This window comes from Achromobacter deleyi, from assembly GCF_902859705.1.
Lineage (GTDB): Bacteria > Pseudomonadota > Gammaproteobacteria > Burkholderiales > Burkholderiaceae_B > Achromobacter > Achromobacter deleyi.
In genome coordinates, this window is the sequence record NZ_CADIJO010000002.1 from 451,395 (window position 1) to 541,222 (window position 89,828).

The 89,828-nt window shown below is 68.3% G+C and carries 92 protein-coding genes (1 of these 92 only partly in view); 34 read left to right on the top strand and 58 right to left on the bottom strand.

All coding sequences use genetic code 11. From position 1 onward, the window contains the following. Both HV798_RS04510 and acnA read right to left on the bottom strand, forming a co-directional pair. Positions 1-169, bottom strand: the beginning of a protein-coding gene (locus HV798_RS04510) for a GntR family transcriptional regulator (RefSeq protein ID WP_025139248.1). Its footprint begins 728 nt before the window's first position; the window shows 169 of its 897 coding nt (coding positions 1-169); the start codon lies at positions 167-169; its stop codon lies beyond the left edge, outside the window. Positions 170-193: 24 nt separating this feature from the next. Beyond that, complete coding sequence (acnA, locus tag HV798_RS04515) at positions 194-2,899, bottom strand: aconitate hydratase AcnA (RefSeq protein ID WP_175191184.1); 2,706 nt, start codon at positions 2,897-2,899, stop codon at positions 194-196. 85 nt (positions 2,900-2,984) lie between these two features. On the opposite strand from acnA, the gene HV798_RS04520 reads away from it, so the two are divergent. After that, positions 2,985-3,983: a Bug family tripartite tricarboxylate transporter substrate binding protein gene (locus tag HV798_RS04520; protein ID WP_175191183.1), complete on the top strand. Its 999-nt coding sequence runs from the start codon at positions 2,985-2,987 to the stop codon at positions 3,981-3,983. A gap of 19 nt (positions 3,984-4,002) precedes the next feature. Here the strand turns inward: HV798_RS04520 and HV798_RS04525 are convergent, their stop codons facing one another. The 4 genes from HV798_RS04525 to HV798_RS04540 form a co-directional block, all read right to left on the bottom strand. Continuing rightward, positions 4,003-5,274 (bottom strand): type II toxin-antitoxin system HipA family toxin, encoded by a 1,272-nt coding sequence (locus HV798_RS04525; protein ID WP_175191182.1) that lies wholly within the window; start codon positions 5,272-5,274, stop codon positions 4,003-4,005. Continuing rightward, the gene (locus HV798_RS04530; protein WP_175191181.1) at positions 5,271-5,750 is read right to left on the bottom strand and encodes a helix-turn-helix transcriptional regulator; all 480 of its coding nucleotides are present in this window, start codon (positions 5,748-5,750) and stop codon (positions 5,271-5,273) included. Before HV798_RS04530 ends, HV798_RS04525 begins: the two co-directional genes overlap by 4 nt. Before the next feature lie 197 nt (positions 5,751-5,947). Continuing rightward, entirely contained in the window at positions 5,948-6,622 is a 675-nt protein-coding gene (locus HV798_RS04535; protein WP_175191180.1) for a 2OG-Fe(II) oxygenase, read from the bottom strand. Further along, entirely contained in the window at positions 6,619-7,272 is a 654-nt protein-coding gene (locus HV798_RS04540; RefSeq protein WP_246288573.1) for a DNA-3-methyladenine glycosylase family protein, read from the bottom strand. Before HV798_RS04540 ends, HV798_RS04535 begins: the two co-directional genes overlap by 4 nt. A 240-nt stretch (positions 7,273-7,512) precedes the next feature. Here HV798_RS04540 and HV798_RS04545 point away from each other — a divergent pair, with 240 nt between their 5' ends. Next, complete coding sequence (locus HV798_RS04545; RefSeq protein ID WP_175191178.1) at positions 7,513-8,202, top strand: HAD family hydrolase; 690 nt, start codon at positions 7,513-7,515, stop codon at positions 8,200-8,202. A 75-nt stretch (positions 8,203-8,277) separates the two neighbouring features. On the opposite strand, the gene HV798_RS04550 is transcribed toward HV798_RS04545, so the two are convergent. The 3 genes from HV798_RS04550 to HV798_RS04560 all read right to left on the bottom strand — a co-directional run bounded on the left by HV798_RS04550 (position 8,278) and on the right by HV798_RS04560 (position 11,520). After that, positions 8,278-9,051: a short-chain dehydrogenase/reductase gene (locus HV798_RS04550; protein ID WP_025139254.1), complete on the bottom strand. Its 774-nt coding sequence runs from the start codon at positions 9,049-9,051 to the stop codon at positions 8,278-8,280. 174 nt (positions 9,052-9,225) lie between these two features. Beyond that, complete coding sequence (gene rtcA, locus HV798_RS04555; protein ID WP_175191177.1) at positions 9,226-10,263, bottom strand: RNA 3'-terminal phosphate cyclase; 1,038 nt, start codon at positions 10,261-10,263, stop codon at positions 9,226-9,228. 27 nt (positions 10,264-10,290) lie between these two features. Next, positions 10,291-11,520 (bottom strand): RtcB family protein, encoded by a 1,230-nt coding sequence (locus tag HV798_RS04560; protein WP_025139256.1) that lies wholly within the window; start codon positions 11,518-11,520, stop codon positions 10,291-10,293. A 200-nt stretch (positions 11,521-11,720) separates the two neighbouring features. Here HV798_RS04560 and rtcR point away from each other — a divergent pair, with 200 nt between their 5' ends. Both rtcR and HV798_RS04570 read left to right on the top strand, forming a co-directional pair. Further along, the gene (rtcR, locus tag HV798_RS04565) at positions 11,721-13,349 is read left to right on the top strand and encodes an RNA repair transcriptional activator RtcR (RefSeq protein WP_175191176.1); all 1,629 of its coding nucleotides are present in this window, start codon (positions 11,721-11,723) and stop codon (positions 13,347-13,349) included. Between the two features lie 96 nt (positions 13,350-13,445). Beyond that, a complete protein-coding gene (locus HV798_RS04570; RefSeq protein ID WP_025139258.1) occupies positions 13,446-13,985 on the top strand; it encodes an MgtC/SapB family protein in 540 nt (179 codons plus the stop codon). 18 nt (positions 13,986-14,003) lie between these two features. Here HV798_RS04570 and HV798_RS04575 read toward each other — a convergent pair whose 3' ends face one another. From HV798_RS04575 to HV798_RS04585, 3 genes are all read right to left on the bottom strand, one after another. Further along, complete coding sequence (locus HV798_RS04575) at positions 14,004-14,390, bottom strand: VOC family protein (RefSeq protein ID WP_025139259.1); 387 nt, start codon at positions 14,388-14,390, stop codon at positions 14,004-14,006. A gap of 95 nt (positions 14,391-14,485) precedes the next feature. Next, positions 14,486-15,478 (bottom strand): formylglycine-generating enzyme family protein, encoded by a 993-nt coding sequence (locus HV798_RS04580; RefSeq protein ID WP_175191175.1) that lies wholly within the window; start codon positions 15,476-15,478, stop codon positions 14,486-14,488. 70 nt (positions 15,479-15,548) lie between these two features. After that, positions 15,549-16,418, bottom strand: a complete 870-nt coding sequence (locus HV798_RS04585; RefSeq protein ID WP_175191174.1) for an AraC family transcriptional regulator — start codon at positions 16,416-16,418, stop codon at positions 15,549-15,551. A 116-nt stretch (positions 16,419-16,534) separates the two neighbouring features. On the opposite strand from HV798_RS04585, the gene HV798_RS04590 reads away from it, so the two are divergent. After that, the gene (locus tag HV798_RS04590; protein WP_175191173.1) at positions 16,535-17,077 is read left to right on the top strand and encodes a carboxymuconolactone decarboxylase family protein; all 543 of its coding nucleotides are present in this window, start codon (positions 16,535-16,537) and stop codon (positions 17,075-17,077) included. 55 nt (positions 17,078-17,132) lie between these two features. Here HV798_RS04590 and alkB read toward each other — a convergent pair whose 3' ends face one another. The 3 genes from alkB to HV798_RS04605 form a co-directional block, all read right to left on the bottom strand. Continuing rightward, positions 17,133-17,792, bottom strand: coding sequence for a DNA oxidative demethylase AlkB (alkB, locus tag HV798_RS04595; RefSeq protein ID WP_175191172.1), 660 nt, complete (start codon positions 17,790-17,792; stop codon positions 17,133-17,135). A 1-nt stretch (position 17,793) separates the two neighbouring features. After that, positions 17,794-18,489: a 2OG-Fe(II) oxygenase gene (locus HV798_RS04600; protein WP_175191171.1), complete on the bottom strand. Its 696-nt coding sequence runs from the start codon at positions 18,487-18,489 to the stop codon at positions 17,794-17,796. Positions 18,490-18,590: 101 nt separating this feature from the next. Then, a complete protein-coding gene (locus tag HV798_RS04605) occupies positions 18,591-20,132 on the bottom strand; it encodes a phospholipase D family protein (protein WP_175191170.1) in 1,542 nt (513 codons plus the stop codon). A gap of 91 nt (positions 20,133-20,223) precedes the next feature. Between HV798_RS04605 and HV798_RS04610 the strand changes: the two genes are divergently transcribed. Beyond that, positions 20,224-20,811 (top strand): helix-turn-helix domain-containing protein, encoded by a 588-nt coding sequence (locus HV798_RS04610; RefSeq protein WP_175191169.1) that lies wholly within the window; start codon positions 20,224-20,226, stop codon positions 20,809-20,811. Between the two features lie 9 nt (positions 20,812-20,820). Beyond that, positions 20,821-21,357: a GNAT family N-acetyltransferase gene (locus HV798_RS04615; RefSeq protein ID WP_175191168.1), complete on the top strand. Its 537-nt coding sequence runs from the start codon at positions 20,821-20,823 to the stop codon at positions 21,355-21,357. A 64-nt stretch (positions 21,358-21,421) separates the two neighbouring features. On the opposite strand, the gene HV798_RS04620 is transcribed toward HV798_RS04615, so the two are convergent. Beyond that, positions 21,422-21,754 (bottom strand): hypothetical protein, encoded by a 333-nt coding sequence (locus HV798_RS04620; RefSeq protein ID WP_025139268.1) that lies wholly within the window; start codon positions 21,752-21,754, stop codon positions 21,422-21,424. Positions 21,755-21,892: 138 nt separating this feature from the next. After that, a complete protein-coding gene (locus tag HV798_RS04625; protein ID WP_175191167.1) occupies positions 21,893-22,795 on the bottom strand; it encodes an alpha/beta fold hydrolase in 903 nt (300 codons plus the stop codon). Between the two features lie 112 nt (positions 22,796-22,907). Between HV798_RS04625 and HV798_RS04630 the strand changes: the two genes are divergently transcribed. The 3 genes from HV798_RS04630 to HV798_RS04640 all read left to right on the top strand — a co-directional run bounded on the left by HV798_RS04630 (position 22,908) and on the right by HV798_RS04640 (position 25,190). Then, a complete protein-coding gene (locus HV798_RS04630) occupies positions 22,908-23,795 on the top strand; it encodes a LysR family transcriptional regulator (protein WP_175191166.1) in 888 nt (295 codons plus the stop codon). A gap of 201 nt (positions 23,796-23,996) precedes the next feature. Next, positions 23,997-24,152, top strand: a complete 156-nt coding sequence (locus HV798_RS04635; protein WP_175191165.1) for a hypothetical protein — start codon at positions 23,997-23,999, stop codon at positions 24,150-24,152. 249 nt (positions 24,153-24,401) lie between these two features. Then, positions 24,402-25,190, top strand: coding sequence for an SDR family oxidoreductase (locus HV798_RS04640; protein WP_175191164.1), 789 nt, complete (start codon positions 24,402-24,404; stop codon positions 25,188-25,190). A gap of 13 nt (positions 25,191-25,203) precedes the next feature. Here the strand turns inward: HV798_RS04640 and HV798_RS04645 are convergent, their stop codons facing one another. Continuing rightward, positions 25,204-25,974 carry a sulfite exporter TauE/SafE family protein gene (locus HV798_RS04645; RefSeq protein ID WP_175191163.1) on the bottom strand — a complete coding sequence of 257 codons (771 nt, stop codon included), beginning with the start codon at positions 25,972-25,974 and terminating at the stop codon, positions 25,204-25,206. Beyond that, positions 25,971-26,387: an SEL1-like repeat protein gene (locus HV798_RS04650; RefSeq protein ID WP_425486116.1), complete on the bottom strand. Its 417-nt coding sequence runs from the start codon at positions 26,385-26,387 to the stop codon at positions 25,971-25,973. The genes HV798_RS04645 and HV798_RS04650 overlap by 4 nt, the downstream gene beginning before the upstream one ends. Before the next feature lie 123 nt (positions 26,388-26,510). On the opposite strand from HV798_RS04650, the gene HV798_RS04655 reads away from it, so the two are divergent. Beyond that, positions 26,511-27,401 (top strand): LysR family transcriptional regulator, encoded by an 891-nt coding sequence (locus tag HV798_RS04655; protein ID WP_175191162.1) that lies wholly within the window; start codon positions 26,511-26,513, stop codon positions 27,399-27,401. 45 nt (positions 27,402-27,446) lie between these two features. On the opposite strand, the gene HV798_RS04660 is transcribed toward HV798_RS04655, so the two are convergent. Then, positions 27,447-28,799 carry an MATE family efflux transporter gene (locus HV798_RS04660; RefSeq protein WP_175191478.1) on the bottom strand — a complete coding sequence of 451 codons (1,353 nt, stop codon included), beginning with the start codon at positions 28,797-28,799 and terminating at the stop codon, positions 27,447-27,449. A 282-nt stretch (positions 28,800-29,081) separates the two neighbouring features. Between HV798_RS04660 and HV798_RS04665 the strand changes: the two genes are divergently transcribed. Further along, the gene (locus HV798_RS04665; RefSeq protein ID WP_025139276.1) at positions 29,082-29,558 is read left to right on the top strand and encodes a MarR family winged helix-turn-helix transcriptional regulator; all 477 of its coding nucleotides are present in this window, start codon (positions 29,082-29,084) and stop codon (positions 29,556-29,558) included. A 9-nt stretch (positions 29,559-29,567) separates the two neighbouring features. Here HV798_RS04665 and HV798_RS04670 read toward each other — a convergent pair whose 3' ends face one another. Genes HV798_RS04670 through HV798_RS04680 form a run of 3 tightly spaced genes read right to left on the bottom strand, consistent with a single transcriptional unit; the run spans position 29,568 to position 31,960 of the window. Continuing rightward, positions 29,568-30,539 carry a Bug family tripartite tricarboxylate transporter substrate binding protein gene (locus HV798_RS04670; protein ID WP_175191161.1) on the bottom strand — a complete coding sequence of 324 codons (972 nt, stop codon included), beginning with the start codon at positions 30,537-30,539 and terminating at the stop codon, positions 29,568-29,570. Between the two features lie 45 nt (positions 30,540-30,584). Next, the gene (locus HV798_RS04675) at positions 30,585-31,370 is read right to left on the bottom strand and encodes an alpha/beta fold hydrolase (protein ID WP_025139278.1); all 786 of its coding nucleotides are present in this window, start codon (positions 31,368-31,370) and stop codon (positions 30,585-30,587) included. Continuing rightward, positions 31,367-31,960: an amino acid synthesis family protein gene (locus HV798_RS04680; RefSeq protein ID WP_025139279.1), complete on the bottom strand. Its 594-nt coding sequence runs from the start codon at positions 31,958-31,960 to the stop codon at positions 31,367-31,369. The genes HV798_RS04675 and HV798_RS04680 overlap by 4 nt, the downstream gene beginning before the upstream one ends. Before the next feature lie 120 nt (positions 31,961-32,080). Here HV798_RS04680 and HV798_RS04685 point away from each other — a divergent pair, with 120 nt between their 5' ends. Continuing rightward, positions 32,081-32,989 carry a LysR family transcriptional regulator gene (locus tag HV798_RS04685; protein WP_175191160.1) on the top strand — a complete coding sequence of 303 codons (909 nt, stop codon included), beginning with the start codon at positions 32,081-32,083 and terminating at the stop codon, positions 32,987-32,989. 2 nt (positions 32,990-32,991) lie between these two features. Here HV798_RS04685 and HV798_RS04690 read toward each other — a convergent pair whose 3' ends face one another. The 3 genes from HV798_RS04690 to HV798_RS04700 all read right to left on the bottom strand — a co-directional run bounded on the left by HV798_RS04690 (position 32,992) and on the right by HV798_RS04700 (position 35,809). Next, entirely contained in the window at positions 32,992-33,882 is an 891-nt protein-coding gene (locus HV798_RS04690) for a DMT family transporter (RefSeq protein ID WP_175191159.1), read from the bottom strand. A gap of 148 nt (positions 33,883-34,030) precedes the next feature. Further along, the gene (locus tag HV798_RS04695) at positions 34,031-34,825 is read right to left on the bottom strand and encodes an AraC family ligand binding domain-containing protein (protein ID WP_175191158.1); all 795 of its coding nucleotides are present in this window, start codon (positions 34,823-34,825) and stop codon (positions 34,031-34,033) included. A gap of 21 nt (positions 34,826-34,846) precedes the next feature. Further along, positions 34,847-35,809, bottom strand: coding sequence for a LysR substrate-binding domain-containing protein (locus HV798_RS04700; RefSeq protein ID WP_175191157.1), 963 nt, complete (start codon positions 35,807-35,809; stop codon positions 34,847-34,849). 106 nt (positions 35,810-35,915) lie between these two features. On the opposite strand from HV798_RS04700, the gene HV798_RS04705 reads away from it, so the two are divergent. Beyond that, the gene (locus HV798_RS04705; RefSeq protein WP_175216341.1) at positions 35,916-38,210 is read left to right on the top strand and encodes an NADP-dependent malic enzyme; all 2,295 of its coding nucleotides are present in this window, start codon (positions 35,916-35,918) and stop codon (positions 38,208-38,210) included. A 136-nt stretch (positions 38,211-38,346) separates the two neighbouring features. Here HV798_RS04705 and HV798_RS04710 read toward each other — a convergent pair whose 3' ends face one another. Together HV798_RS04710 and HV798_RS04715 are read right to left on the bottom strand one after the other, a co-directional pair. Further along, entirely contained in the window at positions 38,347-38,724 is a 378-nt protein-coding gene (locus tag HV798_RS04710) for a hypothetical protein (protein ID WP_175191155.1), read from the bottom strand. 226 nt (positions 38,725-38,950) lie between these two features. Further along, positions 38,951-39,310: a DUF4148 domain-containing protein gene (locus HV798_RS04715; protein WP_025139286.1), complete on the bottom strand. Its 360-nt coding sequence runs from the start codon at positions 39,308-39,310 to the stop codon at positions 38,951-38,953. Between the two features lie 217 nt (positions 39,311-39,527). Here HV798_RS04715 and HV798_RS04720 point away from each other — a divergent pair, with 217 nt between their 5' ends. Then, a complete protein-coding gene (locus HV798_RS04720) occupies positions 39,528-40,346 on the top strand; it encodes a class I SAM-dependent methyltransferase (protein ID WP_175191154.1) in 819 nt (272 codons plus the stop codon). 83 nt (positions 40,347-40,429) lie between these two features. Here HV798_RS04720 and HV798_RS04725 read toward each other — a convergent pair whose 3' ends face one another. Beyond that, complete coding sequence (locus HV798_RS04725) at positions 40,430-40,645, bottom strand: SlyX family protein (protein WP_006391018.1); 216 nt, start codon at positions 40,643-40,645, stop codon at positions 40,430-40,432. A gap of 104 nt (positions 40,646-40,749) precedes the next feature. Here HV798_RS04725 and HV798_RS04730 point away from each other — a divergent pair, with 104 nt between their 5' ends. Then, positions 40,750-42,801: a TonB-dependent receptor gene (locus HV798_RS04730; RefSeq protein ID WP_175191477.1), complete on the top strand. Its 2,052-nt coding sequence runs from the start codon at positions 40,750-40,752 to the stop codon at positions 42,799-42,801. On the opposite strand, the gene HV798_RS04735 is transcribed toward HV798_RS04730, so the two are convergent. Next, complete coding sequence (locus tag HV798_RS04735) at positions 42,795-43,415, bottom strand: nitrogen fixation protein NifQ (protein ID WP_343038534.1); 621 nt, start codon at positions 43,413-43,415, stop codon at positions 42,795-42,797. The two genes, HV798_RS04730 and HV798_RS04735, sit on opposite strands and share 7 nt — an antisense overlap. Positions 43,416-43,613: 198 nt before the next feature. Between HV798_RS04735 and HV798_RS04740 the strand changes: the two genes are divergently transcribed. Then, positions 43,614-46,145 (top strand): ankyrin repeat domain-containing protein, encoded by a 2,532-nt coding sequence (locus HV798_RS04740; RefSeq protein ID WP_175191152.1) that lies wholly within the window; start codon positions 43,614-43,616, stop codon positions 46,143-46,145. A gap of 69 nt (positions 46,146-46,214) precedes the next feature. On the opposite strand, the gene cyoD is transcribed toward HV798_RS04740, so the two are convergent. The 12 genes from cyoD to HV798_RS04800 form a co-directional block, all read right to left on the bottom strand. Next, positions 46,215-46,565 carry a cytochrome o ubiquinol oxidase subunit IV gene (gene cyoD, locus HV798_RS04745; RefSeq protein WP_025139291.1) on the bottom strand — a complete coding sequence of 117 codons (351 nt, stop codon included), beginning with the start codon at positions 46,563-46,565 and terminating at the stop codon, positions 46,215-46,217. Next, positions 46,565-47,179, bottom strand: a complete 615-nt coding sequence (cyoC, locus tag HV798_RS04750; protein WP_025139292.1) for a cytochrome o ubiquinol oxidase subunit III — start codon at positions 47,177-47,179, stop codon at positions 46,565-46,567. The genes cyoD and cyoC overlap by 1 nt, the downstream gene beginning before the upstream one ends. Positions 47,180-47,182: 3 nt before the next feature. Beyond that, entirely contained in the window at positions 47,183-49,159 is a 1,977-nt protein-coding gene (gene cyoB, locus HV798_RS04755) for a cytochrome o ubiquinol oxidase subunit I (protein ID WP_175191151.1), read from the bottom strand. 2 nt (positions 49,160-49,161) lie between these two features. After that, positions 49,162-50,070: a ubiquinol oxidase subunit II gene (gene cyoA, locus HV798_RS04760; RefSeq protein WP_175191150.1), complete on the bottom strand. Its 909-nt coding sequence runs from the start codon at positions 50,068-50,070 to the stop codon at positions 49,162-49,164. 259 nt (positions 50,071-50,329) lie between these two features. Beyond that, entirely contained in the window at positions 50,330-50,884 is a 555-nt protein-coding gene (locus HV798_RS04765) for a response regulator transcription factor (protein WP_369797704.1), read from the bottom strand. A 1-nt stretch (position 50,885) separates the two neighbouring features. Further along, complete coding sequence (locus HV798_RS04770) at positions 50,886-52,088, bottom strand: HAMP domain-containing histidine kinase (protein WP_025139296.1); 1,203 nt, start codon at positions 52,086-52,088, stop codon at positions 50,886-50,888. A 270-nt stretch (positions 52,089-52,358) separates the two neighbouring features. Then, entirely contained in the window at positions 52,359-52,745 is a 387-nt protein-coding gene (locus HV798_RS04775; RefSeq protein ID WP_175191149.1) for a DUF4148 domain-containing protein, read from the bottom strand. A gap of 253 nt (positions 52,746-52,998) precedes the next feature. Further along, a complete protein-coding gene (locus HV798_RS04780; RefSeq protein WP_025139298.1) occupies positions 52,999-53,493 on the bottom strand; it encodes a copper chaperone PCu(A)C in 495 nt (164 codons plus the stop codon). A gap of 31 nt (positions 53,494-53,524) precedes the next feature. Next, positions 53,525-54,178 (bottom strand): SCO family protein, encoded by a 654-nt coding sequence (locus HV798_RS04785; RefSeq protein WP_175191148.1) that lies wholly within the window; start codon positions 54,176-54,178, stop codon positions 53,525-53,527. 62 nt (positions 54,179-54,240) lie between these two features. Further along, the gene (locus HV798_RS04790; protein WP_175191147.1) at positions 54,241-54,678 is read right to left on the bottom strand and encodes a DUF2946 family protein; all 438 of its coding nucleotides are present in this window, start codon (positions 54,676-54,678) and stop codon (positions 54,241-54,243) included. A gap of 110 nt (positions 54,679-54,788) precedes the next feature. Further along, a complete protein-coding gene (locus HV798_RS04795; protein ID WP_175191146.1) occupies positions 54,789-56,309 on the bottom strand; it encodes an acyl-CoA-binding protein in 1,521 nt (506 codons plus the stop codon). Continuing rightward, positions 56,299-57,588 carry an MASE1 domain-containing protein gene (locus tag HV798_RS04800; RefSeq protein ID WP_175191145.1) on the bottom strand — a complete coding sequence of 430 codons (1,290 nt, stop codon included), beginning with the start codon at positions 57,586-57,588 and terminating at the stop codon, positions 56,299-56,301. The genes HV798_RS04795 and HV798_RS04800 overlap by 11 nt, the downstream gene beginning before the upstream one ends. A gap of 171 nt (positions 57,589-57,759) precedes the next feature. Here HV798_RS04800 and HV798_RS04805 point away from each other — a divergent pair, with 171 nt between their 5' ends. Continuing rightward, positions 57,760-58,533, top strand: coding sequence for a peptidoglycan DD-metalloendopeptidase family protein (locus HV798_RS04805; protein WP_425486117.1), 774 nt, complete (start codon positions 57,760-57,762; stop codon positions 58,531-58,533). Positions 58,534-58,541: 8 nt separating this feature from the next. On the opposite strand, the gene HV798_RS04810 is transcribed toward HV798_RS04805, so the two are convergent. From HV798_RS04810 to HV798_RS04820, 3 genes are all read right to left on the bottom strand, one after another. Further along, entirely contained in the window at positions 58,542-59,303 is a 762-nt protein-coding gene (locus HV798_RS04810) for an amino acid ABC transporter ATP-binding protein (RefSeq protein WP_175191144.1), read from the bottom strand. Next, on the bottom strand, positions 59,300-59,959 hold the full coding sequence (locus HV798_RS04815) for an amino acid ABC transporter permease (protein ID WP_175191475.1): 660 nt from the start codon (positions 59,957-59,959) through the stop codon (positions 59,300-59,302). Before HV798_RS04815 ends, HV798_RS04810 begins: the two co-directional genes overlap by 4 nt. 102 nt (positions 59,960-60,061) lie before the next feature. Then, entirely contained in the window at positions 60,062-60,847 is a 786-nt protein-coding gene (locus tag HV798_RS04820; RefSeq protein ID WP_175191143.1) for an amino acid ABC transporter substrate-binding protein, read from the bottom strand. A gap of 204 nt (positions 60,848-61,051) precedes the next feature. Here HV798_RS04820 and HV798_RS04825 point away from each other — a divergent pair, with 204 nt between their 5' ends. Together HV798_RS04825 and trhA are read left to right on the top strand one after the other, a co-directional pair. Next, the gene (locus HV798_RS04825; RefSeq protein WP_246288575.1) at positions 61,052-62,128 is read left to right on the top strand and encodes a P1 family peptidase; all 1,077 of its coding nucleotides are present in this window, start codon (positions 61,052-61,054) and stop codon (positions 62,126-62,128) included. A 149-nt stretch (positions 62,129-62,277) separates the two neighbouring features. Next, positions 62,278-62,916, top strand: a complete 639-nt coding sequence (trhA, locus tag HV798_RS04830; RefSeq protein ID WP_175191142.1) for a PAQR family membrane homeostasis protein TrhA — start codon at positions 62,278-62,280, stop codon at positions 62,914-62,916. Here the strand turns inward: trhA and HV798_RS04835 are convergent. Beyond that, positions 62,913-63,386 carry an Lrp/AsnC family transcriptional regulator gene (locus tag HV798_RS04835; RefSeq protein ID WP_175191141.1) on the bottom strand — a complete coding sequence of 158 codons (474 nt, stop codon included), beginning with the start codon at positions 63,384-63,386 and terminating at the stop codon, positions 62,913-62,915. The two genes, trhA and HV798_RS04835, sit on opposite strands and share 4 nt — an antisense overlap. A gap of 138 nt (positions 63,387-63,524) precedes the next feature. On the opposite strand from HV798_RS04835, the gene kynU reads away from it, so the two are divergent. Together kynU and HV798_RS04845 are read left to right on the top strand one after the other, a co-directional pair. Then, on the top strand, positions 63,525-64,775 hold the full coding sequence (gene kynU / locus HV798_RS04840; protein WP_025139310.1) for a kynureninase: 1,251 nt from the start codon (positions 63,525-63,527) through the stop codon (positions 64,773-64,775). A gap of 62 nt (positions 64,776-64,837) precedes the next feature. Further along, complete coding sequence (locus HV798_RS04845) at positions 64,838-66,244, top strand: amino acid permease (protein WP_175191140.1); 1,407 nt, start codon at positions 64,838-64,840, stop codon at positions 66,242-66,244. Between the two features lie 16 nt (positions 66,245-66,260). Here the strand turns inward: HV798_RS04845 and HV798_RS04850 are convergent, their stop codons facing one another. Beyond that, positions 66,261-67,229 carry a LysR family transcriptional regulator gene (locus HV798_RS04850; protein ID WP_175191139.1) on the bottom strand — a complete coding sequence of 323 codons (969 nt, stop codon included), beginning with the start codon at positions 67,227-67,229 and terminating at the stop codon, positions 66,261-66,263. 101 nt (positions 67,230-67,330) lie between these two features. Between HV798_RS04850 and HV798_RS04855 the strand changes: the two genes are divergently transcribed. After that, positions 67,331-68,473, top strand: a complete 1,143-nt coding sequence (locus tag HV798_RS04855; protein ID WP_175191138.1) for a threonine synthase — start codon at positions 67,331-67,333, stop codon at positions 68,471-68,473. Here HV798_RS04855 and HV798_RS04860 read toward each other — a convergent pair. Continuing rightward, the gene (locus HV798_RS04860) at positions 68,468-69,397 is read right to left on the bottom strand and encodes a LysR substrate-binding domain-containing protein (protein WP_175191137.1); all 930 of its coding nucleotides are present in this window, start codon (positions 69,395-69,397) and stop codon (positions 68,468-68,470) included. The genes HV798_RS04855 and HV798_RS04860 overlap by 6 nt on opposite strands. Before the next feature lie 121 nt (positions 69,398-69,518). Between HV798_RS04860 and HV798_RS04865 the strand changes: the two genes are divergently transcribed. Next, positions 69,519-70,829: an SLC13 family permease gene (locus tag HV798_RS04865; RefSeq protein WP_025139315.1), complete on the top strand. Its 1,311-nt coding sequence runs from the start codon at positions 69,519-69,521 to the stop codon at positions 70,827-70,829. Here the strand turns inward: HV798_RS04865 and HV798_RS04870 are convergent. The 4 genes from HV798_RS04870 to HV798_RS04885 all read right to left on the bottom strand — a co-directional run bounded on the left by HV798_RS04870 (position 70,801) and on the right by HV798_RS04885 (position 74,116). Then, complete coding sequence (locus HV798_RS04870; protein ID WP_025139316.1) at positions 70,801-71,223, bottom strand: VOC family protein; 423 nt, start codon at positions 71,221-71,223, stop codon at positions 70,801-70,803. The two genes, HV798_RS04865 and HV798_RS04870, sit on opposite strands and share 29 nt — an antisense overlap. 87 nt (positions 71,224-71,310) lie before the next feature. Beyond that, entirely contained in the window at positions 71,311-72,003 is a 693-nt protein-coding gene (locus HV798_RS04875; protein WP_175191136.1) for a helix-turn-helix transcriptional regulator, read from the bottom strand. Positions 72,004-72,158: 155 nt separating this feature from the next. Next, positions 72,159-73,118: an alpha/beta hydrolase gene (locus HV798_RS04880; RefSeq protein WP_246288576.1), complete on the bottom strand. Its 960-nt coding sequence runs from the start codon at positions 73,116-73,118 to the stop codon at positions 72,159-72,161. Then, a complete protein-coding gene (locus tag HV798_RS04885) occupies positions 73,118-74,116 on the bottom strand; it encodes a tripartite tricarboxylate transporter substrate binding protein (RefSeq protein WP_175191134.1) in 999 nt (332 codons plus the stop codon). Before HV798_RS04885 ends, HV798_RS04880 begins: the two co-directional genes overlap by 1 nt. A 156-nt stretch (positions 74,117-74,272) precedes the next feature. Between HV798_RS04885 and HV798_RS04890 the strand changes: the two genes are divergently transcribed. Then, complete coding sequence (locus HV798_RS04890; RefSeq protein WP_175191133.1) at positions 74,273-75,214, top strand: LysR family transcriptional regulator; 942 nt, start codon at positions 74,273-74,275, stop codon at positions 75,212-75,214. 86 nt (positions 75,215-75,300) lie between these two features. Here the strand turns inward: HV798_RS04890 and HV798_RS04895 are convergent, their stop codons facing one another. Both HV798_RS04895 and HV798_RS04900 read right to left on the bottom strand, forming a co-directional pair. Beyond that, positions 75,301-76,164 carry a hypothetical protein gene (locus tag HV798_RS04895; protein ID WP_175191132.1) on the bottom strand — a complete coding sequence of 288 codons (864 nt, stop codon included), beginning with the start codon at positions 76,162-76,164 and terminating at the stop codon, positions 75,301-75,303. Positions 76,165-76,321: 157 nt separating this feature from the next. Beyond that, positions 76,322-76,789, bottom strand: a complete 468-nt coding sequence (locus tag HV798_RS04900) for a CopD family protein (protein WP_025139322.1) — start codon at positions 76,787-76,789, stop codon at positions 76,322-76,324. Between the two features lie 162 nt (positions 76,790-76,951). On the opposite strand from HV798_RS04900, the gene HV798_RS04905 reads away from it, so the two are divergent. From HV798_RS04905 to HV798_RS04940, 8 genes are all read left to right on the top strand, one after another. Further along, positions 76,952-77,461 carry a sigma-70 family RNA polymerase sigma factor gene (locus HV798_RS04905; RefSeq protein WP_175191131.1) on the top strand — a complete coding sequence of 170 codons (510 nt, stop codon included), beginning with the start codon at positions 76,952-76,954 and terminating at the stop codon, positions 77,459-77,461. Beyond that, a complete protein-coding gene (locus HV798_RS04910; RefSeq protein ID WP_175191130.1) occupies positions 77,440-78,441 on the top strand; it encodes a FecR domain-containing protein in 1,002 nt (333 codons plus the stop codon). The genes HV798_RS04905 and HV798_RS04910 overlap by 22 nt, the downstream gene beginning before the upstream one ends. A 121-nt stretch (positions 78,442-78,562) precedes the next feature. Then, entirely contained in the window at positions 78,563-81,175 is a 2,613-nt protein-coding gene (locus tag HV798_RS04915; RefSeq protein ID WP_175191129.1) for a TonB-dependent receptor, read from the top strand. A gap of 82 nt (positions 81,176-81,257) precedes the next feature. Further along, entirely contained in the window at positions 81,258-82,304 is a 1,047-nt protein-coding gene (locus HV798_RS04920; protein WP_175191473.1) for a hemin-degrading factor, read from the top strand. A gap of 10 nt (positions 82,305-82,314) precedes the next feature. Continuing rightward, on the top strand, positions 82,315-83,148 hold the full coding sequence (locus tag HV798_RS04925) for a heme/hemin ABC transporter substrate-binding protein (protein WP_025139327.1): 834 nt from the start codon (positions 82,315-82,317) through the stop codon (positions 83,146-83,148). After that, positions 83,132-84,130: a FecCD family ABC transporter permease gene (locus HV798_RS04930; RefSeq protein ID WP_175191128.1), complete on the top strand. Its 999-nt coding sequence runs from the start codon at positions 83,132-83,134 to the stop codon at positions 84,128-84,130. Before HV798_RS04925 ends, HV798_RS04930 begins: the two co-directional genes overlap by 17 nt. After that, positions 84,127-84,915: a heme ABC transporter ATP-binding protein gene (locus tag HV798_RS04935; RefSeq protein ID WP_175191127.1), complete on the top strand. Its 789-nt coding sequence runs from the start codon at positions 84,127-84,129 to the stop codon at positions 84,913-84,915. The genes HV798_RS04930 and HV798_RS04935 overlap by 4 nt, the downstream gene beginning before the upstream one ends. 76 nt (positions 84,916-84,991) lie before the next feature. Then, positions 84,992-85,474: a YajQ family cyclic di-GMP-binding protein gene (locus HV798_RS04940; protein ID WP_006390968.1), complete on the top strand. Its 483-nt coding sequence runs from the start codon at positions 84,992-84,994 to the stop codon at positions 85,472-85,474. A 430-nt stretch (positions 85,475-85,904) separates the two neighbouring features. Here the strand turns inward: HV798_RS04940 and HV798_RS04945 are convergent, their stop codons facing one another. Beyond that, positions 85,905-87,353, bottom strand: a complete 1,449-nt coding sequence (locus HV798_RS04945; protein ID WP_175191126.1) for an AlkA N-terminal domain-containing protein — start codon at positions 87,351-87,353, stop codon at positions 85,905-85,907. A gap of 148 nt (positions 87,354-87,501) precedes the next feature. Here HV798_RS04945 and HV798_RS04950 point away from each other — a divergent pair, with 148 nt between their 5' ends. After that, positions 87,502-88,080, top strand: a complete 579-nt coding sequence (locus tag HV798_RS04950; RefSeq protein ID WP_246288578.1) for a methylated-DNA--[protein]-cysteine S-methyltransferase — start codon at positions 87,502-87,504, stop codon at positions 88,078-88,080. Between the two features lie 5 nt (positions 88,081-88,085). On the opposite strand, the gene HV798_RS04955 is transcribed toward HV798_RS04950, so the two are convergent. The 3 genes from HV798_RS04955 to HV798_RS04965 form a co-directional block, all read right to left on the bottom strand. Beyond that, positions 88,086-88,691: a phosphatase PAP2 family protein gene (locus HV798_RS04955; RefSeq protein WP_175191125.1), complete on the bottom strand. Its 606-nt coding sequence runs from the start codon at positions 88,689-88,691 to the stop codon at positions 88,086-88,088. Positions 88,692-88,782: 91 nt separating this feature from the next. After that, positions 88,783-89,211: an arsenate reductase (glutaredoxin) gene (gene arsC / locus HV798_RS04960; RefSeq protein WP_175191124.1), complete on the bottom strand. Its 429-nt coding sequence runs from the start codon at positions 89,209-89,211 to the stop codon at positions 88,783-88,785. A 144-nt stretch (positions 89,212-89,355) separates the two neighbouring features. Continuing rightward, positions 89,356-89,828 (bottom strand): PepSY domain-containing protein (locus HV798_RS04965; protein WP_246288579.1); only part of this gene is annotated, 473 nt, incomplete at its 5' end.

Sequence of the window (89,828 nt, forward strand, 5' to 3'; positions counted from 1 at the left end):
GCGCCACGATGCCGTGCTGTTCCAGGATGCCGAGCGCGTCATTGACCGGCGAGCGCGACAGGCGCAGGCGATCCGCCAGTTTCTGGGCCGTGAGGTGGGCGCCGCCGGGCAGGCGGTCTTGCCGGATCAGCTCCAGGATCTTGCTTACGGTGTTGGTCTGCGCGCTCATGGGATGGCCCGGGTTGCGGGGGCCTCAGCTGCCTGGGCCCGGTTCGGCCGGCGCCTGTCCATGGGCGCCGAGGGTATCCGCTAGGATAGCGGGAATCACCCCGCCCATCCGCAACAGGCGCAGTTCCAATTGGGTTTCCACCGCGGCCGTGGCGGTCAGCGGTTCCTGGCGGCCATCGGCGCGCAGCACGCGTACCGCGACGGCCTGGCGCGGCGCCAGGGCGTCGGCGGGGCAGTCGATGTCGATGCGGTCGCCGGGCTGGATATTCAGGGTCTGCGGCGTGACGCCCGCGGGCAGGCGCAGGGGCAGGATGCCCATGCCGATCAGGTTCGAGCGGTGGATGCGTTCAAAGCTGACCGCCAGCACCGCGCGGATGCCCAGCAGCCGCTGGCCCTTGGCGGCCCAGTCGCGCGACGAGCCGGTGCCGAAACGTTCGCCGGCCAGCAGCACCACCGCGTCGCCGTCGCGCCGATAGTGGTCGGCGGCTTCCCAGATGGGTTCGAGGCGGCCGCTGGGGGCGTGCAGCGTGTGGCCTACCGGGGCGCCGGGACACAGCAGGTTGGCCAGGCTCTTGCTGTAGAAGGCCGCGCGCATCATGACTTCCCAGTTGCCGCGGCGCGAGGCGAACACGTTCAGGTCGTCGCGGTCGTCGCCTTGCGCGACCAGGAAATCGGCGATCAGGCTGTCTGGCGGAATCGCGCTGGCGGGCGACAGGTGGTCGGTGGTGACGTCGTCGCCCAGCACCAGCAGCGGCCATGCAGCGTAGCGGCCCAATTGGCTGGCGGGGCCGGCGGCGGCAAAGGGCGGGCGCCGCAGCGCGGTCGATGCCGGGTCCCAGGGAAAGCGCGGCGTGTCCGGCGACTGCAGCGCCTGCCATTGCGGGTTGGCGCTGGCGATCCGGAATGCGCGGGCAAAGTCGTCGGCCCGCAGGCCCTGCACCAGCGCGGCGTCGATCTCGGCGTCGTCGGGCCACAGGTCGCGCAGATGCACGGCGTGGCCGTCGGGTGCGACCTGCACCGGTTCGCGCGACAGATCGCGTTCGGCATCGCCGGCCAGCGCAAAGGCGATGACCAGCGGCGGCGACATCAGAAAGCCCAGGTCCAGGTCGGGATGGATGCGGCCGGTGAAATTGCGGTTGCCGGACAGCACGGCCACCGGGTGGATGGCGCCGGCAGCCATGGCGTCCTGCACGGCCTGGGGCAGCGGGCCCGAGTTGCCGATACAGGTGGTGCAGCCGTAGCCGACGATGTCGAAGCCCACGGCGGCCAGGTCGTCCAGCAGGCCGGCCCGCGCCAGGTAGTCGGCGGCCGCGGGCGAGCCGGGGCCCAATGAGGTCTTGACCCAGGCCGGCACCGTCAGCCCGGCGCGGCGGGCCTTGCGCGCCAACAGGCCGGCGGCGATCAACAGGCGTGGGTCCGACGTGTTGGTGCAGCTGGTGATGGCGGCGATGGCGATGGCGTGGCGCGGCAGCGCGGGGGCCGGGGCGGATGCGGGATCGGTGGGCGGCGTGGGCGCGCGATCGGCCGGCGACGCGGATTGCGGCGCGCCTTGCGGCTGGAAGTTCAGCGCGGCCAGGATCTCGCGCGTCTGGCGGTACGGGTGCAGGTCCTGCGGCCGCTTGGGGCCGGCCACATGCATCTGCACCTGGTCCAGCGCGATCTCGATCTCGCGGGTGTAGCGGGGGTGGGCCGCCGGGTCCAGTGCGATGCCGGCGCTTTCGGCGTAGGCGCCCACCCGCGCGATGTGGACCTCGTCGCGGCCGGTCTGGCGCAGGTAGTCCAGCGTGGCGCCGTCGATGGGGAAATAGCCGGTGGTGGCGCCGTACTCGGGCGCCATGTTGGCGACCACGCAGCGGCTGCCGGCCGACAGCGTCGCAACGCCCGGGCCGAAGAATTCGACGAATTCGCCCGACACCTGGATGGCGCGCAGGCGCTGCGTCACGGTCAGCGCCAGGTCGGTGGCGGTGACGCCGGGGCCCAGCTTCCCGGTCAGGCGCACGCCGATCACGTCGGGAATGCGCAGCAGGGTCGGCATGCCGAACATCACCGTCTGCGCCTCCAGCCCGCCCACGCCCCAGCCCAGCACGCCGATGCCGTTGATCATCGGCGTGTGGCTGTCGGTGCCGATCATCATGTCCGGGTGCAGCACGCCGGCGTCATGGCACACGACGGTGGCCAGTTGCTCCAGGTTGATGGTGTGCATGATGCCGGTGCCGGGCGGATGGATGCGCACGTTCGACAAAGCCTTCGAGGCCCAGCGCAGGAAGCGGTAGCGCTCGGCATTGCGGCGCAGTTCCAGCGCCAGGTTCTGCGTGGCCGCATCGGGCTGCGCATAGGCCTGCACGGCCAGGGAATGATCCACCGACACGTCCACCGGCAGCACCGGGTTGAGCGCACGCGGGTCCACCCCAGCCTCGTCCAGTGCATCGCGCATGGCGGCGATATCGACCAGCGCGGGCGTGCTGGTGGTGTCGTGCATCAGCACGCGGCCGGGCTGGAACGCGATCTCGGCTTCGCTGGTGCCGTGCGCCAGCCAGGCCATCAGCTCGGCCACGGCCTCGTCGCGCTCAACGCCCTGCATGTTGCGCAGCGCGTTTTCCAGCAGCAGCCGCAGCACCACCGGCAGGCGGTGGTAGTCGGGGCCGACCGTCGCGGCGGAATCGATATGGGTATAGGCCACGCCGTCCAGCGTGAAACCGGTGCGGCGCGGCGAAGCATTGGTGTTTTCCATAGCTGCCAGTTTTGCATATTGAATGCATAAAATGCAATTAAGGAAAAACCCGGCCGCCACGAAGCAGGCCACCCAGGAGACAGACATGCCCTTCATCCGCACCCTCGCCGCCAGCGCGGCCCTGACCCTGGCGGCCGTCGCGCCGCTGCATGCCGCCGAACCTGCCGCGCCTGGCGTCGGCAGCGGCAGGCCCATCACGCTGATCGTGCCGTTCGCCGCGGGTGGCGGCGTCGATGGCATGGGCCGCCTGCTGGCCGAACGCCTGCGGGCCGAACTGCCGCAGGGTGTGGTGGTGGAAAACAAGCCGGGCGCCAGCGGCATGCTGGGCGCGCAGACGGTGGTGCGCTCAGTGCCCGACGGCACGACCTTGCTGCTGGGCTCGGCCGGCGAGACCGCCATCAATCCGTTGGTGTTCAAGGGCAAGATGCAATACCAGCCCGAACGCGACCTGGCGCCGATTGCGCTGGTGGCGCGCGTGCCCAACGTGCTGGTGGCCAGCCCCAAGCTGCCGGTGGCCACGGTGCAGGAACTGGTGGCCTATGGCCGCGCCAACCCGGACCGCCTGACCTACGCCACCAGCGGCGTCGGCAACCCCCAGCACCTGAACGGCGAACTGCTGCAATCGCTGGCCGGCATCAAGATGGTTCACGTGCCGTACAAGGGCGCCTCGGCCCAGTTGGTGGACGTGGCCGCGGGCAGCGTCGACCTGACCTTCGTGAGCCTGGCGGGCGCGCTGCCGTTCATCAAGAGCGGCAAGGTCAAGCCGCTGGCAGTGACGTCAGCCAAGCGCGCCTCGTTCGCGCCCGACATTCCTGCCGTGGCCGAGTACGCGCCGCTCAAGGATTACGCGCTGGAAAACTGGTTCGGCATTTTCGTGCCGGCCGCCACGCCCGTCGCGGTCCGCCAGCAACTGGCCGCCGCCATCGACCGCTGCCTGCGTGATGAAAAACTGGTGGCCAGCCTGCGCGAACTGGGCGGCGAGGTGCAGCCGATGTCGCCGGACGCGTTCCGCGATTTCATCCAGGCCCAGACCGCCGTGTTCGCCAAGGTCGTGGCGGATGGGCATATCACGGCGGAGAATTGATAGGGGCCGTCAGCAGCGTTCAGCCGGCGGCTAGTCGGAAGGCGTCAGCCATTCGGTCTTGTTCGCGGGCGGAAAGGCCCAGGCGTTGAGCCAGGGTTCGCCATTGACGGACGATGCCGCGGAACGTTTCGATGATGTCGTCCGCCTCGTGCAGATCGAGCCTGAAGTATTCGGCGACCTCGCGCGCAAGCGTCAGATTCAGTGCGTTGTCCGACGGGGTGATATTGAGCTTCAGGCCGTCGGCCATGGCCACCGGGTTCATGTCGTAGGCGGCAGACAGCCGCCATCCCGCGCCGGGCACCCAGAGAAAACCGTGATTGCGCAGGTGATCGTCGGTGTTCGAAACGAGCAGGTTGAAGACGATTCGTGACCAGAGCTCTTTCAGGTCGGTTCGGGTTTGCGATCCGTGCCGGATCAGGACTTCGGCAAGTTCCAGATAGCTGGCGCCGGTGGATGCGTCATCGCCGTCCGTGCGGCCGGTCATGGTCATGGCCGATGCAAAGTGGATGCGTCGTCCGCTTTCCGTGCGGTCAAACCGGCGGACGATAAAGCAGTGGTGATGGCTGGAAAATTTGCGGGCTTGCGCATCCGCGACCCTTAGCCCGCAGCCGACCGCCAGGGCGTTGACCAGCATCTCCCAGCCGCCGACATCGACGTCGTCGCGGGTGCTGGGGAATTTTGCGATGCAAAGGTGGCCCGTGTTGTCGCGCACCGTGGCCTTGGGCCTGGCGCCACCGAGCGAGCCGCCTGGGGCCATGAGCATCCGCAGCCATTCCTGGCCTTGCGGCGCGCGATTGTCGGGATCTTCTTCGAGGGCTCGGCTTGCCCTTTCCAGTGCGTGAATTTCGGTGAAGGGGGGCGCGGCGACGGTGTGCCGATTGTCGAGGAAGTCTCCTTCGTCTTCCCGCTTGTAGCGCAAGGCGCCGACGCGATAAAGATCGTGGACTCCCAGCAGATAGTCGGACTCGTGCAGACGAAGGCCGCCGGGTTGCAGGCCGGCGCGGATGTCGCGTTCCAGGCGGCGGTCCATCAGCAGCCGGCCCCAGCGATCGGGGCTGGAGTCGGCGAAGACGCCAAACCGATCTTGAGGCGGGGCAGGGTATTGGGGGCCTTCGAACGGATAGATCCGCGGATCGAGTGTCAGGCTTGCAAGCCGGGAATCAGAAAGGGCGGCGGGGTCGTAGCGGAATTCGAAAGTCTCGTGCGCACGTGTCTTGCGGGAGTGCAGCCAACCGAGCCGCGTGGGCTGGGGTAAGCCGTCCCAATCGCCGTACACCCCGATCGTCGTCATGACTTGCGGCCTCGAGGGCGGGTGGGTGGGGGCTGCAGCAGCGCCGCCAAGTCTTGCGCCGTGACGCCCGGCGTGGCGTCGGGTTGTGGCTGCGAATAGGCGGCGATGCGCGTCGTCGGTTCGGCAAGTGTCGAGGCGGCGTGGTCTGCGGGATGGGCGGTGTGTGTGTCGGGTGGCGTGCTGCCTTGCCTGATCAGACGAGCATCCTGAAGCTGACGGCCCAGCGCATCGCGGGCGGCCATGTGTTGCAGGTCTTGCTCAAGGCCCAGCACCTGCATCACGGCAAGGTAGGCGCCGATGGTGGCGCCCGGGCCGCCGGCTTCGAGCGACCGCAGGGTGGTCGGCGACATGCCGGCGCGTTCCGCCACCTGCTTGGAGGTCAATTTGCGCCGCAAACGCGCAAGTTTGAGCCGCTCGCCGAATTCGCGGAGCAATTGGTTGGTTGCGGGAAGAAGAGGGGCGGTGCGTTGAGCCATATGAACAGTATTTTTACGCTATTCACATGAAAACACCAGAATATTGACATTTATAGGACTGAATCCGCATCAATGCCGGCTTAGGCCAAATTTCCCGAAAAAACATCAATATTTTGATGTTAAGGGCATGAAATAGTTTAAATATTGACGTTTTTAAGGGTCAAAGATGGTGTGGCCGCTCTACCTGGTGGCGCGTGTCACAGCGGCCCCAACGGCAGTTCCAACCCCACCCGCACCCCGCTGCGCACGCGGCTGATGGCGTGACGCAAGGTCGCGCGGTAGTCGCCCTGCGCGCCGCGAATGGGGCGGTGCGCGGCGGCGATCAGGGCGGCGTCGCCCAGGGCCAGCGGCAGTACCAGAGGGCGCGATTGCTGGCGGGGGCGTTGCTCGGTCATGACGAATTCGCCGCCCGTGAAGTCGTGGCCCGGGGCGGTCAGCAGGGCGACCAGCCGCAGCGGAAAGGCCGATTCATCGGCGTCGTATTCCAAGGGATGGGAATCGTCTGCTCGCAGGCGGTGGATCATGGCGGGGTTCGGCAGCGCCGGCGGCAGGCTGTGCGTGTCGCGCCCCAGCCGCTGCGCCCAGGTCTGCGCCAAGGCTTCAAGCCGCGCATGCAGCGCCGCCTGCAATCCTGCCAGCGCCGTGGGCATGGGCGCATCAAGCGAGGCGCGTTCGCCTTGCCCGGCGGGGGTGGGCAAGCGGTGGACGCCGTTGGCGTTGCCATCGCCCTTGTGGTTGTCGAGCCGCTGCGCCAATTCCCGTGCCTGGGTGGGCGTAAACAATGCGGGCAATAGTGCCCAGCCTTCAGCATCCAATTGCTGTTCGATGCGCGCCCAGTCGTAACGGTCCAGGCCCTGAGCCACCGCGCTCATGCGGCCTCCGTCGGCGTTGCCGGCATGCGCCACAGATACCACGCCGCGATGGTGCGATAGGGGCTGAAGGCCTCGCCGATCGTGCGCATCTGGGCGGGCGAGGGCGCCTTGTCCAGCCGCTTCAGGCGGCGATAGCCTTCGCGCACGCCGTAGTCGTCCACCGGCAGGATGTCCATGCGTTCCAGCGTGTAGATCAGCAGCATCTCTACCGTCCAGCGGCCCACGCCGCGCAGCGCCACCAGGCGTTCGACCAGCGCATCGTCCGTCATCGCCAGCGCTTCGTCGCGGCCGGGAATGACGCCGTCCAGCGCCGCCTGGGCGATGCCGCGGATGGTGGCCAGCTTGGAGGCCGAAAAGCCGCAGTCGCGCTGCGCCTGCGGGTCGGTGCCCAGCAGTGCGGCGGGCGGCGGAAACGTCTGGCCAGGGTACAGCGCCAGGAATCGCCCCAGGATCGCGTCGCCGGCGCGCGCATGCAGTTGCTGGTAGGCGATTGCGCGCACCAGCGCCTGGTAAGGGTCGCGCGCCGGCCGCGATTCGTGGCGGCACGGGCCGATGGCGGTGACGTGGCGGGCCCAGTCGTCGTCCAGGGCGGCCAGGTGCTTGGCGGCACGCCTGTACAGGGCGGTGGGCGGCGGCGGAATCGGGGGCACTGCGGCGGCAACGGCCGCGGGCGTCTTGCGGGCGGATAGGCGGGCAGATTGGCGGGCAGGCTTGGGCGGCGAGGCAGCGGGGACGGATTTCGGTGGCGTCATGGACGACGGGGCGTGGCAGGGGGAAGGACAGCATAGCGGCCCGCGCCGGGATTGGCACTCCGGTGCTTGCCATCGCGGCCGGCTGTTGCGGTGCAGTATGCTCTAGGGCTTCCCGGACCCTTTCCCCTGCTGCCCGCAATGACTGATTTTCCCTTTGACGCCGTGCTGTTCGACTGCGACGGCGTGCTGGTCGATTCCGAACCCATCACCGCCCGCGTCCTGACCGAAATGCTCAACGAGCTGGGTTGGGCGATCACGTTCGAAGAGGCCACCCGCATCTTCACCGGCAAGGCGGTGCGCGACGAGCTGCCCCTGATTCAATCGAAGACCGGTGTGGCCTTGTCGCCCGACTGGTTCGCACAGTTCCGCGAACGCCGCAACGGCGCGCTGGACCGCGAACTGCTTGAAATTCCCGGCGCGCCGGATGCGGTGCGGACCCTGCACCAGGCGCTGGATGGCCGCATCGCCGTCGCCTCGGGGGCCGACCGCCGCAAGGTCGAACTGCAACTGGCCAAGGTTGGCATCGCCGACTGCTTTGGCGAGCGAGTCTTCAGCGGCCATGAAATGCCGCGCAGCAAGCCGTTTCCCGATGTGTACTTGGCGGCCGCCAGCGCGTTGGGCGTGGACCCGGCGCGCTGCGCCGTGGTCGAAGACACCGTCACCGGCGCCACGGCCGGCGTGGCGGCGGGTGCGACGGTGTTCGGCTACAGCCCCGACGCCAACGGCCACAGCAGCCCCGAGGCCCTGCGCAGCGTGGGCGTGGCGCATGTGTTCACCGACATGAAGCAATTGCCGGCCCTCTTGGCCGGCTGGGCCGCGGCGCGCTGACGCGCCGGGTCTGAGGCCGGAGGCCCATCGGGCAAGGCCCGGGCCGCCGGCGGCGCTTCGATCTGCCCGCCGGATTCAGCGGGCGTACTGCTCGCCGCCGTCCAGGTCGATGACCGTGCCGCTGAGATACCCCGCCCGGGGCGATGCGCCGAACACCACCATGTCCGCCACTTCCTCGGCTTCCATCAGGCGGCCGAAGGGCAGGTCGGACAAGGTTTCTTCCCAGCGCGATTCATCTCCCCAACGCGCTTGCGCCCGCTGTTTGGCCAGCGTCAGCACGCGGTCGGTGCGGGTGCGCGACGGATTCACGCCGAACACGCGCACGCCGTGGCGCGGCGCATCGCCGCCCAAGGCGCGCGTGAAGGCGATCAGCGAGGCGTTGGCGGCCGCGCCGCAGATGTAGTCGGCGCGCGGGGCCGACCCGGCCATGCCGATGACGTTGGCGATGACGCCCGTGCCGGCCTGCCGCATCAGCGGGTAGTAGTGGCGGGCCAGGTCGATGTAGCCGTGCACCTTCAGTTCCCAGCCTGCGCGCCAGCGGTCATCGGCCACCTGGTCCAGCGCGCCGCCCGGCACCGCGCCGGCGTTGTTGACCAGGATGTCCACGGCGCCGGCCTCATCGAGCACCCGCGCGGCGGCGCCCGCCTGGGCCAGGTCCAGCGCCAGCGTGCGCACCGCCTTGCCCGTCTGCGCCTGGATCGCCTGGGCCGCAGCCTGCAGCGCCGCGCCGTCGCGCGCGACCAATATCGGCTCGGCGCCTTCGCGCGCAAAAGCCGTGGCGCAGGCCAGGCCGATACCCTTGGATGCGCCTGTCACCAGCACGCGCTTGCCTTGCAGCTGCAAATCCATCCGAAGCTCCTAGCGGTCGCGTCCGCGGACGAGATGCCGGGGCGCGTTGGGAAATCGACCCGGGCAACCCGGTGTCGTACAGCGCTGTTGTAAACCAGATGCCCTTGCCGGAACAGCCGTGGCCGATGCCATGCAACGGCCTGCCGGCATTCAGGACGACGTCTGCACCGGCATTCAGGCCGGCACAATATCGACGCGATGTCCGCCCGCCTGTGCGGCATGGCGGATGACCACGGGCAAGAAGCGTTCGATCACCGACGCATTCGTGCTGGTATGCCCCGTGATCTCGGTGCAGGTGAAATGCGCCGGTTTGCCGCTGTCGTACACCGCCAGCGCCAGCAGCAACAGCCATTGGTCGGCCAGGTGCGGCCCCAGCGCCGCATCGCTGCCAAGATACGCGCCGACCTCGCGCGCCAGCGTGCCGGCCACCGTTTCCGCGTTGACGCCCTTGGCGCCGTACGCAGTGAACACCTCGGTGACCTCGGTGTGCGCCAGCGTCGCGGTCAGCGCATTGCCGGGGCCTTCGTTCTGGTGCGAGGCGGCGACCAGCAGCTGGTCTTGCGTCCAGCCCAGCTGCTCGGCCAGCACGTCCAGTTCGCGCCGCGCAATGGCGCGCGGCAGGCCCGCCACGATGCATTCCGCGGACAGGCTTTGCACCGCGCCGCGCTGCGCGATATTCACCGGCGCGAGGCCGCCTGCCGCAGGCGTGATCTCGGCCATCACCATGCCGCCACCGGCCGGGTAGAAGCCGCGGCGGCGCAGGTCCAGCGCCAGCTCCGCGCCCAGCTTGCTCGCCAGCGGCGCATAGGCGCGCGCCAGGAAATCGAACGACGGCGCCAGCGGGTTATGCGTGCCGCCCTGCAGTTCCAGGCGGCTGGGGCCGTCGGCCCGCAGCAACGCCGGCAGCACGGTCTGCAAGACCAGCATGCAGCTGCCGGCGCTGGCGATCGCGTAGCGGTAATCGCCCGCGCGTATCGGGCCTGGCGCAAAGCGCAGCTGTTGCGAGCCGAGTTCGGCGCCTTCGCACTCGGCGCCGCTGATCTGCATCGCCGCCTGCACGCAGGCCAGATGCTGGCGCATCAGGCCGGGCTTGGAACGCTTGGCGCGGATGCGCTCGATGCGCAGCGGCACGCCGGTAATCATGGAAAGCGCGAGCGCGGTGCGCAGCACCTGCCCGCCGCCTTCTCCTTCGGAACCATCCAGTTCAATCATTGCCATTCTTCTTGTTCAACGTCTTGTTCAACCCTTCACGCACACGATCTGCTTCAGGGTGTAGACCACTTCCACCAGGTCCTGCTGCGCCTGCATCACGGCGTCGATGTCCTTGTACGCCATCGGGATCTCGTCGATCACGTTGGCGTCTTTGCGGCATTCCACGCCTTCGGTCGCGGCCACCTGGTCGGCCACCGTGTACAGCTTCTTGGCCTTGGTGCGGCTCATCTTGCGGCCGGCGCCGTGGCTGCAGCTCATGAAGCTTTCCGGGTTGCCCTTGCCGCGCACGATGTAGCTCTTGGCGCCCATGCTGCCCGGAATGATGCCCAGCTCGCCCGCTTTGGCGCTCACCGCGCCCTTGCGGGTCAGCAGCACCTCTTCGCCGAAGTGGGTTTCGCGGCTGACATAGTTGTGGTGGCAGTTCACCGCTTCCATGTGCGCCTCGAACGGCTTGCTGATCACCGAGCGCACCGCGCCCACCAGGCGATGCATCATCACTTCACGGTTGGCGCGCGCGAACTTCTGCGCCCAGCCCACCGCACGCACATAGTCGCCGAAGTATTTCGAGCCTTCCTCGAAGTACGCCAGGTCCTGGTCGGGCAGGTTGCGCTGGTGCTGTTCGGCGTCTTTCTTGGCCAGCTCGATGAACATCGTGCCGATGGCGTTGCCGACGCCGCGCGACCCCGAGTGCAGCATGAACCACACCGACCCCGCTTCATCCAGGCACACTTCGATGAAGTGGTTGCCGGTACCCAGCGTGCCCAGGTGCTTGTAGTTGTTGGTGTTGCGCAGGCGCGGGTAGTCCTGGCACAGCGCTTCGAATTCGGGCGACAGGGCGCGCCAGGCGATATCGGTTTCATCGGGCGGCGTTTCCCACGACCCGTGGTCGCGGCCGCCGCGGCGCGGCGAGATGCCGTGCGGCACGGCCTTCTCGATGGCCGCGCGCAGCGGGCCCAGGTTGTCCGGCAGGTCGTTGGCGTGCAGCGTGGTCTTGCACGCCATCATGCCGCAGCCGATGTCCACGCCCACGGCGGCCGGGATCACGGCCTTGATGGTCGGAATCACCGAACCCACCGTGGCGCCGATGCCGTAGTGCACGTCCGGCATGGCCGCGATGTGCTTGTAGATGATGGGCAGGCGGGCGGCGTTTTCCAGCTGCTGGAGGGCTTCGGCCTCGACCGGCACGCCCTCGGTCCACATTTTCACGGGAACGCCCTGGGCGCCTTGGTGCAGCTTGTACGTCATGTTCTTCTCCATTGCATAGTGAGGGGCGGCGGGCCTTGCGCGCCGCCTGCTTCTATCTATGCAATCACCGTGCCAGCTTTTGAAAATAGCCTGCATGAATGTTGCAAGCCTTTGATGTGAAAGGGATTAGTGTGTGTCGCGGCAGGGTTGCCTGCGGCGGGGTGTATGTCTAGAATCCTGATAACTTATAAATATAGCTAGAAATATAGAAAATGAAACCAATCGTGGTCGTGGGGTTCATCGGCACGCAGCTCGATTCCGGGACGGGGCCGGCCCGTTGGGAAAAATGGCGTCCCACCGTCGCGCTGACCCAACACGAAGACCGCGTCATCGCCCGCATGGAACTGCTCTACACGGCCCGCCACCGCCGGCTGGCCGAGCTGATCCAGGCCGACATCGCGGCCGTGTCGCCGGAAACCGTCGTCAACCTGATCGCAGTCGAACTGGCCGACCCCTGGGACTTCGGCGAGGTCTACCACTGCCTGTACCAGTGGGCGCGGGCCTATCCGTTTGACGTCGAGCGCGAAGAATACTGGGCCCACATCACCACCGGCACGCACGTGGCGCAGATCTGCCAGTTTCTGCTGGTGGAATCGCGTGTGTTGCCCGGCGTGCTGGTGCAGACGGCACCGCCGCGGCGGCAGCGCCCGGGCCAGCCGGGCGACCTGGCGCTGATCGACCTGGACCTGTCGCGCTATGACGTGATCGCCCAGCGCTTTGCCGACGACCAGCGCGATGCGGTCGACTTCCTGAAGCGCGGCATCGCCACGCGCAACGCCAAGTTCAACGCGCTCATCACAGAGATCGAGCGCGTGGCCTTGCGCTCGCGCGCGCCCATTCTGTTGGCCGGGCCCACCGGCGCGGGCAAGTCGTTCCTGGCGCGCCGCATGTTCGAACTGAAAAAGGCCCGGCACCATATCGCCGGGCCGTTCGTCGAGGTCAACTGCGCCACGCTGCGGGGCGACACGGCCGCGGCAGCCTTGTTCGGCCACAAGAAGGGCGCCTACACCGGCGCGGCCGCCGACCGCGCGGGCCTGCTGCGCACCGCCCACGAAGGCGTGCTGTTCCTGGACGAAATCGGCGAGTTGGGCGTGGACGAACAGGCCATGCTGCTCAAGGCCATCGAAGAACGGCGCTTCTACCCCGTGGGGGCCGACCGCGAGGTCGAAAGCGACTTCCAGCTGATCGCCGGCACCAACCGCGACCTGCGGCGCGAGGTCGCGGCGGGGCGTTTTCGCGAAGACCTGTACGCCCGCATCAATATGTGGACCTACGACCTGCCCGGCCTGGCCGCGCGGGCCGAAGACATCGAACCCAACATCGACCACCTGCTGGCGGCCTACGCCACCGAGCACCACCGGGCCGCGCGTTTCAACGTCGAGGCCCGCCAGGCCTACCTGGCCTTCGCGCAAAGCGCGGATGCCCCCTGGCGCGGCAACTTCCGTGACCTGTCGTCCAGCATCGCACGGCTGGCCACGCTGGCCGAAGGCGGACGCATCAGCCTGGAATTGGTAGAAGCCGAGATTTCCCGACTGCGCTGGCTGTGGCAGCGCGACGGGCAGGACACGGCGGCCACGCCGGCTGCGCCGGACCTGCGTGCGTTGCTGGGCGATGCGCGCCTGGACGCCATGGATCTGTTTGACCAGCTGCAACTGCAAGCCGTGCTGCAGGTCTGCGCCCAGGCCCGCAACCTGTCGGACGCCGGCCGCAAGCTGTTCCAGGCGTCCCGCACCGAACGCAGCGTGGTCAACGATGCGGACCGCCTGCGCAAGTACCTGGCCAAGCATGGACTGCATTGGGAGCAGTTACGGGGGGACGCGGCCTTGGGGGCGAGCCTGTAGGGCCAGGCCCGTACGGCTGCTATGCTGGTTCCGGCTGGCACGGCGATGCCCTTTGCTGCGTCATTCAGCGTTCACCCCCCTTGCCCGGAGACGGCGATGTCGGAAATCTGGTTGGAAGTCTGGACCACCTTGCGCAGCGAATTCGCCGATATCCCGGATGTCGGCGAAGCCACGCGCATCGTGCTGCGCCTGGGCATGGCGGTCATCCTGGGCGGTCTGCTGGGCTACGAGCGCGAGCGCAGCGGCAAGGCGGCCGGCCTGCGCACCCACATGCTGGTGGCGCTGGGCGCGGCGATCTTCGTGCTGGTGCCGCTGCAGAACGGCATGCAGGTGGGCGACCTGAGCCGGGTGCTGCAGGGCGTCATCGCCGGCATCGGCTTTCTGGGCGCGGGCGCCATCATCAAGCTCAGCAATGAACGCGAGATCCGCGGCCTGACCACGTCGGCCAGCATCTGGATGACGGCGGCCATCGGCGTGGCCGCGGGCATGGGCCGCGAGGCCACCGCCGTGGCCAGCACCTTGATGGCGTTGTTCGTGCTGGCCGTGTTGCGGCGGGTCGAGGCGCGCATTGCCGGCAAGGGCGCCAAGCGCGTGATCGAAAACGAAAAAGGCCTGGTCGAACGCGACAAGGCCTGAAGGGGTTGGCCTGCTGCCCTACTTCTTCAATTGCACCAGCACGAACTCGTTGCCGTACAGGTCGATGAAGTGCGCATACACGGCGAAATTGTCGTGCACCGGTTCGCGCGTGAACCGCACGCCCCGGGCAGCGAAGCGGGCGTGGTCGCGCACCACGTCGTCGGTGTAGAACACGCCCACCGGCTGGCCGCCGGTCTGGTCGCCCACGCGGTCGCGTTGCGCCTGGGTCTGGGCCTGCAACAGCCACACGCCCACCGAGGGCTGTTCGGGCAGCCGCAGGTGCACGAAGCGTTGCTGGCCCACGGCCATGTCGACGAACACCTCCATGCCCAGCTTGTCCTGGTAGAAAGAAATGGCGGTGTCGTAATCGTTGACGAGCAGGACGAGACGGCCCAGCGAGTGCATGTCAGGACTCTCTTTGTAGTGGTATGTGCGGCTATGCTAACCGCTATACGGCAGGGGCTGTTGTCACGGCCCCCGGCGTGATCGCTGTGCGGGCATCAGTCGGCTTCGCGCAACAGGCGAAAACCCACCAGCGGATAGCGTGTTTCGGCGGTATTCCAGTTGCGGTAGGCCGACCGCACGTACAGCGCCCAGGTGTGCCACGAGCCGCCGCGGCGCACCCGCACATTGCCGCTGGCCGGGCCTTGGGGGTCGTCTTGGGGAGATTGGGCGTAATAGTCTTCGCCGTACCAGTCGGCCACCCATTCCCAGGCATTGCCGTGCATGTCGTACAGGCCGAAGGCGTTGGGGGCGTAGGTGGCGACCGGCGCGGTGAAGGTGTGGCCGTCGCTGCGCGGCGCCGCAAAGGCCTGCCACTTGGGCCACAGCGGCGCCGCGTCCGCGTCGAAGGTATTGGCTACGCCGGGCAGGCCGGCGGGATCGTCGCCGTGCTGATAGCGGGTACGGCCGCCGGCCCGCGCGGCGTATTCCCATTCGGCTTCGGTGGGCAGGCGGTAGACGCGGCCTTCCTGCTGGCTGAGCCAGCGGGCCAGGGCGGTGGCGTCGTTCCAGCTGACGTTGACCACGGGGTGGTCATCCGTCTGGGCAAAGCCGGGGTTACGCCACGAATAGCGAGTATCGCGCCCTTCGAAGGCGTCGCCGCGTTCGGTCTTGTCGGGGTCGTAGGCGGCGTTGTAGCCGTAGCCGCCGGTGCCGTCGGCCTCGGATTCGGGCACATAGCCGGACGCCTCGATGAAGCGGCGGAACTGGCCCACGGTGACCTCGGTGCGTTCAAGGTAGAACGGGCGGGTGATGCGCACCGTGTGCACCGGGGCTTCGTCGAACAGCTGGGCGAAGCGTTCTTTCGGGTACTGCGGGAAGTCGCGCGCCAGGGCCTCGGGCGTTTCGTCGCTGCCCATCTGGAATGTGCCGGCGGGCACATGCACGAAGGTCATGCCCAGCGAGTTTTCGACCAGGGCAGGCGGTTCGGCCGACCAGGCCGGCACGGTGGCCAGCGTACAGAGCAATGCCAGGGCGATGGGTAGGCGCATGACGGGCCGCAAGAAAGGAAAGCGCAGATAGTAGGCCCCCGGCATCGCCGCCGCCAGCCCTGGCGAACCCTCACTCGGGAACTACTGAATCCAGCCACGCACGCGGCGAGGCGCCCAGCTTGCGGCTGAAGGCCCGCGACAGGGCCGAGGCATTGGCATACCCCAGTTCCGCAGCAATCGCCTTGACCGGGCGGCCGTCGCGCAGCCGCGACTGAGCCAGCGCCAGGCGCCAGTCGGCCAGGTAGTCGGCCGGCGGCTGCCCCACGGCGTCCTTGAACGCCGCGGCGAAGGCGCTGCGCGACATGCCGGCGTGGCCGGCCAGGTCGGCCAGACTCCAGGGCGCGCCAGGCGTCTGGTGCATGGCGACCAGGGCGCGGGCCAGCCTGGGGTCGGCCAGGCCTGTCATCAATCCGGCCTGGATGCCGGCTTCGGCGGGATGGTCGATCAGCCAGCGCAGCAGTTGGATCAGCACCACTTCAAACAGCCTGTCGGCCAGCAGGCGCTGGCCGCAGCGCACGGATTCGGTTTCGGCGAACAGCAGCGCCAGCGCCTGTTCCAGCCCGTGCACGCGGGCCAGCGGCAGCGCGATCAGCGCCGGCAGCGCGCGGACCAGCGGATTGCGTGCGCCGCCGTCGAAATCCAGCGTGGCACAGGTGAAGTCGGAACCGTCTTGCGGCGGGTTGTGGAAATCATGCCGCACCGGGCGCGGGTAGAACAGCAGCGTCGGTTCGGTCAGCGCCAGCCGCCGCGGCAGGCCCGCGCCTGCCGGGTGCCGCACTTCCATCTGGCCGCACCGCAATACGTGCAGGAAACCGCGGCCGGTCTCGGGAGCAAAGCGGGTCAGCCCGCACATCGGGCCGCTGTGGAACAGTCGGGCGCGGGCGCGGAACTGCTCCAGCAGGGCGGACAGGCGGTCGACGGGGGCGGGGGGCGCGGGCATGGACGAATAGATATGTTTAGTGGACGAAAGGTATCCAATACTACTGCGGAAAGCGGAATACTGGGTTCCAGCCAGCAGCCATTCCGGCCTGGCCCTTCAACCCCAAGGAACCCCTCATGTCCCGCATTCCGCTTGTCGATGCCACCTCTGCCCCGGCTGCCAGCCGCGACATCCTGCGCCAGATCCATGGCGCGTTCGGCGCTACGCCCAACATGTTCCGCGCGGTGGCCAACTCGCCCGCCGCCCTGCAAAGCATGTGGGCCGCGTTCGGCGCCCTGGGCAGCGGCGTGCTGCCCGCGCAACTGGGCGAGAAGGTCGCCGTGGCCGTGGCCGACAGCAATCGCTGCGAGTATTGCCTGGCCGCGCATACGGCGTTGGGCAAGAAGGCCGGCGCCAGCGCCGACCAGATGGCTGCCGCGCAGGCCGGCCGCGCCGACGACCCGCAGACCGCCGCGGCGCTGGATTTCGCGTTGAAGCTGGTGCGCGACCGCGGCCAGTTGCGCGACGCCGACATCGCCGCGTTGCGCCAGGCCGGTTTCGACGACGGCCAGATCGTCGAGCTGTTGGCGCACGTGGCGCTGAACCTGTTCACCAACTACGTCAACGTGGCGTTCGACGTGCCGGTGGACTTTCCGAAAGTGGCGCTGCGCGCGGCCTGACAGGACGGTGGATGCCGGTTTGAGGACCCGGCCGGGCACCACGCCGTGTCAGTCCTCAGCCGGCACGGCGGATCGTGAAGTTGATCCGCCGGCTGCCCAGCAGCGGATGCGGATGATCTTTCAACGGCATCACGCCATGAAAGCGCAGCCGGTCCACGCCGCCCCAGACCACCACGTCGCCATGCAACAGCGGCACGCGCTGGCTCTTGTCGGCGCGTTCGTGGCCGCCGAACAGGAACACCGCCGGCATGCCCAGCGAGACCGAGACGATCGGCCAGCCATAGTCGCGCTCGTCCTTGTCCTGGTGCAGCGACAGGCGCGAGCCGGGTTCGTAGCGGTTGACCAGGCAGGCATCCGGCGCAAAGCCGGGAAAGCCGGCTTCGGCGGCGGCGCGCCGCGCCAGGTCGTCGAAGGCGGCGGGCATGTCGGGCCAGGGCTGGCCCGACAACGGATCGTTGCGGCTATAGCGATAGCCGTGCGCATCGGTCGTCCAGCCATAGCGGCCGCAGTTGGTCAGCGCCACCGACATGGTGTAGCCGCCCGGGGTGACCATGTTGCGAAACGGCGCCTGTTGCGTCACGGCGTCCACGCCGGCCAGCAGCGCTGCCGCGTCGGGCAGGGCATAGCCGCGCAGCACCACCGATTGCTCGCCCAGCATTTCACGGCCCGATTGCGCGGTGTCGTCGTCGCCGAACAGATCCAGGGTAGGGCCCATGTCAGGTCGCATCATGGAAGATCACGCCCAGCGTATGGCGACGCCCTTCGCGCAAGGCGCTGACGCCATGGCGCATGGCCACGCGGCGCCAGCCGCGCGCGCCGGCCACTGGGCGCTGGTTGACGGTGAAGACCAGCGCATCGCCCTGTTGCAGCGGCAGCACTTCGGCGCGCTGGCCGTGGCTGTCGGTCTCGGTCATGACGAATTCTCCGCCGGTGAAGTCTGCGTCCGGTTGCGACAGCAGCACGGCGACCTGCAGCGGAAACACGTGTTCGCCATACAGGTCCTGGTGCAGGCAGTTGTAGTCGCCCGGGCCGTACTGCAGGATCAGCGGCGTGGGCCGGCGCTGGCCGGCCTGGTGGCAGCGCGCCAGGAACGCGGCGTGGTCGTCCGGGTACTGCACGGCAATGCCCATCTGCTTGTTCCAGCGGTTGGCGATGGGCGCCAGGCGCGGATACAGGGCGGTGCGCAGATTGTGCAGCAGCTTTGGCAAGGGGTAGGCGAAGTATTTGTATTCGCCCCGGCCAAAGCCATGGCGGCTCATGACGATGCGGCTGCGGTAGCGCTCGTCGTCGACGTAGGCGGCGGCCAGCGCCTGGCACTGTGCGGGCGTCAACAGGCTGGCCGCCACGGCATGGCCGTGCGCGTCCAGGTCGGCGGTGATGCGGGTCCAGTCCAGGGTGTCGAGCTTGCTCATGGGGGTTACAGCAAAGGGCGCTACAGCAGATACGGGATGCGGTTCAGTCTACGCCGCGGCGACAGGCGCTGCACTCCGTAAGTTGCCTTCGAGACGTCGGCCTACAGCAACGATTCGATCGGCAGCAGCGACACGAACCACACCGAAAAGCGCTTCCACGCCGTGGTGCCGGGTTCGGTGTCGTGGCGGATCGTCTTGCCATCGCGCTGCTCCAGCCAGTAGAGCGCGCCCTTGTCGTCCAGGCACACCCGGTAGGCGGTGAGCGGAACCTCGTTGTCGAAGGCCTCGGCGATGCGGCGCGCCAGCGTGGGGCTGTCTATCACAAAGCCCAGTTCGGTGTTCAGCCGCGCCGAACGCGGGTCGAAATTGAACGACCCGACGAACACGCTATGCCCGTCCACCGCAAAGGTCTTGGCGTGCAGGCTCGACCCTGAACTGCCGAATGGCCCCAGGCTCTTGTTGCGCTCGGCGCCCGCCTGGCGCTTCATTTCGAACAGCTCGACACCGCCGGCCAACAGGTCGCGGCGGCGCGACGCATAGCCGGAATGCACCACGGCCACGTCGGTGGCTTCCAGCGCATTGGTCAGCACGCGCACCTTCACGCCGCTTTGCGCCAGTTTCACGAAGGCCTCGGTGCCGCTGGCCGTGGGCACGAAATAGGGCGACACCAGTTCCACGTCCACCTTGGGCGTGCCGACGATCTCGTGCAGCTGGTGCGGCAGCATGGCTTCGGGCGGCGCGGTGCCCAGCGTCTTGCGCGGGTCGTCGCTGACCATGCGGGTATCGGCCCATTCCAGCGCCAATTCGCCGCGCAGCAGTTGCTGGATGAACGGCAGCTTGCGCATCGCCTCGGCGTAGGCGGCGGCCTCGGGCGATTTTTCGACGGTGCTGGCCGAGCGTTCCAGTTCGGCCAGCGCATCGGGGGCGGCGGGCTTGAGCAGGCGATCGACCGGGTAGGCCGATTCGCTGGCCCAGTAGCGGTCGAAGTCGGTCGACACGTCGTTCACAGCCGCGCCGATGGCCAGCACGTCCAGGTCGGTGAACAGCACGCCGTTGGCCGCGCCGAAGTATTCGTCGCCGATGTTGCGGCCGCCGACGATGGTGGCCTGGTTGTCGGCGGTGAACGACTTGTTGTGCATGCGCCGGTTCAGGCGCCGGAAGTCGGTCAGGTAGCCGACGAACTTGGGCCAGCGCACCACGAACGGGTTGTACAGGCGCACCTCGATATTCGGATGTGCATCCAGCGCCGCCAGCACCGCGTCCAGCCCGGCGGTGCCGTTGTCGTCCAGCAGCAGGCGTACGCGCACGCCGCGGTCGGCGGCCTCGTGCAGGGCTTCGAGCAGCATGGTGCCGGTCATGTCGCCATGCCAGATGTAGTACTGCACGTCCAGGCTGCGCTGGGCGGCGCGCGCCAGCATCATGCGCGCGGCGAAGGCGTCATAGGCGTCGGCCAGCGGGTGGATACCCGATTTGCCCGGGTGCTCGGCAGCCAGCGGCGCGATGGCGCGGCCCAGCGGCGTATCGCGGGAGGCTTCCGGAGTGAGCGCCTGCGAGGCATTGCGATGGTCCAGGGGCGGCAGGCTGCAGCCCGTCAGGAAGCCAAGGCACAGGACAGTCAGGGAGACGAATCGGGCGGTATGCATACGCCGTATTGTGCCGAATTGTCGACAAGGCGGTCGGGTCAGGCAAAGACAGGGCTTGACGGTTTTCCGTATTTGGGAGAAATTCCCATATATGGAAAATTCATCGATATCGGGCACGCCGACCCAAGACCCTGACCTGGACCAGCGCCTGGCCGGCCGGCTGAAGGCGTTGCGCCTGGCGCGCGGCTGGTCGCTGGACGAACTGGCCGGCCGCGCCGGCGTCAGCCGCGCCACGCTGTCGCGCCTGGAAAACGCCGAAGTCAGCCCCACCGCCAACGTGCTGGGCAAGCTGTGCGGCGCCTATGGCCTGACCATGTCGCGGCTGATGCGCATGGTCGAAGACGATTTCGCGCCGCTGGTGCCCGCCGCCGCGCAGGCGCTGTGGGTCGACGACAGCACGGGCTTCACGCGCCGGTCGGTATCGCCGCCGTCGCAGAAGCTGGCCGGCGAAGTGCTGGCCTGCGAGCTGGCCGCCGATGCCCACATCCGCTACGACCAGGCGCCGCGCGCCGGCATGGAACACCACCTGGTGATGCTGGAAGGCGAGCTGTCCCTGACCGTCGATGGCCAGGCCTACACGTTGGCGCCGGGCGACTGCCTGCGCTATCAGCTGCAAGGCGCCAGCGCTTTCGATACCCCGCCGCATTGCGGCGCCCGTTACCTGCTTTTCATTGTCTGAGACCCCGTCATGTCCCTTGCCACGCTTGAATATCTTCGCCCCTCTGCGGACCAGGCCCGCGATCTTCTGCCCGGCCTGGCCGCGCTGCTGCAGGCCTGCGTGGAGGACGGCGCCAGCGTCAGTTTCGTGTTGCCCTATACGCAGGAAGACGCGCAGGCCTTCTGGCGCGACAAGGTGCTGCCGTCGGTGGCGGCGGGCAAGGCCTCGCTGCTGGTGGCCGTGCAGGATGGCCGCGTGGCCGGTTCGGTGCAGCTCGATTGCGATACGCCGCCCAACCAGCCGCACCGCGCCGAAATCCGCAAGCTGCTGGTGCACCCGGACTTCCGGCGGCGCGGCATTGCGCGACGCCTGATGCAGGACGCGGAAAAGCTGGCGGTGGAACAGGGCCGCAGCCTGATCACGCTGGACACCCGCACGGGCGACAGCGCCGAGCCGCTGTACGGCTCGCTGGGCTATGTGGCGGTGGGGGTGATACCGGGATTCAGCCGCGATGCGCGTGATCCGTCCAAGGTGGACGGCACGACGATCATGTACAAGGCGGTGTAGTCAGGTCAGGGGTAGCGCATGCGCCGCGGCGGCTGGCGGTCCCGGCTGCCCAATGCGGCGGCGATCAGGCCAGCGGCTTGATGCCCACGCTGTAGGGCGGGGCGTTGCCGCGGGCGGCGGCCTTGATCTTCAGCATCGAGCCGCCGGGCGTGTATTCGAATTCCTGGAAGGGCACTTCGAACCACTGGTGAAAGCTGGTGCGCGAGAACTCGGGCACCCAGACCTTGGGGCGCTTGGCGTCGCAGTGGAATTCCACCAGCGTGCAGTCGATGTTCAGCGGCCGGGTGTTGCCGATGCGGTAGCTGACGCGCAGATCGGCGCCTTCGGTGCTGCCGGGGCGCCAGGTCAGGCCGACCGATTCCATGAAGTGTTCAATCGCCTCAATGCCGCGATACATAGCTGACTCCGAATGCTGTCGGGCAGAGGCGCCCGAGAAAAAACCGCCGACGTTGCGGCGGGAAACATCCGGGATTATCCGTCATTCGCCGCTTTCCTGCCGGGCAGGGGTGGCTGCCGGCCGTCTTGACGGGCGGATTCAGCGGGCCGCGGGCCAGGTCGCGCAGAACTTCAGGATGGCGTCGGCCACGGCCTGCGGCGCTTCGCGCTGCGGGAAATGCCCCACGCCGTCCAGCACCCGGCGTTCGAAGCCGCCGGTGAAATAGTGGGCCCGGCCTTCGGACGTGGCCGGCAGGTTGCAGGTGTCGGCGCCGCCGTGCAGCACCAGGGTCGGCACCGCCAGTTGCGGCGCGGGCGTCAGCCGGGCGTTGTCGTCGGCATACGCGGGGTCGCCGGCCACGAAGCCCCAGCGATGGCGATAGGAATGCAGCACCACGGCGGCCCAGTCGGGGTTGTCGAAGGCGTGCGCGGCCTGTGCGAACTCCGCTTCCGTGTACCAGCCGGCGGGTGACCAGGTATCCCACATGTAGCGCGTGAAGGCTTGCGCATCGTCGCGCACGGTATCCGCGCCACGCGGCGTGGCCATGAACCAGTGATACCAATAATTGCGGGCTTGCTCCAGCGCCAGCGTCTGCGACGGATCGTTGGTGCCGTACCCGATCGACAGCAACACCAGCTGCGCGGCCACGTCCGGTTGCAGGCCGCAGGCGTTGGAAGCGGCGCGTGCGCCCCAGTCGTGGCCCACCAGCAGCGGCCGGGCCAGCCCCAGCGCCGCGATGAAATCCAGCAGGTCGCGGCCCAGCGCCGCCAGTTCGCCGCTGCGCGGCGTGGCCGGGTCCAGAAAGCGCGTGGCGCCGAAGCCGCGCAGCGCCGGGCACAGCACTCGGTAGCCTTCAGCCGCCAGGCGCTGCGCCACCGTGTGCCAGCTTTCGGGGCTGTCCGGCCAGCCATGCAGCAGCACGGCGGTCCGTGCACCGGCAGGGTTCCATTCCAGGTAGGCGATGTCCAGTCGCGGGGTGCGGATCGTGGTGTAGGGGGCCATGGCATTGCGTCCTTGCAGTAGCGGGAAGGGTCACGATAGCGGCGTGCATGGTCATGATTGATGAATAATCCGGCTTTATTATCAACAAATCATGTATTGCGGAACCCCCCTCATGGATACCTTGGCCGAACCGACCGGCGCCGTGCTCGACCTGACGCTGCTGCGCACTTTCCTGGAAGTCGTGGACAACGGCGGCTTTGCGCTGGCCGCCGACGTGCTGGCCCTGACGCCCTCGGCGGTCAGCGGCCATATCAAGCGCCTGGAAATGGTGGCCGGCTCCGTACTGCTCGAACGCACGACCCGCAGCTTCGAGCTCACCGCGGCCGGCGAAACGCTGTACGCCTATGCGCGCAACATCGTCGACCTGGAACGCGAGGCGCGCGCCCGCCTGAGCGGCGTGCGCCTGAAAGGGCGGCTGCGCATCGGCTCGTCGGAAGATTTTGCCGGCGCCTGGCTGGCCGAGGTGCTGCAGGCGTTTCACCGCGCCCACCCCGAGGCATCGATCGAACTGAAGGTCGGCGTCACGGCAGACCTGCTGCGCCAGCAGGCGCGCGGCAAGCTCGACGTGGTGTTCGGCAAGCAATGCGCCCGGATGCAGGACGATGGCGAACTGCTGTGGGAAGAAGAGCTGGTCTGGGCCTGGGCCGAAGACAAGCCCTGGAAGCCGGGGCCGCAGGTGCCGCTGGCGGTGTTTCCGGAACCTTGCGTGTATCGCGAGGCGGCCATCGGCGCGCTGGGCGCCGCGCGCCGCGCGTGGCTACTCGCCTTCGAAAGCGCCAGCATGGCGGGCTGCCTGGCGGCCGCGCAGGCCGGCTTTGCCGTGGCCCCGGTGGCGCGCAGCCAGTTGCGCCAGGGGTTGCGCGCCCTGGACCGCGAGGACGGCATGCCGGCGCTGCCCAATGCCCGCTTCTATGCTTTCCTGCGCTCGGCCGAACCGGCGGTGCAGGCGCTGGTCGCGGCGGTGCGCCAGACGGGGCAGCGGCGGCGCTTCACGCGCTGAGTCCGGCAGCCGATCCTTGCCTGCCGGGTTTGCCCCGCAGAATTCGACCCTGCGATTCCGCGGCCTTAAGTTGTCTCAATCGCCGCGATTGACACAAGCAAATGGACGCGCGGCGTGGCCATCAGCAAGATGGACCCCTATGTCTTATATAAGACCGACGCAGCCGCCGCCGGTCCGGGCATGTGAATCAAAGGAGTCATCATGGCAAATTTCCTGCTTGCATTGGTCACCGCTGAACTTTCCCTCTTTGGCGTCGACGCCGCGGCTGCGCCTGCGCCCGTTGCGGTTTCTGACGCACCGCCCGCCCAGTCCGCGCCGCGTTTCGACAGTGAACACTATCGCAGCGCGCTGGGCTGACCGGCACGACGGCTCGGCTGCGGCGGCGCCCAGCCGCTGCGCCGGGACGTGATGGCGCGGGACCGTTGTGATGGGCGTTTCGGCAAGCCTGTAGAAATAGGCAGGTTTCACGCAAGAACGAGCCTGTACGCTGCACCGCGCGATTCTTAATATCCCTCTCACGCTTGGGGTCGATGGGTTCCGCGTGAATCGATGGGCGCGAGCGGGTTGCCGGCGTGTTGCCGGCCGCCGCAAGTAGAGGGAGATCGCATGAGCACCGAAAAAATCTGGTTTGTGACAGGCGCGTCCAGCGGCCTGGGCCTGGCGTTGGTCAGGATGCTGCTCGACCAGGGCCACAAGGTGGCGGCCACGTCGCGGGACGTCGACGCCTTGCTCGACGCGGTGGACGCCAAGCTGGAAGGCCGCTTCCTGCCGCTGGCCGTGGACCTGGCTGACGAACGCAGCGTACGCCGTGCGGTCGACGCCGCCATTGCAGGTTTCGGCCGCATCGACGTGGTGGTCAACAACGCCGCCTACAGTCTGGCGGGGCCGCTGGAAACGTTGTCGGACGGCGAGCTGCGCGACAACTTCGATATCAACGTGTTCGGCGTGCTGAACGTGGTGCGCGCGGTGATGCCGCGTTTGCGGGCGCAGCGCGCGGGCCACGTGTTCAATGTGTCGTCGATCCTGGGGTTCGATGGCGGCTACGCGGGGTGGGGCGCTTATAGCGCCACCAAGTTCGCGGTCAGCGGCATGAGCGAGGCCCTGGCTGCCGAAGCCGCGCCGCATGGCGTGCGCGTGTCGGTGGTGTATCCCGGCACCAGCAGCCCCGCAGGCGACCCCGCCAAGGCGGCGCGCGTTTTGATCCAGGCGGCCGACGCGCAGTACGCGCCCCTGCATCTGTTCCTGGGCCGCGATGCCTTTGACCAGGCGCGCGCCAAGATCCAGTCGGTGCAGCAAGAACTGGCGCGCTGGCGCGAGATGTCGGTGTCGATCGGTTTCGTGGACGAACGACGGGCGGACGAGCGGCGCGTGGACGAACGTCGCCTGGCGGCCTGATGCGCGGCGGCGCCTACCCGGCCAGGCCCTGCGCCGCCTGGTAGGCGCCCAGAATCGCCAGGCTCACCATGAAGCACAGTTTGAAGGTGCGTGCCGACAGACGGTCGCGCAGCCATTGCCCCAAGGCCATGCCGGCCAGCGCGGGCAGCAGCATCAGCACCGACGCGCCGGCCGCGGCCGGCGAGTAGCTGCCCGTCAGCCACAGCCCCGCCGCCAGCGCCACGGTGGATACCGTGAAGGAAATGCCCATCGCCTGGATCAGGCCGTCCTTGCCCAGGTTCAGCGCCTGCAGGAACGGCACGGCGGGAATCACGAATACGCCGGTGGCCGCCGTGATGACGCCGGTGATGGCGCCCACTGCCACGCCCAGCGCGCCTTCGTGGCGCGCCGGCACCGCGGGCGGCGTGCCGAACAGCCCCCAGGCCGCGTAGGCCACCAGGGCAAGGCCCAGGCACACGCTGGCCCAGTGGCCCGAAGGCGCGCCCAGCCACAGCGCGCCGGCGATCGTGCCGACACAGACGCCCACCTGCATGCCGGCAATGCGGCGCAGCACCCGCATCAAGGTCGGCCAGGGCCGCGCCTGCCAAAGGTTGGTGATCAGCGATGGCACGATCAACAGCGCCGCCGCCTGCGCGGGCGCCATCACCAGCGCCAGCAGCGCCATCGAAATGGTGGGCAGGCCCAGCCCCACCACGCCTTTCACCACGCCTGCCAGGACAAACACGGCCACCGTCGCGGCCAGCAGCGCCGGCGTGCCGCCGGCCATCCAGTCGTTCGGACTCATGCGGCCTCGCAGTGGGCGGTCAAGGCGTCGCGCGGACGGCCGAACAGCGCGTAGGCCACGTCGTCGGCGTTGTCCTGCCCTTGCCGGGCGGCGCGCAGCAGCCATTGGCGGCCTTCGCACAGGTCGGTGGGCTGGGCGCCGCCGTACAGCGCGGGGCCGCCCAGCAGCGCAATGCCCAGCATGCGCTGGGCCGGCGCGTGGCCGTCGCGCGCGGCGGCGCGCAGCCAGGTCAGCATGGCGGGGTAGTCGCCCTGGGTCTGGGCCTCCAGCGCCAGCGCGTATTTCTGCACCGGGGTCGCATAGGCGGACAGCCCGGCCGGGGCTTCGGCCCGGCCTGAGGAATGCAGGGCCATAGCCGTCAGCAAGGCCAGGGGCCACAGGGCCCGCCGGTGTCGCAGGATCTGGGTTTTCATGGAAATCTCCCTTCGTCGATGATGAATGGGCAGATTCTGCGCCCGGTCCGGGGCAACGCCGTATCGGGATCTTGCGTACCTGGCCTATGGAACAGCCTGAGCCAGCCGTGCTACGCTTTTTCCATGCGCTTCGACCTGACCGACCTACGCCTGTTCCTGAACGTGCAAGAGACCGGCTCCATCACGGCCGGCGCGCGGCGTTCGCACATGACCCTGGCGTCCGCCAGCGAACGCATCCGCGGCATGGAAGACACGCTGGGCGTACCGCTGCTGCTGCGTGAACATCGCGGCGTGCAGGCCACGCCCGCCGGCCGCACGCTGGCCCACCACGCGCGGCTGGTGCTGGCGCAGATGGACCGCATGCGCGGCGAACTGGATCACTACGGCCAGGGGCTCAAGGGCCACGTGCGGGTGCTGTGCAACACCACGGCGCTCAGCGAATACCTGCCCCAGGTATTGGGTGAATTTCTCAAGGACCACCCGCGCGTGTCGGTCGACCTGGAAGAACGCCTCAGCTACGAAATCGCCGACGCCTTGCGCGCCGGCACCTGCGATATCGGCGTCCTGGCCGACTCTACCGACCTGCATGGCTTGCAGGTGCTGCGTTTTCGGCATGACCCGCTGGCGCTGGTGGTGCCGGCCGGGCATCCGCTGGCCGGGCGCCAGAGCGTGACCTTGGCCGAGGTGGCGGACGAGGAATTCGTGGGTCTGGTGCAGGGCAGCGCCTTGCAGGAACACATTGCGCACCATGCGCGGCGCAGCGGCAAGGTGCTGTCTTACCGGGTGCGCCTGCGCAGTTTCGGCGCGGTCTGCCGGATGGTGGGCCTGGGGGTGGGCGTAGCGATCATGCCGCGGGTGGCGGCGGTGCGGCATGGCCGCGCGGCCGGCGTGCGGCGCGTGGCGCTGGTGGATGACTGGGCCGTGCGGGACCTGGTGTTGTGCGTGCGCGGCGAATTGCCGGCCTATGCGCAACAGCTGGTGGCGTACGCGCTGCGCGACGCACCCAAGTCTTAGCGCCCAAGTCTTAGCGCCCAAGCCGTAGCGCCAGTCTCGCCTGGCTCAGCGCGCCGCCAGCCCCACTTTGCGCAGATGCCCGGGTTCGAACCACGACCCTGACGCGACCGCGCCCAGGATGATCAGGCCATACAGGCACATGGCCGCCGCCGCGATGGCGAAGAACACCGTCAGCGATCCGGTGAAGTGCAAGGCCGCGCCGCCCAGGCCCGCGCCGATCAGCAGCCGCAGGAATCCCGCCAGCAGCGGCCACTTCAAGCGCCCCGCGCCCTGCGAGGCGAAGTACATCGAAAAGCCCAGCGCGAAAAAGCCATACAGCGGCCCGACGATGCGCAGGTAGGCCGCACCCGCTTCCAGCATGTGGTCCTGAGCGCCGAACAGCCGCAGCCAGGCCTCGGGAAAAAATGCGGCCGCCAGGCCGATGGCCTCGGCCAGCACGAAGGCCATCGCGCCGCCCGTCAGCGCGATGCGCAGCGCGCGTTCGGGCTGGCCTGCGCCGATGTTGGACCCCACCATCGCGACCATCGGCGCGCCCAGGCCGAACGCCAGCGGAATCATCAGGTATTCCAGCCGCACCGCGATGCCGTAGCCGGCCACGGCCGCCGTGCCGGCGTAAGCCCCGATCAGCGCGGCGGTCAGCGCCACCAGGCCGTTGGTGAGCAACGGGTTCAGCGTGGCCAGCGCGCCCACGCTCAATATGCTGCGCAGCAAGGTCAGGTGCAGCCGGCTGCGCGTCAGGCGCGCGGCGTTGCGGCCGCTCAGGCAATAGCCGCCCAGCACCAGCGTGCCCACTGCGTAGTAGGTCACCAGCGCCCAGCCGCCGCCCGCCACGCCCAGCGCGGGAAATGGGCCCCAGCCGAAGATCAGGCAGGGCGACAGCGGCACCAGCAGCAGCGCGCCGCCGCAGATCACCGCGCCCGGCACCAGCATGTTGCCGGTGCCGCGGATGACGCTGGCAAAGGCGTTCATCAGCCACATCAGCACGATGCCGCCGAAGATCACGTTGGAATACGCCAGCGCCGCCTCCAGCGCGGCGCCTTCGGCGCCCAGCGCGCGATACAGCTGCGGGCCGAACGCCAGCAGCAGCACGCAGAACACTACGCCCAGCGCCGCATTCAGCACCACCGCGTGCAGTACCAACTGGTCGGCCTCTTGCTGGCGGCCCGCGCCCAGGGTGCGCGCCACCGCCGCGGAAATGCCGCCGCCCATCGCGCCCTGCGACATGTTCTGCATCAGCATCAGCACCGGCACCACCAGCGCCACCCCGGCCAGTACCGGCGTGCCCAGCCGCGCGAGGAACCAGGTTTCGATCAAGCCGGTGGCCGATTGGGCCAGCATCATCAGGATGTTGGGCCAGGCCAGCCGGGCCAGCGTGGGGGCGATGGGGGCATGCAGCATCGCCTGCAGGCGCGCATTGGCGGGGCGAGGCGTGGGCGCGGCGGGGATGGCGGACATGGGGACGGGACAGCCGTAAGGGGAGAGTCCGGAAAATTTACGTGCATATGCCAATATCTGTCAAGAATGGGCTAGACTCCAACCCGGCGCGGAAGTAGCGTAATGGACCGGACCCGCGTGGCGCGGTTGCCACCCGCCACTCGCTCAGGTCCCTGCGCATTGCCGCCGGGGTTCCCGCCGCTTCCAATGCCGTCATTCCCGCTCAACCAGCCGTCCGAATCCGCCATGTCCGACGCCGACCCTTCCGTTTCCGCCATTCCCCAGGACCCGCTGATCTGCAACGGCGCCGCCCTGCGCAAGGCCACCCGCCGCGTCTCGCAGTTATACGACACCGTGCTGGCTCCTTGCGGCCTGAAGGTCTCGCAGCATTCGATCCTGGTGCACATCGCGCGCGCCGGCACGCCGTCCATGACCGACCTGGCGCGCGCCATGGTGCTGGACCGCTCGGCGCTGGCGCACAACCTCAAGCCGCTTGAACGCGATGGCTATGTCAGCATGGCGCGCGACGAACGCGATGGCCGCAGCCGCCGGGTCGCGCTGACCGACGCGGGCCGCGCCAAGCTGTCTGAATCCAAGCGCTTGTGGAAAGACGCGCAGCAGCGCTTCGAAGCCGCTTACGGCGCCGAGCGCGCAGCGGCGCTCCGGCATTCGCTGGCCGATATCTTCTCGGACGAGTTTGCGCTGGCGTTCAGCCGCGGTTGAGGCCGGCCCCTACAGATCCACCCGCACCTTGCCCGCCTGCACCAGCGCGGCGACGTCGCGAATTTCGGTCAACAGAGCCTGTTGCAACTGCGCCGGCGTGCCGCCCGTCGGTTGAAAGCCCTGTTCGGCCAGCTTGGCGCCCACCGCTTCGGTGCGCAGCGCAGTATTGATGCCCTGGTTCAACGTGGCGATCAGCGCATCGGGCGTGCCCGCTGCGCAATACGTGCCGAACTGGATCTGCGCCTCGAAACCGGCATAGCCGCTTTCCGCAACCGTGGGAATGTCGGGATACTTCGCCAGGCGCTCGCGGCTGGTCACCGCCAGCACGCGCAGCCGTCCGCTTTTCAAGTAAGGCTCGACGGCGGCCACGGTGGCCACCACCATCTGGATCTGGCCGCCCAGCAGGTCGGTCATCATGGGGCCCGTGCCTCGGTAGGGCACGTGCAGCATGTCGATGCCGCAGGCTGCTTGCAGCAGCTCGGTGGCCAGGTGCTGGGGCGTGGCGTTGCCGGGCGAACCGAAGGTCAGGCTCTTGGGCTCGCGCCTGGCCTGGGCAACCAGCTCGGCCAGCGTCTTGGCGGGCAGGCCGCTATTGACCGCCACCATGTAGGGTGAGCGCGCGATCGGGCAGACGGGCGCCAACTGCTTGAGCACATCTTCGGGCGGGCGCGTGTAATAGCGCACGGATGGCACCAGGCCGGCGAACAGCAGCACGCTGCCGTCCTTCGCGCCGTTGGCGGTGTAGTCCGCGCCAAGCATGCCGCTGGCGCCCGGCTTGTTTTCCACGACCACCGAACGGTCCAGCGCGCCTTCCAGCGTGGCGGCGATGACGCGGCCCAGCACGTCGGTGCCGCCGCCCGGCGGAAACGGCACGATGACGCGCAGCGGCGCTTCCCGGGCGATGGCGTAGCGGTTCAGCGTCATGGCGCAGGACGCGGCTGCGCCCAGGGCCAGGTGCTTCAGAAGGGTTCTGCGATGCATGGTTTGTCTCCATCGACCCGATTCCGGGGATGCCGATCGCCTCTGTCAGGCGGGCGATTCAGCGTTGTTCTGCAATAAAAAGGCGTGCAGGGCCGAGGCCACCACGGCGGGCGCTTCCACCGGAAGCATATGCCGCTGGCCGTCGACGACGCGCGCCCGGGCATCGGGCAGCGCCCGCGCCAGGCTGCGCGTCATGCGCGGGGTGGACCCCACATCTTCTTCGCCGGTCATCACCAGCACGGGGCAGGCGATGTCGGGCGCCGCGTGCGCCAGGATCGGGTCACCGTGCGCGAACAGGCGATACGCCGCCAGGAAGTCGGCGCGGTCGTTGCGGATCAGGCGTTGCCCGATGGCGGCCACCCGGTCAGGGCGTGCCGCCTGATAGGCCGGCGTGAACCAGCGCTGCAACGACACCGCCGCGGCCGCCTGTGTATCCTGCGTGGCGGCGGCCGCCAGGCGCGCCATCACCGCCTGGCTTTCGTCCGGCGTGCGCTGGAACACCGTGCTGAGCAGCACCAGCCGCGTGACGCGATGGGGCCGCGCCGCGGCATAGGCGCCGGCGATCAGGCCGCCCATGGAATACCCCAGCACGCAGGCGCTGGCCCAGCCTGCCTGGTCCAGCTCGGCATCGAGCTGCGCGACGAAATCCTGGATGTCCGCGGGGCCGGCAATGCCGGGCGCCGCGCCATGGCCCAGCAGGTCGTAGCGCAGCACGTCGAACTCGGCTTGCAGCAACGGCGCCAGGTCATCCCAGAGCGTGTGATCCAGCCCGACCCCATGCAGCAGCACCAGCGGCGTGCCGTGGCCGGAACGGCGGCGGGGCGCGCTCATTGCGATTGCGACGCCTGCGCCAGTTCCTGCAGATCGGAATAGCGGTTGCCGATGCGATGGTGCGGCCTGCCCGACGTGGCCGCACCCAGGGCGATGACGATCTCATCCGGCGCGGGCGCGTCGCCGATGGTGGTCTGCACGGTCAGGTAGTGCGACCGCAGGCCTTCATCCTGCTTGTGCATCAAGGGCACCGAAATCACGCAGCCGGGGCCGCCGCGCGTGTTGGTGAAGCTGAGGTAGCTGGTGCCGCCCACGGCGTCGCGGTAGGCATTGCCAAAACGCAGCGTGTGGATCAGCGCGGAGGCGTGTTCGATCTCGCCCGACGTGCCGACCACCGCGGCCTTGCCGTAGGCCTCGATCTGGTCCGCCGAGCCCGCCTGGCGCAGGATTTCCTGCACCAGCAGTTCACCCAGCGGCGGCGCGTGTTCAAGGATCTGCGGGCGCAGGTCTTCCTGGAAGGGCAGGCCCGCCCAGGGATTGCGGATGACGGCAGCGGCCACGATCATGATCAGCGGGCGTTCGGCGGCTTTGCCGCCTTCGATGCAGGTCTTCTCGACATAACTGACGATCTTGCGTACTTGCAAAGCCATTGCATTGCTCCAATGCGTGAGGGATAGCGATGCGCCATTGTTCAAGCCCGCGATGAATTTTGACAATCCAAATTAACTCAAGTTAATTTCGGAAAACCTGAATTCAATGCACCGCCCCTCATGACCGCGCCCCTGAAAATCCAGCACCTGCGCCAGTTCCTTCTGGCAGCCGACCACGGCAGTTTCCGGCTGGCCGCCGAAGGCACGCATCGTTCGCAGGCGGCGGTGTCGGCGGCCATGCAGGATCTCGAACAGCAACTGGGCGCGCCGTTGTTCGAAGCCGGCAAGCGGGCGCAATTGACGCCCTTGGGCCAGGCCGTGGCGCCGTTGCTGCGCGAGTTGCTGGCCACCCACGACCGGGTGCTGGATGCGGCACGGCAGTTGGGCATGGGCCACACCGGCCCCGTGTCGCTGGCCGTCATGCCATCGCTGGCGGACGAATGGCTGCCGCGCCTGCTGGAACGCTATGCGCGTAGCCACCCCGACATCCGCATCCGGGCGGTGGACGAGTCGTCGCAGGATGTGCACCGGCTGGTCTTGAACGGCGAAGTGCAGGTCGGCGTGGCCGGCCAGGTGCCGCGCACGGCCGAGGTCGCGTTTACGCCGGTGGCGCGTGACGCGTTCGGGCTGGTCTGCCGCAAGGGGCATCCCCTGGCGCGGCGGCGCGGGGCGGTGCCCTGGTCGTCGCTGGCGTCCGAACGCCTGATTGGCAATGCCACGTTCGATACGCTCAGGAACCGGCAACTGGGCAGCGGCATCGATGACCCGGCCATGGTGGTGTCGAACCGCGCGTCGTTGCTGGCCAGCGTGGTCAGCGGCTTGGGCGTGACCGTGCTGCCGGTGTTGGCGCGGCCCGCCGCCGACAGCGGGCTGGCCTTCGTGCCGCTGTGCGAGCCGACGGTGGAACGCATTGTCGGCGTGCTGACCCGCAAGGAAGAAACCCTGCTGCCGTCCGTTGCCGCCATGCACGCGCTGGCGCTGCGCTCGCTGACCCAGTTCACGCGCCGCAAGGGGGCGGACCTGGTCTGACCTTATGGCATGTCCGCGGCGGGCTTGCGCGCCCAACCCAGGATGAAGACGGCGCCCAGCACGCAGGCCATGCCCCAGAGCTGGCCGGCCGACAGGCGTTCGCCCAGCAGTGCCGCGGCCAGCAGCACGGCCGACACCGGCGCGACCGCGGTGAACAGCGCGGCGTCCGACCCCGCCACCCGCGCGGCCCCGGCGTACCACAGCAGAAATCCGCCCACCGTCGGCACCAGCGCGTAATAGGCGACGGCCAGCAGCGCGTCGGTGGAAACGTCAAGGGTCCAGGGCATTTCCGCCAGGCTGGCCGGCACGCACACGAGCAGGCCGATGGCGCACATGATGGCCGACAGCGCCAGCGGCGGCACCGGTGCATGCAGGCGCTTGTGCAGCAGGATGAACAGGCCCTCGCACAGCACCGCGCCCAGCACCAGCGCATTGCCGGCCACGGAGCCCGCGCCTTCCGCCGCGCCGCTGCGCGTCATCAGCCACACGCCCGCGGCCGCGGCGCCGATCGCCAGCAACGTGGCCCGGCCCGGCCGTTCTCCCAGCGCCACGATGGCGACGCCGGCCGACACCAGGGGCAGGGTGCCCAGGATCACCCCGGCGTCCACGGCGGACGTGCGCTGCAGGCCGGCGATCAGCAAGGTGGTGTAGCCCACGCTCCCGGCGATGGCCTGTGCCGTCAGCAACAGCCAGTCTCGCCATTGCAGCTCAGGCAGCCGCGTGCCGGTCAGGCGCCACAGCAACGCAAAGCAGGGCAGCGCCAGGGCGAAGCGCAGGGCGGTGGCGGTAAAGGGCGGCAAGCCGGCGGCGATGACCTTGCTGGCCACCACCGTGCTGCCCACCAGCGCCATGGCCGCGGCCAGGCAGGCGTAGCCTTGCAGTGTTCTGTTCATGGATAGCGATTGCGTTCAAGAGGAACCGCAGCGTAGGCGGCGCCGCAGGCCGCGGTCTTGAACGAAATTGCAGGGGCCGCTCTGGTCGGCGCGACGGTCTCGCCGTGCGTGGCCGGGCGTCCCCCGGACCGATGCCGCCGTCAGTGATTCAGCCCGCGACCGCCTGTGCGTAGCGCCCTGGTGACACGCCATAGGCGCGCGAGAACAGCCGGGTCATATGGCTCTGGTCGGCAAAACCGGCCGCGGCGGCCGCATCGGCCAGCGCCGTGCCCTGGCGCAACAGGCTGCGCGCCAGGAGCAGGCGCCGCTGCAATTGATACGCGTGCGGCGTCATGCCGGTGGCGCGGCTGAATGCGCGCAGCACCTGGAAGCGGCTCAGGCCGCTGGCGCCCGCCAGATCCGCCAGCGACAGCGCCGCGGCCGGCGCGTCGTCGATCAGGCTCACCGCATGGCGGATGGCGGCGGGCATGCCGCTGTGGATGGCCGAGAGGGCGCGCACCCCGGTGCGCGCCAGAATCCGCAGGAGCAGGGCGTCGCAGGCCAGCGGCGAGGCGTGCGAGGTCAGTTGTGCATAAAGCGCCAGCACGTCCGCGGCCAGCGCCGGGGCGTCCATGACGGGGTGTTCGAATTCAAAGCCGCCGCTGCGCGGCAGGCCATCCGCCGCGTCCGCCACCACCGCCGGGTCCAGGTACAGCATCTGCCAGGCCCGTTCGCCGCCGATCGGCGCGCCATCGTGCACTTCGCCCGGATTGACCGTGATGACCTGGCCCGGACCGGCCTCGACCTGGCCGCGGCCGCTGTGCGAGACCTGCGCGCCCAGCCGCATGACGCCGATGCCGAACTGGTCATGCGTGTGCCGCGCGAAGGTGCGTCCGCTGCGCGCGGCCACGGCCTGCACGCCGGCAAGGGCGCTGCGTTGCATGACGAACTGGGCAAGGGCCATGAAGGGGGCTCGGGTGAGGGATCAGGCGCGCCCGCCGCGGCTGAAGACTTCGCGCAGCGCGGCGGCGAACAACGCATCCACGTTGCGGCGCAGCCCGTCGGCGCGGGTGAACAGCGAAATCGGCGGCAGGGTCCAGTCGAAAGAATACGGCACGATGGCCGCGCCGGCGATGCGCACCAGCTCATCGGCGATGTCGGCCGGCAGGATGGACACGGCACGGTCGCTGGCCACGATCATCTCGCCGATCAGCTTGGACGAATCGCTTTGCACCGACGGCGTGGGCGGGGCCAGGCCGGCGCGCAGGAAAATGTCGGCCACCTGTTCGCGGATCGGGCTGTCGGGCGTGCCCAGAATCCAGTCCAGGTCGGCCAGCATGTTCCATTCCAGCCGGGTACGGCCCAGCCGCGCGGCCAGGCGACGGCTGGCGATCAGGCGCGGCGGCTGGTGGTACAGCACTTCGAAATCGATCTGGCTCAGGTCCACCGACGGCGTGGCCCAGCCGACCACGACGTCCAGCGTGTGGTCGCGCAGCTGGCGCAGCAGCGCCGGCCCCTGGCCTTCATGGATGGTGGCGGTGATGCCGCGCCCCTGCGGCACGGTGCGGGCAATGGCGGCCGACAGCATCTGCCCCGACACGAACGGAATCACGCCGATGTGCAGGTGGGCGGCATGGCCGGCGGCCACGGCTTCCATTTCCTGCACCAGGTGGCCCAGGTCGTGCACCAGGGCGCGGGCGCGCGCCAGCACCACCGCGCCCAGCGGCGTGGGGGTCATGCCGCGCACCGAGCGTTCGAACAGCGGCACGTCGAACATGCTTTCCAGTTCGGCCAGGGCATTGGTCACGGCCGGCTGGCTGGTGGCCATGTGCTCGGCCACCCGGGTCAGGGACCCATGCTGCTCGATTTGCAGCAGCAGCATCAGGTGCCGCATCTTCAGCCGCGAGGTCAGTTTGCGGATAACCTCGTCCGGGGAAAACGGCGTCATAGACAAGCCATAATTAAAAGGTGATGTGACAATATTAAATCTGAATGATCGCCTTATGTCTTCGGCCCTAGAATTTTCCCTATTCAAGACTAGGAGGCGCCGCCCCATGAATTCGCAATCCGACCGCCAGGCCGCTCTGGACTATCACGAGTTTCCCACCCCGGGAAAGATCTCCGTCGTGGCGTCCAAGCCGCTGACCAACCAGCGTGACCTGGCCCTGGCGTATTCGCCCGGGGTGGCGGCGGCCTGCGAGGAAATCGTGGCGGATCCGGCCAATGTGTTCCGTTACACCGGCCGCGGCAACCTGGTGGGCGTGATCACCAACGGCACCGCGGTGCTGGGCCTGGGCAACATCGGCGCGCTGGCTTCCAAGCCGGTCATGGAAGGCAAGGCGGTGCTGTTCAAGAAGTTCGCCGGCCTGGACGTGTTCGACATCGAGATCAACGAAACCGACCCGGACAAGCTGGTCGAGATCATTGCCGGCCTGGAAGCCACCTTCGGCGGCATCAACCTCGAAGACATCAAGGCGCCGGAATGCTTCACGGTCGAGCGCAAGCTGCGCGAACGCATGAAGATTCCCGTCTTCCACGACGACCAGCACGGCACCGCCATCACGGTCTCGGCCGCCTTCATCAACGGCCTGAAGGTCGTGGGCAAGAAGATCGACCAGGTCAAGGTCGTGACGTCCGGCGCGGGCGCTGCCGCCCTGGCGTGCCTGGACCTGATGGTGGACCTGGGCCTGCCGCTGGAAAACATCTGGGTGACCGACATCGAAGGCGTGGTCTATGAAGGCCGCACGACGCTGATGGACCCGGACAAGGCGCGCTTTGCGCAAAAGACCGACGCCCGCAAGCTGGCCGAAGTGATCGACGGCGCAGACGTATTCCTGGGCCTGTCGGCCGGCGGCGTGCTCAAGCCGGAAATGGTCGCGGCCATGGGCCCGCGTCCGCTGATCCTGGCGCTGGCCAACCCTACCCCGGAAATCCTGCCGGAAGTGGCGCACGGCGTGCGTGACGACGTGGTGATGGCGACGGGCCGTTCGGACTACCCGAACCAGGTCAACAACGTGCTGTGCTTTCCGTACATCTTCCGCGGCGCGCTGGACGTGGGCGCCACCACCATCACCCGCGAAATGGAAATGGCGGCGGTTCACGCCATTGCCCAGCTGGCCGAAGAAGAGCAGAACGAAGTCGTGGCCGCCGCCTACGGCACCTATGACATCTCGTTCGGCCCCGAATACCTGATTCCCAAGCCGTTCGATCCGCGCCTGATCGTGCGCATCGCCCCGGCAGTGGCCAAGGCCGCCATGGACGGCGGCGTGGCCACGCGTCCGTTGGCCGACCTGGAAGCCTACGAAGAGCAGCTGCAGCAGTTCGTGTACCACTCGGGCGCGTTCATGAAGCCGCTGTTCTCGGCGGCCAAGCGCATCGTGCGCGGCGGCGGTAAATCGCGCATCGTCTTCACCGAAGGCGAAGACGAACGCGTGCTGCGCGCCGTGCAGGTCATCGTCGACGAAGGCCTGGCCCGTCCGATCCTGGTGGGCCGCCCCGCCGTGCTGCTGTCGCGCATCGAGAAGTTCGGCCTGCGCCTGCGCCTGGGCGAAGACGTCGAAGTCACCAACCCCGAATACGACGAACGCTTCCACCAGTACTGGACGACGTACTGGGAACTGATGTGCCGCCGCGGCATCACCAAGGAAATGGCGCGCGTGGAAATGCGCCGCCGCCTGACGCTGATCGGCGCGATGATGGTGCACCTGGGCGATGCCGACGGCATGGTCTGCGGCACGGTCGGCGCGTATCACGACCACCTGCGTTTCGTGGACGAAGTGATCGGCCGCCGCCCCGGCGCCAACGTCTATGCCGCCATGAACATCCTGCTGCTCAACGAGCGCACGGTGGTGCTGGTGGACACGCATGTGAACGACGACCCCACGGCCGAGCAGATCGCCGAGTTCACCATCGCCGCCGCCCGCGAAATGAGCCGCATGTTCCTGGCGCCCAAGGTCGCGCTGCTGTCGCGGTCGAACTTTGGCTCGGGCAGCTCGGCGTCGGGCGCCAAGATGCGCCGCGCGCTGGAACTGGTGCGCGAAGCCGCGCCGGAAATCGAAATCGACGGCGAAATGCACGGCGATTGCGCGCTGGACGAAGCGCTGCGCCTGCGCATCCTGCCGTCGTCCACGCTCAAGGGTGAAGCCAACCTGTTGGTGTGCCCGAACGTGGACGCGGGCAACATCGCCTACAACCTGCTCAAGACGGCGGCCGGCGGCAACGTGGCAGTCGGCCCGATCCTGCTGGGCGCCAACGCCCCGGTGCACATCCTGACTTCCAGCTCGACCGTGCGCCGCATCATCAACATGACGGCCATGACGGTGCTGGACGCCAACCGCGTCGAAGGCTGATCCGGCGCGCCTTGCCCTGCGGGGCAAGGCGCTGGCCGGCGCAAACGCCCGTCAGCCACCGCACGAATGAAAACGCCCGCCTCATCCCAGGATGAGGCGGGCGTTGCTTTTGGGCGGCCGGCCGGGCCGCGCCGCATCAGTTCGAGCTGGCCTTCCAGGTGCCGTCCGGCTGCTTGCAGAACCAGAACTTCCAGGTCTCGGTCGTCTTGGCGCGGGCGAAATCGCCTTCCAGCAGGCGGCAGGTGCGATCGCCCGAGAGCGTGCTGGTCTGCAGCGGGGTGATCTTGGCGGTGATGGGGGCCTGCTTGCCCTTGGGCGTGCTGGACCATTGGGTGGTCTGGCCGTCGGGCGCGTTGTTCAGCGTGTCGGCCACGGCCTTGTGGAACACGGGCTGGTCGGCCTTGGGGATTTCGGTGATCAGGGCATGATTCAACATGACGGCGGGGGCTGCCAGGGCAGCGCTGGACGCGCCGCAGGCGAGCAGGCCGATAGCGATCAGATGGGTGGTTTTCAAAGCGGACTCCCTCGTTGTTATAGGCAGGAGGCTGCGTGCGCAGCCCATCGGCGTTCACCTGCGATGGTAAGCCAAGCCGCCGGCTCTTGTCTTGATCCGTGCGCGCCTGTGCTGATGTGACGCAGAGCAGGCAAAAAAAGCCGCCTGGAGAGGCGGCCAAGGTACAACAAGGGGAGGGGTAAATCGGTCAAGGCGGGCGGCCGCGCATCGGCGGCCGCGGCGCGGCTTAGTTGCCGCGGTGGTACGCGCCCGAGAACGGCAGGTCGTTGGGTTCGACGTTGGACACCTGGCCAGCGGCGCGGGCGGCGGCCAGTTCGGCTTGCACTTGCTCGCGGGTCACGCCAGACTGGGGGGCGCCATACACACCTTGGAACGGCATGTCGTTGGGTTCGACGTTCGACACCTGGCCGGCGGCCTTGGCGGCAGCCAGTTCGGCTTGCACCTGGGCGCGGGTCGGGCCTTCGTACGGGGTGCCATAGACGCCCTGGAAGGGCACGTTGTTCGGTTCGATGTTCTGCGACGCGTAGGCGCCGGCGCTCAGGGCGGCCAAGGACATCAATAGGGCGGTGGCAAGGGTCTTTTTCATGGTGAATCTCCGATTTCAAAAGCCGGGGAGCGAATCAGGCGGCCTATCCGTCGTGCTTCGTTGTTGTTTCCCGATGACTGAATGGTGCGCCGATTCGTTCTAGGGATAAACCCGTATATCGGTAAAAGATTTTTCCATTAATGGAAAGTTGTGGATGATTTTTGTAATTAGTCGCCATTAATGGCATCGATAGCTCCCTTACCCTCACAGGATGCGCATGGAAAAGCTGGATCTCTCGGGGGTAAAAGCGACGCTGCTGATCACGCTGTACGCCAAGGCCCGGGAAAGCCGCCTGCCGGATTCCCTGTTGCGCGACCACCATGCGGCCGACGCGGTCGCGCGCATCGACCACGACTTTTCCACGCTGCATCTGCGCGACGATGAAATGATCGGCCTGGCCATGCGGGCCCACGCGCTGGATGGCTGGACCCGCGAATTCATCGACGCGCACCGCGAAGCTACCGTGCTGCACCTGGGCTGCGGGCTGGATACCCGGCTGTTCCGGGTGGACCCGCCGCCCGAGGTGGCCTGGTTCGAAGTGGACTATCCCGAGGTCATCGCCCTGCGCCGCAAGCTGTATCCCGACCGCGCCAATTGCCGCCTGATCGCGTCGTCGGTGACCGACCTGGCCTGGCTGGCGCAGGTGCCCGCGGGCCGGCCGACGCTGGTGGTGGCCGAAGGCCTGTTCCTGTATCTGCCCGAAGCCTCGCTGCTGGCGCTGCTGCGCACCGTCACGACCCAGTTTCCGACGGGCGAGGTGATCTTCGATGCCTATAGCGACCTGGGCCTGGCGCTGGTGGCGCGCAACCGCATGATCCGCGCGACCGGGGCGACGACGCGCTGGAGCCTGAACCATTCGCAGGACCTGGAGGCGCAGGTGCCGGGTCTGAAGCTGCGCACCGAGCAGATGGTGCAGGAAGGGCGCAGCCCGGCGCAGGTGGCGCGTTATACGCTGCTGTCGCGGGTGCTGATCGGGTGGATGCGGCGGCTGGCGCCGCTGCGGCGCGTGGGCCGGTTGCTGCGATACCGCTTTTAGGAGGTGGCCCCGGAGGTGGCGGCCTGGGCGCGACGCCGTCGCGGTCAGCGGAACCCCTGGGCAACTTGTGGCGCCGGCCGCGGTCAGTAATGGGGCGGCAGTTCGTCGCGCAGGCTGCGAAACGGCGCCGCGCCTTCGGGCGCCTGCTGGCGCAGGTCGGCCACCTCGCGCTGCAGCCGGTCGATCTGCTGCTGTTGGCGCACGATGATCTGGTTGAGCTGTTCGAGCAGGTCGTCGGCGAAACTGGCCTTGACCTCCAGGTCGAGCAGCCGGCGTTCGATGTCTTGCGAATTTTCCATGCCAGTATTAGAACCCATTCCCCGCGCCCCAGGAGCCTCGAGTGACCGATCACCCCCGCCGCCGCGCCCCGCTGTCCCGCCCGATTCTGCGCAGCCTGCTCGGCATGGCGCCGGCCATGGCGGCGGTGGCGCAGTCGCAGGCGCCCGAGACGGCGCCGGTGGTGGTGACCGGCACGCGGCTGGGGGTGTCCGTGATGGAGACGCCCGCGTCGGTGGATGTGGTCGAGGGCAGCGCGATGCGCCGCGGCCAGCCTGGCATCAATCTGTCGGAAGGACTGGGCGGGGTGCCGGGCCTGCAGGTGCAGAATCGCCAGAACTACGCGCAGGACCTGCAGGTATCCAGCCGCGGTTTCGGGGCGCGGTCGACCTTCGGGGTGCGCGGGGTGCGGCTGTATGTGGACGGCATTCCGGCCACGATGCCGGACGGGCAGGGGCAGACCTCGAACATCGACATCGGCTCGCTGGATCGGGTGGAAGTGCTGCGCGGGCCGTTTTCGGCGCTGTACGGCAATTCGTCGGGCGGCGTGATCCTGGCCTATACCGAGGATGGCGCCGCGCCGCCGTCGGTGTCGGCCTCGGTATGGGGCGGCAGTTTCGGCACCTGGCGCTATGGCGCCAAGGCGTCGGGCGCAGAAGGCGCGGTGGACTATGTGCTGGACCTGTCGCGCATGACCACGGACGGCTTTCGCGACCGCAGCGCGGCGCGCAAGAACCTGGGCAACGCCAAGCTGGGCGTGCAGCTCGATGATGCCAGCCGCCTCACCATCGTGGCCAACAGCGTCGATCTCAAGGCGCAGGACCCGCTGGGATTGACCTATGCGCAGTTCCAGGACGATCCGCGCAGCGCCGACCTGGCCTCGCAGTACGACACCCGCAAGACCGTGCGCCAGACGCAGGGCGGCCTGGTCTACGAACGCCATGTCGACGGCGCCAATACGCTGCGCGTGATGCTGTATTACGGCCAGCGCGACACCACGCAGTTCCAGGCGATTCCGCCTGCGGCCCAGGCCGCGCCCACGCAGGCAGGTGGCGTCATCGACCTGACGCGGCGCTACGGCGGCGCAGACCTGCGCTGGACGTCCGAACTGGAAATGGCCGGGCGGCCGCTGACGCTGGTCGGCGGCTTTGCCTACGACACGATGCGCGAGACCCGCCGCGGCTACCAGAACTTCACCGGCACGGGCAGCAGCCAGCAGCTGGGCGTGCAGGGTGCGCAGCGGCGCGACGAGACCAACACCGTCTACAACGCCGATCCCTACGTGCAGGCCTCGTGGCGCGTGGCGCCGCAATGGACACTGGACGCGGGCCTGCGCTACAGCACGGTGGATTTCGATTCGCGCGATCACTACATCGTGCCCGGCAACGGCGACGACAGCGGCAGCGCACGCTACCGCCGCGCCTTGCCGGTGGCGGCCATCGGCTATGAACCTGCCGCGGGCACGCGCCTGTACGCGTCATACGGGCGCGGCTTCGAGACGCCGACGCTGAACGAAATCTCGTACCGGCCCGGCGGCCTGCCAGGCTTGAACTTCGGCCTGGCGCCGGCGTTGAGCACCCACGTGGAAGCCGGCGTGAAGACCCGCGTGGGCGACGGCCTGCTCACGGCCGCGGTGTTCCAGGTATCGACGGACGACGAGATCGTCTCGGCCGGCAGCAGCGGCGGACGCACCACCTTCCGCAACGCGGGCCGCACCCGCCGCGACGGCCTGGAGCTGGGCTGGTCGACGCGCTTTGCCGGCCAATGGCGCGCGCAGCTGGCCTACACGTGGCTGGATGCGCGGTATCGCGACGACGCGGGCGGCGGCATTCGCGCCGGCAACCGCATCCCGGGCATCGCGCGGCAATCGGCCTTTGCCTCGCTGGGCTGGGCGCCGCCGCAGGGTTGGCAGGCCGCCATCGAAGGGCGTTATCTCAGCCAGCTGTACGCGGACGACGCCAACGACGCGGCGACGCCCGGGTACGCCGTGGCCGCGCTCTCGGCCGGGTACATCAAGCAGATCGGCGCCTGGGAATTGAACGCCTATGCGCGGGTCGACAACCTGTTCGACCGCCACTACGCAGGCTCGGTCATCGTCAACGAGAGCAACGGCCGCTATTACGAACCGGCGCCGGGACGCAGCGTGGGGATGGGGCTGGGCGTGACGTATCGCTATTGAGGGGGGCGGTCCCCGCCTTCGTCATAGCAGAAATCATGGTCTTCACAGGCCGCGCAGCCTGGCGCCGCAGCGGCCGGCAGGCCGGCGTGTTCACAGGCGGCGTAGGCCAGGAATTTCTTCCAGCGCAGGTTGCGGGTGTTGCGCACCACCAGGCCGGGGTAGTGGCGGGTCAGCAGCGCCGTGACGTCTTCGCGGCCGGTCAGGCCCAGGTCGCGCCACAGGTGGTCGGGGCGCAGGCAGGCGTGCGCGAGCACGCTGGTGACCCAGGCGGTCGTGGTGCACGGCGGCGCGCCATAGGCGTTCAGCAGCACGCGCAGCAGCAGGGTGAAGCCCGGCAGGGGGTCGGCCAGGCCTTGTGCGCGGTACGCGGCCAGCCGGGCCGGCAGGTCGAACAGCGCCGGGTCGTGGCTGTCGCGCGCGCCGGGGAACATCTGCGCCAGCACGTCGTCCAGTTCATCGGGTGCCAGGCCGCTGCGGGCCAGGTCGCCGTGCGCCAGGCTCTTGCCGATCACGGTCGCGAAAAAGGCGGCGTCGGGATCGTCGGGGGCTGCCAGGCGCAACAGGCGACAGGCTGGCGCGGCGGAGTCTTGGACGGGAGCGGAGGCGGTCAACACGGCTGGCATGGCAAAGGGGAACTCGATGAATTACTTCAAGTGTTAATCAAAGCGATATAAGCTCAAATATATAACGAACGCGCCGCGCATTCGCCTTGTTTGCCGTCAAGCGCCGTCTGGGTCTGCGGTGGTCGCACAGGGCGGGGCGGGGCCGGGGCGGTATCATCGGCCCGCCTTCCACTTCCAGGCCCTTTCCGGATGCTCCCAGCCTTGCCGCCCGTGTTTCCCCGCCGTCTTGGCGCCGCTTTACTGACGTTGGCCGGCCTGTTTGCCGTTGCCGCGCCGCCGCCGGCTGCGGCCTACGACATCGGCGCCGTGATCGACGCGGTGCGCCTGTCGCGCTATCCGCTGCGCGAACCCGAACGCCGCGCCTGGGGCACCGAGAATGCCAAGGACGCGCTGCTGGTCGGGCAGATGGAAAACCGGCTGTACCTGTACCGCTACGTCCGGGGCGCGCAAGCCGGCGCGGCGGCGGAACTGGCCTTTCGGTCGCGGCCGCTGGTGATCGATCCGGCCGGCTGGAATGTCTCGCGGCAAGAGACCGTCAGCGTGGCGGCGCCGCGCGAGGGGCAGTCGTTCTACTGGGTGGCCTATACCTACAACGACGCCGACGGCAGCCAGGCCAATGGCTTTCTGGTGGATGCGACCGGCGCGGCGGTGACGGTGCATGCGGATGCCGCCCGCGTGGTGGCGACGGCCGACCGCCCCTGGGACGACGCGCGGCGCGCGGCGGCGCTGGCCACGCTCAAGCCCGCGCTGGTGGCGTATCCCAGCCCGCTCAAGGCATTTCCTGCGGACGTTCGTTTCGAATACCAGGCGCCGGTCGATGGGGCTGCCACCTTCCGCAAGCTGCACCAGGTGGCGTTCGCCATTCCCCGCAGCAAGGCCGCCGAGTTCAACCGGGCGCTGGCGGACCTGCGCCGCTTCGTGCTGGAAACGGACTATCGCGAGATCGATCCGGCTGGCCAGGACCCCGAGGCCCTGGCCGCCTTGAACGACTACGGTTTCTGGCTGGCCGAGGCCGGCAACCCGGCCGAGGCCGACGCGGTGCTGGGCGAGGTGCTGCGGCGCGACCCGGCGCGCACGCCCGCCTACCTGAACCGCGCCGATGCGCGCCTGAAACTGCGCGACCAGCGGCGCGATCAGCGCAGCTATTTCGAAACCTTGGCGCAGGAAGACTACCGCCTGTATTGCACGCGCCGCCTGGCCGCGGGCGAGCCGATTCCGGCCAAGGTGGCCGAGCGTATCGGCGCGGCGCTGGGCGCCAAGGCATTGGATGCGGTGGCATGCCGGCCCCGGCTGGCGATTTTCCAGGCGATCCGGGCGGGCGACCTGGACGCCGTGCGCGCGGAACTGGCGCGCGGGCAGGACCCCGACGGCGTCAACGAAAACGGCGTGTCGGCGCTGAATGCGGCCACGTCCGCCAAGCAGATCGAGATGGTGCGCGCGCTGCTGGCGGCGGGCGCACGGGTCGACGCACCCACGCGCGGCGCGCCGCTCGTGTCCAGCGCCTTGCCGGATGGCCGCGATACCCGCCCGCTGGCCGAACGTTATGCGCTGGCCGACGTGCTGGTGGCGGCGGGCGCGTCGCTCGAAGCCCCCGATTCCAACGGCACGCCGCTGCTGCTGCGCCGGGTGGCGTATTCGGCCGAGGACAAGGACACGCTGGACTACCTGCTGGCCAAGGGCGCCAACCCCAACGGCCGCGACAAGAGCGGACGCACGGTGCTGCACGCGGCCATGGGCAGCCCGGCCCGGTTCTGGTTCGCCGAGAAGCTCCTGGCCAAGGGCGCCGACATCAACGCGGCCTATATCCGCATGTACTACGGCAGCCAGGCCATGTGGGAAACCCCGTTGCTGGAGGCGCTGCGCGAAGCGCCCGTCGAAGACCTGAAGCCGCAGTCCGCCTACGTTCCGTCCGAGCGCGTGGCGTTTGCGCTGGCGCATGGCGCGGACCCGGCGGTGGGCGGCTACGGGCCCAAGGATGGCCAGGTGCGCGCCGGCCTGGACGAGGCGTTCAGCCTGGCGGCGCGGCTGTTGTCGCCTGAACTGGTCGACCAGTTGGCACAGGCCGCCGCCGGCAAGCCGCATGCGCCCATGACGACGGCGCCGATATCCAGCCTGTTGCGCCAATGGAACGAGGTGGAACTGCGGGCCGACGCGAAACAGAACAGCGCCGAATGGGACGGCCAGCGCGCCCGGCTGCGCGCCACCGCCGACCGCCTGCTGGCGGCAGGCGTGCCGTTGGCGTATGTGGGCAGCGCGACAGGCACCGTGAACAACCAGATCGCGCCGCTGTCGCTGCCGTGGCTGCCGGATGACCTGTATCAGGCCTGGCTGGCGGCCGGGGCTGATCCGTCGGACCGCAGCGACGGGTCCCTGCGCCTGCGCGGCGTTTCCGACCCCGGCGCGCTGCCGCTGGTGATCATGCTGCAGCAGGGCAACGAGGCCAAGGTACGCATGCTGCTCGAGCACGCTGCCGCCTTGTACGCCACGCCGGCGCGTTGCGGCATGGCGGTGGCGGATATGCTGGCCTGGCAGGGCAGCGATGGCGGCCCCTTGTCGCCGTCGGCGGCGCGGGCGATGAAACAGGTGCTGGACGGCGCCGCCAACGCGCCTGCCTGCGATCTGGACCAGGGTGCGCGGGTGCAGCCGTATGTCGGCATGACCGCGCGGCAACTGGCGGACAGGCTGGGCATCACGCTCGTGGTGAAGGCGCCGGGCCAATAAGCCAGGCGCATCCCGCAAAAAAAAACAGGCGCCGCAAGGCGCCTGTTTGTCGTCAGCGAGTGACGGGTCTTACATGGCGTGGCCCATGTTGACGTTCATGTTGTATAGGACCCAGGCCGAACCGCCGACGATGATGGCGATGATCAGCACGGTGAAGACAAACGTGGCCAGGTTGTCGCGGGCCGATTTCGAAGCGCCCATGTGCAGGAAGTACACCAGCTGAACCAGCAGCTGGAGCACGCACAGCGCCACCACGCCGATGATCGTGATGGTGTGGGACAGCGCGCCGCTCATCACCAGGCCGAACGAGCCGAAGGTGAGCAGAAGCGAGAGCACGAAACCGATGATGTAGGACTTCAGGCTGCCGTGGTCGGCGGCGTGATCGTCGTGGCCGTGTGCGGCCGCAGCGGAGTGCGACATCAGAGGGCTCCCAGAAGATAGACGAAGGTGAAGACGCAGATCCAGACGATGTCCAGGAAGTGCCAGAACAGGCTCAGGCACGCCAGACGACGCTTGTTGATCGAGTCCAGGCCATGGCGGCGGATCATGTCGATGAGGATGACGATCCAGATCAGGCCGAACGTGACGTGCAGGCCGTGCGTACCGATCAGGGTGAAGAACGCCGACAGGTAGGCGCTGCGGCCGGGGCCCGCGCCTTCGGTGATCAGGTGATGGAACTCATAGACTTCCATCGCGATGAAGCCCGCGCCGAACAGGAACGTGACCATCAACCAGCCGATTGCGCGGCTCTTGTTGTTGGCGTGCACGTTCAGGTTGGCCATGCCGAAGGTGAAGCTGGAAAAGAGCAGCAACAGGGTTTCGACCAGCACGAACTTCAGGTCGAACAGTTCCTTGCCCGTCGGGCCGCCCGCGGTGGCGTTGGACAACACCGCGAACGTGGCGAACAGCACCGAAAAGATCAGCAAGTCGCTCATGAGGTAGACCCAGAAACCGAAAACGGTCTTGGATCCATCGTCATGGTGCGCGTGATCGTCGTGACCCGCGTGGGGGTGAGTGGCTACGGCTTGAATCATGGCTCAGGCGGCCTTCTGCATTTTTTCAAAGTGGGCGTTCTCGATCCGCTCGACTTCAGCGGCCGGGACCCAGTAATCGACGTCGCGGTCGTAGGCGCGGACGATGAACGAACCGATCATGCCGACGAAACCAACGATGGCGAGCCACCAGATGTGCCAGATCAAGGCAAAGCACATGACCAGGCCGAAGGCGCCGATGTACACGCCGGCACCGGTGTTCTTGGGCATGTGGATGTCTTCGTACTTGGCCGGGCGCTTGTAGGCCTTGCCGTTCTGCTTGTCTTCCCAGAACTGGTCCAGTTCATCGACGTGAGGAACATGGGCGAAGTTGTAGAAGGGAGCAGGCGAAGAGATCGACCATTCCAGCGTGCGGCCATCCCAGGGATCGCCGGTGACGTCCTGGTTCTGCTTGCGCTGACGAACCGAGACGAACACTTGCTGCAGCAGGAACCAGATGCCCAGCATGATCAGCGCGGCGCCAGCCAGCGCGACCAGCAGGTAGGGCTGCCATTCGGGGTTGTCGTAGTGGTTCAGGCGACGCGTCATGCCCTTGAAGCCCAGGATGTACAGGGGCATGAAGGCCATGAAGAAACCGACGAACCAGCAGTAGAACGAGTAACGGCCCAGGCGCTCGTTCAGCGTGAAGCCGAACGCCTTCGGGAACCAGTAGGTCATGCCGGCGATGCAACCGAACACCACGCCACCGATGATGGTGTTGTGGAAGTGGGCGATCAGGAACAGGCTGTTGTGCAGCACGAACGACACGCCGGGGATGGCCAGCATCACGCCGGTCATGCCGCCGATGACGAACACGATCATGAAGCCCAGCGTCCACAGCACCGGCGTGGTGATGCGCAGGCGGCCGCGGTAGATGGTGAACAGCCAGTTGAAGATCTTGGCCCCGGTCGGGATCGAGATGATCATTGTGGCAATGCCGAAGAACGCGTTGACGTTGGCCCCCGCACCCATGGTGAAGAAGTGGTGCAGCCAGACCAGGAACGACAGCACGCCGATGGCGGCCGTGGCGTAGACCATGGACTTGTAGCCGAACAGGGTCTTGCGGGCGAACGTGGCAACCACTTCGGAATACACGCCGAAGGCGGGCAGCACCAGGATGTAGACCTCGGGGTGGCCCCAGATCCAGATCAGGTTCACGTACATCATGACGTTGCCGCCCATGTCGTTCGTGAAGAAGTGCGTACCCAGGTAGCGGTCGGCGGTCAGGAGCGCCAGGGTGGCGGCCAGCACGGGGAAGGCGGCCACGATCAGCACGTTGGTGACCAGCGAGGTCCAGGTGAAGATCGGCATCTTCATCAGGCTCATGCCCGGTGCGCGCATGCGCAGGATGGTCACGATGAAGTTGATGCCGCTAAGCGTTGTGCCCAGCCCTGATATCTGCAGCGCCCAGATGTAGTAGTCCACCCCGACGCTTGGGCTGTAGTCCAGCCCTGACAGCGGCGGATAGGCGAGCCAGCCGGTCGCGGCGAATTCGCCCACGAACAGCGAGATCATCATCAGCGCGACGCCGGCGCCGAACAGCCAGAAGCTCAGCGAGTTCAGGAACGGGTAGGCCACGTCGCGGGCGCCGATCTGCAGCGGCACCACGATGTTCATCAGCCCGGTGATGAAGGGCATCGCCATGAAGAAAATCATGATGACGCCGTGGGCGGTGAAGATCTGGTCGTAGTGGTGCGGCGGCAGGAAGCCGGCGGAGTCGGCCGAGGCGACGGCCAACTGGGTACGCATCATGATGGCGTCGGCAAAGCCGCGCAGCAGCATGATCAGGGCGACGATGATGTACATCACGCCGATGCGCTTGTGGTCGACGGAGGTCAGCCATTCCGTCCAGAGGTACTTCCACTTGCCGAAGTAGGTGATGGCGCCGAAGACCGCTAGGCCTCCCAGGCACACGGCGGCCAGCGTAACCATGACGATAGGTTCATGGTACGGAATGGCCTCGAGGGTGAGTTTCCCGAGCATTGTTAGTTGATTCCTGCGATCAGATTATTCGACGTGGGGGTGCACGTGGCGGAGTCCACGCCGGCCATCTTGGACATGGTGCTGCCCAGGATGAACTCGAACATCGACGGCGGCACCGAGGCGTACTTGACGACCGGGTTGCGCTCGCTGCGCTTGGTCAGTTCCTGGTAGGCCTCGGGGGTCAGCGTCGTGGGCGATGCCTTGGCTTCCTTGACCCAGTTGTCGAATCCTTCCTGCGACGTGGCGATGGCCTTGAAGCGCATGCCGGAGAAGCCGGCGCCGCTGTAGTTGGCCGAAATGCCGGCGTAGGTGCCGGGTTCGCGCGCGTTCAGGTGCAGCTTGGTTTCCATGCCCGCCATCGAATAGATCTGGCTGCCGAGCTGGGGAATGAAGAACGAGTTCATGACCGACGCCGAGGTGATCCGGAAATTGACCGGCACGTCCACGGGGAACGCGATCTCGTTGACGGTGGCGATGTCGTACTCGGGGTAGATGAACAGCCACTTCCAATCCAGCGAAACCACCTCGATGGTCACCGGCTTGTGCTCGGACACGAGCGGCTTGTAGGGGTCCAGCGCATGGGTGGAGCGCCAGGTGATCACCGCGAGAATCGCCACGATGATACAAGGCACGGTCCAGACCACGATTTCGATGGCCGTGGAGTGGGCCCACTTGGGCTGGTAGTCAGCTTTGGTGTTGGACGCGCGGTACTTCCAGGCGAAGGACACAATCATGAAGAGGACCGGAATCACGACCAGGAGCATGAGCCCCGTCGCCGTGAACAGCAGGGTCCGTTCCTGCATGCCGATGTCTCCCTTGGGGGAGAGGATTTCCATGTTGCAGCCGCCAAGCAGCATGACCGCGCCGACGCCGAAAATGCGCGTAAGGGTCGCAAGGAGGGGGTGTTTCACGTACAGCCTTGGATGGAGGGTGGGAAATGCTGCGGAGCAGCAGACTGGAATGCTGCTAGGCAGCAACGTCCATCCTATCGGCTTGATCTGGGTCAAGGCTGCGACGAAAGGTCGCATTGCCTGGCCGGCATTTGCCCCCAAGACCCTGGGTTAGGGGTTTTCCCTGGCGGGACAAGGGCTTGCGGCGGAGGGTGGGGGTGCGACGATATGTCGCACCTGCACAATGATGGATTGTTGCGATGTGTCGTATCCGCGCCAATCAGTCGACCAGGACCTCGCGTTCCGGCCCCGGTTTCTTTGCCAGCTTGCGCTGGAGCGAACGCCGGTGCATGCCCAACAGGCGGGCCGCGGCCGACACGTTGCCGCCGGTCTCGTGCAGCGCCTGGTGTATGTGTTCCCATTCTAGGCGGTGCAAAGGCGTCATGGTGCTTTCGATCGTAACCGTATCCGCCTTCACCAGGCCCAGGGTGCGCAGGATCATCGGCGCGGTGGCGGGCTTGGGCAGGTAGTCGTCGGCGCCGCGCTTGATGGCCTCGACCGCCGTGGCCACGCTGGCGTAGCCGGTGACCAGCAGGATGCGCATGTCGGCGCGCAGGGCGCGAAGGGGACGGATCAGGGTCAGGCCCGAGTCCTCGCCCAGGCGCAGGTCGACCAGGGCGAAGGCGGGGCGGATTTCCTCGGCCACGCGCAGGGCCTCGGCGATGCCGGTGGCGGTTCGGGTTTCCAGGCCGCGGCGCGACAGGCTGCGCTGCAAGGTGCGCACATACAGCTCGTCATCGTCGATCAAGAGGCCAAGATCGGTCGGATTCAACATGTCAGGTCCCGGGACTGCCCAGGGGCAGGTAAAAGCGGATGCGGGTGCCGCCGCCGTCGGCGGCCGTCATGGTCATTTCGCCGCCCAGTTGCTCGACGGTGGCGTGCGACAGGGCCAGGCCCACGCCCAGCCCTCCCGGCTTGCCGCTGTTGAACAGGCTGGTGGCCGGCAGCAGCGTCTGGTCGGGGTCGAAGCCGCGGCCGTAGTCGCGCACTTCGCCCCGCAGGGCGCCGTAGCCGTATTCCAGGTGCAGGTCCACGCGCGGTTCGTCGGCGGCTTCGCCGGCATCGGCCGCGTTGTTCAGCAGGGCCTGCAGCAGGTGGGCGATGGCCGGGTCGACCCGCAGGCTGGTCGGCAGGGCGCCCGAGCGTTGCAGGTTGATGGTCGGCCGGATCAGCCGCCATTGCCCCACCACGCGCACCAGGTCCACCGCAGTTGGGACCGCCAGATTGCGGATGCGTTCCCGGCACAGGGCCAGCAGCTGGCTGAGGGTGGCGACGTCGTCCTTCAGGTCGGGGTCCTTGACCTCGGCGGCGATTTCGTCGGCCAGCAGGGTCATGGTGGCCAGCGGGGTGTTCAGTTCGTGCGCCATCGCCGCGGCGTGGGTGGCCAGGGCCACGATGCCTTCGTTGCGGGTGAAGCGCTCGCGCAGGCGGGCCAGTTCGCGTTCGCGGGCCCGCAGGTCGGACGCCAGGCGGGTCGAGAACACCAGCACGACCACCACGGAAATCAGGAAATTGGCCGACAGCCCCCACAGCAGCAGGGTGTGGGTGTTGACGTCGCCGCGCAGCGGCTGGCCGAAGATGGCGGCGGCTGCATAGCCGGAAATACCGGCCAGCGCGGCGGCCAGCGCCCAGTTGCGCGGCAGCGCCAGCGCGGCCAGGGCGGTCAGGATCAGGAACATCATCCCGAACGGATTGCTCAGGCCGCCGCTCCAGCCGACCATCCAGGCCAGTGCGGCCATGTCCACCAGCAGGTGGGCGAAGGCGGTGGCGTGGGACAGGTCGCGGCTGTGCCGCAGGCGCAGGCTGGCGTAGACGTTGAAGCCGATCAGCACGCCCACGCCGATCCACAGGGGTTCGAGCGGCAAGGCCAGGCCCAGCACGCTGCTGGCGACCAGGATGGTGGCGGCCTGGCCCGCGATGGCGAGCCAGCGCAGGCTGCAGAGGGTACGCAGGAAGGAAAAGGCGGAACTACCGGGCATATCCAGACACAGGGTTGCCGGCACAACCGCCGGCGGCTACGGGCGCCCGGCGGCGCGGAACGCTGTCATCCGGGGCGCGGCGCAGGAGCACCGGCTGCCGTCAGGCCCCGCGAGGGCGCTGGCGGCGGATGTGCTGGCATTGTATGTGGAATCACGGCGCACCGCAGGCGCGGGGGCGTGCAATGCGTCCCTGATATCAGCCCCGCCAGCGGCTGGCAGGCGAGCCTTGAGGCTGCGCGCCGCTGTGCCGGGGCCGGTCAGGCCGCAGGACTACTGGATGGCGGACGTGCCGCTATGGGCCATCGGGGTGGGCGGGTAGCTTTCCTGGTCGGACGCCATCTGCCCCTGCATTTCGGCCGTCTGCAGTTCCTGTTCGACCTGCGCCCGGCTTTCCATGGCGCCGTTGGTGGCGACGGCGGGCGGGTAGTCTTCCTGGCCGAAGGTGTATTGGCCGTCCTGCTTGGACTGCGCCAATTCGGCGCTGACCTGGGCCGAAGTCTTGGCCGTGGGGGCCGGGTAGCTCACGCGCCAGTCGCCGTACGCATCGCGCTTGTAGGTCGCGGTGGGCATCGTGGACTGGACTTGCTGGGCTTGCACGGTGGTGGCGGCGGCGGTCAGGCCGGCGCAGAGCAACAAAGTCGCTGTCAGGGTCTTCATGAAACGCTCCTAGCAATCAAAGCAAACGGCCGGGAATCGTGGCCGCGCCGTCGTCCCGGATGCGGTCTTGGGACGATTTCCTGTGATGCTGGCTATGCCTGCCGGGGGCGTCGGATGGCGGCGCACCCCGGCTTTTTCAGTTCGACCGGGGGCGCGCCTTTACGTTGCAGGAAAACGCGGGTTGGTGTGCAAACAACTATTTCAAGCTTGAAATACAGGTGTCAATCCGCTTGCAGCGGCAAAGGCCCTTATTTCAATGGCCGTGGCCGGCGGCGGGCGGTGCGGCGGTGGCCGACAGCGGGCGCGCCACGGCCGTCACCGGCACGCGTTGCTGCTTGCCTGCGGCGTCCTGCAGCACCAGCGTCAATGCGACGGGATCGCCCACCGAAATCTGCTTGGCCAGGTCGATCAGCATGACGTGGTAGCCGCCCGGTTTCAGTTCCACCGGCTGGCCGGCGGGCAGGTCGATGGCGGATACCTGGCGCATCTTCATGACGTCGTTCTGCATGGCCATTTCATGCACTTCGGTGTGCTTGGCGGCGTCGGACTCGACGGCGACCAGGCGCGTGGGGGCGGCGGCGGTCAGGCGCATGAAGACGCCCGTGGCGTGCTGGTTGGGCACGGTGGCGCGAACCCAGGCGTCTTCCACCTTGAGCGCGGCGTCCTGGGCCAGGGCGGGGGCGGGGGCCAGCGTCAGCGCGCTCAGGGCAAAGGCGGCGGCCAGGGAAGCGAAAGCGGTCTTTTTCATGGGAAGTTCCTTATTCAGAGGGGCGCGGCGCTTACAGCACCGTGCGCAGGTCGTCGGCGCACTGTTCGGCGCTTTGCTGGTGGCGCAGGGCCAGGCGCAGCTTGCCCTGGGCGTCGATGATGTAGGTCAGCGCCGTGTGGTCCATGGTGTAGGACGAACCGGTGGGCACCTTCTGGTAGAACACCTTGAACGATTGCGCCGCGGCGCGGGTCTGTTCGGCGTCGCCGCGCAGGCCGACGAATTCCGGGTCGAACGCCTGGGTGTAGGCGCGCAGGATTTCCGGGGTGTCGCGTTCGGGGTCCACGGTGATGAACAGGATGCGCAGCTTCTTGGCGGCCTCGGGGCCGAGCAGGCTCTTGATCTCCAGCGCCCGGGTCAGGGCGGTCGGGCAGATGTCCGGGCACTGAGTGAAGCCGAAGAACAGCATCACGGTCTGGCCGCGGTAGTCGGCCAGCTGGCGCTGCCGGCCGTCAGTGTCCTGCAGTTGGAAGTCGCCCGTGGGCATGCTGGACAGGTCCATGCCGTTGAGCTTAGGGGCATCCGGGCCGCAGCCGGCCAGCGGCAGCAGGGCCAGGGTGGACAGCAGCAGGCGACGGCGACGGTCAGGCGGGGTCGCGCCGTCCTGGGAGACGCGCGTAATCGTGGTCGCGTCGCCCTGGCGGGCGCGCGTAATGAGGGAATGCATGAAAACCTCGTCGAAAGACGGTTCGCGACAGGCGCGGCGCAGGCCGCGCGCAAGGGGCGGTGTCAGGCGACGAAGGGCGGGGCGCGTGAACCCAGCGGCGGCCCTTGGGCCGGCTGCACGGGCAACGCATCAGGGGTGGGGGCCGGCGCGGGCGCATGGCGGCCGGCGGCCAGGGCCAGCGGCGCCACGTAGGGCGTGGGGGCAGGGGTGACGTGGGCGAGCAGCCCGAAGGGGCACTGCGCACCCGTGTCGGCGCTGCGGTGTTCGCCCGGGCCGTCGGCGGTCTTGCCAACGGCGGGCAACGCGATCCGGAAGGTGGACAGGTCGCCCGCGGCCGAGCAGAAGGTGACTTCCAGCCGGCCGTCGTGCAGCGCGCGGGCATCGGGCATGTAGCCCGCCGGCACCACGGCGCGCAGCAGCACTGCCAGGAACGCCAGCCACAGCACGCCCCGGACGCGCACGGCGCCGCAGGCTTGCAGAAGGCGGATCAAGGCAGGCATGGCGCGATTTTAGGGCAAGCGCCGGGCCGGCCAGGGGGCGGCAGCGTGCGGCGCAGTGTCGCAGCGCCGGGGCCGCGCGTGGGGGCGGTCATGGGCGTCAGGCATCGGCTTCAGTCATCAGCGTCCAGCCGCCGGATCAGGGCAATGTAGCGGCGTTGCGCCTGGTCCGGCGGCAGGCCGGCCAGCAGGCGCCAGGACGCGTGTTCGATCTGCTCGCGCGCGCTGGCGTCGGCATCGGCCTGGGCCGGCGCATCGCCGTGGCGGGCCTGTTGCTCGTAGGCCTGCAGCCGCAAGGCCACGCCGGTCGAGGGCGCCTGCGGCAGGGCGCGCAGTTCGATCACGGCGGCCTCGAAGGCATCGGTCAGCGCGTCGGCGGGTATGTCCAGCGTGGCCCGGTCCATCGCATCGCCTTCGGGTTCCAGGCCGCTGGCCACGGCCAGCCGGCGCCACAGCGCGTCTTCGGCGGCCGGGTCCGCCGCCGTCGAGGTGACTTTGGCGATCTGCTGGTTGCGCAGGCGCAGCGTGTGGGTCGAGGCGCCGCGGAACATGGTGGCCCCGTCCTGCACCTGGAAGGTCAGCGGCACGGCGATCGAGCGCCCCGCCAGCTCGGGCTTGCCGACGCTGTCGACGGCGAAGGTGTTGCGCGAATAGTCCATGACCCGCGAGAACAGGTCCACCAGGCCGCCGCGGCCCTGGTAGACGCCGGCCAGCGGGCTGTCGCCCTCTTCGTGCCAGGCCACGTCTTCGGCGAACAGCGGGAACAGCGCTTCGAACTCGCCCGACAGCATGGCATCGCGATAGGCCTGCAGCAGGCGTTCGATGTCTTCGCCGGTCATGGCGGCGGCGCGGCCCGGGCGCGTGGCGACGGCGGGGCGCTTGTCCATGAATTGCAGGATGTCGGCGGCGACGCGGTCGCGGTCGTTGTCCACGCAGATCATGTGATAGCTGTTGTCCAGCAGCACCAGCCGGCTGTCGGGAATGGCGTCGTTCAGGTAGTGCGCCGACCGTACCGACGTCAGCTCGTCTTCGTGGGCATGGATGATCAGGCTGGGGCAGGTGATGGCGTTCAGTCCGCGCTGCACGAAGCGCCGCAGCCGGTCGACCTCGCGCACGCAGGCCAGCGGCACCCAGCGGTAATGGAAGTTCTCGCCGCGCTCGAACTTGGCCTTGACGATGGATCGCACCAGCTCGTTCTTGATGCCGTAGGGCTCTTCTTCCTCGACCCGCATGCGCGCGGCCAGGCCGGGAATGCGGTAGACCAGGTTGCGCAGGCCCCGATACCAGGGCGTGCTCCAGCCGTCGATGAAGACGGGCGCGGCCAGGCTGACCAGCTTGCCCTTGCGGTGCTGCACGCGCTTGCACAGTTCCACCGCCAGCAAGGCGCCCAGGCACATGCCGACCACGTGCACGGTCTCGTAGCGCTCGGCCACCTCGCGGTACTTGGCGGTCACGGCGTCCAGCCAGTCTTCGGCGCGCACGGGCAGCAGGTCCTCGGGCGTGGTGCCGTGACCGGGCAGCGTCAGCGTGTGCGTCTCGATGCCGGCGCGCTTCAATATCTTGTGCAGCGACCCCAGGTCGTACTGGGTGCCGCCCAAGCCGTGGATGAGCAGGGCTCCTGTGCTATTGGACATCTGCCTGCTCGACTTCGCCCAGCCGCCACATGCCCGCCACCACGGCGACGCTGCCATCGAAATCCGGCAATGGCGAACCCCGGTCGCTCACCACGCGCCAGCCGCCACCCGCGTGCGCCAGGCGGAACAGCAGCGGGGTGCGGTCCTGGCCGCCGGCGCGCCGGGCGGCCCAGTGCAGCGTCAGGCGGGCGCGGTCGTCGGGGTGGGCCAGGGCCAGCAACGCGTCCAGGCTGGAGATCGCGCCGGTCGGCAGGCCAAAGGCGTCGTGCAAGTCGCCGGCCAGTTCGAACGAGCCGTCAAAGGGGTTGTAGCGGTACATCAGCTGGTGGCTGCCGGCCAGCGCCAGGTCGAAGCGGCCGCGCCATTGCTCGGCGTTTTCCAGTTCCTGCGCGCGGGCGCCGCGCAGCGTATTGACCAGCAGGATCAGCAGCGCGGTCACGACCAGGTAGACCTGGGTGGCCAGCAGCACGTGCCAGTGGTCGTTGGCCTCGACGAAGGGGCCTTCGCCTTGCGCGCTCTGGTACAGCGCCATCAGGGTCAGCGTGATGACGGCCAGGGTGCCGCCCAGCGGCCCCCACACCAGTGCGGTCAGCACCGCGAACACCAGCGGCAGGTAGGTCAGCTCGAAGGTGACCACGTACGGCAGGTTCTTGATCATGTCGCCGTCGAACGTCATGAAGGTCGACACGATCAGGGCCAGGTAGGCGACGGCGCCCAGCACCAGGTCGCGCATGCGCGGACCGCCGGAACGGCGTGGCCGGAAATGCGCCCAGCCGGTGACGGCCGGCGCCAGGATCAGGATGCCGCCCAGGTAGGCTGCGACCCAGGTGCGCAGCCGGACCCAGGCATGGGCTTCCTGGGTCATCCACAGCCAGCTGCCGTTGAGCAGGGCCGACAAGGCGGCGCCCACCACCGCGCCGGCCAGCAGCGCGGCCACGGTGCCCACCCCGCCATCGCGTGGCGTCAGGCGCTGGATGGTCCAGGCCGCGGTGATGCTGGACAGGCTGGCGGTGATGGCGAACACCAGCGCCGTGGCGGGCTGGCCGCGCGTGAAGCTGGTGATCACGATCTGCGCAAAGAAGAAGGCGGCCAGCAGCAGCGGCCAGTTGCGGCGCTGCGTCAACAGATAGGCGCCCACCGCCACGCCGGGCGGCAGCCAGACGAATACGGCGTGGCTGACCGGGTCGTTCAGCAGGCGTGAAAACAGGCCGCACAGCAGGTACGGGATCGCCCATAGCAGGCAAAACGGGTTTCTTCGGGGCGCTTGGGGGGTTCCCATGTGGTTCCTTGCAGACGCGGTGTTCCATGACGAGCCGCAGCTCGTGGCAATGAGCGGGTTATACACGCCTCGGGGCGGTCTGCCAAAGCCGCCGGGGCATACTTCCGCCCGAAAATCTTGGTACCCTTGGACGCAGTCGTTTCCCACTTGCTTCAGGATTCAGTGCTCTCCTTGCCCGCCCAGACCCTGTCCGCTTCCCATTTTGCCGCCGCGCCGGGGCGCGTATCGGCACACTTCTCCGCCCGTGCCGCCCGGTTTTTCCGGTGGGCGGTGCTGGCCGCCCTGCTGGCGCTTCTGACGGCCTGCGGCACCACCAAGGTCCAGCCGGGCTACTACCGGGTCCAGTCGGGCGACACCCTGACGCAGATCGCGCGCAAGCAAGGCACCAGCGTATCGAACCTGGTGCGCTGGAACAACCTGTCCAACTCCAATTCGATCGAGGTCGGGCAGATGCTGCGGGTTCAGGCCCCGGCGGGGCAGGCCAGTTCGTCCCCGCCCACCAAGTCGCGCGGCAAGGCATCGCAAGGCACCAAGTCGCCGGCGCCCACCATGGGCAAGCGGCGCACGGCGCCGCCGGGGGCGATTTCGCTGGTCTGGCCGGCGCAGGGCAAGGTCACGCGCGGCTACGACGGGTCCGGGTCCAACGGCATCGTCATTTCCAACAGCACCGGCACGCCCGTCGTGGCCGCCGCCGCCGGCACCGTGGCCTATTCCGGCAGCGGCCTGCGCGGCTACGGGCACCTGGTGATCGTCAAGCACAGCACCAGTTTCCTCAGCATCTACGCCCACAACAGCAAGCTGCTGGTCAAGGAAGGCCAACGGGTCAGCCAGGGCCAGAAGATCGCGGAAATGGGCAACAGCGACAGCAAGCAGGTGGGGCTGTATTTCGAGTTGCGGTACGACGGCCAGGCGGTTGACCCTGCAGGATCTTTACCCAGCCGATAGGCCGATTTCTACGCTTGATGCCCCGCGTCCTGCGTCAAGGTCGAGATGAAGGCGGCGGTGCGGGGGTCGGCGGGCTGGGTGAAGAGGGCGCGGGAGGCGCCGGATTCGACCACGGTGCCGTCCAGCAGGAACACCACTTCGCGCGAGACGCTGGCGGCCAGGCGCAGGTCGTGCGTGGCCATCAGCATGGTCATGCCTTCGTTGGCCAGCTGGCGCAGCACGTCCACCACTTCGGCCGCCAGGCCCGGGTCCAGCGCCGAGGTCGGCTCATCGCACAGCAGTACGCGGGGGGCAGGCGCCAGGGCGCGGGCGATGGCCACGCGCTGCTGCTGGCCGCCGGACAGATTGGCCGGCCAGGCATCGGCCTTTTCCAGCATGCCGACTTTCTTCAGCAGTTCCTCGGCGCGCGCGCGGGCGCGGTCGGCCGGCCATTTCTGCACGGTCACCAGCCCTTCCATGACGTTGCCGATCACGGTCTGGTGCGGGAACAGCTGGAAATTCTGGAACACCATGCCGGTCTGCTTGCGTACGCGCTGGACCTGGTCGCGCGACAGCTTCAGGCCGGGTTCGAATTCGACCTGTTCGGGGCCGATTTCAAGCAGGCCGCGGTCGGGCACTTCCAGCAGGTTGACGCAGCGCAGCAGCGTGCTCTTGCCACTGCCGGACGGGCCGATCAGGGCGGTGACGCTGCCTTCGGCGATGCTCACGTCCACCTGCTTGAGCACGGGGTTGCCGCCAAAGGATTTTTCGATCTTGTACAGGCGGATCATCGCTTGTTCTCGGTAAACACGGCATGCTGGCCGAAGCGCCGTTCCAGGCGGACCTGGGCGGCGGACAGCACCGAGCTGAACACCAGGTAGATCAGCGCGGCCTCGGTGTACAGGATCAGCGGCTCGTAGGTGACGGCGGCGATGCGCTGCGCCGCCTGGAAGATCTCGGGCACCGTCAGCACGGCGGCCAGGGACGTGTCCTTGACCAGCGCAATGAACGAGTTCGACAGCGGCGGCACCGCCACCCGGGCCGCCTGCGGCAGCACCGTGCGGCGCAGCGCCTGGGCGCGCGTCATGCTCAGCGAATAGGCCGCTTCCCATTGGCCCCGCGAGATGGATTCGATCGCGCCGCGAATGACTTCCGAGTTGTAGGCCCCCACGTTCAGCGTGAAGCCGATCAGCGCGGCCGGCAGCGGGTCAAGCACGATGCCGACGCTGGGCAGGCCGTAGAAGATCACGAACAGCTGCACCAGCAGCGGCGTGCCGCGGATCAGCCAGACATAGAAGCGCACCAGCGCCACCAGCGGGGCGGGGCCGAACAGCCGGATCAGCGCCACCACGAAGGCCAGCGCCAGCCCTAGCGCGAACGACATCAGCGTCAGCGGCACGGTGAACACCAGCCCGGCGTGCAGCAACGGCCAGAACGAGTCGGCCATCAGCTGCACCCAGGCCGGTACGGTCCAGCCGGCCACTTGCGCCAGGATCCAGTCGGGCAGGACGGCCTGCAGCCACGAGGGTAGCGTCATGAAGCGGGCCGCTTACTGCTGCGCGGAAAGGTCCGTGCCGAAGTACTTGACCGAGATGGTCTTGTAGGTGCCGTCCGCCTTGATGTCGGCCAGCGCCTTGTTGATGGCAGCGACCAGTTCAGGGTTGTTCTTGCGCAGCAGCACGCCCGAATTGCTGAATTCGGCGGCCTTGTCGGTGGCGGCGATCTTGACCTTGGCGTTGGGCTTTTGCTTCTTGAAGTCCAGGAACGACAGGTTGTCGTTGACCGTGGCTTCGACGCGGCCCGACGTCAAAAGGTCGATGGCTTCATTGAAGCCCTGCACCGCCACGACGTCGGCGCCATGGCTTTGCGCCAGCTTGCCGAAGTTGCTGGTCAGCGTGTTGGCGGACTTCTTGCCCTTCAGGTCGTCGAAGGACTTGATGGTGGTGTTGTCGTCGCGCACGATCAGCACGGCGGCCGACGAGATGTACGGATCGGAGAAATCGTATTTGGCGCGGCGCGCGTCGGTGATGCCGACCTGGTTGATCACGGCGTCGTAGCGCTTGGCGTCGAGCCCGGCGATCAGGCCGTCCCATTTGCCTTCGACGAATTCGGCTTTCACGCCCAGGCGCTGGGCGATGGCGCGGCCGATGTCGACGTCAAAACCGGTAAGCTGGCCGGAGGCGTCGTGGAAGGTGAAGGGGGCGTAGGTGCCTTCGGTGCCGATCTTGAACACGCCGGCGGATTTGATCTGGTCCAGCCCCGACTGGGCGTGGGCGGCGGACAGGGCGGCGACCTGGACGAGGCCGGCGATGAACAACGAGCGCAAGAGTTTCATGGCAATGCTCCACGGATGGGATATCACTGTGGAGAGCATGTGGCACTTGCGATGCCCTCCGGCGTAGCCGCACTCTAACAACGCGTCTATTTTTCCACAAAGCATAAGGAATAGTAAAAATATAGCGGCAAGTCATATGGATAGATCGCGCCCCGGGCCGAGCGGCACGGGGTATTTCAGAGCGGGATTCAGACGGAGACAGGCGTGCAACAACAATGGAACAGGCGGGCTTTCATGATGGCCGCGGCGGGCGCCGCGGCGATGGCCGGGGTGGCGCCGGCGCACGGCGGGGGCGGCTTGCGGCGCATGCCGGGCGGCGGCAGCATCACCGACGTGGCCGGGCTGAAGGTGGGGCATTTCACCGATACCCGCCGCCCGACCGGCTGCACGGTCATCATTGCCGAGGCGGGCGCCGTGGGCGGGGTGGACGTGCGCGGCGCGGCGCCGGGCACGCGCGAGACCGACCTGCTCAATCCGGTCAACATGGTGGAAAAAGTGCACGCCGTGATGCTGGCCGGCGGCAGCGCCTTTGGCCTGGAGGCCGCCACCGGCGTGATGCGCTATCTGGAAGAACGCAAGATCGGCTTTGACGTCGGCGTGGCGCACGTGCCCATCGTGCCCGCGGCCATCCTGTTCGACCTGGGCGTGGGCGACGCATCGATACGGCCCGATGCCGCGGCCGGCTACCAGGCCTGCAAGTCGGCCACGGCCAAGCCGCCGCAAGAGGGCAACGTGGGCGCCGGCGCCGGGGCTACGGTGGGCAAGCTGTACGGCGCCAAGCGCGCCATGAAGGGCGGCCTGGGCAGCGCCTCGCTGACCGTGGCCGGCGTGACGGTGGGTGCCATCGTGGCCGTCAACGCGGTGGGCGACGTGCTGGACCCGGCCACCGGCCGCATCCTGGCCGGCGCCCGCACGGCCGACGGCAAGCACCTGCTGGATACCCGCGCGGCGATCCTGGCGGGCGACCTGCCGACCTCGATGCGGGAAGGCGCCGCCACCACCATCGGCCTGGTCGCCACCGACGCCAGGCTGACCAAGGCGCAGGCGCAGAAGATGGCGCAGATGGCGCACGACGGCCTGGCCCGCACCATCAACCCCATCCACACCATGCTGGATGGCGACACGGTGTTCGCGCTGGGCACCGGCGTGTCGGGCAAGCCGGGCAACCCGATGCTGCTGGGCGTGATGGCGGCCGAGGCGATGGCGATCGCGGTGCAGCGCGCCATCCTGGCGGCGCGGGCGCTGGAAGGCTATCCGGCCGCGGTGGATTTCATCGCCTGAACGCCGTTTTTCCCGGGGGGCGTTGGCGTGCCTTCGATCGGGCACGCCCCTTGCGGGTCTCCTCCCGCGCCATCTGCTGACCCCAAGCTGTCACATCGGGTCGGCATGATGGAGAGCGTCGGCGCACCGCCTGCGCGGGAGGGAACGGCATGTACGAAGGGGAACGCTTGAATGGCGCCACGCACCTGGCCGGCCTGGCGCTGGCGGTGGCCGCGTCGGGCGCGCTGATCGTGCGCGCGGCGGAACTCAAGGTGGAAGCGCGCCAGGTCGTGGCCTGCGCGGTGTTCGCCGCGTCGATGATTGCGGTGTATGCCTCGTCGGTGCTGTATCACTGCACGCGTGGGCGCCGCAAGGCGCTGTGGGCCAAGGCGGACCACTGCGCCATCTACCTGCTGATCGCCGGCACCTATACGCCCCTGGCGTTTGCGCCGCTGGAATTGGGCTGGGGTGCCGCCATGGCGGTGGCGATCTGGCTGTTGGCCCTGTATGGCATCGGCCGCGAACTCTGGTGGGCGCGCGGCGCCGCGCCTGCGTTGCCGCTGTATCTGGCCATGGGCTGGCTGGGCGTGATGTTCGCCGCGCCGATTGCCAGCGCCTTGTCCCCCGCCGGGCTGGCCTGGCTGCTGGCCGGCGCCGCGCTGTACACGGTGGGCACCGTGTTCTACGCCAACGACAAACGCTGGCGCCATGCCCACGGCATCTGGCACCTGTTCGTCATGGGCGGCTCGGCCTGCCACTTCGTCACGGTGTTCGGTTTCTGCGGCATTCGTAGCGCGGGCGCTGCCTAGCGCCAGGCCGCCAGCGGCAGCATGCCGCCGCGGTTCTTCACCTTGCGCATGACCAGATGCGAACACAGGTCGCGTACGCCGGCGATCTTGCTGAGCTTTTCCTCGACGAACTGCGAGAACGCGGCCAGGTTGCGGGTGCGCACCGTCAGGATGTAGTTGGACGCGCCGGTGACGATGCTGGCTTCGGTGATTTCGTCATACAGCGCGATGCCCGCCAGGAATTGCTCGTGCCAGCCGGCGCGGGACTGGTCCAGCGATACGTGGACGATGGCTTCCAGTTCGAAACCCAGTTTGTCGGCGTCGAGCACGGCGCGGTAGCCGCGGACGAAGCCGCCTTCTTCCAGGGCGCGCACCCGCCGCAGGCAGGCCGACGGCGACAGGGCCACCTGCTCGGCCAGGTCCTGGTTGCTGAGCTGGCTGTTCTCTTGCAGGCGGTACAGAATGCGCTGGTCGATGGTGTCTAGTTGCACGGTGCAATCCAATTCGAAAAAAAGGTCCGGGACGCAATTTAATGCGAAATCCTAGGGTAAGCCACGCCTGATTTTGCAACTATTCGGCTCGTCGGCGCTGCTAGTATGGTCGCAGCATAATGCCCGAAGGAGCTCTGAATGCATACCCGCGAAGCCTGCGTTGCCGCAGACCGCCAGGACCCCCTTGCGCCGCTCAAGGCGCGTTTCGACCTGCCGCCCGGCGTGCTCTATATGGATGGCAATTCGCTGGGCGTGATGCCCCGCGCGTCCGCCGCCCGCGCCGCCCAGGTCATCACCCAGGAATGGGGCACGGGCCTGATCCGCAGCTGGAACACCGCCGGCTGGTTCGAACTGCCGTCGCGCCTGGGCGACAAGCTGGCCGGTCTGCTGGGCGCCCGCGAGGGCGAACTGGTGATCACCGACACCACCTCGCTGAACATCTTCAAGGCCCTGGCCGCCAGCCTGCGCATCCAGCAGAAGCAGCAGCCCAAGCGCCGCGTGATCCTGTCGGAACGCGACAACTTTCCGACCGACCTGTACATGATCCAGGGCATGATCGACCTGCTGCAGCAGGGCTACGAAATGCGCCTGATCGACGACGAGCTGCCGCTGGACAAGGCGCTGGACGATTCCGTGGCGGTGGTGCTGCTGTCGCACGTGAACTACCGCAGCGGCCAGATGCACGACATGGCCGCCGTCACCCGCACCGCCCACGAGCGCGGCGCGCTGGTCATCTGGGACCTGGCCCACGCGGCCGGCGCGGTGCCGGTGGACCTGAACGGCTCGGGCGCCGACTACGCCGTGGGCTGCACCTATAAGTACCTGAACGGCGGCCCCGGCGCGCCGGCCTTCATCTGGGTGGCGCCGCGCCACATTCAGGACTTCTGGCAGCCGCTGTCCGGCTGGTGGGGCCACCAGCGGCCCTTCGACATGACGGTGGCCTACGAGCCCGCGGGCGGCATCCGCCGCTACCTGTGCGGCACGCAGCCCATTGTGTCGCTGGCCATGGTCGAATGCGGCCTGGACGTGGCGCGCGAGGCCGACATGGCCGAGGTGCGCAAGAAGTCGCTGGCGCTGGGCGACCTGTTCATCGCGCTGATCGAGGAACGCTGCGCCGGCCATCCCTTGACGCTGGTGACGCCGCGCAACCATGCCGATCGCGGCAGCCATGTCAGCCTGCGCCATCCCAACGGCTACGAGGTCATGCAGGCGCTGATTGCGCGCGGCCTGATCGGCGACTACCGCGAACCCGAAGTGCTGCGCTTCGGCCTGACGCCGCTGTACTTCGGCTATGCCGACGTGTGGGACGCGGTCGAGATCATCAAGGACGTGCTGGACAGCCGCGCCTGGGACAAGCCCGAATTCAAGCAGCGTTCTGCCGTGACCTGATACGCCGCGCGCAAGACCGGCAATCAACGCATCCATCAAGAGAGTGCAGTACCGGAGGAGACATGGGACAACAACAAGGGTTCGGGAAAATCACCGAACGGGAACAGGGGCTCAAGCGGCGCCTGACATCGGGCCAGATGAGCATGATCGCGATCGGGGGGGCCATCGGTACGGGCCTGTTCCTGGGCAGCAAGTTCGCGATCGGCTTTGCCGGCCCCAGCGTGATCATCAGCTACGCCATCGGCGGGCTGATCACGCTGCTGCTGATGGGCTGCCTGGCCGAGATGACGGTGGCGCATTCGACGTCGGGCTCGTTCGGCGCTTACGCCGAGCACTACATCGGCCCGCTGGCGGGCTTTCTGGTGCGCTATGCGTACTGGTCGTGCGTGGTGCTGGCGGTGGGCACGGAAGTCACGGCGGTGGCCGAGTACATGAAGTACTGGTTCCCGGGAGTGCCGGGGTGGCAGTGGGTATGCCTGTTCTCGGCGGCGCTGATCTTCATCAACGCCATGAGCGTGAAGGCCTTCGGCACCATCGAGTACTGGTTCTCGACCATCAAGATCAGCGCCATCGTGGCGTTCATCATCCTGGGCGCCTATGTGGTCTGGGGCAATCCGCAGTTCGGCACGGCGCAGTACACCGCGCACGGCGGCTTCTTTCCCAATGGCGTGTGGGGCATGTGGATCGCGGTGGTCATTTCCATTTTCAGCTACCTGAGCGTGGAGATGATCGCGGTGGCGGCGGGCGAAGCCGAAGACCCCGAGCGCGCGGTGAAAAAGGCCTTTCGCGCCACCATCGTGCGGCTGGTGATCTTCTACCTGCTGACGCTGGCGCTGATCCTGGCCATCGTGCCGTGGGATCAGGCCGGCAAAGGCGGCAGCCCGTTCGTGACGGTGATGCAGGCAGTGAACGTGCCGTACGCGGCGGGCGTCATCAACTTCATCGTGCTGGTGGCGGCTTTATCGGCCATGAACAGCCAGCTGTACATCACCACCCGCATGATGTTCAGCCTGTCGCGGGCCGGCCATGCGCCCGCGGCGATGGGCAAGCTGACGCGCAGCGGCACGCCGTTGAACGCATTGCTGCTGTCCACCAGCGGCATCGCGATTGCCACCGTGCTGAACGTGCTGTACCCCGAAAGCTCGTTCACGCTGATGATGGCGATCTCGATGTTCGGCGCGCTGTTCACCTGGATGATGATCTTCGTCACGCACTATTTCTTCCGTCGCCGCTGGGCGCGTGAAGGCGGTGCGGCGCTGTCGTTCCGGATGCCGGGCTTTCCGCTGCTGACGCTGCTGGGGGCGGGCGCGATGCTGGCGATTCTGCTGACCACCTATTTCACGGGGGTGTTCAAGATGACGCTGGTGTTCGGCGTGCCGTTCCTGCTGGCGCTGGCGGCGCTGTATCACCTGCTGTTCAGGAAGTCTGCGCAAGCGCTGGTGCTGAAGGCGCGCGAACAGCGCCCCTGATACTGCTTCGTCGTCTTCAGGCCGGTCGGTGCTGCCCGGGGTTTCCTGGCGGTGTCGGCCGGCCTTGCTGTTTCGGGGCTTGAAGGCTTTCAGCGCACTCGCGGATGGCGGCCAGCATGGCGCGGGCCCGCGCCGGCAGGGTGCGCGACGCGTACACGGCATGCATCTGCGGCGACGCGCCTTGCGCCGACGTGGCGGTGTATCCCGGGCAGACCTGCACCAGGGTGCCGCGGGCGATCTCGGGGGCGGCGGCCCAGTCCGCCAGCCGCGCGATGCCCACGCCTTGCAGCGCCAGCGCCATCAGGCCGCTGCCGGTGCTGACGCGCACCGCAGGTTCGGCATGCATGCGCACGATGCGCTTGTCGCGGCGCAGGTGCCAGTCCTTCAGCACGCGCGGGCCGGTATGCATGATGAGGCGGTGGCGGGCCAGGTCTTCGGGTTCGCGCGGCAAGCCCATGCGGGCGACGTAATCGGGGCTGGCGCAGAGCAGCCGTGCATAGGGCCAGAGCCGCGCGCCCAGCAGGTCGCTGGATGCCGGAAAGCCGCCGCGGATGGCGAAGTCCAGTCCTTCGGCGATGGGGTCGACCGATTTATCGGTGTAGGTGATGTCCACGGTGACGCCGGGGTAGTCGGCGGCATAGCGCCGCAGCACGGCCGGCAGCAGGGTCACGCCCAGCAGGTCCGGCGCCGAGAATCGCAGCCGGCCCTGCGCGCCCAATTGCGTGTCGCGCAGCGCCTCGCGCGCTTGCGCTTCCCGCCGCAGCAGGTCACGGGCCGACTGGAAGTAGCTTTCGCCCTGCGGCGTCAGCACTACGCTGCTCTTGCTGCGCAACAGCAGCTGCACGCCCACCTGGCGTTCCAGCGCCTGCACCGCGCGGGTCACGGCGCTGGGCGAGGCGCCCAGCGCACGCGCCGCCAGCACGAAGCTCTGGCGTTCGGCGACGGCGCAGAACACCTGGTATTCCCATAGCGCGCCTCGTTCCATGGCGATTCTCCATTGCGTTTATCGCAACATGATATTGCAACGTGCGGTCAGTCTGCGGACCTAGACTGCGTGCATCGCCATTCCGCCTTGCAGTGATTGCCATGTCCGATTCCCATTCTTTCGACCCCCATTATTTCGACCCCGTCACCGGCGCTCGCCATGCGCTGGACGAAGCGCGCTGGTGTTCCGATGCCCGCACACCGCTCATGATCTCGCCGCTGCCCGGCATCTCGCGCGACGATATCGACCGCAGCCAGCGATCGCTGTGGCGCTACCGCGCCGCCTTGCCGCGCGACGTGGCGCAGCCGGTGTCCCTGGGTGAAGGTTGCACGGCGATGGTGGAGCGCGCCTGGGGCGGCCTGCGCCCGCACTTCAAGCTGGAATGGTTCAACCCCACGTGCAGCTTCAAGGACCGGGGGGCCGCTGTGATGCTGTCGTGGCTGCGCCAGATTGGCGTGCAGGCTATCGCCGAAGACAGCTCGGGCAATGGCGGCGCGGCCATTGCCGCGTTCGGCGCGGCCGCGCAGATGGGGGTCACCATCTTTGCGCCGGCCTATACGTCCAGCGCCAAGGTCGCGCAGATTCGTGCTTTTGGCGCCGACGTGCGGCTGGTGGAAGGCCCGCGTGAGAATGCCGAAACCGAGGCGATCCGCGCGTCCGCCGAGATTTTCTATGCCAGCCACAACTGGCAGCCGTTCTTCCTGCAGGGCACCAAGTCGATCGCCTACGAAATGTGGGAAGACTTCGGCTTCGAGGCGCCGGACAACATCGTCATCCCGGCCGGGGCGGGCAGCAATGTGCTGGGCTGCGCCATCGGCTTTGCCGAGCTGCTGGCGGCCGGCCAGATCCGCCGCCTGCCGCGCCTGTTCGTGGCGCAGCCGCTGCATTGTTCGCCGGTGGACGCCAGCTTTCAGGCGGGGGTGGATACGCCGGTGGCGCGCGAGGTGTTGCCCACGGTGGCCGAAGGCACGTCCATCAAGCGGCCGGTGCGCCTGCGCGAGGTGTTGCAGGCCATTCGCGCGAGCGGCGGCCAGACCGTGGCGGTGCCGGAAGCCGACATCATCGGCGCGGTGCGCAAGCTGGCGGCCATGGGGCTGTATGCCGAACCCACCAGCGCCACGGCTGCGGCTGCGCTGGACCTGCTGGCCGCGCGCGGTGCGATCAGCCAGGCCGAGCGCACGGTGGTGCTGCTGACCGGCACCGGCGTAAAGGCCACGCAATTCATGACGGATCTGTATTCATGAGGGATCGGCATCCGGCGCCGGCATGAAAGGCGCTGCGCCGGTGTCCGCCAACAGGTGATCCAGCAAGCGCCGGGCGCGCGCATTGAGCGCCTGGCGCGACTGTACGCACACCAGCAGTTCGCGCGAGGCCCAGGCATCGGACAGCGCCACCGGCACCACCTTGAGCAGCCGCCGCATGCTGTGCGCGGTGGTCTCGGGCACGATGCCCACGCCGACGCCGGCTTCGACCAGCCGGCACATGGCGTCGAAGCTGCGCAACTGCACCCGCAGCTTGATGGGCTTGCCGGCCACCAGCGCCTGGCGCGCCAGAAAGCGTTGCAAGGCGCTGCTGCGATCCAGTCCGATGAAGTCTTCGTCCAGCACGTCGCGAAACGCGATTTCGTCCACGCCGGCCAGCGCGTGCGCGGCGGGCACGATCAGCACGAAGCGGTCAGAGCGATAGGCATAGGTTTCCAGCGCGCCGGTATCGACCGTGCCGGCGACGATGCCGATGTCGGCCGAGCCGTCGGCGATGCATTCGACGATTTCATCGCTGAGCATTTCCTGCAATTCGACGTTGATGCGCGGATGCGCTGCCAGGAAGCCGGAAAGCGCCTCGGGTAGAAACGCGGTCAGGGCGTTGGTGTTGGACAGCATGCGTACCGAGCCGCCGAATTCACCGGAAAAGCCGGCCAGGTCGTCGCGCAGGCGGTCGGCCTGGGCCAGCATGACGCGGGCGTGCGCGGCCAGCTTCAGGCCCGCGGGGGTGGGAATGACGCCCTGGCGGCGGCGTTCGAGCAGCGGCGCGCCAAGCGAGGCTTCGAGATTGCGGATGCGGGCGCTGGCTGCGGCCAGCGCCAGGTTGGCGCGGGCGGCGCCGTGAGTGATGCTGCCGGCCTGCACCACGTGCAGGAACAGCGCCAGGTCGGTCAGGTCGAAACGCATGGTCGGGGTCTGCGCGATGAGCCTACGCGGCGCGTTGAGGCAGCCTCTGCGAATCGCGCATTTCCAGCGGCGGACAGGGTCCGTACACTGCGCCGATCCGTGTTACCGCCGTAGGTTGCCCATGCATCTTGTCGCCTCCAATTTTCCGATTCTACCCGCGCTGCTCACGGCCATCACGATTGCGTTATGGGCCTTTTCGCGCCTGCCGGAATACCTGACCGCGCTGCTGTTCTTCAGCGCCGCGACGATCCTGGCGGTGGCGCCGCGCGAAGTGGTGTTCTCGGGGTTTGCGTCGGCGGCGTTCTGGCTGGTGCTGAGCGGCTACGTGCTGGGCCTGGCGCTGAAGAACACGGGCCTGGCCGACCGCCTGGCCAGCGCGTTGTCGCAGCGCCTGTCGGGGTCGTATCCGGTGGTGGTCGCGGGCGTGGTGCTGCTGACGTATCTGCTGGCCTTCATCATGCCGTCGAACATGGGCCGCATTGCCTTGCTGATGCCGATCGTGCTGGCCTTTGCCGACCAGATCGGCCTGGCGCCGGGCAGCCGGGGTCGCATCGGGCTGGCGCTGGCGGTGGGCTTCGGCACGTTCCAGCTGTCGACCTCGATCTTGCCGGCCAACGTGCCGAACCTGGTGATGGCGGGCAGCATCGAGACCAGCTATGGCCTGCAACTGGGGTATTTGCCCTATCTGTGGTTGCACGCGCCGGTGCTGGGCGTGCTGAAAGGCGCGGTGCTGGTGGCCTGTATTGCGGGGTTGTTCCGCGATACGCCGCAACCGGCCGCGCCGGCGCCCGCGCCGCTGCCGCTGTCTGCGGCCGAAAAACGCCTGGCTGTGCTGTTGGGGCTGACCTTGCTGGGCTGGGTGACAGACGGCTGGCATGGCGTGTCGCCGGCCTGGGTGGGCCTGGCGTCCGCCTGCGTGTGCCTCTTGCCCAAGGTGGGATTCGTCAGCGGCGAGCAGTTCGGCAAGGAAGTGAATTTTCGCACCGCCATCTACGTGGCGGGCATCCTGGGGCTGGCCGCAATGGTGGCCGACAGCGGCCTGGGCGGCATCATCGGGCGGGCGTTGCTGGCGTGGCTGCCGCTGTCGCCCGAGGCGCCGATGCAGAGTTTCTTTTCGTTGGTCGGCTTGTCGGCCGCGTTGAATTTCGTGGTGACGGCCAACGGCGTGCCGGCTCTGTACACGCCGCTGGCCGAGACCTTGGCGCAGGCGTCGGGCTTGCCGTTGATGACGGTGCTGATGGCGCAGGTGGCCGGCTACGCCACCGTCATCATGCCGTACCAGGCCTCGCCCATCGTGGTGGCGATGGGCATGGGCCAGGTGCCGGCGCGCAGCGGCCTGGCGCTCTGCCTGGTGACGGCGCTGGTGTCGTTCGTGCTGCTGGTGCCGCTGGATTACCTGTGGTTCAGGCTCCTGGGAATGCTGGGATCGTGATGAGCTCGGCCTCGGCCGCAGCGGGTTCGGGGGCTGGGGCGAACACCCGCAGGCGGTGGCCGTCGGGGTCCAGCGCGACGAAGGTGCGGCCGAAGTCCATGTCGGTGGGCGCCTGCAGGATGGGCAGGCCGCGCAGGCTCCAGTCGATGTGGCGCTGGTTCAGGGCGTCGGCGTCGGGCACGGTGAAGGCCAGTTCGGTGCAGCCGCCGCGTCCGGCCGCGGCCGGTTCCACGGTGTGGCGCGACCACAGGCCCAGCATCAGGCCGGAATCCAGGGCAAACAGGGCAAAGGTGGGCGAGCTTTCGACGGGCGGGCGGTTCAGCAGCGCACTGTAGAACGCGGCGCTGGCCGAGGGCTTGTCGACGTAGAAAATGACGAAATTCTTGGCGGACATGATGCGCTCCTGGGTGAATGAGCGCTCATCTTAGAAAGGCATGCTGTCAGATTTTGTCAGTAGTGTTTTGGGCGATGTCGCACTGGCTTAGCAGCCGTCGCGTTTGACGGCATTGATGGCGCGCCATTCCTTGAGCAAGGCGTGGCGGCGGCGCGGGTAGCGTTCCCCGGATGCCAGCGTGGCGATGCGGTCGGTGCGGAAATGGCGGTAGTCCTGGCGCAGTTCGCACCAGGCCATGACGATGCGCACGCTGTCGAAAAAGCCCAGCGCGAAGGGCCAGATCACGCGTTCGGAATCGGCCCCCTTGTCGTCGCGATAGGTGATGGCAATCTTCTGTTCGCCGCGGATCGCCTGGCGGATGAGCGCCAGGTCGACCTTGTCGACCACCGCCCAGGTGCTGGGCCCGACCAGCAGCGGAATGGCGTCCAGTTCGTCGCGCAGTTCCTGCGGCAGCACCGCACTGATCTTGGCCAGCGCGTTGGCGGCCGCCTGACCCAGGCGCGGGTCCGAGCGGTCGGCTACCCAGCGGGTGCCCAGCACCAGGGCCTCGATTTCCTCGCTGCTGAACATCAGCGGCGGCAGCATGAAGCCGGGGCGCAGCACGTAGCCCACGCCGGGTTCACCCTCGATCTCGGCGCCCTGGGCCTGTAGCGTGGCGATGTCGCGGTACAGCGTGCGCAGGCTGATGCCCAGGTCGCCCGCCAGGCGATGGCCGCTGACGGGCAGGCGGTGGCACCGCAGGGTCTGCAGCAGATCCAGAAGGCGTTCGGCGCGGGACATGGGGGAAGGCGGGGCTTGAGGCGGGATGGTTGCAATGCTGCCACGAAATGGCAGTGGCAGGAAGCGACGCGCAAGGGTTTCCAGCCGACGTCGCCGCGGCGGCCGGCCGGGCATCCCCCGGCCTGCCGCGCGGTACGGCGTTCACTGCACCGGGTTTACGCCGTCTGCCCGATCAGCCAGTCGTGCACCCGCTCGGCAATTTCCAGGCTGTTGCGGTCCATCATCAGCATGTGCGAATTGCCGTGGATGCCCAGCTCCGGCAGCGTCAGCAGCGTGACGCTGGGGTAGCGGGCGGCGAATGCCTGGGCGCGCTGGCGCATGCGCGGCCAGCGCGGGTCGGTGTCCATGTGGTCGCCCATCACGATGAGGGTGGGCGTGTCGTAGGCGGCGTCGGGTTCCAGGTCGGGAATGCTGGCCGGTTCCAGCGCCACCAGCGCTCGCACACCGGCCGGGCGGGCATGCGCGGCGCGGATGCCGAAGACGCCAGCCTGCGAATGGCACACCACCACGGCCGGGCCGATGCGGTCCAGCAAGGCCAGGTAGGCGCGCAGGATGGCCGCGTCGGTGTGGACCCAGCGCGGCACCATCTGCGCGGCCAGCTGGCCGAACGATTCCAGCGGGAATTGCGTGTCGGCATACGCGCTGCCGGGGCCGGGGCGGGTGCCCGGGCGGCCGATGCGAAAGCGGGTGTAGCAGTCTTCCTGCGCCTGCACCACGGGCGCTTCCTGCCAGACGTGCGGCGCGGCGCCGGCGCGGCCGCGTTCGACGGCGTCGCACAGGTAGGCGTCCCAGCCGCGCCGCAGGAAATGGTGCAGCCAGCCCTGGCGGCCGTCGGGCGTGGTTTCCCAGGCGGCGCCGGTCATGCCGCCGCCATGCCAGAAGGCCACGGGCGGGCGGCCGCTGGCCGGCTCGGCCAGAAAGTACTGCGCGTACATCTGCTCGACCCGGTAGGTGCCGTTGGGGTCCAGCTGCACGGGCTGGCCGCCTTCAGCCATGACCAGCTCGCGTCGCGGCAGGCCGGCGAGCAGGATGTCGCGGCCGCCGATGTGGAAGGCGCCCATGTCGCGCAGGCGGATGGGGGGCAGGGCCGGCGCGGCGGCAGTGACTTGCGCCATCATTCCGCCTTGATGTGATTGGCCTGGATGACGCCTTGCCATTTCACCGTTTCGGCGGCGACGAAGCGGGCGAGATCCGCGCGCGTGCCCGGGGCCGTTTCCACGCCCAGTTCACGCATCTTCGCGGCCACTTCGGGCGACTTCAGCGCCTGGTCGAAGGCATCGTGCAGCGTGTCCAGCACCGGCACGGGCGTGCCCGCCGGGGCCATCACGCCGAACCAGGGCGTGATCAGGAAGTCGGGCACGCCGGCTTCGGCAAAGGTCGGCACGTCGGGGATGGCCGGCGCGCGCGTGGCGCTGGCCACGGCCAGGGCGCGCAGCTTGCCGGCACGGATGTTGGCCAGCGACGCGGGCAGGTTGTCGAAGTACATGTCCACCTGTCCGCCCAGCAGGTCGGCCGCGACCTGGCCGGCGCCCTTGTAGGGAATGTGGGCCAGGTCGATGCCGGCGCGCAGCTTGAGCAGTTCGGTGGCCAGGTGGGCCGACCCGCCGATGCCGGACGAGGCCGAATTCAGCTTGCCGGGGTTGGCGCGGGCGTAGGCCAGCAGCGCCGGCAGCGTGTCGGCCGGCACCTTGGGGTTGACCACCAGCACGCTGGGCACGGTGCCGATCATGGCGACGGGCGCGAAGTCCTTGACGATGTCGTAGGGCGCCGGCTGGTACAGCGACGGCGCCACGGTGCAGCCGAAGGCGCACATCAGCAGCGTCTGGCCGTCGGGCGCGGCGCGGGCCACGGCCTGCGCGCCGATGTTGCCGCCGGCACCGGCGCGGTTTTCCACGATCAGGGGCTGCCCCAGTCGCCTGGCGATGCTGTCGCCCATGAGCCGGGCCAGGATGTCGGGCGTGCCCCCGGCGGGAAACGGCACCACCAGCGTGATGGGGCGGCTGGGGAAGTCGGCGGCGCGGGCGGCCAGCGGCAGGGCGGCGGCCAGCGCCAGCACGGCGCTGCCGGCCCAGCGGGCCAGGGCCGGCAGGCGGCGGAAAGAGTGGGGGGCCATGGTGTCTCCGTAGCGGGGCGGCCGGGTCGAAACGCCCGGTCCGAGGCGGACTGTAGCCAAGGCCGCGCCGCTTGCCCAATGCCGGCGGCGCAAGCACACCATATCCAAATCGATATGGGTCTTTCAAGGCATTCATTTAGGGCATAGCATGGCGGCATGACCGACGCCGCTCCCTTGCCCTACCTGCGCAGGCTCGACATGAACCTGCTGCTGACCTTCGACGTGTTGATGCGCACGCGCAGCGCCACGGCCAGTTCGGCCTTGCTGCACAAGACGCAGCCGGCCATCAGCCGCGACCTGGCGCGCTTGCGCCTGCGGCTGGAAGACCCGTTGCTGGTGGTGGTGAAGGGCCGCTTCATTCCGACCGAGCGGGCGCTGGAACTGCACGCCGCGGTGCACGATGCGCTGGCGCAGATCGAGACGGCCTTGCGTCCGCCGGAAGCCTTCGACCCGGCGCGGGCCGAGGGCGTGGTCAATATCGGCACTGGCGCGCACAGCGAAATCCTGCTGGCCGCGCCGCTGATCGAACGGCTGCACCGCGCGGCGCCCGGCGTGACCCTGCGCTTTCAGTCGCTGCACGGCGACTTCGCGCCCGACGACCTGGACACCGAACGCCTGCACATCGCCATCGGCCTGTTCGGCAAGATGCCGGCGCGGTTTCACCGCGATGCGCTGCATACCGATCGCCGCGTCTGCGTGCTGTCGGCGCGGCATCCGTGGGCGGATCGGGGCGCCTTGACGCTGGCCGACCTGGGCGCGATCAAGTGGTTCGCCTTCGAGCAGATGTACGGCCGCGAAACCACCTTCGACCGCTTGCTCAAACCGGGCGCCGGCCGCATGGCGTTTTCGGCTTACCTGTCGGGCTTTGGCGTGGCGCCGTACGTGCTGGTGGATACCGATTACGCCACCACCATGCCGGCCAGCGTGGCGCGGGTGCATTGCCGCCACTTTCCGCTGTCGATGCTGGAGATGCCGGCGCGGCTACGCAAGATGGAACTGGCGATGGTGTGGGCGCGGCGCCAGCACACCTCGCCCTTGCAGGCGTGGCTGCGCGGGCAGGTGCGCGAGGTGCTGCGCGAGCGCTTGGCCGAGGGCTGAGCCGCGGCCGGCGGGGCGGTATACGTACCGCGCCCCGCGCCTTGGGCAAGCGGGCGCAGCCCCGTTGCAGGGCTGCGGGGGCTGACTCAGCGGCTGACGGCCTTGCCGGTGGCCACGTCGGTGACGGCGCCGTCTTCCAGGCTGATGCGGTAGATTTCGCGCGTGACGTTGCCGGCAAAACCCAGTTCGACGATGGACACGTCCTTGAAGGTCGTTTCGATGCCGTCGGGCAGCACGGCGTTGAACTTGTCCGATTCCTGCTTCATGGCATTGGCCAGGCGCTCGTCGTAGATCGCCATGCTGTAGACCAGCGTGTTGTGCGGGTTGTGGGCGCGCACTTCCTTGCCGTCCTTGACCACGTTCACGCCGCTCACGCCCATTGTCTTGACCAGGTCGCGGCCGGCGTCGGCCATCTTGGCGTAGACCGGGCCGGTCACTCGCGGCAGCGGGCCGTCGCGCAGCGGCGCCAGGGCGGCGGTGGCGGTGGTGTTGTAGGCCATCATGGCCTCATAGCCCGCGCCGCTCTTGACCACGCCCAGGTCCAGCCACCACGGGTGGCCCGCGCCCTTGGCGGCTTCGGTCGGGTAGAAGTTCTTGAGCGTGATGGCCAGCGGGGCCGGCGGCTTGGGCAGCGCCTTGAGCATGCGCTGCGGCGTGGCCGGGTCGGCGTTGTGGATGTGCACCACCGTCACGTGCGGGATGTTGGGCGTTTCGGCTTCGGCCTTCAGGTCCAGCGCCACCAGGTCGGGGCGCAGCGCGCTGTAGACCTTGGCGTCCAGCACGGCATTGACTTCCTTGGGCAGGCGGTACACCAGGCCGTAGGTGGTCTTGTGTTCGCGAAAGCCGGGCTGCTCCAGCGCACTGTTGTCGATGGGCGCTGCGCCGAAGGCGGCGGAGAAGGTGGCGGTGGACAGGCCCAGGGCGGCCAGTTGCAAGACGCGTTTGATCATCGGTTTTCCTTTTATGTTGTAAGACCCGCGAGAGTCCGGTCCAGTGTGGCCACGCCGGATGTACAGCGTATTGCACCAACCCGAAGAATTCCGATAGCCAACCGAGTTGGCCCGATAGGTGGGCCAGCTTCGCCTGCTATTTGCCTGGCCCGAAGCCTCAGGCCAGGAACACCGCCGCCACGATGAGCAGCCCCAGCACCAGGTTCACCCCCACCCAGCGGCGGATGCCCGCCATGGCCTGGCCGCCCGCCGGCCACGTCGAGGCCGCCACCGCCGCGCGCAGCCGCGGATACAGCACCGCGCGGATATAGGCGTAGATCGCCGTCATCACCAGTCCGCCCGCCGCCATCAGCGTCCAGCTGCGCGGCATGAAGAACGTGCCGCCGGTCTGCGTGGCCTGGCTGGCTTCCTGGCCGATCATCATCGCCCCGGTCGCCAGGATCAGCACGATCGCGGCCAGCACGGCGTTCAGGAACGGGCCCAGCACCGCGGCCATCAGGCGCAGCCGCTGCGGCGGTTCCAGCTGCGCGGCCGCCGGCCGCAGGAAACAGTGGGCGAACAGCATGCCGCCCACCCACAGGATGACGGCCAGCAAGTGCACGAGTTTCAGAACGCTGTAGAGCATGGGGAAGGGCCTGGGAAGGGGGGCGCCGCGCAAGCCGCGGTCGAATCTGTCCCCATCATATCGCCGCACGGCCCGCGCAACGACGGCTTGACCTGCATAATGGTTTTGCATTTAGAATGAGATTGATTGTTATTTGTAATCAAGAATGTTCGGGAGTCCGCCGTGTCCAACCTTGCGCTTGCCTCTGGCGACGCCGTCCACCTGCTGTACCGCGCGCACCATGGGTGGCTGCACAACTGGCTGCGGGCCAAGCTGGGCAATTCGTTCGACGCCGCCGACCTGGCGCAGGACACGTTCCTGCGCGTGCTGCGCCATCGCCACGAGCTGGACGCGCTGCGCGAGCCGCGCGCCTACCTGACCACGATCGCCAAGCGCCTGGTGCTGAACCACCACCGGCGCCGTTCGCTCGAACAGGCCTACCTTGAGGCCCTGGCCGCACTGCCCGAGGCGGTGGCGCCGTCGCCCGAACAGCGCCTGCTGATCCTGGAAGCCCTGCAGGAAATCGATGAAATGCTGGCCGGCCTGCCGCTGCCGGCGCGCCAGGCGTTCCTGATGGCGCAGCTGGAAGGGCTGAGCCACGGCGAGATCGCGGCCCGGCTGAATGTGTCGCTGCGCTCGGTGCACCGCTACATCGCCAGGGGCTACGAACAATGCATCATGGCGGTGATGTGAGCGCGCAATGGGGCCTGGCGGGCGAGCTGCCCGCCGTCGAACGCAAGGTGGCGCGCGAAGCCGCGCGCTGGCTGCTGCGCCTGAGTTCCGAGCGCGCCACCGACGCTGACGTCCACGCCTGCGAGCAATGGCGCGCCAGCAAGGCCGAACACGAACACGCCTGGCAGCGGGCGCAGCGGGTCAACCAGCGTTTCGGACTGATTCCGTCGGCGCTGGGCATGGCAACACTGAACCGCCTCGAATCCGGCGACCGCCGCCGCGTGCTGAAGGCGCTGGCCGCGTTGATCGTGGCCGGCCCGGTGGGCTGGGCCGCGTGGCGCGCCAGCCCGTTCGAATGGACGGCCGACTATCGCAGCGCCACCGGCGAGCAGCGCCAGGTCGCGCTGGCCGACGGCTCGTCGCTGCGCCTGAACACCGCCAGCGCCGTCGACGTGCTGTTTGACGCCGACCTGCGCCTGGTGCGGCTGCGCGCCGGTGAAATCGCCGTGCATGCGGTGGCCGAAACCGGCGAGCATCCGCGGCCCTTCGTGGTGCGCACCCGCCAGGGCGACGTGCGCGCGCAGGCCTCGCGCTTTTGCGTGCGCCAGGACGGCGACGCCTGCCTGGTCAGCGTGCAGGAAGGCGAGGTCAGCGTGTACAGCGGCGGCGCCGTGGTGGCGCTGGCGGCGGGCGAACAGGCCCTGCTGACCGGCAATGCCCCGCCGCAAGCCGAACCCGCCGACCCGCACGCGGCCGACTGGACCCGCGGCGTGCTGCACGCCAGCGCCTGGCGCCTGGATGCCTTCGCCGCCGAACTGGGCCGCTACCGCGCCGGCATCCTGCGCTGCGACCCGGCGGTGGCGGGGCTGCGCATTTCGGGTGCGTTCCAGTTGCAGGACACCGACGCGGTGCTGGCGGCGTTGCCGTCGACCTTGCCGGTGCAGGTGCGCTATCGCAGCGCGTACTGGGTGACGATCGCGCCGCGCGAGGGCCAGGCCTGAACGCGCGGATTTTCCACTGTTACAAAAAAGACGAGGACGCGCTGTCCGATCCGCGATTGCCGAGGGTCATGGTCAGTAGAGGCACACGAATGCCGATACCCGTTGGATCGAAAGGACGACCATGGCTTACTTCCCTGCCGGCCGCGCAAGCGGCTTACCCCAACCAGGCGCCCACAACCGCCTGACCCGCCTGGCGCTTGCGCTGCGCCTGGCCACGGCGCTGGCCGCGCCGGCCGTGATGCTGTGGCCGGCTGCCGCGGCGCAGGCCCAGGCGGCCCAAAGCGCGGCCCGCAGCTACCGCATTCCGGCCGGCCCGCTGGCCGAGAACCTGTCGCGCTTTGCCGACAACGCTGGCGTCACGGTGCTGTTTGATGCCACGCTGGTGGGCCAGCGCCGCGGCGCGGGGTTGAACGGGGAATACTCGGTGGCAGACGGCTTTGCCCGCCTGCTGGCCGGCAGCGGCCTGGCCGCGCGGGAACGCAGCCCCGGCGTGTTCGTGCTGCAACCGGCGCCGCAGGCTGGCGTCACGCAGTTGTCGCCCGTTACCGTGGAAGGCGAAGGCGCGGTCGCCACGCCCGCCTGGGAAACGCGCACCGACCGCAAGCGCATGGACGACCTGCAGATCAAGAACTGGAGCGACCTGGGCAAGCGCGCCGAGCCGGGCGTGAGCTTCAACCGCCAGAACAACAGCATCAACATCCGCGGCCTGGACCAGGACCGCGTACTGACCCGCGTGGACGGCATCCGGCTGCCGTGGCTGGACGACGGCGCCCGCGGTGTCAAGGGTGGCCTGGAAGCGGTGGACTTCAATTCGCTGTCGCGCCTGGACATCGTGCGCGGCGCCGACGCCAGCTCGGGCGGCTCGGGCGCCATTTCCGGCATGGCCGACCTGCACACGCTGGACCCGTCGGACCTGCTCACCGACGGCAAGACCTTCGGCGCGCTGGCCAAGACCGACTACGACACCGCCGACAGCAGCTGGGGCGCCAACGCGGCCCTGGCCGGCCAGATCCACAGCAACACCTTCTGGCTGGTGCAGGCGGGCCTGCGCAACGGCCACGCGCTGGACAATCGCGGCGACATCGGCGGCTACGGCCCGCGCCGCACCGAACCCACGCCTGAAAACTACGACCAGCGCAGTTTCCTCTTGAAGCTGCAGCAGCGCGTCGAAGGCGGCCACCGCTTCGGCCTGACCGGCGAATACTTCAAGCGCAACGCCACCCAGGACAGCATGTTCGAGCAAGGCCCGGGCACCAGCTACCTGATCGGCGAAAACACCACCAAGAAGGAAACCGAGCGCGAGCGCGTGTCGTTCGATTATTCCTACAAGGCGCCCAGCACCGGCGGCCTGATCGACAGCGCCACCGCGGTCGTGTACTGGCAGCGCATGCAGCTGGACAGCGCGCTGGACGGCGAACGCAGCCGCGATGCGCGCGCCAACATCATTCCCGGCGACCCCTTCCGCTACGGCTTCCCCAGCGGCGCCTATGGCCGCAACAATTCCATCCGCCAGACCATGTTCGGCGCCAACGCCGAACTGACCAAGCGCTTTGCGGGCGACGCGGTGGCGCAATTGTGGACGGTGGGCGGTGAATGGTTCGGCAACAAGACCCAGCAGAATTCCAGCGGCTACGACAACTGCCCGGTGGTGCGCCCGGGCACGCCGGCGCCGTTCGGCCCGCGCGCTTGCGACATGCTGCACACCAACCAGGCCGACGTGCCCGAGTCCAAGGGCAGCCAATGGGCGGTGTGGGTGCAGGACGAATTCAGTTTCGCCGACGGCCGCTACACGGTCATGCCGGCGCTGCGCTACGACCATTACGAGCAAAAGCCGCAGGCCACCGAAAGCTACACCAGCAACCCCAACGCGGGTGCGTTGCCGTCGACCAACAGCGGCGGGCGCTTCTCGCCCAAGCTGCTGACCACCTGGAAGGCGGCCGACGAACTGAGCCTGTACGCGCAATACGCCTACGGCTTCAAGGCGCCCAGCCCGACGCAGCTCTACACCAACTACGGCGGCCCGGGCACCTATCTGCGGGTCGGCAACCCCTACCTGAAGCCGGAAACCAGCAAGGGCTGGGAACTGGGCGCCAAGCTGGGGTCCGATGCGCTGGGCGGCGCGCTGTCGTTCTTTGACAACCGCTACCAGAACTTCATCGACAGCAACGTGCCGCTGGATGCCGGCTCGCCGCAGTGGCAGGCCGGCTGGGCCGGGCAGTACCCGCTGGGCGTGACGGGCAACGTCAACCGCGCCAAGGTCCGCATCTATGGCGCCGAGGCCAGCGCGCACTGGAAGTTCTCGCCGGGTTGGCGTACCTGGGGCTCGCTGGCGTGGGCCGTGGGCAAGGACGAAGGCACGGGCCAGTACCTGAATTCGGTTGCGCCGCTGAAGGCCGTGCTGGGCGTGGGCTATGGCCGCGACGTCTGGGGCGTGGACGCCATGCTGACCACCGCCCTGCGCCGCAACAAGGTGGAATATCCTGATGCCAGCGCCACCACGCCCAACCGCGACTTCCAGGCGCCGGGTTACGGTGTGGTGGACCTGATGGGCTACTGGCGCCCCGCGCAGGTCAAGGGTTTGCAAGTGCAGGCTGGCGTGTTCAACCTGTTCGACAAGAAGTACTGGGAAGCCATCAACGTGCCGACCGCCGGGGCCACGGCGCTGCCGCGGCCGGTGGATTGGTACACGGAACCGGGACGCAGCCTGCGCGTCTCACTGACTTATCAATACTGACCCCCGCGCTGCCGCCGCTGCGCGTCAGCGGCGGCAGTTTCGATTTTCCATTCCGGCCGGAGAGCCCGCAATGAGCAACGAGATGAACCAGACCGATTTCAACACCCGCGCCGCCGAGCTGCGCGCCCGCAACGAAGCCCTGGCGGCGGCCAAGCCCGGCCTGCGCGCTCGCAACCTGGCCCAGGAATTGGGCGTGTCCGAAGCCGAATGGGTGGCCGCCGGCTGTGCCGGGGTCAAGGCCACCGAACTGCACGGCCAGCCCCAGGCGATCTTTCGCGAACTGGGCACGCTGGGCCCGGTAATGGCCTTGACCCGCAACGACTGGTGCGTGCACGAGCGCCACGGCGCCTACCTGGACATCCAGGCCGATGGCCCGGTGGGCCTGGTGCTGGGCGCCGACATCGACCTGCGCGTGTTCTTCTCGTGCTGGAAGTCGGCCTGGGCCGTCGAGCAGGACGGCCGCCACAGCCTGCAGTTCTTCGACGGCGCGGGCGTGGCGGTGCACAAGGTGTACCGCACCGAGGCCACCGATGTGGCCGCGTATGACGCGCTGGTGGCCAAGTTCGCCGGTGAGTCGCGCTGGCCCGAGACCACGCCCTATGCCGCTGCCGTTGATGCGCCGCAGGTGGACGACGCCGCGGCCTGGCGCGAGGCCTGGCTGGGCATGCAGGACACGCACGAATTCTTCCCGCTGCTGCGCAAGTTCAAGGTGTCGCGTCTGGCGGCCCTGGCCGCGGCCGGCGAAGACCTGGCCCAGACGGTGCCGGCCGACGCGGTCGAGCGCATGCTGGAGTCGGCCGCGCAAAGCGGCCTGTCGATCATGTGCTTCGTGGGCAACCGCGGCATGATCCAGATCCACACCGGCCCGGTGCAGCAATTGCGGCGCACAGGCCCCTGGTATAACGTGCTGGACCCGAAGTTCAATCTGCATCTGGACACCACCGCCATTGAATCGGCGTGGGTGGTCAACAAGCCCACGTCCGACGGCTGGGTGACCTCGCTGGAACTCTATTCGTCCACCGGCGACCTGATCGCGCAGTTCTTTGGCGAACGCAAGCCGGGCAAGCCTGAGCTGCCGGCGTGGCGTGAATTGATGATGGGCCTGTGCCGCGTGCCGCTGGCCGCTTGAGGAAGACGCAATGAAGACATGGTTGGCGGTGGTGGCGGGCTGGATGCTGGTGGCGTGCGCGCAGGCGGCGCCGCCTGCGCGGGTAGTGACCCTGGGCGGCAGCGTGACGGAAATCGTGTACGGCCTGGGGCAGGGCGACAGGCTGGTCGGCGACGACCAGTCCAGCCTTTACCCGGAAGCCGCCACCAAGCTGCCGCGTGTCGGTTACTACCGCGCGGTGCCGGTCGAAGGCGTGCTGGCGCTGAAACCCGACCTGGTGCTGGCCTCGGAGCAGGCCGGCCCGCCCGAGGCGCTCAAGCGCCTGGGCGAGGTCGGTGTGCGCGTGGTGCGCGTGCCGGACGCACCGTCGGTGGATTCATTGAAGGCGCGCATCCGCGCCGTGGCGGACGCCCTGGGCGTGGCCGCGGCGGGCGAGCAGATGGTGGCCGACGTGTCGCGCGACCTGGACAAGGCCCAGGCCTTGCCCGCGACGCGCGCGCGGGCGCTGCTGTTGATCAACCGCAACGGCGCGCCGCAGGGCGCCGGCCGCGACACGGCCGCGGCCGAGGTCATGCACCTGGCCGGCCTGGTCAATGTGCTGGATGGGCAGCAGGGCTACAAGCCGCTGTCGCCCGAGTCCATCGGCGCGCTGGCGCCCGACCTGATCATCGTCACCCGGGAATCGCTGCAGGCCAGCGGCGGCCTGGAAGGTTTTGCGCGTTTGCCCGGCATTGCCGTCACGCAGGCGGCGGCCAAACAGCGCATCATCGTGATGGATGATCTGCTGATCCTGGGCCTGGGCCCGCGGCTGCCGCTGGCGCTGAGCCAGCTCAAACAAGAGGCCGCGCATGTCATGGCGCGCTAATCCGCCGCTGGCGCTGGCGGCCTTGGCCGTGGTGCTGGTGGCGGCGGTGCTGGCCGCCAGCGCCAGCGGCGCGGTTTCGATTCCGCTGCGCGAACTGCCGTCGCTGCTGGGGGGCACGCCCACGCCCGAGCAGGCGCTGTGGCGCAACGTGCTGATCGACATCCGCCTGCCGCGCGTGTTGCTGGCGGTGGTGATGGGCGCGGGCCTGGCGATTTCGGGCGCGGCGTTGCAGGCCTTGTTTCGCAATCCGCTGGCCGAGCCGGGCCTGATCGGCATTTCGGCGGGCGCCTCGCTGGGCGCGGTGGCCGCGATTGTTCTGACGCACGGCGGCTTCTGGTACACGGCGCCGGGCGCTTTCATCGGCAGCCTGGTCGCAACGCTGTCGGCCTACGCGGTGGGCCGGCGCGTGCCGGGGGTGGCAGGCTTGCTGCTGGCCGGCGTGGCCATCACGGCCATCGCCTTCAGCCTGATCGGGCTGTTCACCTTCATGGCCACCGATGCGCAATTGCGCGACCTGACGTTCTGGAACATGGGCAGCCTGGCCGGCGCAAGCTGGAAGCTGCTGGCTTTCCTGGCGCCGTGGGTGCTGGTGCTGTCGTTGTGGCTGATGCGCCAGTGGCGCGTGATGAACGCGCTGCTGCTGGGCGAACGCGAGGCCCAGCACCTCGGTTATTCGCTGAAGCAAGTGCGGGTCCGGCTGGTACTGGCATGTACGCTGATCGTCGGCCCGTTGGTGGCCGCCAGCGGCACGATCGTGTTCGTGGGCCTGGTGGTGCCGCATCTGGTGCGCATGACGCTGGGCGCCAATCACCGGCTGCTGCTGCCGGCGTGTCTGCTGGGCGGCGGGCTGGTGTTGACGCTGGCCGACTGGCTGGCGCGCATCGTGGTGATACCCGCCGAGTTGCCGATCGGGCTGGTGACCGGGCTGGTGGGCGGTCCTTTCTTCCTGTGGCTGCTGGCCCGCGGCCGGAGGCACGGTTGATGCTGGCTGCTGAAAATCTGACGCTGGCGCGCAACGGTACGCGCATCCTGGATCAGGTGTCGCTAAGCGTCCGGCCGGGCGAGGTGGTGGGCCTGCTGGGCAGCAACGGCGCGGGTAAGTCGACGCTCTTGGGCGCGTTGTCGGCCGAACTGGCCGCGGACGGCGGCAGCCTGACGCTGGACGGCCGCTCGCTGGCGGCGATGCCGCTACGCGAGCAGGCCCGCAAGCGCGCAGTGTTGCCGCAAAAGCCGGGGCTGACGTTCGACCTGGGTGTGCTCGAGGTGGTGGCGATGGGGGCGTATCCGTTTCCCGAGCTGTCGCCGGCCGAGGTCGATACGCTGGCGCAGCAGGCGCTGGACTGGGCGGACGCGAGGCACCTGGACGGCCGCCGCTATCCCGAACTGTCGGGCGGCGAGCAGCAACGGGTGCAGTTTGCGCGGGTGCTGGTGCAGTGCGGGGCGGGGCGCGCGGCGGGCGAGGCGCGCTATCTGCTGCTGGACGAGCCGACGGCCAGCCTGGACCCCCGCCACCAGGCGGACCTGATGCGGCGTGCGGCGCAGCTGGCGCACGAGGGCAATACGGGGGTACTGGTGATTCTGCACGATATGAATCTGGCGGCGCGCTGGTGCGACCGGTTGTTGCTCTTGAGCGGCGGCCGCGCGGTGGCGCTGGGCACGCCGGCGCAGGTGCTGACGCCGGCAAATCTCTATCTGGCCTATGGCATCGAGGCGCAGGTGATCGCGCATCCGTTGCAGGCGGAGCGGCTGCTGGTGCTGATGACGTGACGGGGGCGCGGGGGCCGGTAAAATGGGGCAAACGGCGTTAGCCGGATTTTTTCATTTACTGACGGGACTTTTTGTCATGCCTACTTTCGACGTCGTTTCCGAAGTCGACAAACACGAGCTCACCAACGCCATCGATCAGGCAAACCGGGAACTCGCGACGCGCTTCGATTTCAAGGGCACGGATGCCAAGTTCGAGCTGGAAGGGTTTGTGGTGACGCAGGTGGCTTCGAGTGCGTTTCAGTTGAAGCAGATGCTGGATATTCTGCGCGGGCGCTTGTCGGCGCGCGGGATCGATGTGCGCTGCCTGGATGTGGCGGATCCGCTTGAGAATCTGGGCGGGGCGCGGCAGAAGGTGACGATCAAGCAGGGGATCGAGCAGCCTGTGGCGAAGAAGTTGATCGCGGCTATCAAGAACGCGAAGTTGAAGGTCGAGAGTCAGATCAATGGGGATAAGTTGAGGATCAGTGGCAAGAAGCGCGATGATCTTCAGACTGCTATCGCCTTGCTCAAGAAGACGGATGTGGATCTGCCTTTGCAGTTTGAGAATTTTCGGGATTGAGTTTTTTTTAGGCGTTCTGTTCTTCGTAGGCCGCCCCGAGGGGCTACGGGTTTCGAGGAATGAGGGGCCGCTAGACCGGGGGACGGGGGCGAGGTTTGCGTCGCCCGCCAAAACCGGCTGCGCGGGCAGCCGGTTTTGGCATACGCGGTGTCTTGCGTCGTAGCGATATTCGCTGCGCGTGGGTGAATGGTGGTTTCTTTTTCGGTGCCTGTTCTTGGCATCGGTTTTCGGCGCTAGGCGGTAGGCCTGTGCAGCGCGCGCGATCTATATCCCCTCAGTAGAAGCCGCCCGGCCGCCGGGCCGTCCCAAGGCCGGGCAGCCGCCTTGGGGGGCAGTAATCCCCTCAATAGAACAGCCGCCCGGCCGCCCGAAGGCCGGGCAGCCCCCTCGGGGGGCAGCAAGCACGCGCAGCGTGTGCGGCGTGGGGGTCCTAATACTCTGCCCACAGGTGTTGGGCGGCGTAGGCGCGCCAGGGGCGCCAGGATTCTGCGCGGGCCAGGAGTTGGGCGGGGGTGTATTCGCGGGATTCCAGTTTTTCCAGGGCGCGGATCAGGCCGATGTCGGATGCGGGGAAGGCGTCGGGTTCTCGGAGGTGGCGCAGGGCGATGTATTGGGCGGTCCATTCGCCGATGCCGCGGATGGCGCGCAGGCGGGTGATGGCGGCTTCCAGGGTGTTGGAGGGGGCGAAGAGGTGGGGGTCGGCCAGGGTGGCGGCGGCGACGGCGGAGAGGGTGGCGGCGCGGGTGCGGGGCATGCCCAGGGGGGCGAGGTCGGCTGGGGCCAGGGCGTCGGGGGTGGGGAAGAGGTGGGTGAGGGGGGCTTCGGGGTGGGTCAGGGGCTGGCCGTAGGCGGCGACGAGTTTGCCGGCGAGTTTGATGGCGGCGCTGACGGTGATCTGTTGGCCCAGGACGGCGCGCAGGGCGAGTTCGAAGCCGTCCCAGGCGCCGGGGACGCGCAGGCCGGGGCGGCGGGCGGTGAGGGTGGCCATGATGGGGTCGTGGGCCAGTTGGGCGGCGAGCGCGGTGGGGTCGCTGGCCAGGTCGAAGACGCGGCGCAGGCGGGCGATGAGGGTGGGCAGGGATTGCAGGCGGGGAAAGCGCACGGTGGCCTGCAGGGCGTGGCCGGGGCCGGGCTGGACGTGGACGGTGCCTTGGCAGCCGTCCAGGCTGATGCTGCGGGCGTAGCTGTTGTCGGTGACGTGTTCGATGCCGGGAATGGCGCGGGCGCGCAGGAAGGCGAGCATGGCGGGCCAGTCGTAGGGCGGGCGGTAGCGCAGCAGCAGTTTGATTTCGCCTTGGGGGCCGGCGGACACGTCGGGCTGGCTGGAGCGGCGCAGGTCGCCGGGGGCGCGGCCGAACAGGTCCTGGAAGATTTCGTTGAAGCGGCGGATGCTGCCGAAGCCGGCCGCGAAGGCGATTTCGGCCATGGGCAGGCGGGTTTCGTGGATGAGCTGTTTGGCGAGCAGGACGCGCCGGGTCTGGGCGACGGCGACGGGCGAGGCGCCCAGGTGCTGGCGGAACTGGCGCCGCAACTGGCGTTCGCCGACGCCCAGGCGTTCGGCCAGGGCGTCGATGCCGGCGTCGTCCAGGGCGCCGAGTTCAATCTGGGCCAGGGCGCGCGAGACGCTGTCGGGCAGGTCCTGGCCGGGGCCGGCGGCGGGGGCGGTTTCAGGGCGGCAGCGCAGGCAGGGATGAAAGCCGGCTTCCTGGGCCGCGGCGGCCGTGGGGTAGAAGATGACGTTGCGCGATAGCGGGGTGCGCGCCGGGCAGACGGGGCGGCAGTAGATGCCCGTGGTCTTGACGGCGGTGAAGAAGCGGCCGTCGTAACGGGCGTCGCGCACCTGGATGGCGCTGTAGCAGGCATCGTGGTCGAGGTTCATGCAAGCCATGCTAGCGCCGCAGGCGGTGCCGGGCTAGCGGTTTTCGGACAGTGTTGTCAGGCTCACTGCCATGTCCGAAAACCGCCAGCGCAAGCTTTCTGGCAGGCCTATATTGATTGCCAACCCAACGTTTTTCAGAGGTCACACCATGTCCAGGACTCTTGTTACCACGGCTGCCCCGCTGGCGTTTTCGCTTGAACGGGTGGCGACACCGCTTGGCACGATGCTGGTGCTGACCGACGATGCAGAGCGCCTGCGGGCGGTGGATTGGGAGGATTACGAGCCGCGCATGCACGCGTTGCTGCGCCGCCAGTACGGCAAAGGGGCGGTGCAGGTGCAGGAAACGCCGCAGACGTCGTACGCGACGCGGCAATTGCTGGCGTATTTCGACGGTCAGGTCGATGCGATCGATGGCTTGGCAGTGGCGCTGGGCGGCACCGATTTTCAGCGGCAGGTGTGGCAGGCGCTGCGCGGCATCGCGGCGGGCGATACGGTCAGTTACGGGATATTGGCTACCCGCATCGGCCGGGCGTCGGCGGTGCGGGCGGTGGGGATGGCCAACGGCGCCAATCCGGTGGGCATCGTGGTGCCCTGCCACCGGGTGATCGGCGCGGATGCGTCACTGACGGGCTATGGCGGCGGCCTGGACCGCAAGCGCTGGCTGCTCGAACACGAAGGGCGTTGGCGGGCGGCCCGGCCGGCTGAATCGCTGGCGCGGGCGGCCTGAAGGCGTCAGGCCCGAATCCAGCCGCGCGCAATCGGCAGCGCCAGCACTTTGCGGTAGATGGTCTGCAGCAGCCCGGTCAGCGGTGCGCCGACGCGGTTCCATACCGGAACCGCCAGGCCCGCGGCCACGGGCGCCAGCACCAGGCCGCCCGCGATATCCAGCGGGAAGTGCACGCCCAGGTAGACGCGCGAGGTGCCGACGATGGCGGCCAGGAGCAGCGTGGCCCAGCCCCAGCCGGCCCAGCGCCGGTCGAAGATCAGCGCGAACGCCATCGTGGCGATGATGATGGTGTGGTTGCTGGGGAACGAGGCGGTGGCCTTGTGGTGGAAGAAAGCGTGCCCCAGTCCGATGGTGAAGGGCCTCGGGTGCGGCCACAGGGCGCCGAACAGGTAGCTGATGCACAGGCCGGCGCCGATGCTGGCCAGGATCTTCAGGGTCAGGCTGCGTTGTTCCTGCCCGCCCCACAACCACAGGGCCGCGAGCGTGCACGGCACCAGCAGGATCAGCTTGTTGGCGATGAGCAGGGCGGCATGGATGCGCCAGATCGGCGTGGCCGGGTCGGCGTTGACCAGCAAAAAAAGGGACTGATTCAGGGGTTCAAGAAAATCCATGACGCGTCATCGCAGTGCAATATTTCAATAGCCGCGATCGTAATGGGGTTTCCCGTCAGTCCGCTTACAAAATGCGCCGAAACCCGCGTATTTACTTCTGGATGCGTTTGCCGTCGGCGTTCACGACCTGTTCGCCGTCTTCTTTGGTGAAGGCGCCTTGCTGCGGGGCGGGCAGGATGTCCAGCACCAATTCCGACGGCCGGCACAGGGCGGCGCCCAGCGGGGTCGACACGAACGGGCGGTTCAGCAGGATGGGGTGCTGTTCGATGGCGTCCAGCAGGGCGTCTTCGGGCAGGGACACATCATCCAGGCCCAGTTCCTGGTAGGGCGTGCCCTTTTCGCGCAGCGCATCGCGCACGCTGATGCCGGCGCGCTTGAACAACGCCTTCAGGGTGGCGCGCGACGGCGGGGTTTCCAGGTACAGCACCACTTCGGGCTCGATGCCCGCGTTGCGGATCATGGCCAGGGTGTTGCGCGAGGTGCCGCACTTGGGGTTGTGATAGATGGTGACGTCGGACATGGCGGGCTCCGCAAATAAGGGAATCAACGGGGCCTGGCGTCAGGCCCCGGGGGCAAGGCGATGAGCATAGTGCATTCCCGCGCGGCTTTCAGGTGCGTACTTTCAGGTGCGTGCTTTCAGGCCCGTGCTTTCAGGCTCATGCTTTCAGGCGCGCAGCTTGCGGCCCAGCCGTCGCCAGCCGATCACCACGCCGGTCAGGCTCAGCGCCGCGCCGCCCAGCGACAGGAACACCAGCAGGATGTCCCACAGCGGCCGGTTCGCCAGCAGGCCCGTCCAGTCCCAGCTGTGCAGAAAGGCGAACAGCCAGCGGCTGGCGCGGTTGCCGCGGTCCTGCTTGCCCAGCACCTGGCCGGTGCGCGGGTCCAGGTAGACCCAGGTGGCCTGGGGGGTGTCGAACACCAGGCGCCACGCCGGCAGGGGTTTTTCGATGTGGCCGAGCATCGCGTGTTCGTCGCGGGCGTAGTAGTAGAAGTCGTAGCGGTCCAGCACCTGCACGTCGGTGAGCGTGGCGCCCGGCACCAGCCGGGCCGCGGCTGCGCGCAGGGCCACGGGGTCGAGCGCGACGGGGCGGGCGTCGGTGGCGGACAGCAGCGTGGGGGCGCCGGGGCCGCTGCGGG

Excerpts from the sequence above, each read along its gene's own strand:
- HV798_RS04620 (WP_025139268.1), bottom strand. The coding sequence starts at position 21,754 with ATGTATCGCGGCATTGAGGCGATTGAACACTTCATGGAATCGGTCGGC.
- HV798_RS04880 (WP_246288576.1), bottom strand. The coding sequence starts at position 73,118 with ATGGCGCAAGTCACTGCCGCCGCGCCGGCCCTGCCCCCCATCCGCCTG.
- HV798_RS04800 (WP_175191145.1), bottom strand. The coding sequence starts at position 57,588 with ATGGGAACCCCCCAAGCGCCCCGAAGAAACCCGTTTTGCCTGCTATGG.
- HV798_RS04665 (WP_025139276.1), top strand. The coding sequence starts at position 29,082 with ATGTCCGACGCCGACCCTTCCGTTTCCGCCATTCCCCAGGACCCGCTG.
- HV798_RS04795 (WP_175191146.1), bottom strand. The coding sequence starts at position 56,309 with ATGTCCAATAGCACAGGAGCCCTGCTCATCCACGGCTTGGGCGGCACC.
- HV798_RS04705 (WP_175216341.1), top strand. The coding sequence starts at position 35,916 with ATGAATTCGCAATCCGACCGCCAGGCCGCTCTGGACTATCACGAGTTT.
- HV798_RS04855 (WP_175191138.1), top strand. The coding sequence starts at position 67,331 with ATGTCCGATTCCCATTCTTTCGACCCCCATTATTTCGACCCCGTCACC.
- HV798_RS04675 (WP_025139278.1), bottom strand. The coding sequence starts at position 31,370 with ATGAGCGCGCCCCGCCGCCGTTCCGGCCACGGCACGCCGCTGGTGCTG.
- trhA (WP_175191142.1), top strand. The coding sequence starts at position 62,278 with ATGTACGAAGGGGAACGCTTGAATGGCGCCACGCACCTGGCCGGCCTG.
- rtcR (WP_175191176.1), top strand. The coding sequence starts at position 11,721 with ATGAAACCAATCGTGGTCGTGGGGTTCATCGGCACGCAGCTCGATTCC.
- alkB (WP_175191172.1), bottom strand. The coding sequence starts at position 17,792 with ATGGGCCCTACCCTGGATCTGTTCGGCGACGACGACACCGCGCAATCG.
- cyoC (WP_025139292.1), bottom strand. The coding sequence starts at position 47,179 with ATGATTCAAGCCGTAGCCACTCACCCCCACGCGGGTCACGACGATCAC.
- HV798_RS04590 (WP_175191173.1), top strand. The coding sequence starts at position 16,535 with ATGTCCCGCATTCCGCTTGTCGATGCCACCTCTGCCCCGGCTGCCAGC.
- HV798_RS04600 (WP_175191171.1), bottom strand. The coding sequence starts at position 18,489 with ATGAGCAAGCTCGACACCCTGGACTGGACCCGCATCACCGCCGACCTG.
- cyoB (WP_175191151.1), bottom strand. The coding sequence starts at position 49,159 with ATGCTCGGGAAACTCACCCTCGAGGCCATTCCGTACCATGAACCTATC.
- HV798_RS04940 (WP_006390968.1), top strand. The coding sequence starts at position 84,992 with ATGCCTACTTTCGACGTCGTTTCCGAAGTCGACAAACACGAGCTCACC.
- HV798_RS04765 (WP_369797704.1), bottom strand. The coding sequence starts at position 50,884 with ATGTTGAATCCGACCGATCTTGGCCTCTTGATCGACGATGACGAGCTG.
- HV798_RS04725 (WP_006391018.1), bottom strand. The coding sequence starts at position 40,645 with ATGGAAAATTCGCAAGACATCGAACGCCGGCTGCTCGACCTGGAGGTC.
- HV798_RS04720 (WP_175191154.1), top strand. The coding sequence starts at position 39,528 with ATGGAAAAGCTGGATCTCTCGGGGGTAAAAGCGACGCTGCTGATCACG.
- HV798_RS04695 (WP_175191158.1), bottom strand. The coding sequence starts at position 34,825 with ATGGCCCTTGCCCAGTTCGTCATGCAACGCAGCGCCCTTGCCGGCGTG.
- HV798_RS04520 (WP_175191183.1), top strand. The coding sequence starts at position 2,985 with ATGCCCTTCATCCGCACCCTCGCCGCCAGCGCGGCCCTGACCCTGGCG.
- HV798_RS04630 (WP_175191166.1), top strand. The coding sequence starts at position 22,908 with ATGGATACCTTGGCCGAACCGACCGGCGCCGTGCTCGACCTGACGCTG.
- HV798_RS04530 (WP_175191181.1), bottom strand. The coding sequence starts at position 5,750 with ATGGCTCAACGCACCGCCCCTCTTCTTCCCGCAACCAACCAATTGCTC.
- HV798_RS04810 (WP_175191144.1), bottom strand. The coding sequence starts at position 59,303 with ATGATCCGCCTGTACAAGATCGAAAAATCCTTTGGCGGCAACCCCGTG.
- HV798_RS04900 (WP_025139322.1), bottom strand. The coding sequence starts at position 76,789 with ATGCTCTACAGCGTTCTGAAACTCGTGCACTTGCTGGCCGTCATCCTG.
- HV798_RS04635 (WP_175191165.1), top strand. The coding sequence starts at position 23,997 with ATGGCAAATTTCCTGCTTGCATTGGTCACCGCTGAACTTTCCCTCTTT.
- HV798_RS04895 (WP_175191132.1), bottom strand. The coding sequence starts at position 76,164 with ATGATCAAACGCGTCTTGCAACTGGCCGCCCTGGGCCTGTCCACCGCC.
- HV798_RS04525 (WP_175191182.1), bottom strand. The coding sequence starts at position 5,274 with ATGACGACGATCGGGGTGTACGGCGATTGGGACGGCTTACCCCAGCCC.
- HV798_RS04925 (WP_025139327.1), top strand. The coding sequence starts at position 82,315 with ATGAAGACATGGTTGGCGGTGGTGGCGGGCTGGATGCTGGTGGCGTGC.
- HV798_RS04640 (WP_175191164.1), top strand. The coding sequence starts at position 24,402 with ATGAGCACCGAAAAAATCTGGTTTGTGACAGGCGCGTCCAGCGGCCTG.
- HV798_RS04770 (WP_025139296.1), bottom strand. The coding sequence starts at position 52,088 with ATGCCCGGTAGTTCCGCCTTTTCCTTCCTGCGTACCCTCTGCAGCCTG.
- HV798_RS04680 (WP_025139279.1), bottom strand. The coding sequence starts at position 31,960 with ATGGCTTTGCAAGTACGCAAGATCGTCAGTTATGTCGAGAAGACCTGC.
- HV798_RS04715 (WP_025139286.1), bottom strand. The coding sequence starts at position 39,310 with ATGAAAAAGACCCTTGCCACCGCCCTATTGATGTCCTTGGCCGCCCTG.
- arsC (WP_175191124.1), bottom strand. The coding sequence starts at position 89,211 with ATGTCCGACGTCACCATCTATCACAACCCCAAGTGCGGCACCTCGCGC.
- HV798_RS04955 (WP_175191125.1), bottom strand. The coding sequence starts at position 88,691 with ATGGATTTTCTTGAACCCCTGAATCAGTCCCTTTTTTTGCTGGTCAAC.
- HV798_RS04890 (WP_175191133.1), top strand. The coding sequence starts at position 74,273 with ATGACCGACGCCGCTCCCTTGCCCTACCTGCGCAGGCTCGACATGAAC.
- HV798_RS04700 (WP_175191157.1), bottom strand. The coding sequence starts at position 35,809 with ATGACGCCGTTTTCCCCGGACGAGGTTATCCGCAAACTGACCTCGCGG.
- HV798_RS04790 (WP_175191147.1), bottom strand. The coding sequence starts at position 54,678 with ATGCCTGCCTTGATCCGCCTTCTGCAAGCCTGCGGCGCCGTGCGCGTC.
- cyoD (WP_025139291.1), bottom strand. The coding sequence starts at position 46,565 with ATGTCGCACTCCGCTGCGGCCGCACACGGCCACGACGATCACGCCGCC.
- HV798_RS04670 (WP_175191161.1), bottom strand. The coding sequence starts at position 30,539 with ATGCATCGCAGAACCCTTCTGAAGCACCTGGCCCTGGGCGCAGCCGCG.
- HV798_RS04885 (WP_175191134.1), bottom strand. The coding sequence starts at position 74,116 with ATGGCCCCCCACTCTTTCCGCCGCCTGCCGGCCCTGGCCCGCTGGGCC.
- HV798_RS04785 (WP_175191148.1), bottom strand. The coding sequence starts at position 54,178 with ATGCATTCCCTCATTACGCGCGCCCGCCAGGGCGACGCGACCACGATT.
- acnA (WP_175191184.1), bottom strand. The coding sequence starts at position 2,899 with ATGGAAAACACCAATGCTTCGCCGCGCCGCACCGGTTTCACGCTGGAC.
- HV798_RS04535 (WP_175191180.1), bottom strand. The coding sequence starts at position 6,622 with ATGAGCGCGGTGGCTCAGGGCCTGGACCGTTACGACTGGGCGCGCATC.
- HV798_RS04945 (WP_175191126.1), bottom strand. The coding sequence starts at position 87,353 with ATGAACCTCGACCACGATGCCTGCTACAGCGCCATCCAGGTGCGCGAC.
- HV798_RS04615 (WP_175191168.1), top strand. The coding sequence starts at position 20,821 with ATGTCCCTTGCCACGCTTGAATATCTTCGCCCCTCTGCGGACCAGGCC.
- HV798_RS04950 (WP_246288578.1), top strand. The coding sequence starts at position 87,502 with ATGTCCAGGACTCTTGTTACCACGGCTGCCCCGCTGGCGTTTTCGCTT.
- HV798_RS04820 (WP_175191143.1), bottom strand. The coding sequence starts at position 60,847 with ATGAAACTCTTGCGCTCGTTGTTCATCGCCGGCCTCGTCCAGGTCGCC.
- HV798_RS04650 (WP_425486116.1), bottom strand. The coding sequence starts at position 26,387 with ATGAAAACCCAGATCCTGCGACACCGGCGGGCCCTGTGGCCCCTGGCC.
- HV798_RS04915 (WP_175191129.1), top strand. The coding sequence starts at position 78,563 with ATGGCTTACTTCCCTGCCGGCCGCGCAAGCGGCTTACCCCAACCAGGC.
- HV798_RS04550 (WP_025139254.1), bottom strand. The coding sequence starts at position 9,051 with ATGGATTTGCAGCTGCAAGGCAAGCGCGTGCTGGTGACAGGCGCATCC.
- kynU (WP_025139310.1), top strand. The coding sequence starts at position 63,525 with ATGCATACCCGCGAAGCCTGCGTTGCCGCAGACCGCCAGGACCCCCTT.
- HV798_RS04815 (WP_175191475.1), bottom strand. The coding sequence starts at position 59,959 with ATGGCCGACTCGTTCTGGCCGTTGCTGCACGCCGGGCTGGTGTTCACC.
- rtcA (WP_175191177.1), bottom strand. The coding sequence starts at position 10,263 with ATGATTGAACTGGATGGTTCCGAAGGAGAAGGCGGCGGGCAGGTGCTG.
- HV798_RS04850 (WP_175191139.1), bottom strand. The coding sequence starts at position 67,229 with ATGGAACGAGGCGCGCTATGGGAATACCAGGTGTTCTGCGCCGTCGCC.
- HV798_RS04860 (WP_175191137.1), bottom strand. The coding sequence starts at position 69,397 with ATGCGTTTCGACCTGACCGACCTGGCGCTGTTCCTGCACGTGGTGCAG.
- HV798_RS04730 (WP_175191477.1), top strand. The coding sequence starts at position 40,750 with ATGGCGCCGGCCATGGCGGCGGTGGCGCAGTCGCAGGCGCCCGAGACG.
- HV798_RS04625 (WP_175191167.1), bottom strand. The coding sequence starts at position 22,795 with ATGGCCCCCTACACCACGATCCGCACCCCGCGACTGGACATCGCCTAC.
- HV798_RS04545 (WP_175191178.1), top strand. The coding sequence starts at position 7,513 with ATGACTGATTTTCCCTTTGACGCCGTGCTGTTCGACTGCGACGGCGTG.
- HV798_RS04605 (WP_175191170.1), bottom strand. The coding sequence starts at position 20,132 with ATGCATACCGCCCGATTCGTCTCCCTGACTGTCCTGTGCCTTGGCTTC.
- HV798_RS04775 (WP_175191149.1), bottom strand. The coding sequence starts at position 52,745 with ATGAAGACCCTGACAGCGACTTTGTTGCTCTGCGCCGGCCTGACCGCC.
- HV798_RS04660 (WP_175191478.1), bottom strand. The coding sequence starts at position 28,799 with ATGCTGCATGCCCCCATCGCCCCCACGCTGGCCCGGCTGGCCTGGCCC.
- HV798_RS04685 (WP_175191160.1), top strand. The coding sequence starts at position 32,081 with ATGACCGCGCCCCTGAAAATCCAGCACCTGCGCCAGTTCCTTCTGGCA.
- HV798_RS04580 (WP_175191175.1), bottom strand. The coding sequence starts at position 15,478 with ATGCGCCTACCCATCGCCCTGGCATTGCTCTGTACGCTGGCCACCGTG.
- HV798_RS04865 (WP_025139315.1), top strand. The coding sequence starts at position 69,519 with ATGCATCTTGTCGCCTCCAATTTTCCGATTCTACCCGCGCTGCTCACG.
- HV798_RS04560 (WP_025139256.1), bottom strand. The coding sequence starts at position 11,520 with ATGGAGAAGAACATGACGTACAAGCTGCACCAAGGCGCCCAGGGCGTT.
- HV798_RS04910 (WP_175191130.1), top strand. The coding sequence starts at position 77,440 with ATGCATCATGGCGGTGATGTGAGCGCGCAATGGGGCCTGGCGGGCGAG.
- HV798_RS04845 (WP_175191140.1), top strand. The coding sequence starts at position 64,838 with ATGGGACAACAACAAGGGTTCGGGAAAATCACCGAACGGGAACAGGGG.
- HV798_RS04930 (WP_175191128.1), top strand. The coding sequence starts at position 83,132 with ATGTCATGGCGCGCTAATCCGCCGCTGGCGCTGGCGGCCTTGGCCGTG.
- HV798_RS04740 (WP_175191152.1), top strand. The coding sequence starts at position 43,614 with ATGCTCCCAGCCTTGCCGCCCGTGTTTCCCCGCCGTCTTGGCGCCGCT.
- HV798_RS04690 (WP_175191159.1), bottom strand. The coding sequence starts at position 33,882 with ATGAACAGAACACTGCAAGGCTACGCCTGCCTGGCCGCGGCCATGGCG.
- HV798_RS04870 (WP_025139316.1), bottom strand. The coding sequence starts at position 71,223 with ATGTCCGCCAAGAATTTCGTCATTTTCTACGTCGACAAGCCCTCGGCC.
- HV798_RS04920 (WP_175191473.1), top strand. The coding sequence starts at position 81,258 with ATGAACCAGACCGATTTCAACACCCGCGCCGCCGAGCTGCGCGCCCGC.
- HV798_RS04780 (WP_025139298.1), bottom strand. The coding sequence starts at position 53,493 with ATGAAAAAGACCGCTTTCGCTTCCCTGGCCGCCGCCTTTGCCCTGAGC.
- HV798_RS04585 (WP_175191174.1), bottom strand. The coding sequence starts at position 16,418 with ATGCCCGCGCCCCCCGCCCCCGTCGACCGCCTGTCCGCCCTGCTGGAG.
- HV798_RS04655 (WP_175191162.1), top strand. The coding sequence starts at position 26,511 with ATGCGCTTCGACCTGACCGACCTACGCCTGTTCCTGAACGTGCAAGAG.
- HV798_RS04575 (WP_025139259.1), bottom strand. The coding sequence starts at position 14,390 with ATGCACTCGCTGGGCCGTCTCGTCCTGCTCGTCAACGATTACGACACC.
- HV798_RS04610 (WP_175191169.1), top strand. The coding sequence starts at position 20,224 with ATGGAAAATTCATCGATATCGGGCACGCCGACCCAAGACCCTGACCTG.
- HV798_RS04570 (WP_025139258.1), top strand. The coding sequence starts at position 13,446 with ATGTCGGAAATCTGGTTGGAAGTCTGGACCACCTTGCGCAGCGAATTC.
- HV798_RS04875 (WP_175191136.1), bottom strand. The coding sequence starts at position 72,003 with ATGTCCCGCGCCGAACGCCTTCTGGATCTGCTGCAGACCCTGCGGTGC.
- HV798_RS04645 (WP_175191163.1), bottom strand. The coding sequence starts at position 25,974 with ATGAGTCCGAACGACTGGATGGCCGGCGGCACGCCGGCGCTGCTGGCC.